Source organism: Xanthomonas sp. BRIP62415, assembly GCF_003993515.1.
GTDB classification, from domain to species: Bacteria; Pseudomonadota; Gammaproteobacteria; order Xanthomonadales; family Xanthomonadaceae; genus Xanthomonas; species Xanthomonas euroxanthea.
The window spans coordinates 230,687-325,820 of record NZ_QEZH01000006.1 but is presented as its reverse complement, the minus strand read 5'-3'; the positions used below and the strand labels follow the sequence as shown (position 1 = coordinate 325,820).

The 95,134-nt window shown below is 67.2% G+C and carries 68 protein-coding genes and 1 pseudogene (1 of these 69 only partly in view); 21 read left to right on the top strand and 48 right to left on the bottom strand.

Annotated features, from left to right (window positions below):
- Nucleotides 1-215 precede the first annotated feature (215 nt).
- The 6 genes from EO141_RS01695 to EO141_RS01670 all read right to left on the bottom strand — a co-directional run bounded on the left by EO141_RS01695 (nt 216) and on the right by EO141_RS01670 (nt 8,065).
- Entirely contained in the window at nt 216-1,616 is a 1,401-nt protein-coding gene (locus EO141_RS01695) for a glycosyl hydrolase family 28 protein (protein ID WP_127168354.1), read from the bottom strand.
- Between the two features lie 318 nt (nt 1,617-1,934).
- Nucleotides 1,935-3,053, bottom strand: coding sequence for a rod shape-determining protein RodA (gene rodA / locus EO141_RS01690; protein WP_104583771.1), 1,119 nt, complete (start codon nt 3,051-3,053; stop codon nt 1,935-1,937).
- The gene (mrdA, locus tag EO141_RS01685) at nt 3,050-5,110 is read right to left on the bottom strand and encodes a penicillin-binding protein 2 (protein ID WP_115676004.1); all 2,061 of its coding nucleotides are present in this window, start codon (nt 5,108-5,110) and stop codon (nt 3,050-3,052) included. The genes rodA and mrdA overlap by 4 nt, the downstream gene beginning before the upstream one ends.
- A gap of 3 nt (nt 5,111-5,113) precedes the next feature.
- A complete protein-coding gene (gene mreD, locus EO141_RS01680) occupies nt 5,114-5,599 on the bottom strand; it encodes a rod shape-determining protein MreD (protein ID WP_127168353.1) in 486 nt (161 codons plus the stop codon).
- On the bottom strand, nt 5,596-6,846 hold the full coding sequence (gene mreC, locus EO141_RS01675) for a rod shape-determining protein MreC (RefSeq protein ID WP_127168352.1): 1,251 nt from the start codon (nt 6,844-6,846) through the stop codon (nt 5,596-5,598). The genes mreD and mreC overlap by 4 nt, the downstream gene beginning before the upstream one ends.
- A gap of 172 nt (nt 6,847-7,018) precedes the next feature.
- Nucleotides 7,019-8,065 (bottom strand): rod shape-determining protein, encoded by a 1,047-nt coding sequence (locus EO141_RS01670; RefSeq protein WP_006452025.1) that lies wholly within the window; start codon nt 8,063-8,065, stop codon nt 7,019-7,021.
- 286 nt (nt 8,066-8,351) lie between these two features.
- Here EO141_RS01670 and EO141_RS01665 point away from each other — a divergent pair, with 286 nt between their 5' ends.
- Together EO141_RS01665 and EO141_RS01660 are read left to right on the top strand one after the other, a co-directional pair.
- Nucleotides 8,352-9,284, top strand: a complete 933-nt coding sequence (locus EO141_RS01665) for a carbohydrate kinase family protein (RefSeq protein WP_104649225.1) — start codon at nt 8,352-8,354, stop codon at nt 9,282-9,284.
- A 434-nt stretch (nt 9,285-9,718) separates the two neighbouring features.
- Nucleotides 9,719-11,692: a sigma-54-dependent Fis family transcriptional regulator gene (locus EO141_RS01660; RefSeq protein ID WP_119130672.1), complete on the top strand. Its 1,974-nt coding sequence runs from the start codon at nt 9,719-9,721 to the stop codon at nt 11,690-11,692.
- 76 nt (nt 11,693-11,768) lie between these two features.
- On the opposite strand, the gene EO141_RS01655 is transcribed toward EO141_RS01660, so the two are convergent.
- From EO141_RS01655 to ubiE, 11 genes are all read right to left on the bottom strand, one after another.
- Nucleotides 11,769-14,060 (bottom strand): TonB-dependent receptor, encoded by a 2,292-nt coding sequence (locus EO141_RS01655; protein WP_164739004.1) that lies wholly within the window; start codon nt 14,058-14,060, stop codon nt 11,769-11,771.
- 151 nt (nt 14,061-14,211) lie between these two features.
- Entirely contained in the window at nt 14,212-15,318 is a 1,107-nt protein-coding gene (locus EO141_RS01650; RefSeq protein WP_115675998.1) for an S-(hydroxymethyl)glutathione dehydrogenase/class III alcohol dehydrogenase, read from the bottom strand.
- Nucleotides 15,319-15,353: 35 nt separating this feature from the next.
- Nucleotides 15,354-16,415: a beta-propeller fold lactonase family protein gene (locus EO141_RS01645; protein ID WP_127168350.1), complete on the bottom strand. Its 1,062-nt coding sequence runs from the start codon at nt 16,413-16,415 to the stop codon at nt 15,354-15,356.
- Entirely contained in the window at nt 16,412-17,056 is a 645-nt protein-coding gene (locus EO141_RS01640) for a c-type cytochrome (protein WP_164739003.1), read from the bottom strand. The genes EO141_RS01645 and EO141_RS01640 overlap by 4 nt, the downstream gene beginning before the upstream one ends.
- A gap of 25 nt (nt 17,057-17,081) precedes the next feature.
- The gene (locus EO141_RS01635) at nt 17,082-18,857 is read right to left on the bottom strand and encodes a quinoprotein dehydrogenase-associated putative ABC transporter substrate-binding protein (protein WP_127168349.1); all 1,776 of its coding nucleotides are present in this window, start codon (nt 18,855-18,857) and stop codon (nt 17,082-17,084) included.
- The gene (locus EO141_RS01630; RefSeq protein WP_343135006.1) at nt 18,854-20,872 is read right to left on the bottom strand and encodes a methanol/ethanol family PQQ-dependent dehydrogenase; all 2,019 of its coding nucleotides are present in this window, start codon (nt 20,870-20,872) and stop codon (nt 18,854-18,856) included. The genes EO141_RS01635 and EO141_RS01630 overlap by 4 nt, the downstream gene beginning before the upstream one ends.
- A gap of 651 nt (nt 20,873-21,523) precedes the next feature.
- Nucleotides 21,524-22,147 carry an HAD family hydrolase gene (locus EO141_RS01625; RefSeq protein ID WP_115675990.1) on the bottom strand — a complete coding sequence of 208 codons (624 nt, stop codon included), beginning with the start codon at nt 22,145-22,147 and terminating at the stop codon, nt 21,524-21,526.
- A gap of 150 nt (nt 22,148-22,297) precedes the next feature.
- Nucleotides 22,298-23,017 carry a hypothetical protein gene (locus tag EO141_RS01620; protein ID WP_126942873.1) on the bottom strand — a complete coding sequence of 240 codons (720 nt, stop codon included), beginning with the start codon at nt 23,015-23,017 and terminating at the stop codon, nt 22,298-22,300.
- 642 nt (nt 23,018-23,659) lie between these two features.
- On the bottom strand, nt 23,660-25,621 hold the full coding sequence (locus EO141_RS01615; RefSeq protein ID WP_206514770.1) for a M1 family metallopeptidase: 1,962 nt from the start codon (nt 25,619-25,621) through the stop codon (nt 23,660-23,662).
- 232 nt (nt 25,622-25,853) lie between these two features.
- Entirely contained in the window at nt 25,854-26,744 is an 891-nt protein-coding gene (locus EO141_RS01610; protein ID WP_024940237.1) for a GGDEF domain-containing protein, read from the bottom strand.
- Between the two features lie 217 nt (nt 26,745-26,961).
- Complete coding sequence (ubiE, locus tag EO141_RS01605) at nt 26,962-27,723, bottom strand: bifunctional demethylmenaquinone methyltransferase/2-methoxy-6-polyprenyl-1,4-benzoquinol methylase UbiE (RefSeq protein ID WP_016903622.1); 762 nt, start codon at nt 27,721-27,723, stop codon at nt 26,962-26,964.
- An 87-nt stretch (nt 27,724-27,810) separates the two neighbouring features.
- Between ubiE and EO141_RS01600 the strand changes: the two genes are divergently transcribed.
- Genes EO141_RS01600 through EO141_RS01585 form a run of 4 tightly spaced genes read left to right on the top strand, consistent with a single transcriptional unit; the run spans nt 27,811 to nt 31,527 of the window.
- Complete coding sequence (locus EO141_RS01600; protein ID WP_127168347.1) at nt 27,811-29,460, top strand: MFS transporter; 1,650 nt, start codon at nt 27,811-27,813, stop codon at nt 29,458-29,460.
- Complete coding sequence (locus EO141_RS01595; RefSeq protein WP_127168346.1) at nt 29,457-30,545, top strand: HlyD family secretion protein; 1,089 nt, start codon at nt 29,457-29,459, stop codon at nt 30,543-30,545. Before EO141_RS01600 ends, EO141_RS01595 begins: the two co-directional genes overlap by 4 nt.
- A gap of 26 nt (nt 30,546-30,571) precedes the next feature.
- A complete protein-coding gene (locus EO141_RS01590) occupies nt 30,572-31,075 on the top strand; it encodes a GNAT family N-acetyltransferase (protein ID WP_119130663.1) in 504 nt (167 codons plus the stop codon).
- The gene (locus EO141_RS01585) at nt 31,072-31,527 is read left to right on the top strand and encodes a nucleoside deaminase (protein ID WP_047126085.1); all 456 of its coding nucleotides are present in this window, start codon (nt 31,072-31,074) and stop codon (nt 31,525-31,527) included. Before EO141_RS01590 ends, EO141_RS01585 begins: the two co-directional genes overlap by 4 nt.
- 664 nt (nt 31,528-32,191) lie before the next feature.
- Here EO141_RS01585 and hslU read toward each other — a convergent pair.
- From hslU to EO141_RS01535, 9 genes are all read right to left on the bottom strand, one after another.
- Entirely contained in the window at nt 32,192-33,559 is a 1,368-nt protein-coding gene (hslU, locus tag EO141_RS01575) for an ATP-dependent protease ATPase subunit HslU (RefSeq protein ID WP_119129549.1), read from the bottom strand.
- Between the two features lie 109 nt (nt 33,560-33,668).
- Complete coding sequence (gene hslV, locus EO141_RS01570; RefSeq protein ID WP_005997221.1) at nt 33,669-34,220, bottom strand: ATP-dependent protease subunit HslV; 552 nt, start codon at nt 34,218-34,220, stop codon at nt 33,669-33,671.
- Nucleotides 34,221-34,483: 263 nt separating this feature from the next.
- The gene (locus EO141_RS01565) at nt 34,484-35,041 is read right to left on the bottom strand and encodes a DUF1203 domain-containing protein (RefSeq protein ID WP_241236606.1); all 558 of its coding nucleotides are present in this window, start codon (nt 35,039-35,041) and stop codon (nt 34,484-34,486) included.
- A gap of 174 nt (nt 35,042-35,215) precedes the next feature.
- Nucleotides 35,216-36,103, bottom strand: coding sequence for a tyrosine recombinase XerC (gene xerC, locus EO141_RS01560; RefSeq protein WP_104649238.1), 888 nt, complete (start codon nt 36,101-36,103; stop codon nt 35,216-35,218).
- 78 nt (nt 36,104-36,181) lie between these two features.
- A complete protein-coding gene (locus EO141_RS01555) occupies nt 36,182-36,853 on the bottom strand; it encodes a DUF484 family protein (RefSeq protein WP_164739002.1) in 672 nt (223 codons plus the stop codon).
- Nucleotides 36,853-37,704, bottom strand: coding sequence for a diaminopimelate epimerase (gene dapF, locus EO141_RS01550; RefSeq protein ID WP_127168345.1), 852 nt, complete (start codon nt 37,702-37,704; stop codon nt 36,853-36,855). Before dapF ends, EO141_RS01555 begins: the two co-directional genes overlap by 1 nt.
- Nucleotides 37,694-37,948, bottom strand: coding sequence for a lipoprotein (locus EO141_RS01545; protein WP_104583750.1), 255 nt, complete (start codon nt 37,946-37,948; stop codon nt 37,694-37,696). The genes dapF and EO141_RS01545 overlap by 11 nt, the downstream gene beginning before the upstream one ends.
- Before the next feature lie 39 nt (nt 37,949-37,987).
- Nucleotides 37,988-38,386 (bottom strand): YbaN family protein, encoded by a 399-nt coding sequence (locus tag EO141_RS01540; protein WP_104583749.1) that lies wholly within the window; start codon nt 38,384-38,386, stop codon nt 37,988-37,990.
- A gap of 110 nt (nt 38,387-38,496) precedes the next feature.
- On the bottom strand, nt 38,497-40,611 hold the full coding sequence (locus tag EO141_RS01535; protein WP_164739001.1) for a S9 family peptidase: 2,115 nt from the start codon (nt 40,609-40,611) through the stop codon (nt 38,497-38,499).
- A gap of 149 nt (nt 40,612-40,760) precedes the next feature.
- Here EO141_RS01535 and EO141_RS01525 point away from each other — a divergent pair, with 149 nt between their 5' ends.
- Entirely contained in the window at nt 40,761-41,945 is a 1,185-nt protein-coding gene (locus tag EO141_RS01525) for a pyridoxal phosphate-dependent aminotransferase (protein ID WP_104583828.1), read from the top strand.
- Nucleotides 41,946-42,293: 348 nt separating this feature from the next.
- Here the strand turns inward: EO141_RS01525 and EO141_RS01520 are convergent, their stop codons facing one another.
- Nucleotides 42,294-44,387: a prolyl oligopeptidase family serine peptidase gene (locus EO141_RS01520; RefSeq protein ID WP_127168342.1), complete on the bottom strand. Its 2,094-nt coding sequence runs from the start codon at nt 44,385-44,387 to the stop codon at nt 42,294-42,296.
- Between the two features lie 68 nt (nt 44,388-44,455).
- Complete coding sequence (locus EO141_RS01515) at nt 44,456-44,767, bottom strand: hypothetical protein (RefSeq protein ID WP_104583827.1); 312 nt, start codon at nt 44,765-44,767, stop codon at nt 44,456-44,458.
- 308 nt (nt 44,768-45,075) lie between these two features.
- Between EO141_RS01515 and EO141_RS01510 the strand changes: the two genes are divergently transcribed.
- Entirely contained in the window at nt 45,076-45,645 is a 570-nt protein-coding gene (locus EO141_RS01510) for a lipocalin family protein (protein WP_104583747.1), read from the top strand.
- A gap of 7 nt (nt 45,646-45,652) precedes the next feature.
- Here the strand turns inward: EO141_RS01510 and EO141_RS01505 are convergent, their stop codons facing one another.
- Complete coding sequence (locus tag EO141_RS01505) at nt 45,653-46,618, bottom strand: YafY family protein (RefSeq protein WP_024940221.1); 966 nt, start codon at nt 46,616-46,618, stop codon at nt 45,653-45,655.
- A 296-nt stretch (nt 46,619-46,914) separates the two neighbouring features.
- On the opposite strand from EO141_RS01505, the gene EO141_RS01500 reads away from it, so the two are divergent.
- A complete protein-coding gene (locus EO141_RS01500; protein ID WP_104583746.1) occupies nt 46,915-47,715 on the top strand; it encodes a DUF481 domain-containing protein in 801 nt (266 codons plus the stop codon).
- A 341-nt stretch (nt 47,716-48,056) separates the two neighbouring features.
- Here EO141_RS01500 and hemC read toward each other — a convergent pair whose 3' ends face one another.
- From hemC to EO141_RS01455, 8 genes are all read right to left on the bottom strand, one after another.
- Nucleotides 48,057-48,971, bottom strand: coding sequence for a hydroxymethylbilane synthase (gene hemC, locus EO141_RS01495; protein WP_104583745.1), 915 nt, complete (start codon nt 48,969-48,971; stop codon nt 48,057-48,059).
- A gap of 113 nt (nt 48,972-49,084) precedes the next feature.
- The gene (locus tag EO141_RS01490; RefSeq protein ID WP_164739000.1) at nt 49,085-49,813 is read right to left on the bottom strand and encodes a LytTR family DNA-binding domain-containing protein; all 729 of its coding nucleotides are present in this window, start codon (nt 49,811-49,813) and stop codon (nt 49,085-49,087) included.
- A gap of 32 nt (nt 49,814-49,845) precedes the next feature.
- Nucleotides 49,846-50,898, bottom strand: a complete 1,053-nt coding sequence (locus EO141_RS01485; protein WP_127168340.1) for a sensor histidine kinase — start codon at nt 50,896-50,898, stop codon at nt 49,846-49,848.
- A gap of 4 nt (nt 50,899-50,902) precedes the next feature.
- On the bottom strand, nt 50,903-51,571 hold the full coding sequence (locus EO141_RS01480) for an alpha/beta hydrolase (RefSeq protein WP_127168339.1): 669 nt from the start codon (nt 51,569-51,571) through the stop codon (nt 50,903-50,905).
- 171 nt (nt 51,572-51,742) lie between these two features.
- The gene (gene mdoH / locus EO141_RS01475) at nt 51,743-53,680 is read right to left on the bottom strand and encodes a glucans biosynthesis glucosyltransferase MdoH (RefSeq protein WP_104583741.1); all 1,938 of its coding nucleotides are present in this window, start codon (nt 53,678-53,680) and stop codon (nt 51,743-51,745) included.
- Nucleotides 53,681-54,999: 1,319 nt separating this feature from the next.
- Nucleotides 55,000-56,628 carry a M28 family metallopeptidase gene (locus EO141_RS01465; RefSeq protein ID WP_127168379.1) on the bottom strand — a complete coding sequence of 543 codons (1,629 nt, stop codon included), beginning with the start codon at nt 56,626-56,628 and terminating at the stop codon, nt 55,000-55,002.
- Between the two features lie 306 nt (nt 56,629-56,934).
- Nucleotides 56,935-57,915, bottom strand: coding sequence for a GGDEF domain-containing protein (locus EO141_RS01460; protein ID WP_164738999.1), 981 nt, complete (start codon nt 57,913-57,915; stop codon nt 56,935-56,937).
- A 229-nt stretch (nt 57,916-58,144) separates the two neighbouring features.
- Nucleotides 58,145-59,632: a SulP family inorganic anion transporter gene (locus tag EO141_RS01455; protein ID WP_127168338.1), complete on the bottom strand. Its 1,488-nt coding sequence runs from the start codon at nt 59,630-59,632 to the stop codon at nt 58,145-58,147.
- Nucleotides 59,633-59,843: 211 nt separating this feature from the next.
- Between EO141_RS01455 and EO141_RS01450 the strand changes: the two genes are divergently transcribed.
- Both EO141_RS01450 and EO141_RS01445 read left to right on the top strand, forming a co-directional pair.
- Nucleotides 59,844-61,286, top strand: coding sequence for a glycoside hydrolase family 5 protein (locus tag EO141_RS01450; RefSeq protein WP_127168337.1), 1,443 nt, complete (start codon nt 59,844-59,846; stop codon nt 61,284-61,286).
- A gap of 307 nt (nt 61,287-61,593) precedes the next feature.
- Nucleotides 61,594-63,726, top strand: a complete 2,133-nt coding sequence (locus tag EO141_RS01445) for a methyl-accepting chemotaxis protein (RefSeq protein WP_181116424.1) — start codon at nt 61,594-61,596, stop codon at nt 63,724-63,726.
- A 534-nt stretch (nt 63,727-64,260) separates the two neighbouring features.
- Here EO141_RS01445 and EO141_RS01435 read toward each other — a convergent pair.
- Nucleotides 64,261-66,933 (bottom strand): annotated as a pseudogene (locus tag EO141_RS01435) (PAS domain S-box protein).
- Between the two features lie 383 nt (nt 66,934-67,316).
- Here EO141_RS01435 and EO141_RS01430 point away from each other — a divergent pair.
- Complete coding sequence (locus EO141_RS01430) at nt 67,317-70,196, top strand: pitrilysin family protein (protein WP_127168336.1); 2,880 nt, start codon at nt 67,317-67,319, stop codon at nt 70,194-70,196.
- Nucleotides 70,197-70,510: 314 nt separating this feature from the next.
- The gene (locus EO141_RS01425; RefSeq protein ID WP_104649251.1) at nt 70,511-71,458 is read left to right on the top strand and encodes a GAF domain-containing protein; all 948 of its coding nucleotides are present in this window, start codon (nt 70,511-70,513) and stop codon (nt 71,456-71,458) included.
- A 935-nt stretch (nt 71,459-72,393) separates the two neighbouring features.
- Here EO141_RS01425 and EO141_RS01405 read toward each other — a convergent pair.
- A complete protein-coding gene (locus tag EO141_RS01405) occupies nt 72,394-73,407 on the bottom strand; it encodes a hypothetical protein (RefSeq protein WP_164738998.1) in 1,014 nt (337 codons plus the stop codon).
- A 274-nt stretch (nt 73,408-73,681) separates the two neighbouring features.
- Nucleotides 73,682-74,434, bottom strand: coding sequence for a DNA-formamidopyrimidine glycosylase family protein (locus tag EO141_RS01400; RefSeq protein WP_104649252.1), 753 nt, complete (start codon nt 74,432-74,434; stop codon nt 73,682-73,684).
- A gap of 107 nt (nt 74,435-74,541) precedes the next feature.
- Between EO141_RS01400 and EO141_RS01395 the strand changes: the two genes are divergently transcribed.
- Nucleotides 74,542-75,324, top strand: a complete 783-nt coding sequence (locus tag EO141_RS01395; protein ID WP_127168335.1) for a DUF72 domain-containing protein — start codon at nt 74,542-74,544, stop codon at nt 75,322-75,324.
- Between the two features lie 468 nt (nt 75,325-75,792).
- The gene (gene treA, locus EO141_RS01385; RefSeq protein ID WP_126970106.1) at nt 75,793-77,466 is read left to right on the top strand and encodes an alpha,alpha-trehalase TreA; all 1,674 of its coding nucleotides are present in this window, start codon (nt 75,793-75,795) and stop codon (nt 77,464-77,466) included.
- Between the two features lie 147 nt (nt 77,467-77,613).
- On the opposite strand, the gene EO141_RS01380 is transcribed toward treA, so the two are convergent.
- Together EO141_RS01380 and EO141_RS01375 are read right to left on the bottom strand one after the other, a co-directional pair.
- Nucleotides 77,614-78,573, bottom strand: a complete 960-nt coding sequence (locus tag EO141_RS01380; RefSeq protein WP_127168334.1) for an arabinan endo-1,5-alpha-L-arabinosidase — start codon at nt 78,571-78,573, stop codon at nt 77,614-77,616.
- A 319-nt stretch (nt 78,574-78,892) separates the two neighbouring features.
- Nucleotides 78,893-80,992 carry an NHL repeat-containing protein gene (locus tag EO141_RS01375; RefSeq protein ID WP_127168333.1) on the bottom strand — a complete coding sequence of 700 codons (2,100 nt, stop codon included), beginning with the start codon at nt 80,990-80,992 and terminating at the stop codon, nt 78,893-78,895.
- Between the two features lie 202 nt (nt 80,993-81,194).
- Here EO141_RS01375 and EO141_RS01370 point away from each other — a divergent pair, with 202 nt between their 5' ends.
- A complete protein-coding gene (locus tag EO141_RS01370) occupies nt 81,195-81,890 on the top strand; it encodes an AIM24 family protein (RefSeq protein ID WP_104583728.1) in 696 nt (231 codons plus the stop codon).
- A gap of 201 nt (nt 81,891-82,091) precedes the next feature.
- On the opposite strand, the gene EO141_RS01365 is transcribed toward EO141_RS01370, so the two are convergent.
- The 3 genes from EO141_RS01365 to EO141_RS01355 form a co-directional block, all read right to left on the bottom strand.
- Nucleotides 82,092-83,003: a CorA family divalent cation transporter gene (locus EO141_RS01365; protein WP_127168332.1), complete on the bottom strand. Its 912-nt coding sequence runs from the start codon at nt 83,001-83,003 to the stop codon at nt 82,092-82,094.
- A 186-nt stretch (nt 83,004-83,189) separates the two neighbouring features.
- Entirely contained in the window at nt 83,190-84,566 is a 1,377-nt protein-coding gene (cycA, locus tag EO141_RS01360; RefSeq protein ID WP_127168331.1) for a D-serine/D-alanine/glycine transporter, read from the bottom strand.
- 327 nt (nt 84,567-84,893) lie between these two features.
- The gene (locus EO141_RS01355) at nt 84,894-85,109 is read right to left on the bottom strand and encodes a hypothetical protein (protein ID WP_119130551.1); all 216 of its coding nucleotides are present in this window, start codon (nt 85,107-85,109) and stop codon (nt 84,894-84,896) included.
- Nucleotides 85,110-85,503: 394 nt separating this feature from the next.
- Here EO141_RS01355 and EO141_RS01350 point away from each other — a divergent pair, with 394 nt between their 5' ends.
- Complete coding sequence (locus EO141_RS01350; protein WP_127168330.1) at nt 85,504-86,304, top strand: transporter substrate-binding domain-containing protein; 801 nt, start codon at nt 85,504-85,506, stop codon at nt 86,302-86,304.
- Nucleotides 86,305-86,467: 163 nt separating this feature from the next.
- Here the strand turns inward: EO141_RS01350 and EO141_RS01345 are convergent, their stop codons facing one another.
- Complete coding sequence (locus EO141_RS01345; protein WP_046345616.1) at nt 86,468-87,343, bottom strand: DMT family transporter; 876 nt, start codon at nt 87,341-87,343, stop codon at nt 86,468-86,470.
- A 294-nt stretch (nt 87,344-87,637) separates the two neighbouring features.
- Between EO141_RS01345 and EO141_RS01340 the strand changes: the two genes are divergently transcribed.
- Both EO141_RS01340 and EO141_RS01335 read left to right on the top strand, forming a co-directional pair.
- A complete protein-coding gene (locus EO141_RS01340; RefSeq protein WP_126942940.1) occupies nt 87,638-88,489 on the top strand; it encodes an SAM-dependent methyltransferase in 852 nt (283 codons plus the stop codon).
- A 200-nt stretch (nt 88,490-88,689) separates the two neighbouring features.
- Nucleotides 88,690-89,244, top strand: coding sequence for a hypothetical protein (locus EO141_RS01335; protein ID WP_206514766.1), 555 nt, complete (start codon nt 88,690-88,692; stop codon nt 89,242-89,244).
- Between the two features lie 169 nt (nt 89,245-89,413).
- On the opposite strand, the gene EO141_RS01330 is transcribed toward EO141_RS01335, so the two are convergent.
- Complete coding sequence (locus EO141_RS01330) at nt 89,414-89,626, bottom strand: hypothetical protein (protein WP_119130657.1); 213 nt, start codon at nt 89,624-89,626, stop codon at nt 89,414-89,416.
- A 271-nt stretch (nt 89,627-89,897) separates the two neighbouring features.
- Entirely contained in the window at nt 89,898-91,772 is a 1,875-nt protein-coding gene (locus tag EO141_RS01325; protein ID WP_119130543.1) for a diguanylate cyclase, read from the bottom strand.
- 432 nt (nt 91,773-92,204) lie between these two features.
- On the opposite strand from EO141_RS01325, the gene EO141_RS01320 reads away from it, so the two are divergent.
- Nucleotides 92,205-93,296 carry a DUF1615 domain-containing protein gene (locus EO141_RS01320; protein WP_127168329.1) on the top strand — a complete coding sequence of 364 codons (1,092 nt, stop codon included), beginning with the start codon at nt 92,205-92,207 and terminating at the stop codon, nt 93,294-93,296.
- 160 nt (nt 93,297-93,456) lie between these two features.
- On the top strand, nt 93,457-95,134 hold the 5' portion of the coding sequence (locus EO141_RS01315; RefSeq protein ID WP_164738997.1) for a S9 family peptidase. 647 nt of this gene lie beyond the right edge of the window; only the first 1,678 of its 2,325 coding nucleotides appear in the window; its start codon is at nt 93,457-93,459; the stop codon falls past the right edge of the window.

Sequence of the window (95,134 nt, the reverse complement as noted above, 5' to 3'; positions counted from 1 at the left end):
CGGAATGGGGAGTGGGGAATGGGGATACGGGGTGCTGCGCGTGTGCGGCCCCGGATTTCTCTGTCACGGCAGGCCGGAGCTGGCGAGGCGTCGGGTTCGGCGCCGTGCCATGGGGCCTGCTTTGGTTTCTTCACCTGGCGGCCTGATCGGCGGGCGTTGGTCCCTTTGCTGTCACCGCGGCCGTCAGGCGCGGCCGGGTGGCCGCGCCTGGTTGATTACAGGGCCGGGAAGCGCGGTGCGGTCGAGCAGGTAGGCACGCTGCCGCCGAGTTGCACGCTGGGCGTGGTGACGTTGCTGCCGGTCGGGGTGAGCACGCTGTTGCTGAGCCCGATCCGCGCGTCGCTGGCGGCGACCGCGGTGTTGCCGGTGGCCACGTTGGCCAGTGTCAGGTCCAGCGGCGTCTGCGCATCGAAACCTCTCAGGATCCAGCCCTTGCCCTTGAGGCCGGCATCGCCGGTGGTGCGCAGGCCGTTGACGACGATGTCGCTGAAGCTGGGCTTGGTGCCGCTGCCGCCGGTCGCATAGAACGGGTTGATCACCAGCGGGCTGGTCACCCCGTACAGGCAGGTATTGCGATAGGTCACCAGGCTGACCGGGCCACCCTTGGCCAGGCTGGTCTTGATGCGCAGCCCGGTGTTGTCGGTGCTGCGGTTGCCGGCATCGTCGCTGGCCGTGATGGCGTTGTTGTCGACCAGCACGTTGTTGACCCCGGACATCACCTCGCTGCCGATCGAGATGCCGTGGGTGCCGTAGCAGCGGTTGTCGCGCACGCTGATGTTGCCGGACCTGGACGCAATGGTCTTGATCGCCACGCAGTCGTCGCCGCCCATCACATCGTTGTCGACCAGGCTGGCGTTGAGCACGCTGTCCAGGTCCAGGCCGTCGGTGTTGGGGCTGGTCGCCGGCGATTTCACCCGCACGCCCCAGATGGTCAGGCCATCGACGATGTGCGCGAAGAAATGAAAGTACGCCGCGTTGATCAGATTGACGTGGTAGAGGGTGAACGTGGTGGAGTTCTGCACCTTGATCAGGTCCGGGCTGTTCTGCACCTGGCCGGCAGTCTTGGCGTTTTCGCCGAATTGCCACCAGGTGGTGGTCCTGCCGAGCATGGGCAGGTCGCCACGCCCATCGATCGTGCCCTGCCGCCCGCCGGTGCGTACGCCCATCACGCCGGACCTGGCGCCCTTGATGCCGATCAGCGGCAGGCAGCCACCGCTCTTGGCGCCCGCAACGCCGCAACCGCTGCCGTAATCGGCCGGATTGCGCGAGCCGTACAGGGTCACGCCCTGATCGACGACCAGGGTGACCCCGGTGGGAATCGTGAGCGGGCCGCTGAGAAACGCGTCGCCGGTGCCGGCCTTGAGCAGCACGCTGCCGTTCTTGCCGGTGCAGGCCGTCAACGCGGCCTGGATAGTGTTGGTATCGGGCGGCGCGCTTTCCAGCGCGGCATCGAACTGGCGCCCGCTCGGCGTGTGGCTGGCGCTCACCGCCTGGCAGGTGGCAGGAATCGCCGGCTCGGACACGGCACGCGCATCGCCGCTGGCAAGGGTGATGGCGCCGGCGTGTGCAGCGAACGTCAGACAGACACCGCCGATGGCGGCGCTTAGCAATTTCATGGAAGAGGTCACCGGAAAGAGGAATGGTGCGCGCCTGCAGCTGCAACGCGACGCTGCCGCGTGCAGACAGCGGCGCATCGGACTCTACGGCGCAACGCCCCCACCCACAGAAGGCGAGCGAACCCGGTGCCGCACGCGCGAAGCGGCCCTGCGTCGGCGTGTCGTCATTGCAACGCAGCACGCACAACCGCACGCGTCCTGCGCAGTGTCAGCGGCGTGTCATGCGCCTGTCGCACGCGGCGTGGTGCACCTGGTCAGCCATGATTCGTTCTGGCGAGGCGGGTACGCCTGCCACTCTGGGCTGCAGCACGCGCCGGCTCAGTACCCGTGCACCGGACGGTGCGTCTTGACCGCCATCACCAGGCCCAGCCCGGCCAGCAACGACACCGCCGAGGTGCCGCCGTAACTCATCAGCGGCATCGGCACGCCCACCACCGGCAGCAGGCCGGAAATCATGCCGCCGTTGACCAGCACGTAGACGAAGAACGCCAGCCCGGTGGCGCCGGCGACCAGGCGCGAATAGGTGTCGCGCGCCTGTGAGGCGATCCACAGGCAGCGGGCGATCACGATCAGGTACAGGCTGAGCACGGTCGCCACGCCGATCCAGCCGAATTCTTCACTGAGGACCGAGAACGCAAAGTCGGTGGTCTGTTCGGGGATGAAGTTCAGGTGCGACTGCGACCCCAGCCCCCAGCCCTTGCCGTCGAAGCCGCCGGAACCGATCGCGATCTTGGACTGGATGATGTTCCAGCCGGCGCCCAGCGCATCGTTTTCCGGGTTGAGGAACATCATGATGCGGTCCTTCTGGTACGGCCGCAGCAGCCAGAACCAGGCCACCGGCGCGGCCGCCGAGACGCCACCCACGCCCACCGCCACCCACCACCACGGCAGGCCGGCCAGCAGCAGCACGAACACCCCGCTGGCGGCGATCAGCACGCCGGTGCCGAAGTCCGGCTGCAGCATGATCAGGGCGGTCGGCACGCCGATGATCACGCCGGTCACCAGCACGGTGGAGATGCGCGGCGGCAACGGCATGCGGTGCAGATACCAGGCCGCCATCATCGGCAGGCTGATCTTGAGCAACTCGGCCGGCTGCAGGTAGAACAGTTTCAGATCCAGCCACTGGCGGCCGTATTTGCCGGTGCCCAGCGCAAATACCGCCAGCAACGGCAGCATCGACAGGCCGTACACCCATGGCGTCCAGGCGCGCAGGCGCAGCACCGACATGCGCGAAATGCCCCACATCGCGGCCAGGCCGATGACAAAGCGCACGGCTTGCGCCATCACCAGGTGATCGCCGTTGGCGGCGCCGCCAGCGCTCTTGAGCACCGACAGCCCGATCACCATCAGCGCCCCCAGCGCCAGGCACAGCACCCAGTCCAGGCTGCGCGTAAAGCGCGCCACCATGTCCACCAGCCAGCGCAGGATGTCACTCAATGGTCGGTCTCCTGGACCGCATCGGGCACATCCGGCACCACCGGCTGCGCCGGCGTGTTGGGGTCCAGGGCCACCGCGGTCTGGCCGATCACCACCGGCAGCTCGGCCAGCGTGGCTGCGGCCGCATCGCCGGCCTGGCGCGCATCGGTGGCGCCGGCTTCGAACTGGTTGACGCCCACCGCGGTCATGCCCAGCTCGCTGTCCAGCGGCTCCAGGCCGGCGGGCAGCTTGCCCAGCAGCCAGGCGTCGAAGATCTTGCGCGCGATCGGCGCGGCCGAACTGGTGCCGAACCCGCCGCCCTCCACCGCCACCGCCACCGCGATGACCGGGTTGTCGGCCGGGGCGAAGCCGACGAACAGGCCACGGTGACGCAGATGCAGCGGCAGGCTGCGCGGATCCACCGCGGCCACGCCCTTGCGGCTGACCACCTGCGCGGTGCCGGTCTTGCCGGCCATCTGGTAAGGCGCGCCGGGGGTGATCGCATAGCCGGTGCCGCCCGGACGCATGGTGTCCATCATGCCCTCGCGCACCACCTGCAGGTGCGCCGCGCTCGGGCTGATCGGCTTGCCCGGCGGCTGGATCATCGGCTGCCAGGGGTGGTCGAAGCCGGTGCGCTCCTCCAGCACCAGGTGCGGGCGCAGCAGCAGCCCGCTGGCGATCGCCGACACCCCGCGCGCCAGCTGCAGCGGCGTGACCTTCCAGTCACCCTGGCCGATGGCGATGTTGACGGTGTCGCCGGGGTACCAGCGTTCCTTGCGGGTCTTGTACTTGTAGGCCGGCGACGGCAGGATGCCGCCGATCTCGCCGAGCAGGTCCACCCCGGTCGGTTGACCGAAACCGTACTCGCCCATGTAGTGGTCGAACCGGTCGATGCCCATGTCCACCGCCAGGCGGTAGTAGTAGGTATTGACCGACTGGGCGATCGACTTGCGTAGATCGGTCCAGCCATGGCCGCCGCGGTGCGAGTCGCCCCAGCCGCGGCTGACCCCGGGCAGGTAGAACATGCCGGTGGACAGCACCCGGTCTTCCGGCCGGCGCAGGCCGCTGTCCAGCCCGGCCAGCGCGATCAGCGGCTTGAGCGTGGAGCCCGGCGCCACCCCGCCCAGCACCAGCCGGTTGAACTGCGGCCGCGAGGGGTTGTCGTTGAGCATCTTGAAGTCGGTATGCGAGATGCCGTTGACGAACAGGTTGGGGTCGTAGCTGGGCAGGCTGACCATGCCCAGGATCTCGCCGGTGCGCGGGTCCATCGCGATCGCCGCGCCTTCGTGCTCGCCGAACGCGGCCACCATCGCGCGCTGCAGGTCGGCATCCACCGACAGCCGCAGGTCCGCGCCCGACTGCGGCGCGACCCGGCCGACGGTGCGGATCGCCCGCCCCTGCACATTGGTTTCGACCTGCTCGTAACCGACCTGGCCGCGCAGATCCTGCTCGTAGTAGCGCTCCAGCCCGGACTTGCCCATGTGGGTGAGCGCGGCATTGCCCTCGCCCAGCACCGCCAGGTCCTTCTCGTCGATGCGGCCGACGTAGCCGATGATGTGCGCGAACAGCGGGCCGTACGGGTAACGCCGGGTCAGGTACGGCTCCAGCTCCACGCCGGGAAAGCGCCAGCGCTCCACCGCAAAGCGCGCCATTTCCTCATCGCTCATGCGCAACTTGAGGGTCACCGGCAGGAAGCTGCGGCGCGCGCGGCGCTCGCGATTGAAACGTTCCAGGTCCTCCGGCGCGATCGGGATCACCTTGCCCAGCGCGGCCAGCATGGCGTTCATGTCGGTGACCTTGTCCGGGGTCACGTCCAGGCGGAAGGCCGGCACGTTCTCGGCCAGCAGCCGGCCGGTGCGGTCGTAGATCATGCCGCGCCCGGGCACCACCGGCTTGGGCTTGATGCGGTTGGCTTCCGAGCGGGTAGCGTAGACCTCGTGGTCGAGCACCTGCAGCTTGAAGTACCAGCCGCCCAGGCCGACCAGGCAGATCACCACCATCACAAAGCCCAGCACCGCACGCCGGCGGAACTGCTCGGCCTCCGCGTGCGGGTTCTTGGGGTGACGACGCCCGTGCATGGCTTACTTCTTGCTCCGCTTGCCCAGCCGTACCGCATCCAGCAACACGAACAGCGGCGGCCACAGCGCCATGCCCAGCAGCGGCGCCCACCAGTAGCTCCACGGCAGGCTCGGCTCGCCCACCGCCAGATGCACCGCCGAGGAGACGATGCGGTCGTTGAGCAGCAGCCCGCCGATCGCCAGCGCCTGCTGCGAGACCGGGAAGAAGCGCATCCGCGCGCGGAAGCGCTGCAGGATGAAGGTCATGATCACCAGCCGCAGCGCCTGTTCGCCGAGCAGCCCGCCATACAGCAGGTCGGCCAGCACGCCGGCCACGAAGGCGATGCCCAGCCCGACCCGGTCCGGCTCCTCGATCACCCAGTACGCCAGCACCAGCGCCAGCCAGTACGGACGCAGCGGCTGCACCACCACCGGCAGCGGCAGCAGGCCCAGCACCAGCGCGATGAGGATGCTCGCCGGCAGGATCCAGGTGTTGCGCATGCGGGTCATTGCTCCGTCTCCGTTGGAGACGGACGGGATTGGGGAATCGGGAATGGGGAATCGGCAGGAGCGGTGTTCTGCGGCGTCGCGGTGGCTGCGCCCTGGTTGTTTCGGGGACGGGAATCGGGAATCGGGAATCGGGAATCGGTAGGAGCGGCCCCTTGCGACGATGCAGATGCTGCGCCTTGCCTGGTCAATCGCAAGGACGGCATCGATGCAGCACCGTTGCCGTTGCCGTTGCCGTTGCCGATTCCCGCTCCCTCATTCCCCATTCCCGACGGCTTGGCAGGCGCACTTCCTTGCGGCGGAACGGGAGTGGCCTGTCCGGTCGGCGTCGAGGCCGGCACCGATGCAGCACCGGCGCCGTTGCCACTCCCCATTCCCGATTCCCCACTCCCGATTCCCGGCGCCACGCGTAGCGGCTTGCCTGCACGCAGCAACAACACATCGCGCCCGCGATCGAGCTTGGCGGCCGGGGTCAGTTCGCCGACCAGGAAGGCGTGGGTGTCGTCCGGATGCAGTTCGGACACCTTGCCGACCGGGAAGCCGGCCGGAAAGCGGCCACCGAGGCCGGAGGTGACGATCTCGTCGCCCACCTGCACGCCGGCACTGAGCGGGATGTCGCGCAGTTCCAGCCGGTCGCCGCGGCCGTAGACGATCAGGCGCACGCCGTTACGCGCCACGCTGACCGGCACCGCGTGGTCGGGGTCGGTCAGCAGCAGCACGGTCGAATGCAGCGGGGTCACCTCGATCACCTGGCCCATCAGCCCGCCGGCATCGATCACCGCCTGGCCCATCAGCACGCCATCGCGGCTGCCGGCATCCAGCAGCAGGCGCTGCCGGGTCGGGTCCAGGTCGATATCCAGGATCGGCGCCAGCTGCACGTCCAGGCCGCGGCGCTCGGCCACGTTGAGCAGTTCGCGCAGCTGCGCATTGTCCAGCGCGGCGGTCTGCAGCCGGGTCAGGCGCGCATTGGCCACCAGCAGCTGGTTGCGCAGGTCGCGGGTTTCTTCCACCAGCTGCGCGTGGGTGGCGGCGTTGTCGCGCACCTGCGAGCCGATCCGCCCCGGCAACCCGGCCACGGCCCAGATCGGCTGGATCAGCAGGTTGGCCTGCAGGCGCACCTGGCTCAGCCAGCCCCCCCGGCTATCGAGCGCGATCAGCACGATCGCCAGCACCAGATAGACCAGCAGCCGCAGCGTGGAGGTGACTTCGCCCGGACGGGAGGCGACGGGAGGACCGGCGTAGGAGGGCACTGTCAGGGCCGGGAATGGGGAATCGGGAATGGAGAATCGGGAAGCAGTGTGCTGCCCCCGAGACGGTTGAGGCGAAAACTCACATGGGCGGGACCGCGTCGCAACCGCTCAGGAGCGCGGGCAGGGAATGCTTTCACAATTCCCTACTCCCGATTCCCGATTCCCGGACGCCTCACTCCGGCGCGAAGAACTCGTTGCCATGCATGTCCACCAGCTCCAGCGCGCGACCGCCGCCGCGGGCCACGCAGGTGAGCGGATCGTCGGCGACCTGCACGTGCAGGCCGGTTTCCTCGGAGATCAGGCGGTCCAGGTCGCGCAGCAGTGCGCCGCCGCCGGTGAGCACGATGCCGCGCTCGGCCACGTCGGCACACAGTTCCGGCGGGGTCTGCTCCAGCGCCAGCTTGACTGCCGAGATGATGCCCGACAGCGGCTCGTGCAATGCCTCGAGCACCTCGTTGGAGTTGATCTTGATCATCTTCGGCACGCCTTCGGCAAGATTGCGGCCGGAGATTTCCATCTCCTGCACCTCGTCCTGAGGGTAGGCGCAGCCGATCTGCAGCTTGATGCGCTCGGCGGTGGCTTCACCGATCAGCATGCCGTGGTTGCGGCGCACGTAGTTGGTGATCGACTCGTCGAAGCGGTCGCCGCCCACGCGTACGGACTGCGAGTAGACGATGCCGTTGAGCGAGATCACCGCCACCTCGGTGGTGCCGCCGCCGATGTCGATGACCATCGAACCGCGCGCCTCGGTCACCGGCATGCCGGCACCGATCGCCGCAGCCATGGGTTCTTCGATCAGGTAGACGTCGCGTGCGCCGGCTTCTTCCGCCGATTCCTTGATGGCGCGGCGCTCGACCTGGGTGGAACCGGCCGGCACGCACACCAGCACGCGCGGGCTCGGGCGCAGGAAGCGCGACTTGTGCACCTTCTTGATGAAGTGCTTCAGCATTGCCTCGGTGTAGGTGAAGTCGGCGATAACGCCGTCCTTCATCGGGCGGATCGTGGTGATGTGGCCCGGGGTGCGGCCGAGCATCTGCTTGGCCTCGGCGCCGACGGCAGCCACCGAGCGCGTGCCGCCGATGGCGCGGTCCTGACGCACCGCCACCACCGAAGGTTCATTCAGCACAATGCCCTGTCCGCGCACGTAGATCAGCGTATTGGCCGTGCCCAGGTCGATGGACAGGTCGTTGGAGAACATGCCGCGGAGTTTCTTGAACATCGAGGGAGCCGTTCCTGAAAGAGTCGCTTGCCCTGTCGCCGATGCAGAACCAACTGGTCGATAAGCGGGCAGAAAACGAAGTCCACTAGCCTAGCAATCCCCCCCGGTGCGGGCAAGGAAAAATCGGCCGTTTCGGCGTGATTTTCATGTGCCGGTCACGCCGGGCATGGCATGCGGTTGTGGCCCTGATCGATCGCAGCCGTTACCCTTTGCGCCGCGGCGCTCGCGCCGTCCCGCCGCCATGCCGGCAACTGGCGGGTATTTCCCAACGCAAAGGCCCGACTCGATGTCCGCACTGATCTGTGGTTCCCTCGCCTACGACACCATCATGGTGTTTCCGGACCAGTTCAAGAACCACATCCTGCCGGACAAGGTGCACATCCTGAATGTGTCGTTCCTGGTCCCGCGCATGCGCCGCGAGTTCGGCGGTTGCGCCGGCAACATCGCCTACAACCTGCATCTGCTCGGCGGCGCGCCGATCCCGATGGGCACCGTCGGCCAGGATTTCGGCCCGTATCGCGAACACTTCGAGGCGCTGGGCATCGACCTGTCGCGGGTGAAGATCATCGACGAGCTGTTCACCCCGCAGGCCTTCATCACCACCGACCACGACAACAACCAGATCACCGCCTTCCATCCGGGCGCGATGATGCGCAGCTACGAAAACCATGTGAAGGACGTGCCGGGCGTGACCCTGGGCCTGGTCGGCCCGGACGGGCGCGAGGGCATGATCCAGAATGCAGAAGAGTTCGCTGCCGCCGGCATTCCCTTCATCTTCGATCCCGGCCAGGCGATGCCGTTGTTCAACGGCCCGGAACTGCGCCAATTCATCGAACAGGCCGACTACGTGGTGGTCAACGACTACGAGTCCAACCTGCTGCAGGAACGCACCGGCTGGAACGAAAAGGACATCGTCTCGCGCGTGCAGGCCTACATCACCACCCAGGGCCCGAAGGGCGCGCTGGTGCATACGCCGGAAAAGACCTACGACATCCCGCCGGCGCACGAGCGCCGCGTGGTCGATCCGACCGGCTGCGGCGACGCCTTCCGCGCCGGGCTGATCTACGGCATCCAGGGCGGCTACGACTGGCTGACGATCGGGCGGATGGGCAACCTGATGGGCGCGCTGAAGGTGGAGCATCCGGGCACGCAGAATCAGCGGTTCGATTTCGGCGAGTTCAATGACCAGTTCAAGCAGCAGTTCGGCTACGCGCTCTGAGACGGCATCGGCGCCCTCTGAGACGGCATCGGCGCCGCAGGTGCGCGTCGACGTTGGAGTGTTGAGGCCGCAGCAAAGGTCGGTCGCCTGAGATCGCGGGCCGTGGCGACGGCGGGACATCTGGGTGGCCCGGTTGATGCCTGGCGCAGTTCAAGCAGCAGTTCGGCTACGCGCTCTGACGCTGGCCTGATCCGCAGCGTCGAGCTCACACAACCCTTCTCCCCTCGGGAGAAGGTGCCCCGCAGGGGCGGATGAGGGTACGGGCGAGGCCTCGTGCAGTTTGAACGGCACAAGGCTTCGCACCGTCCCCTCACCCCAACCCCTCTCCCGCAGGAGAGGGCTCGTCTGCACCGCAATTTGCTGCAATGCAGTTTGAGCATGGCAGCGATCTGTGCCTCTACTGACGCTTCGCGCCCACTGAGGAACGCTGGCCCATGTCAGAGCCAAGCGTTGTCGCCGCCACTTCCATCGCCCTGCCCGAGATCGAACCGGATGCACTCCGGCAGATCCGCCGGCTGCGCGACATTGCGCCGCTTGCCGCACCACTGTCGCGCTCGTGGCGGCGCTGCCTGGACGATTACGCCTTGTTGCCCGAGGCAGCCCCCGAGCCGCTGGTGCACGATGCGCTGCACGTGCGCGAGCGCCAGCAACGTCTGGGCGATGTGCTGCGCATTGCCAAGGTGGAGATGGAAAATCTCTACGAGCAGATCGCCGGCAGCGGCTATGCGGTGATCTTTGCCGACGCCGAGGCGACCGTGCTGCACAGCGTGCACGACCCGACCCTGCTGCGCGAATTCCGCCAGGCCGGTCTGTTCTGCGGCGCCAGCTGGGCCGAGTGCCATCAAGGCACCAACGGCCTGGGTACCTGCGCGGCCGAGCGCACCGCAGTCAGCGTGCATCGCGGCGAACATTATCTGACCCGCCATCTGCCGCTGTCGTGCAGCGGCGCGCCGATCCTGGACCCGCACGGCGGCCTGCTGGCGGTGCTGGATGCCTCCACCCCCAATGCGCAGGACGGCAAGCAGACCCAGCGCCACACCGTGGCGCTGGTGAGCATGTCGGCGGCGCAGATCTCGCGCTCGCATTTCCTCAACCAGTTCGGCCATGCCTTCATCCTGCGCTTCCATAGCCGGCCCGAGTTCGCCGGCCTGCTGCACGAAGCGCTGATTGCGATCGATACCGACGGTCGCGTGCTGGCAGTCAACGAGGCGGTGCTGGAGCAACTGGGCAAGCTCGATCGCAGCCAGCTGGTGGGCCGCAACATCGCGCAGGTGATGCAGCTGGATTTCGACACCCTCGAGCACCGCGCCGGCAGCGATGCCGGCACCTTGTGGTCGATCCGCTGCGCCTGCCACGGGCGGCGTTTCTACGCGCTGGTGCGCCCGCCGCGTGCGCGCCCCGCGCTGCCGGCGGTGGGCGGGCCGGCGCAGCTGGCGCCCGATACCGAGCTGCAACCCGGCGAGCACGTCGGCTCGGACTCGCGCATGCGCCACAACCTGGCCAATGCGCTGAAGCTGGCCGCACATCGCGTATCGATCCTGCTGCGTGGCGATACCGGCACCGGCAAGGAGGAATTCGCCAAGGCAGTGCATCGTGGCTCGCCGTGGGCCGGCGGCGCCTTCGTGGCGATCAACTGCGCGGCGATTCCCGAGGCGTTGATCGAGAGCGAATTGTTCGGGTATGCGCGCGGCGCATTCACCGATGCCGCGCGCGAAGGCCGCCACGGCAAGCTGCTGCAGGCCAGCGGCGGCACGCTGTTCCTGGACGAAATCGGCGACATGCCGCTGCCGTTGCAGAGCCGCCTGCTGCGTGTCCTGGAAGAACAATGCGTCACCCCGCTGGGCAGCGAACGCGCGGTGCCGCTGGAGCTGCACGTGATCAGTGCCAGCCACCGCGATCTGGCGCAGCGGGTGGCGGCCGGCGAGTTTCGCGAGGACCTGTATTACCGGCTCAATGGCGTGGTGCTGCATCTGCCACCGCTACGCGAACGCAGCGACAAGGCCGAGCTGATCCGCACCCTGCTGCGCGAGGAGAACAGCGAGCACAGCGTGCGCATCAGCGAAGAAGCGATGCACAAACTGCTGAGCTACGCATGGCCGGGCAACCTGCGCCAGTTGCGCAATGTGCTGCGCACGGCGGCGGTGTTGTGCAGCGACGGGGTGATCCGCCTGCCGAATCTGCCGCAGGAAATCGTCGATGCCGGCAGCGCCCCGTGCCTGGTCGATGGCCGCGCGGTGGCCGCCGACGACATGCCCGGCCGCGCCGCACTCGACCAGGCCGAACGCCTGGTGCTGCAGCAACAACTCGAACGCCACCGCTGGAACGTCAGCCGCACCGCCGATGCCCTGGGTATCAGCCGTAATACGCTGTATCGCAAGCTGCGCAAGCACGGCCTGGATACCGGTTGAATGGGGAATGGGGAATGGGGAATCGTAGAGCTAACGCCCTGCACTCACCTATTCCCGATTCCCAATTCCTCTGCGATCAGAGCGCCCAACGCACCCCGATCAGATACTGCCGCGGTACGCCCGGTGCGAGAAACCGCGCCGGGCCGGTTTCCACCGGCGCATCCTGCGGGCGCGCCAGTTCGCCATCGGGGAACACGTCTTCGGCCACGGCTGCGTACGTGGCATAGCGGCGGTTGAAGACGTTGTCGACGCGGGCGAACAGCGACAGCCGCGCACTGACTTGCCAACGCGCCTGCAGGTCCACCAGCGCATAGCCGGCGGTGCCGATGTCGATGCGCGCGGGTGCGGGCTCGCCGTCTTCGGCGTTGTCGACCTGGCCGTCCTCGTTGCCGCTGGCCACGCGCCCGGACACCGCACGCACCCCGGCGCCCAGCGTCAGCGCATCGCGCTGCCATTCCACGCCGAGCTTGAGGTTGTGACGCGGCAACGCGGCGATGCGCAGGCCCGGCCGCAAGGCGATCACGCGCTCGCCGGACAGCAATTCGCCATCGCTGCGGTAGGTCGCATCCAGAAAGCTGTAGCCGGCCGACCAGTGCCAGTTGCCGCTGTGCAGGCGCAGCGCCAGGTCCGCGCCCTGGTAACGGGTGCGGCCGACATTGTCGAAGTAACCCAGCTGCGTGTCCGGCGCGCGCAGGAACAAAATATCGTCGCGATTGTCGGCGCGGTACACCGACACGCTCGCGCTGCTGTCGGTCGACGGTGTCCAGCGCGCACCCAGTTCGTAGGTGCGCGAAACGATCTGCTCCAGGCGCGGGTCAGCCTGCAGGCCGGTCGGCAATCGGCACGGCTGGGTGGGATCGGCGCAGCCCAGTTCGATCGCGGTAGGCGCACGGCTGTTCTGTGCGACCGAGCCGTACAGCGTCAGCCCCGAAGCGAGCCGGTGGGTCAGCCCCAACGACGGGTTGGCCTTGGCGTAGACGAAGCGCTCGCGTGGGCGGTCGCCGTCGTCGGCAGTGGAGAGAATGTTGTCCACCACCACATGGTTCCAGCGCACTGCGGCGCTGAGATGGGTGGCAGCGTCCAGTGCCCAGGTGTCGGCGACGAACACGCCCAGCGTCTTGGTGCTGCCGCGCACGCCGGAAAAGAACGCACGCCCGGCATCCGGATCGGCAGCGACCGAGCGGTCCGGCTGCACCCAGCCATCGCGCGCGAATTGCCGATAGCGCACATGACCACGATCGAAGGTCACGCCGGTGCTGAGCGCATGCGTGCCCCATTGCCTGCTCAGGTTGAGCGCAAGCCCCTGCGCCTCCTGGCGCATCTGGGTGGTGTTGAGCGCGCCGGTGGGCAGGGCGTCGGCATCGGCGCGTGCGACATCGCACTCGGCATCCAGCGCACTGCCGTCGGCAGCGTAACCGGAGGCGCATTCCTCGACGAATTCCTCGTAGTCCTCGCCGATATCGCCATTGACGGTGTCGCGGCGGCCCACCCGCGAATAAGCCAGTGCATGCAATGCGGTGTCCGCATCGAAACGATGGTCCAGTTGCGCGGTGAACAGCGTAGTGCGATTGCGGGTGAGATCGGGCGAGGTGTACACCGCGCGGCGGTCGGCGCGATACAGGCCGGGCTCGGGGCCATCGTCGGTATAACGCGTATCCGGCAGCAGGCCATTGCCGATCAGGCGGCTGCGCCCGTGCAGCACCGACAGGCTCCAGTCGGTCTGCTCGCCTTGCTTGCCGAGCTTGCCGAACACCGTTCCCAGGCGGCCCTCGGAGGCATCGCGCCAGCCGTTCTCGTCGAAGCCGGTGACCGCGACAAGCCCATGCCAGCCGTCCTGGCTGGCGAGACCATAACTGGCATCCAGGCGCTTGCGCGCACCGCTGCCGATGCTCGCTTCGCCCTGCAATCCCGGCGCGGTGAGGCCCGATGCAGTGGACAGCACCACCGCGCCACCGAGCGTGTTCGGCCCGAACAAGGGATTGGAGCCTGGCATCAGCGTCACCGCATTGATGGCCGACTCGGGCAGCATGTCCCAGCTGACGATGTCGGCAAACGGTTCGTTGAAACGCACCCCATCCAGATACACCGACACGCCCTGCGAGGCGCCCGGCAAGGCGGAGGCACGAAAGCCGTGGAAGGTGAGATCGTTCTGGAACGCGCTGCCCTGCACGTCGTTGCCATCCACGCCGACGAAGCGCCGCTGCAGCAGGTCGCCAAGGTTGTTGCTGCGCCCGCGCGACAACGCGCTGTCGGTGGCCGACTGCACCATGTACGGCAGTTGCGCCGCATCGATGGTGGTGCCGGGAATCGGCGTGGCGGTGACCTCGATGCGGTCCAGCCAGGTCACCTGCGGCGCGTCTTCGGCCATCGCAGTGCCGATCGTACCAGCGCACAGCAGCGCTGCGCAGGCGCAGGCAAGCCGATGTCGTTGCAATGCATCGCGGCCATGGTGTGCGACGCGAAGCGGCGGTGTGCTGCGATCCCACGGTAAGTGATGCGTCGACCTCATGTCGTCTCCCTCAATAAAGCACGATCGATTTGATGCCACGCGCCGCGCGTAGATCCGCCAGCGCCTGATTGATGTCGTCCAGCGCCAGGATGCGGGTGATCAACGGGGCCAGCTGCAGATCGCCATGCAGATAGCGCGCGACATAGCCGGGCAGCTCGCTGCGCCCTTTCACCCCGCCGAACGCGCTGCCGCGCCACACCCGCCCGGTCACCAGTTGAAACGGGCGCGTGCTGATTTCCTGCGCGTCGTCGGCCACGCCGAGGATGACGCTCTCGCCCCAGCCCTTGTGGCAGCACTCCAGCGCCGCGCGCATCGCGCCGACATCGCCCACGCATTCGAAGCTGTGGTCGGCGCCGCCATCGGTGAGGTCCACGATCACCTGCTGGATCGGCGCGCCGTAGTCGCGCGGGTCCAGGCAATCGGTGGCGCCCAGGGCACGCGCCAGCGCGAACTTGGCCGGGTCGATATCCACCGCGATGATGCGCCCGGCCTGCGCCAGCACCGCGCCCTGCACCACCGACAGGCCGATGCCGCCCAGGCCGAACACCGCCACGCAGTCGCCGGGCCGCACATGCGTGCTGTTGAGCACCGCACCGACGCCGGTGGTGACCGTGCAGCCAAGCAGGCAGACCTGATCCAGCGGTGCATCCGGCGGGATCCGCGCGACCGCGATCTCCGGCACCACGGTGTATTCGGAAAACGTGCTGGTGCCCATGTGGTGCAGGATCGGCCGCCCGTGCAACGAGAACCGGCTGCTGCCGTCGGGCATCAGGCCGCGCTCCTGGCTGCTGCGGATCGCCTGGCACAGGTTGGTGCGACCGGAGCGGCAGAACTTGCACACGCCGCACTCGGGCATGTACAGCGGGATGACGTGATCGCCGGGCTGCACGCTGGTGACACCGATGCCGATTGCCTCGACGATGCCCGCGCCCTCCTGCCCCAGGATCGCCGGAAAGCTGCTCGCCTGCCCGTGCGCCAACGCATGCGCATCGCCGTGGCAGATACCGGTGGCAACCAGGCGCACCAGCACCTCGCCGGGCCGCGGCGGCTGCAGGTCCACCTCTTCGATGGTCAGCGGCTGGTGCGGACCCCATGCCACCGCAGCGCGTGTCTTCATCCGGCCCCCCTGGCGCGCGTCGGCATGGCCGCCGCTCAGCGCGCGATGACCACGCCCCACGGCAGGTCGCCGACGGGGATCTGTTTGATCTCGCGCAATGCGACGGTGTCGATCACGCTCACGGTGTTCGAGCGCCCGTTGGCGACATACAGCTTGTCGCCGGCCGGGGTCAGCGCCGGATTCCACGGCCGCAGCCCCACCGCGATCTCGGCAAGCCTGCGCGCGTTTTGGGTATCGATCACGCTGACCGTGCCGGCACCGCCGTTGGACGCATACAGCCGCGTGCCATCGGCCGACAACGCCACGCCTGCCGTGCGCACGCCGGCCGGCAGGCTGGCGCGGCGTCGGCGCGTCTGCAGGTCGATCACGTCCACCACGTTGGCGGTCTCCTGCGCGATGTAGACGCTGTGCCCGTCCGGGGCGAATGCCATGCCGCGCGGATGGCCGCTGGTGGCGACCACACCGCGCGATCGATGGGTGGCCAGCTCGATGATGTCCATGTCGTTGGAACCCTCGTTGCTGGTGAGCAGCCACTGCCCGTCCGGCGTGTAGGCGCAATGTTCCGGCGCCTGCCCGCGCGTGGCGATCACCTGTTGCACGCGGAACTGCGCCGCATCGATCAGCATCACCTGGTTCTGCCCTTCCACGCACACCGCGAACTGCCTGCCGTCCGGCGACAGCGCGATGCCCTCGGCGTTCTCGCCGATCTGCACGCTGCGCAGCACCGCGTCCTTTTCGGTATCCAGTTCGATCAGGCGATGATGCTCGGCATCGATCAGGTACAGATGCCCGTGCGGGCCCGGCAACACCTGCTGCAAGCGCTTGCCCAGTTGCCCCTGCGCGCTGAGCGTGCGCACCATCGTATCGCTGTGCGTATCGATCACCGATACCGTACCGCTGCGTTGATTGGGCACATACGCAAACACCGGCGGCATCGATGGCGCCGGTGTTGCTGCAGGAGCCGTACTCGTCGTTGTCGCCGGCGCAGCGTTTGCCGCGGGCGGCTGCGCATCGCGCCGGCAACCGGCCAGGCCCAGCAGCACGCCCAGCGCGGTGGTCGCCAGGACGCGCTGCCACCCGATGGGCGCTGGCCTCATTGCGCCTTGCCCGCGGTCTTGTTGATCGAATGGATGAAGGCGAGCAGTTTCTCGGTGTCGCCCGGCTTGAGCACCGGCGCGAACGGCGGCATCTGCCCGACCACCTTCTCATGCCCGATGCGGGTCTTGCCGTGGGTGATCATCGCGGCGGTGCCCTCGCTGATCAGCGTACGCAAGGTGTCGTCGTCGCTGCCATACACCCAGATGTCGTTGGTCAACGGCGGGCACATGCCGCCGCCACCGGTGCCGCCATGGCAGGCATTGCAGCCGGCCGAGAAATAGATCTTCTTGCCTTCGGCGATCAGTTCGGGAGTGACCTTGACCTCCGGCCCCTTCGGGATCGCCACGACGGTGGCCGGCGCTGCGGGCGGGGTGGCCGGATCCGGTGCAGGCCCGGCGGCCGGGTTGGGCATCCCGGCGGGCGCCGCTGCGGGCGCCGGCGCGGCGGCGCCGGTGGTGGCCGGCGCAGGTGGACTGGCAGCGGCCGCCTCGGGCGCGGGCGGCGGTGCCGGCTTGCCGCAGGCGGCGAGCACGACGCTGAGCATCACCGCGCACAGCGGTGCGCGCATGGAACGATCGGAACAACCCACGGTGGATTTGCGCATGAACGAACCTTTCTGGTCGGAGGGAACACCACGCACCCCGTGCGCGCGGCGGGTGACACAGTCATTGCCGGGATGGGTGCCTGGCCTGGGTGAGCAACGCGGCCAGCGCGCTATCGCCGCGTGCCTGCGCCAATGCGGCGGCGGTCTTGCCGTCGCGATTGCGTGCGGACGGGTCTGCGCCGGCCGCCAGCAAGCGCCTGGCCACCGCCTCGCGCCCGGCCGCGGCGGCCAGCATCAATGCGGTGACACCAGCCTGATTCGCGTGGCCGACCTCGGCGCCGCCGGCCAGCACCGCATCGAGAGTCGCCGGGTCCTCGCGCGCCACCGCAAACATCACCGGGGTGAAGCCGGCGGGATTGGCACGCCGCACGTCCGCCCCTGCCTTCAGCAATGCCTGCACCACGCCGACATCGGCGTAGGCCACCGCCAGCTCCAGCGCGCTCCAGCCGTCGCCGGAGACGGTGTCCACCGACGCACGCTTGCCGAGCAACCTGGCCACACTGTCGGCATCGTTGGCCCATGCGGCTTTCATCAACGCGGTCCAGCCACTGGCATCGCGTGCATCCAGGGCTGCACCGGCATCGAGCAACAGACCGACCAGCTCCGGTTCCTGATTGCGGATGGCCTGATGCAACGGCGGCTCGCCAAGCAGGTTGGGCCGATTGACATCGGCGCCATGCCGCAACAACCACGCCACACGCACGCCATCGCCGGCATCCAGCGCATGCGCCAGCTCCTGGTTCGGGTCGGCACCGTCGGCGATGCGCAGTTGCAGCTGCGCCAGTTGCTGCGAGGATGCGGCCGGGCTTGGCGCCTTGGGCGCTGGCGTCGGCGTCGCATACGGCCCATGCGCGGCCAGATCGCCGCTCACCACGCACTCACTGCAGCGCACCAGCGGCACGTGATAGCTGCGCAGGATCTGCGCGATGTTTGCCGCGCTCTGCTGCATCGCCGTGTTCAGGGCATCGCGCAGCTGCGCATTCTTGCGCGACACCGCCCACGCCATCGAATACTCCAGCACTGCATCGTCGATGGTATTGAGCGGCACCACGCCCAGGCCGTTGCGCTGGGCGTAGTAGCCGGCCACCGGGCCCCAGGATTCGGCCGCATCCAGTTCATTGGCGGCGACGCGTTCGACCAGCTTGCCGGGATGTTCTTCCGGCGCGGTGGCCGAGTCGTAGAACAGGTACTGCACCTCGCCGCTGATGCCGTGCTCGTACAGGGCCTGGCGTGCGGGCGAACTCTGGAACACGCCCAGCCGCAGCTTCTTCAGCGCCGGGTCGTCCAGCGAGGTCGGCAGCAGATCCAGGCCCTTGCGCGTCACCAGCACATACGCCGAGCGATACAGCGGGCGCGTGGTCAGGCCCTGCTCGAAGTCGCTGTTGAGGTCCATCAGCACGTCGCAGCGGCCGGCAGTGATGGTGCTGCGCGCCAGCCCGCGCTGGTAGTAGGTGCGCCACTCGTATTCCAGGCGACGGCCCATGGCCTCGGCCACCACCTGCGCAATCTTGTTTTGAAAGCCTTCGCCGGCCTTGTTGGACAACGGCATGTTGCCCGGGTCGGCACACACGCGCAGCACCGCGGGATCGGGCGCAGGCGGTGGCGTGCTTGCCGTCGATTGCGCCGAAGCCGGCAGTGCACTGGAGGCAGCCGCCGCTGTGGGCGCCGCTGCGGAATCAGAAGCGCGAGCCGTCGGTGAGGACGGCTCGCGTGTGCAGCCTGCGGCGACGAGTCCGAGGCTGCAAACCACCAGCATCTTGCGCAGACGCCGGGGCATGCCGCGCACGCCGGCACAGCTCTGCCGACGTGTGCGTCCAACGCCTTGCGTGGATCTCATCGTGCAGTCTTCGCGACGGCGTTGGCCGCGCCGCCGCCTGCCGCTGCGGTGGCGGTGGTACCGGCGGTCACGGTCTTGCCCGCACCATCGATACGGAAGCTGTGCACCATGCCGCCGAGCGGGATCTTGTCGAAGCCGGCGCCGAACGCCAGCCCCGCAGCCCCCAGCGCGCCATACGGATCGGACGGATCCAGACCTGCGGCCACCGGCAGGCCGATCCAGCCACCGATGCCGGAGAACACCGCCACGTACTGGTGCCCGTTGGCCTTGTAGGCGATCGGGTTGCCGATGATGCCGGAGGGCAGTTTCATCTCCCACAGCTTCTTGCCGGTGTCCTTGTCCACCGCACGGAACCAGCCGTCCAGCGTGCCGTAGAACACCAGCCCGCCGTCGGTGACCAGGGTGCCGCTCCACACCGGGAACTTCTCCTTGATCTCCCACTTGGATTTGCCTTCCACCACATCGAAGGCCTTGACGATGCCCAGCGCACCCGGCTCGTTGGGCTTCATCATCACGTTGGCGAACACGTAGGGCAGGCCCATCATGGTGTTGCCGCGCTCCTGCGGTTCCAGCTCCATGTGCCAGTTGTTGGTGCCGCAGAAGAACACTGCGGAGTTGGCTGGATCCACCGAGCACGGCTGCTGGTCCTTGCCGCCCATGGCCGAGGGAAAGGCCTGCACTTTCCTGCCGCGTTCCAGCGGCGAATGCGCGGCCACCTTGACCGGGCGGCCGGTCTTCATGTCGATGCGTTCGGCCCAGTTGGCCGGCACGAACTTGTGCGCGCGCAGCAAGGTGCCGTCGCGACGATCAAGCACGTAGGCAAAGCCGTTGCGATCGAACTGCACCACCGAGGGCACCTGCTTGCCGTCAATGGTCAGGTCCACCAGGATCGGCTCGTTGATGCCGTCGTAATCCCACTGGTCGAACGGGGTCTTTTGATAGCCCCAAACCGCTTCGCCGGTATCGATCTTGCGCGCGAACAGCGTCATCGACCACTTGTTGTCATGCTCGCCGTTGTTGCATTCCTCCTGCGAGGTCTTGCCGCAGCGATACGACGGGCTCCACAGGCCGGGATTGCCGGTGCCGTAATACAGCAGCTTCAACTTCGGGTCGTAGCTGTACCAGCCCCACGCCGCGCCGCCGCCACGCTTCCATTCGTCGTTGGGAAAGGTCTTGACGCCCAGATCGCCGAGCTGCCCGTGCTGCGGATTGGCCTTGTTGAAATCCGCACCCAGGCAGATCGCCTTGTCGGTGCCGGCCGCATCGCAGGACCAGGACTGCTTGCCATCGGCCAGGTTGTAGGCGGCCACGCGCCCGAGCACGCCGAACTCGTTGCCGCTGATGCCGGCCACCACCTTGCCGTCGGCGATGATCGGCGCCATGGTGATGGTCTCGCCCTTGTCCGGGTGCGCGAGTTTCTGCTTCCACACTTCCTTGCCGGTCTTGGCATCGAGTGCGATCACATCGCCGCTCAGGCTGCCGAACACCAGCTTGCCATCGGCATACGAGGCGCCGCGGTTGACCGTATCGCAGCACGCCACCGCCACCGAACGCTCGTCCTGCTGCGGGGTGTATTTCCACAGCACCTTGCCGCCGTCGTCCTGCGCCGCCAGGTCGATGGCGAACACGTTGTTCGGATACGCGCTGACCATGTACATGATGCTGCCGATCACCAGCGGCTGGCCTTCGTGGCCGCGCGTGGCATCGGTCTTCATTTCCCACGACATCTTCAGGTTCTTGACGTTGTCGCGATTGATCTCGGCCAGCGGGCTGTGCCGGGTGAGCGCGAAGTCGCGCCCGATGCCGCCCCAGTTGTCCGGATTGCTGGCATTGGTGGTGAATTCGCCATCGGTATCGACCACGGCGGCGGCCGGCGGCGCAGCGGCGGGTGCAGCGGCCGGTGCCGGCGCAGCGGTCTCGGTGGCGGCCTCTTTTTTACAGCCGGACAGCGCAGCGCTCAGCGCAAGCATGAGCAGCACACTGCTGCGCAGGCTGCGGCAGGAAGATTGGTGCATGTGCGTCTACCCCTCTCGATTGAACAACCAGTCGGTTGAAACATCCCGCGGCGCCGGCGTTGCACCCGCCAGTTGCGTCGCGGACGTCGGAAAACGTCGAGAGGGAAAGAGCAAACGCCATGCCAGCGTACTGGTGCGACGCACCATGTCGTAGCAGCAAGCATCTGCAGTGATGGCAGTGGCTTGCGTCAGGCGCACTGTCACGGTTCTGGCACAGTTTGCGCCGGGCGTGCTGTGACATTGGTGGCGCAGCGGATGTGGAACGGCCTGTCAGCCGGTGCCATGAACTCAGCTTGCGCGAGGCGACATGCTTGCCTCTGGTTCGTGCAACGCGATGCCGCAGATCATCCACAGACCGTACGACAGGGTTGACCAAGGTGCCGCCGCATTTCTTTCTCCCATCGGGAGACGCTGCCCGACGGGTGGATGCGTTGACGGCGCAGACAGCCCGTGTGGTGTCCGGCTTGCCGATGACGCGTTGCAGGATTCAGCAGCGTCCACGCCTCTCGGGCGCATGCCACTCTTCCAATGCGATGACGGGGTCCAATGCGATGACGATGTCCTGATCGCAAGCAACCTCCAGCGACACGCGGCCAGTCACACGTCGCGATCCATCCTTCCGCGCGCCTGGCCTACTCGCCAACCCTCACGCTAGCGGTTCCACTGCGCCAGCAACTGCGTGCAATCCTGCAATCGCCAGTCGGCAAGGCCGGGCCACGGATCGCCGGGCGTGTTGACCAGCACGGTGCGGGCGCCGGCTGCACGACCGCAGGCCAGGTCGTTGTGGTGGTCGCCGACCATGACCAGGGCCGCGCCCTCCACCGACCAGCGTCGTGCGAAGTACTGCAGGCCGTCGGGTGCGGGTTTGGGAGCGGCTTCATCGCGGCCGACGATGTCGTCCCAGGCAAACGCATCGTGCAGGCCGATCGCCTGCAACGTTACCTGCGCCAACGCGCGCGCGTTGCGGGTCAGCATGCCCAGCCGGCAGCCGGCGGCCTGCAACGCGCGCACCAATGCCACTGCACCGGGTGCCGGCTGTGCGGCCTGCGCGAGTTCGCGCTCGTGCGCGAGCAACCACGCATGCTTGGCTGCGGCCTGCTCGGCCGGCAGCGCTGCCAGGTGATGCAGGATGTCCGCCTCGGGCGGGATCTCCAACGTGCGCCGGATCAACGCGAAATCATGCACGGCTTCGGTCAGCGTGCCGTCCATGTCGAACACCCAATGGCGGTAGGTGGAGAGTGCGGGAGTTATTTGTGGGATGGTCCTACCGTCCATACGTGCAAACACTCGAGAGATGGTTGACGCGATACCGCAAGCCGTCGCCAGGTGAATGCACACCTGGCGCATTCACCTCAATGGACCAGCAGTGCATGCCGATGCCGTACACCGAGCGCGCGCCTGGTGTCAGGCAGCCGGCGGTCGTGCCTACTTCCAGCCCGGCATCTGGGTGGTCTCCAGGCCGCCCACGTCGAACTCTGCGGTGCGCGTGCCGCCGGCCTTCACCGGGAACGCGATGCTGATGCGCTTGGCGTTGCGCACCAGCGTCCACAGCGCCTTGTCGTCGTCGATGAACATCGCGATCGCTTCGTCGGTATCGGGGCGGTGCGCGGCCATCGCGCGTGGTGCGCCACCATCGGCCGAGACCTGCACCTTGCAGCCGCGATAGCAGTTGAAGTCGCCGGCCTTGAGCACGAGATAGCTGTGGCGCTTCCACTGCGGGTGATCGCGAAATACCAGGCTCACCGGCTTGGGGCCGCTGCCGTCGACATCCACGCGGCTCTTGGCATCGATCATCGCCGAGCGCTGCGTGCCGCCCTTGGCCGGCACTTGCGAGTACTGCCACAACGCCTGCATGCGGCGCAGTTCGCGCGCCTGTTCGCCCTTGGCCTTGATGTCGGCATAACCGGGCTCGATGCGTGTGGCCGCCGCCGTGCCCGGAAACCCTTCCAGCACCGCGGCGCCATGCGCACGCGCCATGTCCCAGTTTTCGGCCTTCACTGCCTCGTCGTATTGCTTGGCGAGTGCGTCGGCATCGTGTTCCTTGGCTTGCGCCTGCGCGGTTTCCTGCGCCTGGCGTTGCGCCTCGCGATCAGTACAGCCACTCACTGCAGCGACGCACAAGGCCGCACTCAGCAGATACTTCATCGTCGACTCCGGAATGCATGAAAAGCAGCGGCAACGATACCAGCCTGCCCGCATGCCCCGCGATCAACCGCCGCAAAGCGTAGGAGCGCACCCGGGCGCGACGGGCTTTCCCGGTGGAGCCCCGTCGCGCCCGGGTGCGCTCCTACGGCGGTGATTGCAGGCACGATGCGGCGATGGAAGCGGCGGGCGGGCATGCACCACGGCGCGACTGCATCGTCGGTTCCGGAAGGCATGGACGGCAGCGGCAACGATACCGGCCTGCCGCACCACCCGCGATCAGCCAACCCGCATCGTAGGAGCGCACCTGGGCGCGATCGGGTTTCACCGGGAAAGCCCTGTCGCGCCCGGGTGCGCTCCTACGGCGGTGGTTGCAGGCACGATGCGGCGATGGAAGCGGCGGGCGGGCATGCACCACGGCGCGACTGCATCGTCGGTTCCGGAAGGCATGGACGGCAGCGGCAACGATACCGGCCTGCCGCACCACCCGCGATCAGCCACCCCGCATCGTAGGAGCGCACCTGGGCGCGATCGGGTTTCACCGGGAAAGCCCTGTCGCGCCCGGGTGCGCTCCTACGGCGGTGGTTGCAGGCACGATGCGGCGATGGAAGCGGCGGAGGGCGTCTGCACCGCCCTCCTCTGCCATTACGGCTGCGGCTGCGGCTGCGCCGGCGGTGCCGCCTTGGCCTTGGCGATCATCTCGGCCACCGACGCGGTGGTGATCGGGTGGTAGCCGGGCTTGGCCTTTTCGAAGGCCTGTTCGGCAAAGGCGATGCCGTCCGGGGTCTTCAGCAGTTCTGTGTAGATCGGCAGCACCAGCTTGCGGCGGCCGACGCGTTCGATGAACTCACCGGCGGCGGTGCGCGCATCGGTGTAGCCGCTGCGGATCGCCAGCGGGTACCAGCGCATGGCAATCTCGCCGTTCGGGGTGCCGGTGAAGTGGTAGGCATCATCCAGCTGCTTGAGCTGCTCGGGCTTGAGCGTGGCGCCCATGCCGCTGAGGAAGTGCACCCACTCCTGTGTGCCCCATTCGCCGGTGACCTGCTTGCTCGGCAGCGTGCCGCTGCCGCTCCAGGCGATGCGCGCGGTGTCCACGATCGAGAAGCTGCGCGAGCGCGCCTTGGTGGCGAAGTCCGGGATGCCCGGCTGCTTCAGCCACGCATCCACCTCGGCCGCGCTGACCGTGTTGGGATGCTTGTCCAGCAGGTTCTTGTTGAGGTAGTCGACGAACTGGTCGGTGGTGGCGCTCTGAAACGCATGATCGTCGAACCAGCCGCGCAGGAACGGGTCGAACACCGCGCGCCCGAAGCGCTGCTCCAGGAACTGCAGGAACCACGCACCCTTGACGTAGGCCACCTGGCTCAGGGCCTCGTCGGGGTCGCGCTCGGCCAGCGGCGGCAATGCCAGCGCCTGGTCGGCCGGCGCCATGTCCTTCACTTCGGCCAGCAGATCGCCCTGGTCGATCTCGCGCTCCATCTCGGCCATCTCCGCGCCATACAGCGCCTCGGTGATGCGCGCCTGCACGTAGGTGGTGAAGCCTTCGTTGAGCCAGATGTCCTTCCAGCTGGCATTGGTCACCAGGTTGCCCGACCAGCTATGCGCCAGTTCGTGGGCCACCAGCGAGACCAGCGACTTGTCGCCGACGATCACGGTGGGCGTGGCGAAGGTCAGGCGCGGATTCTCCATGCCGCCGAACGGGAACGACGGCGGCAGCACCAGCATGTCGTAACGGCCCCAGCGATACGGGCCATAGAGCGTTTCGGCGGCGCCGATCATCTTTTCGGTGTCTTCGAATTCCTTGGCGGCCTTGTCGGCCATGGCCGGCTCGGCCCACACGCCCGAGCGTGCGGAAATCGGCTTGAACACCACATCGCCGGCGGCGATCGCCAGCAGATAGGACGGAATCGGCTCGGGCATCTTGAAGCTGTAATCGCCGTCGCGCGCGGCCTTGGGGTCGTTGTCGGCGCTCATCAGCACCATCACGTCCGGGCGCGAGGTCACATGCGCGCTGTAGGTGAAGCGCACGCTCGGGGTGTCCTGCAACGGCACCCAGCTGCGTGCGTGGATCGCCTGCGACTGGCTGAACATGAAAGGCAGCTGCTTGCCTTCGGTCATCGACGGCTCCAGCCACTGCAGGCCGGAGGCGGTCGGTGCGGTGTGATAGGTGATCACGACCTTGGCCGGCTGAGTCGGCGCCTCGATGGTGAGCTTGCTGCCGAAGGTCTTGTCGGCCGGCGCCAGCGCGAACTGCAGCGGCGCCAGGCCGCCCTTGCCGTCGTCGGCCTGCACCTGCGCGATGCTCAGCTCGCGCGTGTCCAGCACCAGTTGCTTGGCGGCCTTGTCCTTCCACTGCAGCGTATAGGTGGCCGTGCCGCCGATCTGCTTGCTGTCGAAGTCCAGCTTCAGGTCCAGCGCCAGATCCTTGATGACCACCAGCTGCGGCTGGGCGTAGGAGCTTTCATCGTGGTTGCGGGCGTCTGCTTTCACGGGGGCCTTGGCAGTGGTGGCCGGCGCGGCGGTGCTGGCGGCCGGCGGCGTGGACTCATTGGAACAGCCGGCCAGCGCGATGGACACGGCCAGGGACAGCGACAGGAACGGGAAGCGCATCGACGGCACCGCAGCGAGGGAATTGGGCATTTTAACGCCACGGGCCTTTGCCTGCCCGTGTGGCGCCAGGCGAGCACCTGGCGGCCGGTCAAGCTGCGGCGGCAAAAGACCACGCCCATGTCGCTGCCTGGTACGGCGCGAACCGTCTGCGCCCGCCGCAGCGGTAGCGTGATGCATGCCGCCGGTGCGCAGCAGCCTGCGGCCCGCCCGCCAGGTGATCTCCGGATCGCGCCTAGACCACCGGATGGCTGCGCGGGCTGTCATGCCCGTCGCGCACCAGGCGCCGGCCGCCGGAGAACTTGGCGCGGTACATCGCCGCATCGGCGCGGCGATACAGCTCAGTGGCATCCAGGCCCCGCTCGCACACCGCGCTACCGGCGCTCACATGCAGCGGCGCCTCGTCGGCATCCTCGCGTTCGAGCATCGACAGCCATTGATTGAGCTTGAGCGTGGCGTCGTCCTCGCTGGCATGCACACCGATCAGGAACTCGTCGCCGCCCCAGCGCCCGATCCAGTCCTGCGCGCCCAGCCAGCCGTACGCCGATTCCACAAGCCGCACCAGCACGCGATCGCCGGCCAGGTGGCCGAAGCGGTCGTTGATCGGCTTGAGGTTGTCCATGTCCAGCACGAACAGCACGAACGGCCAGCCTTCGCGTTGTGCGGCGGTGACCGAATCGCGCATCGCCTGCTCGCAACCGCGCCGGTTCAAGGCCTCGGTCAGCGGGTCGAACAAGGCATGCTTCTTCAGATCGCGCATGCCGGCGTCGATGCCGCGCAGGCTGCGATTGATTCCGCGCAGCAAGCGCCCCAGCTCGTCGTCGCCATGTTCGGGCAGGCTGGGCAGACGTTGGTCGGCGTAATACGCATCCAGGGCGTCGGCGGCGATGCGCAGCGGTGCGAGCAGGCGATACAGCGCCGACAAGGTGGCCGCGGTGCCTGCCAGCGTGGCCAGCAGCGCCACGATCACCACCGACCACAGCGGGCGCCCGCTCAACTCGCTCTGCGCGGCCAGCCAGGCGATCAACAACAGCAGCGGCAGGTGGATGCCGACAAAGGTCACCGCCAGCAGCTTGGCACTGAAGGAGCGGGGAAACACGCGCGACAACCCTGCGTACAAGCGCATCCACGTCTCCGGCAAAAGAGCGCCTAGTGTCGCCGACCGTTGGTGGAGCCGACGCGACGGGAGTCTCAAAAGTTTGTCGGCAAACGCACACGCGCAGACTGCAATCGTGCGGCAAGCGAACACGAGCATGGCCTGCCCGTGCGATGCCCGGCGTGCGGTGTCCGGCGCATGCTGCGCGCCGGACCGGACACTCAGATCACGCTGCGTCGGATCCGGTTCAGATCTTGTAGCCGGAATGGATCGCCACGATGCCGCCGGTCAGATTCTTGTAGTGGCAACGCGCGAACCCGGCCTCGCCCATCATGCCCTTGAGCGATTCCTGCGGCGGGTGCTTGCGGATGCTTTCGGCCAGGTACTGGTAGCTGTCGGCATCGCGTGCGAACAGCTGGCCCAGCCTGGGCAGGATCTTGAACGAGTGGAAATCGTAGATCGGCTTGAACCAGTCGGCGGTGACTTCGGAAAATTCCAGCACGCGCGCCTGCCCGCCCACCTTCAACACGCGGTACATCTCGCGCAGCGCGGCGTCCTTGTCGGTGACATTGCGCAGGCCGAAGGAAATGGTCACCAGATCGAAGCTCTGATCCGGGAACGGCAGCGCCTCGGCATTGCATTGCACGTAATCGAAGCCGGCCACCAGGCCGCGGTTGGTCAGCCGGTCGCGGCCCACCGACAACATGCCGGCGTTGATGTCGCCCAGCACCACCGCGCCTTCGTTGCCGACGCGCTCCTTGAGCAGCACGGCGATGTCACCGGTGCCGCCGGCCAGATCCAGCACACGGTCGCCCGGCTTCACCTGCGCGGTCGCCACGAAGTAGCGTTTCCATGCGCGGTGCACGCCCAGACTCATCAGATCGTTCATCAGGTCGTAATTGCGCGCGACCGAGGTGAACACTTCGCCGACCAGCTTCTGCTTGTCCTTGGCAGCGACATCGCGGAAGCCGAAATGGGTGGTACCGGAGGTATAGGGGGATTCGCTCATGGGCGGATTATCGCACTGCTGACGCCGCCATGACCGCAACCGGACCACAATCGCTGTCTCCCCTGCGACCGGCCCTGCGAGCCCTGCGTGCACGACAAGTACGTCCAGCGCGACTGGCAGCCCCACGAGAAGCCCACCCTGCCCGGGTCGGCCTCCACGCCCCTGCATTCCACCCGGCGCCGCATCCAGTACGGGCTGGTGGGCGTGGTGGTCGCGCTGACCGGCGGGCTGAGCAATGCGCTGGTCACCGCCAACCTGACCTATCTGCAGGGCACGCTGGGCGCCTACGCCACCGAAATGGCCTGGCTGCCGGCCGCCTACGTGATGACCAACATGTCGGCCAACCTGCTGCTGGTGAAGTTCCGCCAGCAGTTCGGGCTGCGGCGCTTCACCGAGATCTTCCTGGCGTTGTATGCGGTCATCGCCTTCGCGCACCTGTTCGTGCACAGCCTGAGCTCGGCGATCACCGTGCGTGCCGCGCACGGACTGGTGGGCGCGGCGCTCAGTTCGCTGGGGCTGTATTACGTGATCCAGGCGTTTCCGGCCCGGTACCGGCTCAAGGCAGTGGTGACCGGGCTGGGGGTGACCCAGCTGGCGCTGCCATTGGCGCGGGTGTTCTCCACCGATCTGCTGGAATTTGCGCAGTGGCAGGGCCTGTACCTGTTCGAACTCGGCCTGGCGGTGTTCGCGCTGGCCTGCGTGCTGGCGCTCAAGCTGCCGCCGAGCGATCGCTATCGCGTGTTCGAGCCGCTGGATTTCCTCACCTTCAGCCTGTTCGCGGCCGGTGCGGCCGGCCTGGCGGCGGTGCTGTCGCTGGGGCGGCTGCTGTGGTGGACCAGCACGCCCTGGCTGGGCGTGGTGCTGGCGGCCTCCATCGTGCTGCTGTGCACGGCGGCGTGGATCGAGCACAACCGCCGCAACCCGATGATCAACACGCGCTGGCTGGCCAGCGGCGACATGCTGCGGCTGGGCCTGGCGATCCTGCTGATCCGGCTGGTGCTGTCCGAGCAGAGCACCGGCGCGATCGGCTTCTTCCAGACCCTGGGGCTGGCCAACACGCAGTTGCAGACCCTGTTCGTGCTGATGTTGCTGGGCGCGGTGGTCGGTGTGGCCGCCAGCGCGTGGCTGATCAATCCGGCGCGCGTGGCCGAGCACCTGATCATCGCGGTGGCGGCAATCTGCATCGGTTGCTTCATGGATGCCAATGCCACCAGCCTCACCCGCCCGGAGCAGATGTACCTCAGCCAGTTCCTGCTCGCCTTTGGCAGCACCTTCTTCATCGGCCCGGCGATGGTGGCCGGGCTGGGCCGGGTCATTGCACAGCCGGCCAACCTGATCAGCTTCATCGTGCTGTTCGGCATGGCACAGAACATGGGCGGCCTGCTCGGCAGCGCGCTGCTCGGCACCGTGCAGGTCGTACGCGAGAAATACCATTCCAGCCAGCTGGTCGAGCATCTGACATTGACCGACCCGCAAGTGGCCGCACGCGTGCAGGCCTATGCCACCCTGTACGGCCGCAGCATCGGCGACCCGGCCCTGCGCCAGGCCCAGGGCGTCCGCGCCCTGGGCAGCGTGGCCACGCGCGAGGCCAACGTGCTCGCCTATAACGACGTGTTCCTGTTGATCGGCTGCATCGCCATCGCCACCGGGCTGTGGATCCTGTCCGTGCTGGTGTGGCGGCGTTATCTGCGCCCACCCGCTTCGCCCCCTTCTCCGGCTTCCAGTCCACGCCCATGAATACACCTGCAGATTCAACCTCTGCTGCCGATCGGCAACGTCGCAGACGTCGTCGTATCGGTGGCGTGATCGGCTTTGGCGGGCTTGCCCTGCTCGGCGTCGCACTGGTGCTGTATGCATGGCGGTTGCCGCCCTTCGTCAGCGCCGTCGAGCGCACCGAGAATGCGATGGTGCATGGCCAGATCACGGTGATCGCACCGCAGGTCAGCGGCTACGTCACCGAGGTGCCGGTGCAGGACTTCGCGCACGTCAAACACGGCCAATTGCTGGCCAAAATCGACGACCGCATCTACGCCCAGCAGCTCGAGCAGGCCAGGGCGCAATTGCAGACCGCGCAGGCCAACCTGTCCAACTGGGACCAGCAGCGGCATAGCGCCGCTGCCACCATCGCCGAACAACGTGCCGCACTGAGCAGCAACCAGGCCCAGCGCGACCGCACCCGTTCGGCCTATGCGCGCGCGCAGCAGCTGGCCGACCGGAAACTGGTCTCCGAACAGGACCGCGACACCGCCTTCGCCGCACGGGCGCAGGCCGATGCCGGCGTGGCACAGGCACGTGCCGCGGTGCAGGCCGCCGAAGAAAACGCACGCAGCGTCACCGTCAATCGCGCCGCGCTGGAAGCGGCAGTGGCCAACGCGCAGGCGGCGGTGCAATTGGCGCAGATCAATCTGGACAACACCCGCATCCTTGCCCCGCGCGATGGCCAGCTGGGCCAGCTCGGCGTACGCCAGGGCGCCTACGTCACCAATGGCACGCAGCTGATGGCGCTGGTGCCGGACACGCTGTGGATCGTGGCCAATTTCAAGGAAACCCAGATGGCGAAGATCCGCATCGGGCAGCGCGCCAGCTTCACCGTGGATGCGCTGGACAATGCGCGCCTGCACGGGCGCGTGCAGGACATCTCCCCGGCCGCCGGCTCGGAATTCAGCGTACTGCCGGCCGACAATGCCACCGGCAACTTCGTCAAGATCGCCCAGCGCATTCCGCTGCGCATCAGCGTCGATCCCGACCAGCCGCTGGCACCGCGGCTGCGCCCGGGCATGTCGGTGGTGGTGGCGATCGATACCGGCAGCGCGGTCGACTGAGGCGACACAGCCGCTATCATGCGCTGATGTCGTCCCTGCCCCCACCCTCGCTGCACTGGCAGTGCCTGCGCTTCGACCAACTGAGCACCACGCAGCTGTACGCGCTGCTGCGGCTGCGCTCGGACGTGTTCGTGGTGGAGCAGCAATGCGCGTATCCGGAGCTGGATGGCAAGGACAGCCTGCCGGGTGTGCTGCATCTGCTCGGCAGCACCGATGATGATGATGCATTGGCTGCCTATCTGCGCGTCTTGCCGCCCGGCGTGAGCTATCTCGAGCCGAGCATCGGCCGGGTGGTGATTGCCGCCGCGCAGCGTGGTCACGGCTTTGCCCATGCACTGCTCCGCGAAGGCTTGCGCGTGGTGCAGCAACACTGGCCTGCCAGCGCCGTGCAACTCGGCGCGCAAGCGCACCTGCAGGCGTTCTACGCCGCACATGGTTTCACGCCCTCGTCCGCCCCCTATCTGGAAGACGGCATTCCCCACATCGACATGCTGCGTCGCGCCGACGCCGCCACCCAGGAGCCTGCATGATCACCACCCCCGACTACCGCGCCCTGCTCGACACCGCCATTGCCGAAGCCCGCCAGGGCCTGGCCGAAGGCGGCATCCCGATCGGCGCGGCGCTGTACCACAACGACGGGCGCCTGCTCGGCTGTGGTCACAACCGCCGCGTGCAGGAAAACGATCCTTCCGTGCATGGCGAAACCGATGCCTTCCGCAAGGCCGGCCGTCAGCGCCGCTACAAGGACACCATCATGGTCACCACGCTGGCGCCCTGCTGGTACTGCAGCGGACTGGTGCGCCAGTTCAATATCGGCACCGTGGTGGTCGGCGAGTCGGTCACCTTCCAGGGCGGGGTGTCCTGGCTGCGCGAGCATGGCGTCACTGTCATCGACCTGCAGAGCCAGGAATGCATCGACCTGCTGGGCGGCTATATCGCCGCCAACCCCGACGTATGGAACGAGGATATCGGCGAGGACTGAGCGGTTTGCCGGATTTAGCAGGTTGGCTGTGCAGTGCAGGCGACTGCCAAGGTGAGGGCCAGTTGCAGAGCCGATGATCTGCGCCTTCGTTGCAGGGTGTGATCTGCAACCTGGCTGCAGGGAGTGATCTGCAACCTGGCTGCAGGGAGTGATCTGCAACCTGGCTGCAGGGCCCTTGCCCGCCCACCATCGCGGGACACGCCGCAAGTACGTCCTTGTAGGCTCTTACGCGGCATCCATGCCGCGTAAGGTCCCGCGACGATGGGCGGGCAAGGACCTATCGAGTTGGTCGGTGCGCATGATGGAGCGGTGCTGGATGCGCCTTGTTCGATCATTGAAGCATCGGCTACAGGTCTGATGCACACCGCACAACAGACAGCTTTTTAAATGAGCGCCGACCAATTGTCTGGTGCGGTGCCCTCGCCGGTTGCGGGACCGTGTGGCGGCATGGATGCCGCCACCGAGCCCCCAGGGATGGGTTCACGGCGTGTCCCGCAAGCGGTGAGGGCATCGCGCCCTCCACCGACTCGGCTTTTGACTGCATCTGCCAGCATGCGGCCAGCTTGCATCGTCCTGTGATGCGTTCCTGCCGCGCTTGCACTGCATTTCACGGCAGACGCCATACGCGCATTGCATTGCGCATCTGCGCGCAGGTGCGCTGCGATCAGAGGATGTAGCGGCTCAGGTCCGGATCCTGCACCAGCTCGCCGAGCTGCGCATCGACATAGGCCGCATCGACAGTGACGCTTTGCCCGTCACGGTCCGGTGCCTCGTAGCTCAGCACATCGAGCAGACGCTCCAGCACCGTGTGCAGGCGGCGCGCGCCGATGTTTTCCTGCCGCTCGTTGACCTGTGCGGCAATCTCGGCCAGGCGCTCCACCGCATCGGCGCCGAAGGTCAGCCGCACGCCCTCGGTCTGCAGCAGGGCCTCGTACTGCTTGATCAACGCCGCCTTGGGCTCGGTGAGGATGCGCACGAAATCGGCCTTGGTCAGCGCGGTCAACTCGACGCGGATCGGAAAACGGCCCTGCAATTCGGGAATCAGATCGCTGGGCTTGGCCAGGTGGAATGCACCGGAGGCGATGAACAGGATATGGTCGGTCTTGACCGTGCCGTACTTGGTCGACACATTGGAGCCTTCCACCAGCGGCAGCAGATCGCGCTGCACGCCCTCGCGGCTGACATCGCCGCCATTGGAGCCGGCCTCGCCACGCTTGGCCACCTTGTCGATCTCGTCGATGAACACGATGCCGTGCTGCTCGCAGGCCTCGATCGCCGCGGTGCGCACATCGTCTTCGTTGACCAGCTTGCCGGCTTCTTCTTCGATCAGCAGCGGACGCGCGGCCTTGATGGTGAGCTTGCGCTTTTGCGACTTGCCGCTGCCCAGGTTGGAAAACATCTGCCGCAACTGCTGGCCCATTTCTTCCATGCCCGGCGGGGTCATGATGTCCATGCTGGCATTGACCGCTACTTCCAGCTCGATCTCGCGCTCGTCCAGTTCGCCACTGCGCAGCATGCGGCGGAACTTGATGCGGGTGTCGTTGTCCTGCGACGAGGGCTCGTTACGTGCTGCTTCCGGATCGAAGCCGATCCCGGCCGCACGGCGCGGCAGCAGCGCGTCCAGGATGCGATCTTCGGCGCGCTCTTCGGCCTGGTTGCGCACGCGCACCTTGGCCTGTTCGCGATACAGCTTGACCGAGGTATCGGCCAGATCGCGGATGATCTGCTCCACATCCTTGCCGACATAGCCGACTTCGGTAAAGCGCGTGGCTTCGACCTTGACGAACGGCGCATTGGCCAACGTGGCCAGGCGGCGTGCGATCTCGGTCTTGCCGACGCCGGTCGGGCCGATCATCAGGATGTTCTTGGGCATCACCTCGTTGCGCAGCTCTTCGGGCAGCTGCATGCGGCGCCAGCGATTACGCAGCGCGATGGCAACCGCACGCTTGGCATCGTGCTGGCCGACGATATGACGGTCGAGCTCCTGCACGATTTCGCGCGGAGTCATGGTTGAGCTATCGGGATTTGGCATTGGGGAATCGAGAATGGGGAAAGGGGAATCGCAAGCGCGAAATCAAGAGCCTCTGTCGTCGGGGTGGAACCGAAACCGCTGTTGCGACTCCCGATTCCCCACTCCCGATTCACAGCTCCTCGACCACCACATTGCGATTGGTATAGATACAGATATCGCCGGCGATATTGATCGCTTCGGTGGCGATGGTCTTGGCATCGAGCTCGGTGTGCGCCAGCAGCGCGCGAGCGGCCGACAAGGCGTACGAGCCACCCGAACCGATGGCGATGATGCCGTCTTCCGGTTCGATCACATCGCCGGTACCGCTGATGATCAACGAGGTTTCTTTATCGGCGACCGCAAGCAGCGCCTCGAGCTTGCCCAGGCGGCGCTCGGTGCGCCAGTCCTTGGCCAGCTCCACAGCGGCACGGGTCAGTTGCCCATGCTTGTCGAGCTTGGCTTCGAACAGCTCGAACAGGGTGAACGCATCGGCGGCGGCACCGGCAAAACCGGCCAGCACCTGCCCTTCGCGGCCGAGCCGGCGCACCTTGCGCGCATTGCCCTTCATGACGGTGTGGCCGAGGGTGACCTGGCCATCGCCGGCGACGGCGACATGCCCGCCACGCCGAACCGAGATGATGGTGGTGGCGTGAACGATGTTGGGATTCTGGCTGGGATCCATGGGTCCTCCGGGGGTTTCCCATGAGGTGGGGACGCCCCTGCCGGGTTCAAGCGCGCTGCGACCATGCGCCGCATCTAGGGGGAGTGCGCGTACGCGCGCGACAGCGTGCGTCCTTGACCGCCGCCGGCACCTTTGGCGCGCCTCAACGCCCGCAGGCCTGCTTCGGGCAGATGGGCCGCGGTTTACACGACATCCGGCCTGCCATCGGCCGATCCATCGCCCGTGCCTACCCTCGCCACACGCCGGGGTGCTGGGCGAGGATTTCAATCACGCTCAGTCCCCGCAACGCGATCGGCGCGGCACGCGTAACAGCCCTGACGGGCGTGATGCAGGTGCACGTAGGCGATCTGAGTATCGTCCAGGCACGCGTGCAACCACGCTGCGACCTGGTCGCCTGCACACACCTCGGCGTTCACCAGATGATGGCGATGATCGTAGGCGCGCAGCGAGATCAGCCGCGATTGGATCGCAGCCGGCACCGCACCGGGCTCCAGCCGTGCGGGCACCGCTGCGGCACGCACAAAGATCGGCCCGCTCGCGCGGTAGGGCGAGTCGGCAGCCTGATGCAGATACGGCAGCAGCAGCAACTGCTCACCTGCGCGCGCATCCTGCAGGCTGACACGGCACGGAAATCCGTGATCGGCATCGGCGATCACACGTATTGCGTGGTGGCTGGTCAACGCAACGTCATCGAGTCCGTGCAGATGGGCGAACAGGGCCGGATCGAGCCCGGTCAAACGAAACGAGGTCATGACGATCTTCCAGAGGCGGAAGCGCAGCGTGACGTACGCGTGCCGGCCCTGCTCGCCGCCTTCGGACATGGCAGCACCTGAGTGCGGTCAAGCCCCTCTCGCACCGGCAGAGAGGCGTGAGCGCGGCGATAGCTGCGGTGGTCGGTCGGCGACGTGCATCAACTGCCTGTGGCTGTCCATCACGCAATCGGCAGATCCTTGCGCTGCGCACAAGGCATCGCAACGTCAGGCGCTGCATCCCGCTTACTCGGCGGCTTTCTTGCGCTTTGCCCGCGGATGCGCGGCGTCGTAGACCTTGGCCAGATGCTGGAAATCCAGATGCGTGTAGATCTGGGTGGTGGCGATATCCGAATGCCCAAGCAACTCCTGCACGCCACGCAGGTCGCCGGAGGATTCGAGGATGTGGCTGGCAAAACTGTGCCGCAGCATATGCGGATGCACGTCCTTGAACATGCCCTGGCGTACCGCCAGTTGCTTGATGCGGATCTGCACTGCGCGTTGCGAAATGGCTCCGCCGGCGCGGCCGGGGAATACATGCGTGTCGGCACGCCCGCCGCTGTCGCGCAGCCATTGGCGCAAGGCGCCGATCGCATGCGAGCCTACCGGCACCAGGCGCTGCTTGCCGCCCTTGCCGAGCACCATCACCAACCCGCTGTCCAGATCCAGATCACGCCAGCGCAGCGCGCAAAGCTCGCTCAGGCGAAGCCCGGACGAATAGAACAGCTCCAGCAAGGCGCGATCGCGCAGGCCCAACGGCGCATCGGTCGGCACCTCGACCAGACGCACCGCCTCGTCGGCATCCAGCACCTGCGGCAACTTGCGTGGCGCCTTGGGCGCACGCAGCGCCGCGGCAGGACTGGCGGCAATGCGGCCATGCCTGAGCAACCAGGCGTAGTAACTGCGGCATGCCGACAGACGGCGCTGCAGGCTCTTGGGCGACAACCCGCGCCGGTGCTCGGCCGCGACGAATTGCCGCAACTGCGCGCTCTCCAGCTGCGCAACATCGTCGATGGCCTGTTCGCCGGCCCACCCCACCAACGCGGCGAGATCGCGCCGGTAGGCATCCAGCGTATGCGCAGACACCTGCCGCTCGACCTGCAGATACGCCAGGAAATCGTCGACCGACGCCACCTCAGACTCCTCGTTGCCACGTCATCGGCGCCGCCATCCAGCGCAGGCGGCACGCATCGGCGCAGCCCGCGCCACGCATCATGTATCGAAGCGCTGCAACGCCACGCTCAAGGACTCGCCCATCATGCGCAGGAACAAGGTGCCCATGCCGGGATAGAAGCGGTTGGCGTCGCTGCTGCCGACCGCAATCAGGCCGATGCCGGGCAACGGCAGCAGCGCGGTGGATTGCACGTCGGCGGCCTGGCCGGCATACAGCAGCGCATGTTTTTCCGTCTGCAGGCGGCCGCAGATCGGCTCGCCGTCGCCCAGGCAATCGCGGAACGGGGCAAGCCGCGCATCATCGGCGGCAATGACCTGCAGCCAGTCGGCCTCCAGGCCGGCAACCGGCTTGAGCAACACCAGCCGTACCAGTTCGCCGTTGAAATCCTCCGCCAGCGAGGCGGCCATTGCCTTGAGCGTGTCGGCCGCGCTGGTCTGCCGCATCAGCGCCAGGGTCAGTTGATGCGTGCGTACAGCCAGGCGCTCGTTGTCCTGCGCGTTGTGGCCAAGCTCGTGCAGGCGCCGCGACAGCTCGCGATTCTTGTCGCGCAGTACTTCCAGCTGGTAGGTGGCCAGCGACGCGGTCGGGCCGTCGTCGCGCGGCACCAGCAGGCTCACCGCCAGGTCCGGGAACTGCTTGAGGAAGGTCGGATGGCGCCGCAACCAGGTTGCCACGTCGTGCGCGCCGAATTTGTCCGTGTTCTCGCTCATCAGTTCCACTCTCCATCGAAGACGAACACGGCCGGACCGGACATCACCACCTGCTGTTGATCGCCATCCCAGCGGATGCGCAGTTCGCCACCGGGCAAGGACACCTGCACGTCGCGCTCGACACGGCCACGCTGCATCAGCACCACCGCCGCCGCGCATGCGCCGCTGCCGCAGGCCAGGGTTTCGCCGACACCGCGCTCGAACACGCGCAGGCGCACGTGCGTGGGGTCGACAACCTGCACGAAGCCGACGTTGACCGAATCGGGGAACGCGGCGTTCTGCTGCAGCGAGGCACCGACGCGCTCCACTGGCGCCGCATCCACCCGCCCCACTTCCAGTACCGCATGCGGATTGCCCATCGACACCGCGCCAAAGCGCACGGTTTCGCCATGCACCGGCAGCGCGTATTCCTCGCGCGCGCGCGCAAAGCCGGCCAGCGGGATCTGTGTGGGCTCGAATTGCGGCACGCCCATCGCCACCGCGTAGGTGCCGGGGTCCAGACGTTGCACGCGGTGGGAGGTGAACGGGCTATCGATGACGAAATCATCGCCCTGCGCAGTGCCGTCGCGCACCAGCCAGGCCGCCACGCAACGCGCGCCGTTGCCGCATTGGCGCGCGGCCGTGCCGTCGGAATTCCAGATGCCGTAAGCGGCCACCGCCTCGCTGCTGCGCGGAGGCTCGATGGTCAGGATCTGGTCGCAGCCCACGCCGAAATGGCGGTCGGCCAGATGTGCAGCCAGCACGGCATCCGGCGGCGGCGTGCCGTCGCGCAGGTCCAGCACCACGAAATCGTTGCCGGCGCCATGCATCTTGGTGAAACGCAGGCGCCCGCTGCGACCGTCAGCGCTCATTGCCGCTGCTAGCGGGCTGGTCGGTGGTGGGCGCGGGCTGCGGATCGGTGTTCACCGGCGCAGGTGCCGGGTTCGACTCGTCCAGTGGTTGCGGCGCGTCCGGCGGCTGCGGCACGGGCTGGGCTTCCACCGGCACCGGCTTCTGCGGCATCACCAGCGGGCCCTTGTTGCCGCAGGCGGCAAGCAGGACAAAGGTCGCACCAACCAGTGCGAGGCGAACGGATGGTCGGGACAGAAGGCTCATGCGTCGAAGTATAGCCAGAACACCCTGACTGACGTGTGCTCAGCGCGGCGCGGAGATCGCGCGCGGTGGCGGCTCGGGGCGCAGCCACAACCAGATCGCCACCACCGCCATGCTGCCGATCGACACGCACTTGACCCAGAACACCGGCACGCACCACAGCATGATGGCGGCGCACACGCTCATGGTGAGCGTGGCCATCCACTTGGCCTTGCGGCTGACTGCACGATAGGTCTGCCACTCGACGATCGCCGGGCCGAAGCGCGGGTGCGAGAGCAGCCAGGTGTGCAGGCGCTCGGAGCCGTGCGAGGCGGCCCAGGCGGAAATCAGGATGAACACGGTCGTCGGCAGGCCGGGCACGAAGATACCGACGATGCCGGTCGCCAGGCTGGCGTAGGCCAGCAACCACCAGGCCCAGCGGAATCGAGTCGGTCGCGTCATGGGTAAATGATACGGCCAGTGAGCGTTGAGGTGGCCCGGGAGTTGGCGTTAGACCCTGCCACCTGCTCTTACCAATCCCAACTCCCGACTCCCCAATCCCCGCCCCTCAACTACCTGACCCCAAGCTGCTCCAGCACAAACGCATACGACTCGGCGAGCTCGCGGTAGCGGCGGAAACGACCTGACTTGCCGCCATGGCCGGCTTCCATGTTGGTGCGGAAGACGATCGGCTGGGTGCCGGTGTTGTCGTCGCGCAGCTTGGCCACCCACTTGGCGGGCTCCCAGTACTGCACCTGCGAATCCCACAGGCCGGTGCCGACGAACAAGGCCGGATAGGCCTGCCTGGTCACGTTGTCGTACGGGGAGTAGGACAGCATGTAGTCGTAATAGGTCTTCTTTTCCGGGTTGCCCCACTCGTCGTATTCGTTGGTGGTCAGCGGGATGCTGGCATCGAGCATGGTGGTGACCACATCGACGAACGGCACCTGCGCCACCATCACGCGGTAGTCCTGCGGGGCCATGTTGGCCACCGCGCCCATCAGCAATCCACCGGCGCTGCCGCCGGAGGCGGCGACGCGATCCTTGGCGGCATAGCCCTGTTCCACCAGGCCGCGGGTGACGTCGATGAAATCGGTGAAGGTGTTCTTCTTGTGCAGCAGCTTGCCGTCGTCGTACCACTGGCGGCCCATTTCCTGGCCGCCGCGGATGTGCGCGATGGCATACACCACGCCACGGTCCAGCAGGCTGATCGCCGGCAGGTTGAAGGCCGGGTCCATCGACATGCCGTAGCTGCCGTAGGCGTACTGGAACAACGCCGCACTGCCGTCCTTCTTGAAGCCCTGCTTGTACACCAGCGACACCGGCACCTTGACGCCGTCGCGCGCGGTCACCCAGACGCGCTCGGTGACGTACTTGCCGGCGTCGTAACCGATCACCGGCTGCTGCTTGAGCAACTTGCGCTCGCCGGTCTGCGTATTGAGTTCGTACGTCGTGGCCGGCGTGGTCAGTGAGGTGTAGCTGTAACGCAACCATGCGGTGTCCGGCTCGGAATTGATCGCCAAGCCCATCGAATACGCAGGCTCATCGGCCTTGACGTACTCCTGGCTGCCGTCGCGCTTGAGCAGGCGCACGCGTTCCAGGCCGCCGGAGCGCTCCTCAACCGCGGTGAAGCCATCGAACAGCTCGAAATTCTCGATGTAGACCTTGTCATCGTGCGCCACCCAGTCGGTCCACTGCTTGCGCGTGGTCGCGTCGGTAGGTGCGGTCACCAGCTTGAAATTCTTGGCACCATCGGCATTGGTGCGGATCACCCAGCGGCCGTCGAAATGCTCGGGGTGATATTCGACATCGCGCTGGCGCTTGGCCAGCAGCGTGAACCGCTCCGGATTGTCGGCCGGCGCGTAACGCGTCTCCGACGACACCGTGCTTTCCACGCCGATGGTGATGTACTTGTCGTCGCGGGTACGGCCGATGCCCATGTAGAAGCTGTCGTCCTTCTCCTCGTAGACCAGCACGTCGTCCTTGGCGGGCGTGCCCAGCACGTGCTTCTTCACGCGCACGGTGAGCAGCGTTTCCGGATCGTTTTCGACATAGAACAGGGTCTTGTTGTCGTCGGCCCAGACCACGTTGGGCGAGACGCCTTCTACCGTGTCCGGATAGATCTCGCCGGTGTCCAGGTTCTTGAAGCGGATCGTGTACTGGCGGCGGCCCACCGCATCGTCGGCCCAGGCCAGGATGCGATTGTCCTGGCTGACCTCCGCATCGCCGACGCTGAAGTACCCCTTGCCCTGCGCCATCTGGTTGACGTCGAGCAGGATCTGTTCCGGCGCCTCCATGCTGCCCTTGCGGCGCGCCTGGATCGGGTAGTCCTTGCCGGCCTCGAAGCGTGTGTAATACCAGTAGCCACGCTCGCGATACGGCACGCTGGCGTCGTCCTGCTTGATGCGCCCGACGATCTCGGTGTACAGCGTGTCTTCCAGCGGCTTGAGCGGCGCCATCACCGTGTCGGTGTAGGCGTTCTCGGCATTGAGATAGGCCAGCATCGCCTTGTCCTCACGCTTGTCGTCGCGCAACCAGTAATAGTCGTCATCACGGGTGGCACCGAACGGGGCCTTGACCACATGCGGACGCTTGGCCACGTCCGGCGGCGATGGCAGAGCTGCGAGGGCGGAAGGAACAGATGTGGTCATCAGGCTGGCGATCAGAAAAGAGAGGACAGGCTTCATCAGATTGGGGTCCGTTGGATGAACGCAATGCCATCCCAGCGCCCGAGTGTAGAAGAGACCGGCGCGCAGCGTCATGTGCCAGGGGGCTGGTAGCGCGCTTTCCCGCGCAGTAACAAATCCCGTGCCGCCGCTGGTCTACCATCATGGCGATGGATACCACGCCTCCGCACTTCTCCGGTTACAGCCGCCGCAGCCAGGACATCGCCCCGTTTCATGTGATGGCGCTGCTGGCGCGCGCCAATGCGCTGGAACAGGCCGGCCACGATGTGATCCACCTGGAGATCGGCGAGCCGGACTTCACCACCGCCGCACCGATCGTCGCGGCCGGACAGGCCGCACTGGCGGCGGGACACACCCGCTACACCGCTGCACGTGGCCTGCCCGCGCTGCGTGCCGCCATCGCCGGCTTCTATGCGCAGCGTTATGGCTGTGATCTCGACCCGGAACGGATCCTGGTCACGCCGGGCGGCTCCGGTGCATTGCTGCTGGCCAGCAGCCTGCTGGTCGACCCGGACAAACACTGGCTGCTCGCCGACCCCGGCTATCCGTGCAACCGGCACTTCCTGCGCCTGGTCGAAGGCGCCGCGCAATTGGTGCCGGTCGGCGCAGACACCGATTACCAACTGACGCCTGGCCTGGTCGAGGCCTGCTGGAACGCCGGCAGCGTCGGCGCACTGGTCGCCTCGCCCGCAAACCCCACCGGCAGCGTGCTGTCGCGCGCGCAACTGGCCGGCCTGTCGCAGGCGCTGCATGCACGTGGCGGGCATCTGGTGGTGGACGAGATCTACCACGGCCTGACCTATGGCATGGACGCGCACAGCGTGCTGGAAGTGGACGACAGCGCCTTCGTGCTGAACAGTTTCTCCAAGTACTTCGGCATGACCGGCTGGCGCCTGGGCTGGTTGATCGCCCCTCCGGCGGCGGTGCCCGAGCTGGAAAAACTCGCGCAGAACCTCTACATCAGCGCCTCCACCATCGCCCAGCACGCCGCGCTTGCCTGCTTCACGCCCGAGAGCATCGCCATCTTCGAAGCCCGCCGCGCCGAGTTCCGGCAACGCCGCGACTATCTGCTGCCGGCGCTACGCCAGCTCGGCTTCGACATCGCCGTCGAACCGCAGGGCGCGTTCTACCTCTACGCCGACATCAGCGCATTCTCGGACGATGCCCAGGCCTTCTGCGCGCACTTCCTGGAAACCGAGCATGTCGCCTTCACCCCCGGCATCGACTTCGGCGTCCACCGCGCCAACCAGCACGTGCGCATCGCCTATACGCAAAGCCTGCCGCGGCTGGAGCAGGCGGTGGCGCGGATTGCGCGTGGGTTGCAAGGCCTTTGATCAGACGGCCGGCAGTGCGCACTGATCCTCTCTCCGGGTAGCGCCTGGCCCTAGCCGCAGGTTCACTGCGCCGATGGAAACAGCCATGACTGCTGCTGGCCGCTGTTTTTGCACTGCTGTTTGCGGGCTGGCCTCGCGCTGAAGCGAGGCCAGCACCGCAGCCGCGCCTGGCAGTACGTGCGCCCCGTCCCGGCGTCGCCGGTTGCGTGCGCACGTACCCTCATCCGCCCTTCGGGCACCTCCCGGCGGGAGAAGGAAAAAAAGCCCTGGCCACTTGGCCCAGGGCTTCTTCAAGGCACCGCATGAGCAACGCGATCGCGTTACCGACTGCGTTCGATCAACGCCTGATCAATCGGCCAGTCGCTCCCACAGGAAGCTGTAGGCCAGCGCCGCCATGTGCGCTGCCTGCGCGTTGTTGGCTGCGCCGCCGTGGCCGCCTTCGATGTTCTCGTAGTAGGTCACGTCCTTGCCCGCCTCGATCATCTTGGCGGCCATCTTGCGCGCGTGGCCCGGATGCACGCGGTCGTCGCGGGTGGAGGTGAGGAAGATCACCGGCGGATAGGTCTTCTTCGGATCGAACAGGTGATATGGCGAGAAGGTCTGGATGAATTTCCAGTCGTCGGTGTCCGGGTTGCCGTATTCGGCCATCCACGAGGCACCGGCCAGCAGATGGCTGTAGCGCTTCATGTCCAGCAGCGGCACCTGCACCACCACCGCGCCGAACAGCTCCGGATACTGGGTCAGCATGTTGCCGGTCATCAGGCCGCCATTGCTGCCGCCCTGCACGCCCAGGTGCCTGGTCGAGGTGATCTTGCGCGCGACCAGATCCTTTGCCACCGCGGCCATGTCTTCATAGGCCTTGTGGCGGTTCTGCTTGAGCGCGGCCTGGTGCCAGCGCGGACCGTATTCGCCGCCGCCGCGGATGTTGGCCACCACGTAGACGCCACCCTTTTCCAGCCAGGCGCGGCCCAGTCCGCCGGAGTAATTCGGCGTCATCGAGATCTCGAAACCGCCGTAGCCGTACAGCAGGGTCGGCGCGCTGCCATCGAGCGTCAACGCCTTGGGCCGCACCAGGAAATACGGCACGCGGGTGCCGTCCTTGCTGGTGGCGAAGTGCTGCTCGATGCTGTCCTTGCCGGCATCGAAGAACGCCGGCATGGACTTGAGCGGCTGCGGCGCGCTGCCCACCTCCACCCACGACAAGGTGGTCGGGGTCAGGTAGTCGGTGACGGTCAACCACAGCGCGTCGCTGTCGTCGCTGTCCACCGCGCCGACATCGACGGTACCGAATGCCGGCGCACCGACGAAGGCGCTCTTCTTCCAGCCATCCTGCGTGGGCGTGATCACGCTCAGGCGGTTCTTGACGTCTTCCAGCACGTTCAATACCAGGTGCGACTTCGTCCACGCCGTGCCAGCCAGCGACGTGCTGTCGGTGGGCTCGAACAGCACATCGAAGCTGCGCTTGCCGGCCATGAAGTCGTCAAACCGCGTCGCCAGCAACGAGCCGGCCTTGTAGGTCTTGCCGCCCACGGTCCACGGGTCGCGCAGCTCCAGGGTCAGCCATTGCCGCTTGACCGACTTGCTGGCCGAGTTGGGGGCGTCCACCTTGACCAGCTTGCCGTCGGCACCCTTGAGGTACAGCTCCTCGTTGTAGAAGGCCAGCGTGCGGCTGACGAAATCGCGCTCGAAGCCGGGCGTGTCGTCATGCATCGCCGCGATGTACATGTCGGTGGGCTTACCCTCGTACACCACCGTGGCGGCGCTGAGCGGGGTGCCGCGTTTCCATTGCTTGGCGATGCGTGGATAGCCGGAGCTGGTCATCGTGCCGGCACCGAAATCGGTGAACACGTAGACGGTGTCCTGGTCGATCCAGCCCAGCCCGCCCTTGGATTCGGGACGGAAGAAGCCGTCCTTGACCCACTGCTTGCCGGCCAGGTCGAACTCGCGGGTGACATCGGCATCGGCGCCGCCGCGCGACAGCGCGATCAGGCAGCGCTGGTAGTCCGGGCGCAGGCAGTCGGCACCGTGCCAGACCCAGTTCTCGCCTTCGGCCTTGTTGAGCGCATCCAGGTCCAGCACCGTTTCCCACTTGGGCGCCGGCTTGCGGTATTCGTCCAGCGTGGTGCGCCGCCACAGGCCGCGCTCGTGCTGCTTGTCCTTCCAGAAGTTGTAGTAGTACTCGCCGATCTTCTGCACGCCCGGGATCTTGGCATCCGAATCCAGCACCTCGCGGATGCTGGTTTCCATCTGCTTGAAGGCCGGCGTGGCGGCCAGGCGCGCCTCGGTCTTGGCGTTCTGGGCCTTGACCCAGTCCAGCGACTTGGCACCGGAGACTTCTTCCAGCCAGGCGTAGGGATCGTTGGACACGGCGGTTTCCTCTGCAGAGACGGCGCCAGCGGTGATCAGACCGGCAACCAGGCAGATCGAGGCGAGTTTGGACATGAATGTTTCCGGGAGAACGAACGCCGGGAACGTAGCATAGCCCTCCGCCCGCCCGACCCTGCCGAAGGTCAGGCCGCGCGCACCTGTGTCGCCGCACGCGACGTGCTGCGTCGGCGTTGCGCCTGCGGCCCGCGCCGACGTGGCGCGCCGCGTCGCGCACCGGGCCGCGCCAGGGTCGGCAGCGCGAACCGGTGCAGGCTCCACCAGGCCAGCATCGGCATGCCGACCAGCCACAGCGGCAGCCAGCCGATCCATTCGCTGTGGCCGCGCGCGGCCGGCCATACCAGCACCAGGGCCAGGCCGGCCAGGGCGATCTGCCGGACCGGGCGCAGCACGCGCGGGTCGGGACGTTCGGAACGACGGGAAGGACGAATCGACATGGCGGCACTCCGTGGCAGGAAGGATCGGAACAGGCCGGCAGGATTGCCTGCGCCCATCTCACCGGCTGCGACCTGGCCGCGAAACCAGCAAAAGCTCCGGCACCAAGGCGCTCCGGCACGGCCGCAGCGGCGCTCCCGGCAACGCGACCAGCACCGCCAGGCCGCCAGCGGCACCCTCTTCCGTACCCAGACCCAGTCCCCGGATGCCGCGCCTGAGACAGCCGCGTGCGCCAGACCCGACCGTTGACGCGAACTTGCCCCCTGCATGCGGTAGTGTGCTGCTCCAACTGCCCCTTTGTGATGTTGCGATGCGCCTGACCGTTACGATCGCCCTCGCTTTTCTGTTCGTCCTCGGCCTGCCCGTGGCATCCGCCAAGGACACGCCTGCCAGCGAGCCGGCAGTCGATCTGTCCAAGATCATGGGCACCTGGTACGTGATTGCGCGTATGCCCAACCCGGTGGAGCGTGGCCACGTCACCAGCCGCGACGAGTACACCCTGGTCGAAGACGGCAAGGTGGCGGTGCGCTATCTGTACCGCGAAGGCTTCGGCGAGCCGGAAAAGGAGGTCAACGCGCGCGCCTCGGTGGACGCCGAGAGCGGCAACCGCGATTGGCGGGTGTGGTTCTACAAGGTCATTCCGGCCAAGCAGCGCATCCTGGAAATCGCGCCGGACGGCTCATGGATGCTGATTTCCTATCCCGGCCGCGACCTGGCCTGGATCTTCGCGCGCAAGCCGGACATGAGCCGCGACCAGTACCGCAAGCTGGTCGACAAGATGCGCGACGACTATTCCATCTACACCGACAAGCTCAAGCGCGTGCCGCAGTTGCGCGAGCAGGTGGACCGCCTGGGTTTTGAAGTGCCAAGCAAGCGCTGACGCACGCTCAGTCGTAGTTGCTCAATGCCAGCGATAGCAGCGCCTTGGCCTGCTCGCGCAGCGAGACCGGCTCGACGATCTCCGCATCCGAGCCGTAATGCAGCACGTCCATCAGCAGCTCGCGCGAGTTGCTATAGGGCACCTTGAGCTCATAACGGCCATCGGCCAGAAAGCGGCCCTGCTGCTTGGAGTGCCAATGCTCGTCGGCAACCCAGCGCGCGGCCTTGGCACTGAACACGATGGTGGCCCAGCCCTTTGGCGCGCCGGAAAAGATGCCGTAGCTGGCCGCCAGCTGCTCGTCCAGCTCACTGTCGGGCACATCGCGCGGCACGCTCTCGAGCAGCCGCGCGTGGTTGATGCGGTCCACCGCAAAGCTGCGCACGCCATCGCGGCCGTGGTCCCAGGCGTCCAGGTACCAGTTGTCGCGGTAGTGGGTGATGCGCTGCGGAGACACGGTGCGCTTGGTCGATTCGTCGGTGGAACGGGCGCGATAGTCGAAGCTCAGCTGCTTGCGCTCCAGCACACCCGAGGCGACGGTGCGGAAGCTGGCCTCGTCCAGCTTGCGGCCGCGGTGCGGAATCACCCGCACCCGGTCCACCGGCCATTGCGACACACCGGCCTGGGCGGCCAGCAACCCTTCGATGCGTTGCTGCAGCGGCGCCAGCATCGAGGACAACACCCCGCCGCCGGTGCGCGCCAGCAATTGCTGGGATGCCAGCAGCGCGTGCAGCTCCTCCGAACTCAGCCACAGGCCAGGCAGCTCGAAGCGATCGCTTTCGCCAGAGAGATAACGGAACCCCGATTCGCCGTCGCCTTCCACCGGCGCCATCAGCGCATCGCGCAGGAACGCCAGATCGCGGTACACGGTTGCGCGGGAACAGCTCAGCTCATCCTGCAGCCGCGCCACCGTGACCGGGTAGCGTGCCGACTTGAGCAAGCGATGCAGGGAATTGATGCGTTCGTAGCGGTCCATGCGTCGATTATGTCCGAGTCTTTGCGTGGCGGGGTGAGCGTCGCTGTCTATCGGCAATCATGCCCGCATCGACGCCGCCGCGGCGGTGCCCCCGTGGCCGGCGCGTTCGCCTGTGCTGCGCGCGGGCCGGATCTGCCTGCGAGGTGCGCGACCGGGCCAGTCGCTGCCGTTTCGGAGCCGGCGCCCCAACCTCTTCTGAAGCGTAGCGTTCACTCGCTCATGACGCAGCCGCTCAGTCCGTTATCATGAAATCGCTTCCACCCTTCTTCGTCCCTGACCTCCAAAGCGAGCCGCCCATGTCCCGCCGTGCCCCGTTGTCTGCCCTGCTGCCCCTGTTGTTGATCACGCCCACCGTCTGGGCCCAGGCAGTTGCACCGGCACCGGCGGACCCCGCTGCCGCCGTGATGCCGTCGCCGTGGAGCGGGAGCAGTGGCGAGCTTGGCTACGCCGCCGCCCATGGCAACAGCACCACCGACAGCCTCAACGGCCGGGTCCGCTTGCGCTACACCGACGGCGACTGGATCCATAGCCTGGATGCCACCGCACTGCGCTCCAGCTCCGAGTACACCAATACCAACGACGACGGCAGCACCTCGCGCGAACGCCAGACCACGGCCGAGCGTTACACCGGCAGCGCCGGCAGCGCGCTGCAGCTGGGCGAACACCGCCAGCTCACCGCCACCGGCCGCTACGAACACGACGACTTTGCCACCTACGACCGCCTGGCCACCTTCGGTATCGGTTACGGCACGCGCCTGATCGATGCCGAGCGCTTCTATCTGGATGCGCAGATCGGCCCGGGTATCCGGCGCGCGCACAACAGCGACGAAGACCGCAACGAGACCGGCCTGATCGGGCGCGGGCTGTTCGACCTCAAGTACACCGTCACCGACAACACCGACCTGATCAACACGCTGCTGGTGGAATCGGGCGAATACAACACCTACGCGCAGAACGATTTCGGCGTGCAGGTCAGCATGAACTCGCACTTCGCGCTCAAGGCCGCCTGGCAGATGCGCCACAACAGCGAGGTCAGCGACGGCGACAAGAAGACCGACACGCTGACCACGGTGAACCTGGTCTACACGTTCAAATAAACAACCGCGCCCCGTAGGAGCGGACCTGGCCGCGAAGGGCTTCACCGGTAAAGCCTCTCGCGGCCGGGGCCGCTCCTACGAAGAGCGGTGCCTTTGGCGGACAGGCCGCGACGCGGCGGTCGATCGATCGGTCCCACGTTCGAATACGCAACCGCGCCCTGTAGGAGCGGACCTGGCCGCGAAGGGCTTTCCCGGTAGAGCCCCTCGCGGCCGGGGCCGCTCCTACGAGGAGCGGGCGTTGCGTGAGGCGGTACTGCCTGCTTGGCGGCGAGGGCTGGACTTGCACCTGCCGCCGCATCGATGCCGACTGCGTTACAGGTACAGGTGACGCGGCGGCGTGTTTACAGCTCGGCCAGCAGCTGCGCGGCGCCCTTGTCGAACAGGCCTTGCGCGACCAGGCGGCCCAGTGCCTCGGTGTCGTCGGCGCTGCCGTGCGCCTCGGCGTGGATCAGGCGTCCGTCGCTGGCGCTGCCGACCATGCCCTGCAGGAACAGGCCCTGCCCCTCCCAACGCGCGAACGCCGCCACCGGTACGTGGCAGCTGCCGTGCAGCGCGCGATTCATTGCCCGCTCCGCTTCCACGCAGGCGCGCGTGCGGCCGGCATCCAGCACCGCCAGCAGCCCGTGGATGCGCGCATCGTCACCACGGCATTCCACCGCCACCGCACCCTGGGCCGGCGCCGGCAACCAGTCGGGGACGTCCAGGCGCGCGGTGATGCGTGCATCCAGGCCCAGCCGCTGCAGGCCGGCGCAGGCCAGCACGATGGCGTCGTAGCCACCGTTGTCGAGCTTGGCCAGGCGGGTGTTGACGTTGCCACGCAGGTCGATCAATTCCAGATCCGGGCGCGCGGCGCGCAACTGCGCCTGTCGCCGCAGGGAGGACGTACCCACGCGCGCGCCCAGCGGCAGCGCCTGCAAGCTGGCGTAGAGGTTGGACACCAGCGCATCGGCCGCATCGCCGCGCTCCATGATCGCCGGCAGCACGAAGGGCGCGTCCAGCTCCATCGGCACGTCCTTGAGCGAATGCACCGCGCAATCGGCCTCGCCGCGCAACATCGCCAGCTCCAGCTCCTTCAGGAACAGGCCCTTGCCGCCGATCGCGGCCAGCGAGCGGTCCAGCACCTCATCGCCACGGGTGCTCATCGGCACCAGCGCGACCTCCAGCCCCGGGTGGTGCTGGCGCAGCGCGGTGGCGACGTGTTCGCTCTGCCAAAGGGCGAGCGGGCTCTTACGGGTAGCGATGCGGAGCGTGGTCATCGGGCCATTATCACGGACCGGGCGCGGAACTCCTACCTGGGCCGCACGCCGGCGCCCGCAACACCGCGCCGCCGACCGGCCAATGCACCCGGCCACACCCGGCATGCCGCGCGCTAGCGCAACTGCTCGCGCAGGCTGGCCACGCAGCGGCGGCTCACTTCCAGTGGGTGCGGCACGTTGCGCAGCACCGCATGCACCTGGCCATCGCCGCTGCGGCGCAGCTCCACCAGCTCGGCGCGCGCGACCAGGCAATTGCGGTGGATGCGTACCAGGCGATCGGCAAACTCGTCTTCCAGCGATTTGAGCGACTCTTCGATCAGGTCCTCGCCACGGCTGTGGTGGACGATGACGTATTTTTCCTCGGCCTGCAGGTAGCGGATATCGCCGATGGCGATCAGCCGCAGGCTGCCGCGCAGGCGTGCGCACAGGTGTGTGCGCGGCGGCGGCGCGGCGCTGGGCGCACGCCCGGCCAGAAAGGTGGCCACCTTTTCCAGCGCGGCGGCCAGGCGTTCGGGGCGCACCGGTTTCATCAGGTAATCCAGCGCGGCGGCATCGAAGGCCGACAGCGCATGCTGGTCGTAGGCGGTGCAGAACACCACCGCCGGCTGCGGCTGGTTCTGGCGCAGCAGGCGCGCGGTTTCCAGGCCGTCGACGCCGGGCATGGCGATGTCCAGCAGCACCAGATCCGGATGCAGGTGGTGGCACTGCTGCAGCACCTGCTGGCCGTTTTCGGCCTCGCCGATCACCTCGACGTGCGGATGTTCACCCAGCAGCATGCGCAGGCGCTCGCGCGCCAGCGGCTCGTCATCGGCGATCAGCACCCGCACTTGCGTGGCCGTCATGGACATCCCCCTTCGCTGCAGCGACTCCCCCGTCACGGCAGCGGCAATGTGATCTCACACGCATAGTAGCCCTCGGCCCAGCTGGCCGCCATCCGTGCCCCGGCACCGAACTGGAATGCCAGCCGGTGCGAGATGCTGGCCTGGGCGTGGCCGGCACCGGCCACCAGCGGCAACTGGGTGCCCGGCTGCGGGGCGGGATTGACGATACGGATCTGCAACTGGTTGTCGCGCTGGCGCAGCGACAGGTACAGCGTGCCGCCCTCGGGCATGCGCGAGACGCCATGCAGCACGGCGTTTTCCACCAGCGGCTGCAGCACCAGGCGCGGCATCGGCAGCTCCCATGGCAACGGCTCCTGCCGATGCCAGCGCACCTGCAAGCGTTCGCCCAGGCGCAGTGATTCGATCGCCAGATAGCGCTCGGCCAGTTCGCATTCGGCGCGCAAGCTGGACACGCCTTCGCCGGCACCGAGCGCGGCACGGAACAGGTCCGACAGATCCAGCACCGCCTGTTCGGCCACCGCCGGGTCGCGGCGCAACAGGCTGGCGATGAGATTCATGCTGTTGAACAGGAAATGCGGGCGGATGCGCGCCTGCAAGGCATCGGCCTGGGCACGCGCATTGGCCTGCACCTGTGCTTCCCAACGGTCGCTGACGTAGAAGTAGCGCAGCGCCAGCGCGGTGATCAGCACCACGGTCGCCGCGCTGCCCAGGGTGAAGCGCCAGAAGCCGACCAAGGGGCCAAGCGGGGCCTGGTCGAGCGCCGCATACAGGGCATGCACGATGCCGGCACCTAGCATGGCCACCACCGCGGCGATCGACAGCGCGGCCAGCGCGCCCACGCGTGGCGGCAGCCGCGACAACGACGGCCGCAGCACGCACAGCAGCACGCTGACCGCCAGCGCCAGCCACAGCGCCAGGCCGCTGGCCGAGACAAAGCGCGACACGGTGATAGTGCGCGCAGCACCGGCGTCGGGCACCAGGGTCACCACCAGCACCACCAGTTCGGCCAGGCCCAGCATGGCGCCCAACCGTGGCAGCCGGCACAGGTCCGGCATCCAGGCGATCTGGGGCGCGTGCTGGGCCATGGCCTCAGGCGGCGGTGAAGCGCGCCTGCATCCAGTTGCGCAAGGCCTCGATCTCTTCCAGGCAGACCTGGTGACCCATCGGGTAGGTGTGCCAGTCCAGTTCGAACCCGAGCGTGCGCAGGGTCTGCATGCTGGCCTGGCCGGCGCCGAACGGCACCACCGGATCGGCCGTGCCGTGGGCCATGAACACCGGTTGGCGGGAGGCAGCCGGCTGCAGCTGGCTGGCGGCCGCCGCCGAGTCCGGCAGGTAGGTGGACAGGGCGATCAACCCGGCCAGCGGCACGCGGCGCTGCAGCCCGACCGCAAGGGTCACCGCGCCGCCTTGCGAGAACCCGGCCAGCAGCATGCGCTCGGGGGCGATGCCGCGGGATTGCTCATGGGCGATCAACGCCTCGACCTGGGCCACCGATTCGGCAATGCCGGCCTTGTCGGCACGCGTGGCGAAATCCATGCCGACAATGTCGTACCAGCCGCGCATGCGCACGCCGTTGTTGATGGTGATCGGGCGGACCGGCGCATGCGGAAACACGAAGCGCAGCGCCGGCCACTGCGGGCGCACCAGCTCCGGCACCATCGGGGCGAAGTCACTGCCATCGGCGCCCAGGCCGTGCAGCCACAGCACGGTCCATTGCGGGTTCGGTCCGGTCTCGCGTTCGATCACTTCCAGCATCATCCAGCTCCGCTTGCGGGCTGGGCATTATGCCTTGCGCCATCGGCCGGGCCGCTCACGGAGCGGCCAAGCGACATGCGCGTGACCCGGGTCGCCACTGTCGCGGCCTGCCTGGCAGGACAGGCGGGTAGCTCACGCTGCGCATGGCCATACCGCCATGCGCCCGGCAGGCGCTCAGATCAGCGACGGCTCCAGCGCGGCGGCGCGGCGCAGCTCGGCCGCTCGCACCAGCACCTTGGGCGGATCGAGCTCTTCGGGAATGCAGAAGATGCCGGCGCGGCGCAGGCCCAGGCCGGTGCGACGCAACGAGGTCAACGCCACCACCGGGATCGACACCGCCATGCCCACGATCACCGGCGCCATCCAGGCTGCCAGCGACGGCGACACGGTATAGGCTACCGCCCCCATGAACAGGCCGAACACGGTCAGCCCGCCGTAGCTGCGCAACAGCGCCGGCCACGACAGCTTGCCGTCGTCGCGCACCTGCGCATCCCACCCCGAATCCTTGCCGGCCAGCACTTCGAACACGCCGCGCGACTGCAGGTACATCACCACCGGCGCCATCAGGGCCGCCAGCACGGTTTCCAGCAGGATGCTCAGCAGCGCGCGGATCGCGCCGCCGCAGGCGCGCAGCTCGCGCGGGTTGAGCAGCAATGCGATGTAGCCGAGCAACTTGGGCGCCAACAGCACGAACATGGTGCAGACAAAGATCCAGATCGCATTGCCCTGGCTGCTGCCATGCCAGTAGCGGGCAGGCGAGAACGGCAGGTCGCCGGCCAGATCGATGCCGCCACCGGCCAGCGGAATGCCGATGCCGATCAGCATCAGCAGGCCCCACATCGGCGCGGTGAAGTAATGCCCAATGCCGATCAGCATGTGCATGCGGCTGACCCAGTGCAGGCCCTTGGCGCCGACCACCTTGGCGTGCTGCAGGTTGCCCTGGCACCAGCGGCGGTCGCGGATCAACAGGTCGGTCAGCGTGGGCGGGCCTTCTTCGTAGCTGCCCTGCAGGTAGGGCACCATGTGCATGGCCCAGCCGCCGCGCCGCATCAGCGCCGCCTCGACGAAATCGTGGCTGAGCACATGGCCGCCGAACGGCTTGCGCCCGCGCAGCGACGGCAGCCCGGCGTGGTCGGCAAAGGCCTGGGTGCGGATGATGGCGTTGTGGCCCCAGTAATTGCTCTCGGCACCGTGCCACCAGGCCACGCCGAAGGCGATGATCGGCCCGTACACGCGCCCACCGAACTGCTGCATGCGGGCGAACAGGGTCTGCCCGTTGACCACCGCCGGCAGGGTCTGGATCAGGCCCACGTCCGGATTGTTTTCCATGCCGGCGACCAGCCGCACGATGGTGTCACCGGTCATCACGCTGTCGGCGTCCAGGATCAGCATCTGCGGGTAGTTGCCGCCGAAACGGCGCACCCAGTCGGCGACATTGCCGGCCTTGCGCGCGGCATTGTCGGCGCGGCGACGGTAGAAGATGCGCCCGTGTCCGCCGACGCGATCGCACAGCTCGTTGTAGACCAGTTCCTCGGCAGCGCCGATGTGTTCGCGGGTGGTGTCGCTGAGCACGAAGAAGTCGAAATGCTCCAGCTGGCCGGTCTCGGCCACCGATTCGTAGATCGCCTGCAGGCCGGCGAGCAGCCGGCGCGGGTCCTCGTTATAGGTCGGCATCAGCAACGCGGTGCGCGTGTGCAGGGTCGGCAGCGGAGCGTCCGGGTCGATGCCGAGCTTGCGTCCGGCGCGCGCCACCACGGTGACGAAGCCGGCCACCGCGCTGGCGAAGGACATCGCGATCCAGGCAAACAGCAGCACGAACAGGCCGAGCAGGCAGCCTTCCAGCACGCTCAGGCCATCGGGCCACAGCACGCTCAACATCACCCAGACCGCCACCGCAGTGGTGGCGACGGTGCCGCCAATCAGATAGAAACGCCGCAGGCCGATGCCGACCGGCGCGGTGCGCTGATGCGGCACCTGCAGGCGGCCTTCGCGCAGGGATTGCTCGGGCATGGCCAGCGGCGCTTCCGGTGGCAGCGTGGGCTGACCGGCGTCGAGGGCGGAAACGGGGGGAAGATCGGTTGGTGCGGGGGAAAGAGTCACTGTGCCGTCCATCAAGGCTGCCCGCCGCACGATCGCGGCAGTGTGGGCTGAAGCGGAAGATCCCTACCCGCTACGCGTGGCGCCGCCGTCGCATGCACCCTGGTCCGGGCAGGCCCGGCGGTGCGCGACCACGACGCAGAATTAGCAGCTCTAAGACCACTCCGATGCACAAGCTCTCCTGGCTGCGACGATGACGCCGCGGCTCATCTTAAAGAATCGACCGTTAAAGGAAACGAAGGCCGCGCTGCAGTCTTCGCCCCACCTGACGAGGACCGCGCGGCAGACTACGCCGCAGCGACCGAACGCTACCCCAACAGATTGCAGTCTGGCACGCGTGCCGTCACGGGCGTCAAACCACGCTGTCGTGTCAGACAAATGCAATAGATGTGCCAGGAGGCGCAATCGGTTGTAGCGACAGCCTGCCGGCGCTGGCGATCGCGGCGATGACGTTGACCGGATTGCGACGGCAGGCGCGCACCATGGGATCCCGAAATCAGCGTTATAGGCCCCGCGCCGACCTTGGTTTTGGTCAGGGACGATGCGTTCCGCACCCTGTAACCGCTTCAAGACAACCGGGATTCTCGCGTCGGTGCTGCATCTAGATGCAGTCAGAAAGCCAGGTCAAACGCCTGGCGCGTCGAGGGCGCGGCGCCCTCACCGCTCGCGGGACACGCCGTGAACCCATCCCTGGGGGCTCGGTGGCGGCCTCCAGGCCGCCACACGGTCCCGCGAACGGCGAGGACACCGCACCAGAGAGTTGACCGGCTGTTTTCTTGAAAGCGTGTTGCTCGACATGCGGTGAGCAGACGAGACATTTGCAGGTTGCGTGTTGGAAGCCTGTCTGCCGCTCGGCTTGCACGGGGCACTGATCGGACGCAACGTGATTCGAACAACGCACGCCATGCCCTGCTTGCACCACGCACACCGCCATCTCGACTGGTCCTTGCCCGCCCACCGTCGCGGGACCTTGAGCGGCATGGATGCCGCGCCAGAGCCTACAAGGACGTACTTGCGGCGTGTCCTGCGATGGTGGGCGGGCAAGGGCCCGGCAGCCAACCCGCGGCTCCGCCGCTCTGGCGCCCTCACCGCACGCCGATGCGCTGGCATTGGCATGAGAACCAGGCCACTTGTCAGCCGCTTTGCAAAACGACGCATGCATGGCACCCAGGGCCTGCCTGGACAACGCAGGCTCACCGCCTTGAAGCAACTGACAAGACCCCCGAGCACCAGGCACGTGGCTTGAGCCGGATGGCGGCATGCACACGGGGCACATGCCGCATCGGGCAACAGCGACGCCGCTGATGGAAGCGCCGTCGCCGCGTCAGCCGGTCCTACTTGCGCGCCGCCTCGCTGGCATCGCGGGTGGCGCGGAACTCCGAATCATTGCTCCAGTTCGGCCACTGGCGCGAATCGGCCAGCTGCTGGCCCAGCGCGTACAGCACGCCCAGGTCACGCGCCGCACCGGCAAAGGTCCAGTCCGGCTTCCACTCATCGCCCTGCTGGTGATAGCGCTTGGCGGTGTAGTCGTCGGAGGCGGCCTTGCCTGCGGCCACGCCGCCCACTTCCCAATCCTGCCCGGCCGCATACGACAGCGCCGGCACGCCCCGCTTGGCGAAGGAGAAATGATCCGAGCGGAAGAAGTACCCCGCCTGCGGCTTGGGATCGGGCGTGTAGCGCAGCTTCCACTGGCCGGCGACGGTCTTGAGCTGATCGAGCAACTGGAGTTTTGCGGTGCCGTAGATGCCGAAATCGCGCGACGGCACGAACGGGCTCATACCGTCCATGTTGATCACCGCCACCGTGGTGTCCAGCGGGTACAGCGGCTTGGAGGCGTAGAACTCCGAGCCCAGCAGGCCCTTTTCTTCGGCGGTGACGGCCAGGAACACCACCGAGCGCTGCGGCTTGGGGCCGGCGGCAAAGCCGCGCGCCAGTTCCAGCAGTGCGGCCGTGCCGCTGGCGTTATCCAGCGCGCCGTTGAAGATGGTGTCGCCGCGTGCGTCCGGCTTGCCCACGCCGATGTGGTCCCAATGCGCGCTGTAGATCAGCGTTTCATCCGGATGCGTGCTGCCATCCAGCCGCGCCACCACGTTGTGCGAGGTGATCACATCGGATTTGACCTGGTAGCTGGCGCTCAACCCCTGGCCCTTGAGTTCCACCGGCTTGAAGCCGCGCGTCTGCGCCTGCTTCTTCAAGGTGTCGAAATCCAGCCCGGCCTGCTTGAACAGGTCGGCGGCCAGGTCGCGCTGGATCCAGCCTTCCAGGGTGGGATGCGCGGCGCGCGGGTTGTCGCGCACCACATCGAACATGGTGTTGGTGTTGGAGCTGGCCACCGTGTCCCAGCCGTAGGAGGCGGGCGCGGTTTCGTGCACCACCAGCACGCCGAGCGCGCCCTGGCGTGCGCCTTCTTCGTACTTGTAGGTCCAGCGGCCGTAGTAGGTCATGCCGGCGCCGTCGAAGGCGCCCTTGCCGGTTTCGAAATCCGGGTCGTTGATCAGCACCACCGCGATCTTGCCTTTCAGGTCCACGCCCTTGAAGTCGTCCCAGTCGCGCTCCGGCGCCTTGACGCCGTAGCCGACGAACACCAGCGGTGCGTTGGCGATGTCGACCTTGGACGAGCCGTCCAGCGCGGCGCGGATGGCGATCTGCTTGCCCTGGGTCAGCGCCTGCGGCTTGCCGGCATGCTGCAGGGCGATGGTCGGGGTGCCGACGATATCGGCGCGGCGCAGCGGCACCGCCTGGGTCCAGGCGCGCTTGCCGTCGCGCAGATCGCCGCCCGGTTGCAGGCCGGCAGCGGCGAACTGCTTGCTCAGGTAGGCGATGGTCTTTTCTTCGCCGGCAGTGGCCGGGCCGCGGCCTTCGTAGGCATCGGAGGCCAGCTCCTTGACGTCGCGCGAGATGCGCGCGCCATCGAAGGTCGGCGTGGCCGCCATCAGTGCGGTCGAGACCGCCATCGCCAACATTCCCATTGCAACGCGTTTGGTAACAACTCGCTTCACTGCAGCACCCAGGTAGTGTCCGAACAGCCCTGGAGTGTAGCCACTGCGGCGTTCAATCGGGTGTGCACGGCGGACACCGATGCGCGACGACGTGCAGTGGCAGCGACGCAGCACTGATCGACATGGCCAGGTGGCGATGCCATGTGACGATGCTGCCACCGACGCGCGGCCTGCGCTGTGCGGGCGCGTCATGGCGCCGGGTGGCGTCCAGCCGCCGCATGCCGCGGCGGCCAACACTGCAGCGCTGCCGCCGGCGAGCGCCGATGCGTCTCAGAACAGGTCGACGCTGCCGACCTGCTGGGCAACCTGCCGCATCTGCCCGCTGGCCACCAGTTCGGCGTAGACCTCGGCGCGGTTGCGGCCATGCTGCTTTGCCCAGTACAGCGCCTTGTCGGCCTCGTCGAGCAACTGGCTGATCAGCCGGCCGTCGGTCAGCTCGACGATGCCGGCGCTGAGCGTGACCTTGCCGACCTGCGGAAATACATGCTCGGCCACCGCCACGCGGAAGCGCTCGAACAACGCCACCGCCGTGTCGCGATCCACTCCGCGCAACACGATCACGAACTCTTCGCCACCGAAGCGGAACAGCAGGTCGTCCTGACGGAAGCAGCGCTGCATCAACTGGGCCACCAGCAGCAGCACCTCGTCGCCATACAGATGGCCGAAGCCGTCGTTGACGCGCTTGAAGTGGTCGATGTCCACGATCCCCAGCCACACGCCTTCGCTGGCCGCTGCATCCGCGCCACCGGAGAACAGGCGCAGGATCACATCGTCGAAGGTCTTGCGATTGCGCAGGCCGGTCAACGCATCGCGCTGGGCATCGTCGAGCAGGCTGCGGTAATTCTGGAAGAAACGTGCGAAGCCCTGCAGCATCACCTGCTCGGCGGCGCCGGGTGCGCGCGTGCCGCCCACGCGCAGGCAGGTGCGGATCCCGCGTGCTTCCATCATCGGATACACCAGCAACGCGCGGCCGTCCTGCTGCAACTGCACCACATCGCCCGGCCCGTGCAGGTCGGCCAGCTGCGTGCGCAGGTGCGCGTCGTGGATGTCGGCCACCGTCAGCGACAGCCGGCCATCCTCGCGCAGCCGCGTCTCGGCCATGGTGCGGCCATCCGGGGCGATGCGCAGCAACGACAGCTCCTCGGACGCGCAGACCTCGCGCATGGTGCGCAACAGGCTCAGATCGAGCAGATCGGCGTCGCGGATGGCGGTCAGGTCCACCATGCGTTCCAGCAACGGTGCCGTGGTCATTGCCGCACCATCCCGCGGGCGGACGCAGGCCCGCAGCGCCGGTCACGGCACGCGGGCACACCTCTCGGGCTGGAACGCACTGGCATCACGACGGGTTACCGGCAATCTCGATGCCGGTTCATCGGCGCTGCGCGCGCGAACTTGAGTCTGCCCGCCGGCGGCCGCCGCGCACGGCCAGCCGGCGTACACGGATGTGCAGGCGCGCGACAGGCCTGCATCCCTGCGCCGCTCAGGGCAATGCGGACTCCAGCGCATCGTCGCCCAGCGCGTGCGCCTGCATCAGCCGCCGGCTGCCGGCATTCAGGCCTTTGACCTGGACCTCCAGCCCATGGTGGCGCAGCCGCTGTACCACCTTGTCCAGCGCCGCCACCGCGGTGATGTCCCAGAAATGCGCGCGGCTGACATCGATCACCACCGCGCGACCAGGCACCTGGCGCGCGTCGAAGGCGTCGATGAACACGTCGGCCGAGGCGAAGAACACCTGCCCGCGCACGTGGTAGGTGCGCACGCCTTCGTCGCCGTCGCTGTGCGTGATCTGCAGCAGCCCGGCCACCTTGAAGGTGAAGAACACACCGCTCAGCACCACGCCCACCGCCACGCCGGCGGCCAGGTTGCGGGTGGCCAGGGTCACCGCCACGGTGGCCAGCATCACCACGCTGGAGGTGCGCGGATGGGTGACCACGGTGCGCAGCGAACGCCAGTCGAAGGTCTCGGCCGAGACCATCACCATGATCGCCACCAAGGCGATCACCGGTACCTGCGAGACCCACGGCTTGAGCAGCACCATCAGGATCAGCAGGAACACGCCGGCGAACAGGGTCGAAAGACGGCCGCGCCCGCCGTACTTCACGTTGCCCACGGTCTGCCCGATCATGCCGCAGCCGGCGATGCCGCCGAACAGACTGGCAGCGGTGTTGGCCAGGCCCAGCCCGGTGCACTCGCGGTTCTTGTTGCTCGGAGTGTCGGTGAGTTCGTCCACCACGCGTGCGGTCATCAGCGATTCGAGCAGCCCCACCATCGCAATGGCCAGCGCCGGCAAGGCGATGATGCGCAAGGTCTCCAGCGTCAGCGGCACCGCCGGCCATTGCAGGAATGGCAGCGCGTCGGGCAGCTTGCCCAGGTCTGCCACCGTCTCCAGCGGCAGATGCAGGGCCGAGCCCAGCAGCGTCAGCACCAGGATGCACAGCAACGGCGACGGAATCGCCGACACGCCCGGCAGCGGCAGCCGTGGCAGGCCGTAGATGATGAGCAGGCCCAACGCCAACATGCCCCAGGTGGCCAGGTTGGCGTGCTGCAGATGCGGCAGCTGCGCGGCAAAGATCAGCACCGCCAACGCATTGACGAAGCCGGTGCGCACCGAGCTGCTGACAAAGCGCATCAGCACGCCCAGCCGCAACAGGCCGAACAGGATCTGCACCGCACCGGCCAGCAGCCCGGCCGCCAGCAGATAGGGCAAGCCGTGTGCGGCCACCAGCGGTGCGGCCACCAGGGCCACCGACCCGGCCGCGGCGGAAATCATCGCCGGGCGCCCGCCGAAGAACGCGATGACGATCCCGATCACGAACGACGCGAACAGCCCCACCTGCGGGTCGACACCGGCCACGAACGCAAAGGCGATCACTTCGGGAATCAGCGCAAAGGTGGCGACCGCACCGGCCATCAGTTCGCGCGCAGGCGAGGCGCGCCATTGCGCCAGTTCGGCACGCAGGAAAGACATTGGAAGACACTCCGGGGACAGAAAGGACAGCCTGCGGACAGGCCACAACGGCGATAGTGTGCGCGAAAGCGAACCGGCCCGCAGCCGGCGTGTGATCGGTGCGGCAATGCGCCTTTCTGTGGGCCGGATCACGCCAAACGGCGCAGCCGCGGACCAAGATGCCCCCCTCACCGGGTTCGGGTGTCGAGCCGGGTTCGCTAGGGAGACCACCATGTCCATCTTCAGGACTGCACGTACGCTCGCACTGGCCACGGCGCTGGCGCTCGCCGCCGCACCGGCCTTCAGCTACTCCATCAGCAACAACAAGATCGTCGACGACAGCGGCAAGGTGGTCCAGCTCAAGGGCGTCAACGTATTCGGTTTCGAGACCGGCAACCATGTCATGCATGGCCTGTGGGCACGCAACTGGAAGGACATGATCAACCAGATGCAGGGCCTGGGCTTCAACGCCGTGCGTCTGCCGTTCTGCCCGGCCACCCTGCGCAGCAGCACGATGCCGACCAGCATCGACTACAGCCTCAATGCCGATCTGCAGGGCCTGAGCTCGCTGCAGATCCTGGACAAGGTGATCAACGAATTCAACGCACGCGGCATGTACGTGCTGCTGGATCACCACACCCCCGACTGCGCTGCCATCTCCGAGCTCTGGTACACCGGCTCGTATTCCGAAGCGCAGTGGCTGGACGATCTGCGCTTTGTCGCCAACCGCTACAAGAACGTGCCCAGCGTGATCGGCCTGGACCTGAAGAACGAGCCGCACGGTGCCGCGACCTGGGGCACCGGCAACGCGGCCACCGACTGGAACAAGGCCGCCGAGCGCGGTTCGGCCGCGGTACTGGCGGTGGCGCCCAAATGGATCATCGCGGTGGAAGGCATCACCGACAATCCGGTCTGCTCGACCAATGGCGGCATCTTCTGGGGCGGCAATCTGCAGCCGCTGGCCTGCACCCCGTTGAACATTCCGGCCAACCGGCTGCTGCTGGCACCGCATGTGTACGGGCCGGACGTGTACGCGCAGGCGTACTTCAACGACAGCACGTTCCCCAACAACATGCCTGCGATCTGGGACCGTCACTTCGGCCAGTTCGCCGGCACGTATGCGCTGCTGCTGGGCGAATTCGGCGGCAAGTATGGCGAAGGCGACGCACGCGACAAGGTCTGGCAGGACGCGCTGGTGCAGTACCTGCGCAGCAAGGGCATCAACGAAGGCTTCTACTGGTCGTGGAATCCCAACAGCGGCGACACCGGCGGCATCCTGCGCGACGACTGGACCAGCGTGCGCGAAGACAAGATGGCGCTGCTGCGGACGCTGTGGGGCACGCTGAGCAGCACCACGCCGACGCCCGCACCTACTCCTACTCCGACTCCGACCCCCACACCGACACCGACGCCGACACCCAGCGGCAGCTTCAGCACCAAGGTGAGCGTGGACAGCCAGTGGAACGGCGGCTACTGCAATCGCGTGCAGGTCACCAATACCGGCACCGCCAGCGGCACCTGGGCGATCTCGCTGCCGGTCACCGGTACCGTCAACAATGCCTGGAACGTCACCTGGTCGCAGAGCGGCAGCACGCTCAAGGCCAGCGGTGTGGACTTCAACCGCACCCTGGCGGCCGGTGCGACGGCCGAGTTCGGCTTCTGCGCGGCAGGCTGATGCAATAAGGCGGTCACGCAGTGCGTGTCCGCCGCTGCTTGCACGCTGCCGACAGTCTGCAAGTCACCAATGTCGCGTCACCCATCGATCGCTGGATCGATGCCCATGACCTTGTAGGAGCGCCCCCGGGCGCAATGGGGCGTTATCGATAACGCCCCATCGCGCCCCGGGGGCGCCCCTACATTGCAGCTGTCGCAAGCGAACGCTGCCGCAATTAGCATTCAATCCGCATGTGAATCAGCCGCTATCCAAGACATAGCGCCTTGCGCGCGTTCTGGATCTCGTTGCCATGCCTGTCGTGTCCCTGTTGCGTCGTCACGTTGCCAATCTCCCGCTCACCCGCAAGTTCGTCCTGCTGTGCAGCTTGTTGACGGTGGGCGTGATCCTGCTGGCAGTGGCCGCGGCACGCCTGCAGTATCTGGACCTGATCGAGGCGCGCAAGCTCAGCGTCAAGACCGAGGTGGAAATGGGCCTGACCGTGATGCAGCACTATGCCGACAAGGCCAAGGCCGGCGAACTGACGGTCGAACAGGCCAAGGAAGCTGCGCGCACCACGCTGGCGGACATGCGCACCAACGACGGCGTGGACTACTTCTTCATCGTCGACCCGCAGATGCGCATCCTGATGCATCCCAAGCGCGCCGTCGGCACCGACATGAGCGACTACAAGAGCGATGCCGGGCAGTACGTCTATCGTGACATCAAGACCGCGATCGAGCGCGGCGACGGCTTCAGTTACTACGATGCGCCCAAGCCGGGCAAGCAGGAACAGCTGCCCAAGATCAGCTATGCCAAGACCTTTCCGGCCTGGAACTGGGTGCTGGTGATGGGCGTGTACGCCGAGGACATCCAGGTGCAGGCCTGGGGTTTCACCCGCACCCTGACCTTGATCGGCGGCGCCCTGGTGGCCATGGTGATCGGCCTGTGCTGGTTGATCGCCTCGGCGATGGCGGCACCGCTGCGCGCAGCATCGCGCACCGCCGAGGCGATTGCCTCGGGCCACTTCGATAACGATATCCGGGTCGAGTCGCGCGACGAAACCGGCCAGCTGATGCACAGCATGCAGCAGATGCAGACCCAATTGCAGCGCTTCAACGGCGAGATGCAGACCATGATCCGGCTGCAGCAGGGCGAGAACATCGCGCACCGCATTCCGGAGGATTTCCCCGGCGATTACGGCACCCTGGCGCACGGCGTGAACACGGTGGTATTCGAGCATCTGGATGCCATCAACGAGGCGATGGACCTGATGGGCGAGTATGGCCGTGGCGATCTGCGCCGCGACATGCGCCGCCTGCCCGGCCAGCGCGCGGCGCTGCATGAGGCGCTGGATACGGTGAAGGGCAATCTGTCGGCGATCAACAGCGACATCGCACGCCTGGCCGATGCGGCCGCGCGCGGCGACTTCTCCGCACGCGGCGAGCAGGCGCGCTACCAGTTCGCGTTCGCCGAGATGGTGCAGGCCTTGAACCGGCTGATGCAGCAGGCCGATGCAGGCCTGGACGATGTCGGCCGCATCATGGCCGCGATTGCCGATGGCGACCTGTCGCAGCGGGTGGAATCGCATTACGAGGGCGCATTCGGCCGCCTGGCCAATGCGGCCAACCGCACCGCGATCCAGCTGACCACCATCGTGCAGGGCATCCAGCACTCGGCCGAGATGATCAACACCGCCGCCGGCGAGATCGCCAGTGGCAATGCCGACCTGTCCACGCGTACCGAGCATCAGGCCGCGAACCTGGAAGAAACCGCCGCGTCGATGGAAGAACTCACCTCCACCGTGCGCCAGAACGCCGACAACGCGCGCCAGGCCAATCAGCTGGTCAAGGGCACCGGCGAGGTGGCCGAGAGCGGTGGGCGCGTGGTGCAGGAAGTGGTCACCACCATGCAGGCGATCACGCAATCGTCGGCGCGCATCTCCGACATCATCGGGGTGATCGACGGCATCGCGTTCCAGACCAATATCCTGGCCCTGAATGCGGCGGTGGAAGCGGCACGCGCCGGTGAGCAGGGCCGCGGATTTGCGGTGGTGGCCACCGAAGTGCGCGCACTGGCGCAGCGTTCGGCCGGCGCCGCCAAGGAGATCAAGCAGCTGATCTCCGATTCGGTGGAAAAAGTGGCGCAGGGCTCGGACCTGGTGCAGCAGGCCGGCAGCACGATGACCGAGGTGGTCAGCTCGGTGAAGCGGGTGACCGACATCATGGCCGAGATCACCGCCGCCAGCACCGAGCAAAGCGCCGGCATCGAGCAGGTCAGCACCACGGTGATGCAGCTGGATGAAATGACCCAGCAGAACGCGGCGCTGGTGGAAGAAGCCACCGCCGCGGCACGCAGCATGGAAGATCAGGCGGCGGATCTGACGCGCGCCGTGGCGGTGTTCCGCCTGGTGCCGCAGCAGGCTGCGCTGCCGCAACGACGCTCGGTCGTGCAGGCGGCTTGATCGATGGGGTGATCGCCCGCGTTTTTGCGCGGCGGGAAGAAACGGCAGGCACGGCACTGGTGCGCCTGCCTGGGAGCAGCGGATCGGGGGCGGCGGATCGGGGGCGCGGTGATCCGGACAACGCATGCCCCTGTCCTGCTCGTAACCATGCGCACCGACCCTTCTGACGGGTCCTTGCCTGCCCGCCGTCGCGGGACCTTACGCGGCATGGATGCCGCGTAAGAGCTTACAGGGACGTACTTGCAGCGTGTCCCGCGATGGTGGGCGGGCAAGGGACCTGCAGCCAGGCCGCAGATCAGCCGCTCTGCACTCGACGCATCCATACGGTTATCGCCTCTAAACACGACAGGGATCTAGAGCTTCAACGCCGCGGACAGTGACCATCGATCGATGCGATTGCATTGCCAGCGCCACATCGATCCGTGCAACGCGCACTTCTGACTGACGCGACTTTATGGGCAGGGCATGCCCTCATCCGCCCTTCGGGCACCTTCTCCCGGAGGGGGAGAAGGCAATAGTGCTGGATGCATTGCGTCAGCGCGAGGCGTCGCGTCCGGTGGGGGCGGTGGCGTTGCCGCAGCGGGCGCGTTTGGCGGCGTACATCGCTTCGTCTGCCGCATGCATCAGGCTGGCAGCGTCGGCGTGTTGGCCGTGTTGCCAGGCGACGCCGATGCTTGGGTGGATCGGCAGATGCTGCTCCCCGAACACGGCGCCCGCTGCGGCCGCGGTGCGAATCCGTTCTGCCATTGCGGCGCATTCGGTCTGCGGATCCTGCAGGTCGTCCAGCAACACCACGAACTCGTCGCCGGCCAGGCGTGCCACCAGATAGCGGCTGCCTGCGGCCTGCTGCAGGCAGCGGCCGAAGGCGACCAGCACCGCGTCGCCGGCACGGTGGCCATGGACATCGTTGATGCGTTTGAAGCCGTCCAGGTCCAGGAACATCACCGCGACCGCGCACTGCTGCTGTTGCGCCTGGGTCACCGCGACCTGCAGCGCCTCGGACCAGGCGTGGCGATTCGGCAGGCCGGTCAGGGCATCGCGGGTGGCGCGTTCGTGCATCAGCCGGTGCAGGGACTTGTGCGCAGTGACATCGTGCGCCATCAGGAAGAATCCCTGCGCCTGCGTCGCCGTGCCCTGCACTTCCGGCACCAGGGTGATTTCCACATCGCGCGGTGTCGCACCGCCACGCAGGACGTGTTCGAAGCTGGCCCGTTGCCCGGTGCTCACCTGCGCCAGCGCAGCGCGCGCGTCCGCACCGAGGTCCTCGCCCAGCACCTGGGTGATCGTGGAGCCGACCAGGCTGGCCGGCTCCACGCCGAGCCAGTCGCGATGCGCCTGGTTGGCGAACAGGCAGCGCTGCGCGGCATCGTAGTGCCCCACCAGGGTGGGCGTGGCATCGCTGATCGCACGCAGCCGCGCTTCGCTTTCGGCCAGGCGTTCGGCGGCGACATGGCGTTCGGTGACGTCCTGGATCTGCGAGACGAAATGCACCGGCGCGCCGCTGCTGTCGCGCACCAGCGACACCGACAGCTGCGCCCAGATCAGCGCGCCCTGCTGGCTGATGTAGCGCTTGGCCAGGCTGTAGTTGTCGCGTTTGCCGTCGATCAGCTCTTCCACCAGGCGCAGGTCCACATCCAGGTCGTCCGGATGCGTGATGGTCTGGAAGGTGGTGCGCAACAACTGCTCACGCGGATATCCCAGGATGCTGCACAGCGACGGGTTGACGTCGCGCCAGGCGCCGTCCAGCGAGACGATCGCCATGCCCTGCGGGGCGGTTTCGAACGCCCCCCTGAAGTGTTCCGCCGCCAGCTGCGCGGCGGCCTGCGCCTGCAGCTCGGCGGTGACGTCGATGGCCATGGCCAGGTAGCCGGACACCCCCTGCTGCGCGTCGTGGATGATGTTGAAGCACAGCCGTACGCGCCGCAATCCGCCGTCTTTTCGCACCAGGGTCCAGATTTCTTCTTCCAGCTGATCGCCCGCGGCGGCGGCGGCCAGCTTGAGGTAGGACGGCGGCGACAACGCCAGCGTGGCCATGTGCCGCTCCAGCTCGGCCGGCAGATGGAACTGCGCCGGGCAGCTGCCCACCACCTCGTCCGCCGCGTAGCCCAGCAGGCGTTCGGCACCGGGATTGAACAATTCGATGCGCCCATTCGGGTCGAACGCGATGATCGCCACATCCTGCGAAGCGTCCACCAGCGACTGCAGGCGTGCGCGCTCGCCCGCCAACGCAGCCGAGGCATCGCGCAGTTGGGTGATGTCATGCATCACGCACACGGCACCCAGGGCAACGCCCTGGTCGCTGACCACCGGATCGGCATTGCACAGCACGCTGCGTGCCGGCTGGCCGGTGGAGCGGATCACCATCTCGGCATTGCGCACGTGCTCGCCGGCCCAGGCGCGCACCAGCGGAATGGCCTCGGTGGGCAGCAGCGCACTGCCGTCGGCAGTGTAGAGGTCGAAGTGCTGCGCCCATTGCGATGGCGGCAACAGGCGCGGATCGGTGCCGTGCCATTGCCGCGCGGCGTGGTTGAACTCATGCAGCAGCCCGTCGCTGTCGCAAGACACCACGCCATCGGGCATGGCTTCCAGCAGGCGGCTCAGGGTCTGCCGCTGCGCTTGCGCGGCCAGCCGGTCGCGGCGCGCCTCCAGTTGGCTGACCGCCTGGCGCGCCAGACGGATCAGGCCTTGCTTCTGGCTCTCGTCGAGCAGGCGCGACTGGGTGCTGAGCGTACACAGGGTGCCGTAGGCATAGCCTTCGCGGCCGATCAGCGGCACGCCCACATACGAGCGTACCCCTGGCGCGGCGGTGACCAGCGGGTTGCGCGCAAAACGCGCATCGGCCACGGCATCGGGCACTTCCAGCAGCTCGGTCCCCATCACCGTATAGGAACAGAACGACATGGCGCGCGGGGTGCCTTCCAGATCGGTGCCGCAACGTGCCTTGAACCACTGGCGGTCGGCGTCCAGCAGCGACACCAGCGCCATCGGGGCGCCGGTGATGTGTGCAGCCAGCCAGGCGATATCGTCGAACTCGGCCTCCGGCTCGGTGTCCAGCACCCCCAACCGACGTACCGCCTCCACGCGCAAGGCGTCGTCGGCGGGAACGGGCACGGGCGGCAACAGGACAGTCATGGCGTGGTCGGCAGGTCAGGTCTGGGCAAGGTAGGTCGCCCCAGGTAACGGCGAAGCGACGGGCAACTTGAGCATGTGCGGCCGGGCCTGCTTGATGGCTGGTCAGCGCGCGGTCGCCGTGCCCGCCGGCCGATCCGCTGGCATCTGAATGTCGCAAGGCTTCGCTGCTCGGCCCGGTGCACTTGCCGTGCCTGCGCAATCGACCGCGCCCGGCGGGGGAGCGAATGACCCAGGCCACCTGCACCCGCCTTGCCGTCAGGCCCGGGTTGGGATCGGGGGCCGCTCCGGCACGCCGAAGGTGCCCGGTCCGACCGCCGCGCCCTGGCCGACGCCCGAGCCGGCCTCGCTCACCTGCCGCCCTGCCGGCACCCGCACATGCCCCCCCCTGCCGGACAGCATTTGCGACGCCGCCAGCCAGCCACTACCCTCGGCCGATTGTCTTGCCCCTGGAGTGTCACATGCTGCGTCCGCTGTCCCTGTTGATCGCCGGTGTGCTCGGCGCCGCTGCCGGTCCCGTTGCCCCCGCCGTCGCGGCCGCCCCGGCCAGCCTGTCCAAGCCTGCGGCCAGCAGTGCCATCCCCGAGATCGGCTACACCCGCTTCACCCTGCCCAACGGCCTGACCGTGGTGGTGCACGAAGACCACAAGGCGCCGGTGGTGGCGGTGAGCATCTGGTACCACATCGGTTCCGGTGACGAGCCGGCCGGCAAGACCGGCTTTGCGCACCTGTTCGAGCACCTGATGTTCTCCGGCTCGGAAAACAACAAGGGCAGCTTCTTTGCGCCGCTGGAAAAGGTCGGCACCACCGACATGAACGGCACCACCTGGTTCGACCGCACCAACTACTTCGAGACCGTGCCGACCACTGCGCTGGACACCGCGCTGTGGCTGGAATCGGACCGCATGGGCCACCTGCTTGGCGCGATCGGCCAGGAAGAACTCGACACCCAGCGCGGCGTGGTGCAGAACGAGAAGCGCCAGGGCGAGAACCGCCCCTACGGCCGCGTGGACCAGAACATCCTGTCCAACCTGTTCCCGGCCAACCATCCGTACCAGCACGACACCATCGGCTCGATGGAAGACCTGGACGCGGCCTCGCTGGCCGACGTCAAACAGTGGTTCAACGACAACTATGGCGCCGCCAACACCACCCTGGTGCTGGCCGGCGACATCACCGTGGCGCAGGCACGCGCCAAGGCGCTGCAGTACTTCGGCGACATTCCGTCCGGCAAGCCGGTGGCACGCCAGCAGCCGTGGGTGACCCCGCTGGCCGCGCAGAAGCGTGGCGTGCAGCACGACCACGTCTCGCAGCCGCGCATCTATCGCACCTGGGTGGCGCCGCAACTGGGCAGCGATGCGGCGATCCAGCTGGATCTGGCCACCACCGTGCTCGGCGGCGGCAAGACCTCGCGGCTGTATCAGCGCCTGGTCTATCAGGACAATCTGGTCGATGACGTGTCCGCGGCGATCCAGCCGTTCGCGCTGTCCAGCCAGGTGCAGATCCAGGCCGACGTGAAGGACGGCGTGGACCCGGCCAAGGTGGAGGCGATCATCGACGAGGAACTCAGGAAGTTCATCGCCCAGGGCCCGACCGCCGACGAACTGCAGCGCGCGCAGGTGGCCTACCGCGCCGGCTTCGTGCGCGGGCTGGAAAAGGTCGGCGGCTTCGGTGGCAAGGCGGTGATCCTGGCCGAGGGCCAGGTCTATCGCGGCGACCCGGGCGCCTACAAGCAGGATCTGCAGCGCGGCCAGGCCGCCACCGTGGACAGCGTAAAGCAGACCGCCGCCACCTGGTTCGGCAAGGGCGACTACCTGCTCACCGTGCTGCCGGCCGGCAAGGGCTTCGACCCCGCCGCCGAAGACAAGGCGGTGGTCGCACGTGGCGCCGAACCCGGCAAGCCGGCGCCCAAGCTGCCGGCCGCCGGCAAGTACAACGTCACCGCCTCCACGCTGGACCGCGGCAAGGGCGTGCCGCAGACCAGCCAGTTCCCCGACCTGAGCTTCCCGCAATTGCAGCGCGGCAAGTTGAAGAACGGCATCGAGGTGATCCTGGCCGAGCGCCACACCATCCCGGTCACCCAGGTGGAGCTGCTGTTCGATGCCGGTTATGCGGCCGACCAGGGCAACAAGCTCGGTACCGCCAGCTTCAGCGCCGCGCTGATGAACGAGAGCACCGCGGCGCTGGATTCGGTGGAAGTGGCGCAGCGTCGCCAGCGCCTGGGCGCGATCACCGCGGTCGGCTGCGACCTGGACAGCTGCAGCGCCTCGCTGGATGCGCTCAACGACCAGCTGCAGCCGTCGCTGCAATTGTTCTCCGACATCGTGCGCAACCCGGCCTTCAAGGCTGCCGACATCGAGCGCATCCGCGGCCAGTGGCTGGCCGGCATTGCGCAGGAAAAGACCCAGCCCAACAGCCTGGCGCTGCGTGCGCTGCCGCCGTTGCTGTTCGGCCAGAACCACCCCTACGGCATCCCGCTCACCGGCAGTGGCACCGAGGCGGCGATCAAGAGCCTCAACGCCCAGGACCTGCAGGCCTTCCACCGCCAGTGGCTGCGTCCGGACAACCTGCGCATCCTGGTGGCCGGCGACACCACGCTGGCGCAGATCATCCCGCAGCTCGATGCCGCCTTCGGCGACTGGAAGGCGCCGGCCACGCCCTTGCCGAAGAAGAACCTGGTCAACGTCGCCGCGCAGCCCAAGCCGCGCGTGTACCTGATCAACCGGCCGGATGCGCCGCAGTCGGTGATCCTGGCCGGCCTGCTCGCACCGTCCACCAAGGCGCCGGACAACCTGGCGATCGGCGTGGCCAACGGCGCCTTCGGCGGCACCTTCACCTCGCGCCTGAACATGAACCTGCGCGAGAACAAGCGCTGGGCCTACGGCGCCGGCACCCGCATGCTGGATGCGCAGGGCCAGCGGCCGTACATGTTCTCCGCGCCGGTGCAGACCGACAAGACCGCCGAGTCGGCCAACGAGATCCTCAAGGAAGCCACCGCGGTCATCGGCGACAAGCCGCTGACCTCCGACGAGATCGAGAAGATCAAGAACCAGCGCATCCGCGCCCTGCCCGGCAGCTTCGAAACCACCGGCGCGGTGCTGGGTGCGATCGAGGGCATCGTGCAGTTCGACCGCCCCGACGATTACGTGCAGACGCTCAAGCCGCGCCTGGAAGCGATCGACCAGCCGGCCGCGCAGGCCGCCATCAAGGACATCATCGCCCCCAACGCGATGACCTGGGTGATCGTGGGCGACCTGAAAAAGATCGAGGCCCCGGTGCGGGCGCTCAAGCTCGGTGAGGTGCAGGTGCTGGACGTGGACGGCAAGCCGGTCAAGCGCTGAGGCTGGTCAGTCGCACACCGACGGCGCGGCCTGCGAGCCGCGCCGTCGCCAGGTGCGCGGTACGCAATGGCGTGTGTGCGTCTCAGTACCCGGCTCCTGCGCGCAAGACGCAGGCGGCCCACGCGGGCTGGCAAGCTGGCCCCCGGCGCTTCAGCCCGCCGGTTCCTGCTTCCTCGCCTGCGCAGTGCGACATGGATGCGGATCCGGATCCGCCCGTGAGGTCACGCCAGGGCGCGTGGCCGATATCCACGCCGCGTTATCGGCAGCGCCGGTATCGTGGCATCTTTCTCGTTCGCGCTTGCCCGGCTTATTCGATGAAGCACATGCCCCCGGCTGACGAAGCCTCTCGCCAACAGGTCCTGGACGGCTATCGCATCGTCGACAGCCTGCCCGAGGACACCTACCAAGACATCGTGCAGGTGGCGGCCTCGCTGTGCGACACACCGATCGCCCTGATGTCGCTGGTCGACCGCGACCGCCAATGGTTCAAGGCCCAGCTCGGCCTGGGCATGCAGCAGACCGACCGCAGCCAGGCGGTGTGCGATCACGCCATCCGCAGCCCCGAGCAACTGATGGAAGTGCCCGACCTCACCCAGGACAGCCGCTTTGCGGACGTCTCGGTCGTCACCGGCGAGACCGGTGCGCGCTTCTATGCCGGCATGCCGCTGGTCACCTCCGACGGCGTGGCCCTGGGCACGGTCTGCGTGCTCGACACCGAGCCGCGCACGCTCACCGACATGCAACGCACCGGGCTGCAGGCATTGGCACGCGTCACCATGCGCCTGCTGGACGAGCGCAAGCGCGAGTTGCAGCTCGAGCGCGAAGCGATCCTGCAGCCGGTGGCACCGGTTGCCATCGCGGCGGCCGCCGACACCGGCTATTACCTGGTGATCCTGGAAGTGCAGGAACTGGCCGCGCTGGCCGAAAAACAAAGCGAGCGGCTGCTGGGCCGCGCCTTGCAACAGCTCGACCAGGCCCTGGCAGCGCAGGCACAAGCCGACGGCGACAGCGTGGACCGGGTGACCGACAGTGCCGAATTCATCGCCGTGCTGCGCGGCGCAGATGCCGAACAGAAGCTGCAGCGCCTGCGTGATATCGCCCACCAACAGCATGCCCACGGGCTGACGGTGCTGATCGGCCAGGCGCAGGCAACCCGCGGCGACGAGCCGATCGGGCAGGTGTTCTTGCGTGCGGAAGTCGCGCTGAGCGCGGAAAAGGACCGTTACCGCCAGAGTCTGGCGCAGGATGGACTCAGCGCCTGATGTAGCGCGGGCGACAGTCCGGCTGCCGGCTGATCCGCCGTTTCATAGACGTGCCCTCACACCTTCCGCTGCGCGCCTCCAACCGCGCTTGCGGCGCGGGCGCTCCAAGGCACACGCGCCCTCGCCGCGAAAGCCGTGCCTTCTCGCCCCGGCGGGGGGTCTAGTTGCGATATCTGACGAAGACTGCCTACTTCTTCAATTACTGCCTTACTGCTTCAATTCCTGTCGGGACACTTCCCTTCTCCCACCGGGAGAAGGTGGCGCGCAGCGCCGGATGAGGGTGCGGTTGCTACGCGCTGGTGCGGCGCGCTTGGCGTGCAAGCTTTCATAGCTCCTGGCTGTTTCCGACCACACCACCTTCCTCACTCGTCCACTTCCACTTCGCGCGGCGACCAGGTGATTGAGCGGTGTGGGTGAGTCGGCTGCAGAGCCGCGGATCTGCGGTTTGGCTGCAGGGCACTTGCCCGCTCACCATCGCAGGACACGCCGCAAGTACGTCCTTCTAGGCTCTTACGCGGCATCCATGCCGCGTAAGAGCCTGCGACGGTAGGCGGGCAAGGACCAGTCGGGATGGTCGGTGTGCATGGCAAGAGCGGTGCCGGATGCGTCTTGTTCGATCATCGAAGCATCGGCTCCAGGTCTGATGCACACCGCACGACAGACAGCTTTTCAGATGAGCGCCGACCAACTATCTGGTGCGGTGCCCTCGCCGGTTGCGGGACCGTGTGGCGGCATGGATGACGCCACCGAGCCCCCAGGGACGGGTTCACGGCGTGTCCCGCAGACGGTAAGGGCGCCGCGCACGCGACTTACCGAGCTGTTGACTACACCCAGATACCGCGACGCCCTGACATTCAGTCGTCTTGTCAGCAGCGTTCTAAAGGTGCTGTCAGCCACCTACAGCGCAGCGCAGGCAAACGCGCTCACCGAACCACTCACCCGATCGCGCACTGCTTCAACTGGCGGTCCGCATACCACAGCGCGCGGCGGGCCAGGTCGTAGGCGCTATCGGCCTGGCGCGGCAGCATCTGCGCGGCCATCACCGGGTCGGCGCCGTTGTTCAAGGCGTGTTCGGCGCGTTCCAGGTCGCCCAGATGCGTACGCACCGGCGACAACAGGGATTTGCGCTTGGACGCATCGCAGCGCGCGCTGCGTTGTTCCAGCGCTGCCAGCGCCTCGCGGATACGGCGGCTGGCTTCGCCCTTGAGGTCGGGCGGCGTCTCGTGCGCGATCGGCGCGGCCTTGTAGGCATCGCCGGTCGCTTCGCTGCCCATCTCGGCCTGGTTGCCGGCCAACGCGGGGTTGAAGCGCACATCCGGCGGTGGCCGCGCCTTGGCCACCTGCGTCTGCGGCCCGTTGAGCATGTCGTTGAACTTCTTCATGCCGCGATTCATTTCCTGCATCGCCACATCGCCCAGCGTGCCGTCGCTCTTCCAGTCCTTGGCAAAGCGCGTGTCCTGGTACTGCACCGGATTGACCCGTTCCATCACGTTGCGCGCCTTGGCCTGCGCGCGTTCGTCGGTCATGCCCGGCGGCGCTGCGCCGCCGGGCTGCGCCATCGGGTCGACCTGCGCGTCACGCGGCATGCGCAAGCGGCCTTGCCCGGTGTAGAGCTGGGCCGCCATCGACTCGCCAGCCGGCGCATTGGCGGCCGCCACCTGCCGCTGCGGCGGCGGGGTGCGTGTCGGTGGTGGCGCACTGCGCGCGGATGAGGCCGCGGCCGGCGCAGCGCGTGGTGTGGGTTGGCGTTGCGGCGGCGGCGTCGCCGGCGCCGGCAGCGTCAATTGCGGACGCGGCACGAAATACACCTGCAAACTGTCGTCGCGTCGCACCGGGTCGCGCGGCGGCGGCATGTACAGCAACAGACAGGCAAGAAAGAACAGGATGGCGCCCGTGCATGCGACAGCAGCGACATGCGGGACAAGCGTTTCCTTCCTGCGGGTAATCACAATGCGGGAGACCGATGAGATGGGGGATGCGTGCGCGCACCGTGAACCCGGTGCAGGATGCGCAAATCTAGCGGGCGCGGCGCCAGCGCGCGTTTGAAATTCGTTGTTTGGGCGGCAAACGCCAGCCGCCATTCACATTGGCAAGCACGGCGGGTCATTGCGGCGCCTGCCAACGGCCTCAGCCACTGCCCCAACGGCACGCATCCTTCCTGCCGTGCACCGGGCGCACGCCCATCACGACCGACCACGCTCGCTGGTGCGGGACGGACCCGCTTCAGCCGTCCTCCGAGCGGTACAGCCGCTGGCAGACCTCGCAGAAGAATGCCCGCCGCCCGGCCTTGCCCAGGTGCTTGCGATACTGCAACGGCGCGCCGTCGCGCGGGCAGCTGGTTTTGGTATGCACCTGGTAATGCTTCTTCAACACGAAGGCTTTTTTCCAGGTGTAGAAATCGAAACTGTACGCGCGCGCCTGGGTGACCAGCTCGCCAAGCTTGCGCGCCGGCAACGCGCCCACCGGGCTTTCCGGATGCACACGGATGCGATGCAGCACTTCGTTCTTGATGATGTTGCCGACGCCGGCAAAGATGTCCTGGTCCAGCAATGCATCGGCGGCGAGCATGCCGGGCGCGGCGCGCAACTTGCGCCGTGCCTGCGCGCCATCCCAGTGCGGGTTCATGACATCGGCCGTCCAGTCGTAGACCTCATCCAGCGGGCGCTCGATGAACTGCACCGAGCAGGCGTAGAAATTCAGGCGCTGGCCCTTGGAAAATTCCAGACACAGGCGCGGCACCGCATTCGGCTTGTCTTCGTCGATGCGATAACTGCCGAACAACAGGAAGTGGATGCGCACGCTGAACTGCGCGCACTCGATCAGGAAGTGCTTGCCCCAGCTGCGTAACGCCAACACCTTCTGCTGCCCCAGCCGCGCGATGTCCTGCTTGCTGTTGCCGGACACGCGCAGGATCTTGCGACCGACAAACGCTTCGGTCTGTTCGCGCAGGATGACAAGGGAGGGGCCTTCTGGCATGTGCCCAGTATCGAAGTCGTCGGTGAGTCGCCCGTGAGCGCGGTGCACACGCGGCGCTGACGCGCGCGCATGCATAGAGTGCTCCCCACTGGACTTGCGCACACCCTATGCAAGCTCGTTCATCCGTCGCCCTGCCGCGCGTGCGCTGTGGCTGCGCGGGCTGGTCGATTCCGGCCGCCGACCGCGCCGCATTCGGCGATGGCACCAGCGTCTTGCAGCGCTATGCCACACGTTTTGATGCGGTGGAAATCAACTCCTCGTTCCATCGCCCGCACCGTGCCGGGACCTATGCACGCTGGGCCGACAGCGTGCCGCAGGATTTCCGCTTTTCGGTCAAGCTGCCGCGCAGCATCAGCCACGATGCACGCCTGCAGGGCACCGGCCCATTGCTGGATGCATTCCTCGCCCAGGCCGGCGCGCTGGGCACACGACTGGGCTGCCTGCTGCTGCAACTGCCGCCCAGCGCCGTCTTCGATGCGGCAGTGGCGGCCAGGTTTTTCGCAATGCTGCGGCGGCGCTGGGACGGCGGCGTGGTCTGCGAACCGCGCCATGCCAGCTGGTTCCTGCCGCAGGCACAGGCGCTGCTGGCGCGCCACCGCATCGCACGCTGCGCCGCCGACCCGGCACCGGTGCCGGACGCCGCCACATCGGGGACGACAGCCGGCCCGCAGTACTGGCGCTGGCATGGCGCACCACGCATTTACTACAGCAGCTACGACGACAGTGCGCTGCAGGCACTGGCCGACGCGGTGCGCAAGCCGGCGCACGATGCGGCGCATCCACAGGCAGAACGCTGGGTGATCTTCGACAATACCGCCGCCGGACTGGCGGTGCCCAACGCGCTGCACCTGCAACGTTTGCTGCAGACCGATCGCCGGCGCCCACGCTGACGCAAGGACACTAAGGTGCGCCTGGACCACACGAAGACGGCAGGCCGCCTGGCGTGACCCGGGCTGCCACCGGTGCAGCCCGGTGCGTCCACGCCGCCGCCATTCGCCGGGCGCGCCAGGCCGCCTGACGCCCGCCATTGCCCACGTGCACCGGCTGCCGTGCACGGGCAGCGCCGCCCCGCCGTCGCTCACTCCGCTGCGCACCCGCCGCACGCTGTGGCGCGCATCTTGCAGCAATGTCGGCAATCCGACGCGGCCTGGATGCGGCTCAAGCTGCCTCGATCCGGGCCGATAGGCCTGAATCGGCAAGGCAACCGGCGCAACCACCTGCAGTCCCGCGCCCGATCGCCTTGCTGAATCCTGTCGTCTCCGTGCGAAGTCTGTCGGCCTGCCGACCCCCTCGTCCGGCCCCGCCCGCCACTTCGGTCGTTTACCATGCCGCACGTCACTGCCCGTTCTGGAGATGCCATGAGTTCTGCCGCGCCCCCGTGCTGCACGTCGCTGCTTGGCCTGTCGCTGAGCATGTTCGTGGCGCCCTGCACGCTGACCGCCGCGCCGATGGACACTCCGGTCGTCAACGCTCCGGCGGCCACCCCGCCCACGCCCGACCTGGCCTACCCGGAACTGTTCCAGGCGGTGCAGCGCGGCGAGCTGTTCGACGACCAGAAGCACTTCGTCGACTTTCTGCCGCTGCGCGACCCGGCGCTGATCAACGCCGACTATCTGGCGCAGCACGACCACCCCGGCTTTGACCTGCGCAAGTTCGTGGATGCCAATTTCGAAGAGTCGCCGCCGGTGCAGACCGACGCGATCCGCCAGGACACCGCGCTGCGCGAACACATCGACGAACTGTGGCCCAAGCTGGTGCGCAGCCAGACCCACGTGCCGCCGTACAGCAGCCTGCTGGCGCTGCCATATCCGTACGTGGTGCCGGGCGGGCGTTTCCGCGAGGTGTACTACTGGGATTCCTACTTCACCATGCTCGGCCTGGTGAAGAGCGGGCAGACCACGCTCAGCCGCCAGATGCTGGACAACTTCGCCTACCTGATCGACACCTACGGGCATATCCCCAACGGCAACCGCAGCTACTACCTGAGCCGTTCGCAGCCGCCGTTCTTCTCCTACATGGTGGAACTGCAGGCCGGCGTGGAAGGCGAAGCGGTCTACCAGCGCTACCTGCCGCAGCTGCAGAAGGAATACGCCTACTGGATGCAGGGCAGCGACGGCCTGCAGCCCGGCCAGGCCGCGCGCCATGTGGTGCGCCTGGCCGACGGCAGCCTGCTCAACCGCTACTGGGACGAGCGCGACACCCCGCGCCCGGAAGCCTGGCTGCACGACACCCGCACCGCCGCCGAGGCCGGCGACCGCCCGGCCGCCGAGGTCTACCGCGACCTGCGCGCCGGTGCCGAGAGCGGCTGGGACTACACCAGCCGCTGGCTGGCCGATGGGCAGAACCTGCGCACCATCCGCACCACCGCGATCGTGCCGATCGATCTGAACAGCCTGCTGTACCACCTGGAGCGCACCCTGGCCCAGGCCTGTGCGCAGCCCGGCGCCGAGTGCACGCAGGACTACGCGGCGCTGGCACTGCAACGCAAGCAGGCCATCGATGCGCATCTGTGGAACGCGGCCGGCTACTACGCCGACTACGACTGGCAGGCGCGCAAGCTCAGCGACCAGGTCACCGCTGCGGCGCTGTATCCGCTGTTCACCGGCCTGGCGACCGACGCGCATGCCAAACGCACCGCCAGCACCGTGCGTGCGCGCCTGCTGCGCCCCGGTGGCCTGGCCACCACCGCAGTGAAGACCGGCCAGCAATGGGACGAGCCCAATGGCTGGGCGCCGCTGCAATGGGTGGCGGTGGACGGCCTGCGCCGTTATGGCGAAGACGCGCTGGCGCGCACCATCGGCGAGCGCTTCCTCACCCAGGTGCAGGCGCTGTTCGCGCGCGAGCACAAGCTGGTCGAAAAATACGGGCTGGAAGCCGATGCGGCCGGCGGCGGCGGCGGCGAATACGCGCTGCAGGACGGCTTCGGCTGGACCAACGGCGTCACCTTGATGCTGTTGAACCTGTATCCGGACACCGCGACCAAGCCGGCGCCTGTCAAACGCGTGCGCAAGCCCGAGTCGGCCACGCGCTGAGGGTGCACCAGGGCTGCCGGGCACTGCCCGGCAGCCGCTGGCGGCCTTGCGGTTCTGGCAGTCGGCAACGCTGGCGGATCGCTGCATCAGGCATCGCCTGATCGCTGCGCCATTGCATGGCGCCGCAGCGTGCTCCATTAACTGCTGCTACTGCACCACCGGCCATGCACTGCTGTCGTACCCCAGCCGATTGATGCCCAGGCGCGCATCGCCGCGGTCGTCGTAGTAGTGGTAGACCAGGATGTCGCCGTCGCCATCACGGAACACCGATTGCCCGCCCGGCCCATGCATGCTGCCCAACCCGGACTGGATCACCGTGCCGCCGCCGTTGCGCATGTCCACACCGGCGCGATCCAGATACGGCCCGGTCACCGAACGCGCACGCCCCACCGCAATCTTGTAGGTGCTGCTGGCGCCCTTGCAGCACGCATCGAACGACACGAACAGGTAGTACCAGCCATTGGCCTGCTGGATGAAAGGCGCCTCCACCGCGCCCGGGGACGGCCGGCTTGCCAGGCTGTAGCGCGTCGTGTTGCCGGACAGCTGCTTGCCGGTGCCGGGATCGAGCTGGATCAGCTTGATGCCCGACCAGAACGAGCCAAACGCCAGCCACCACTTGCCATTGCCATCCACCACCAGATTGCCGTCGATGGCGTTGTAGTCGTCGCTGCTCTTGGAGGTATAGACGATGCCTTGATCCTTCCACGAGCCAGGCTTGCCGGTGCTGCTGCTGGCAAGCGCAATCGCCGAGGTATTGGTGGCGAATCTGGAGGCGGTGTAGTACATCAGATACTTCCCGCCATGGAAGGACACATCCGGCGCCCACAGCTGGTTGTCCGGGTTGTAGCTGCGCACCCAGCTCGGCATGCTGCTGAAGATCGCGCCCGCATTGCTGAACTTGGTCCGGTCGGTACTGGTGACCACGCCGGTGGTGGCATAGACGTAGTAACGCCCGTCGCTCAGCTTGAGCATCGACGGATCGTGCACGATGGTGTCGCCGCTCACCACGCCCGGCCCCACGGCCGCGTGCGCGGGTGCGCTGTGCAAGCCAGTGGCAGCAGCGGCCAGGGCCAACAACGACGCGATCGCGCCACCACGCAGCGACATTCCAGACCAGCCCCCTTCCACTCGACTATCACCAACAACGCGCATCGCCCCACTCCTTGAACAACGTAAAGACGTTTTCTGCAGGAGCAATCTAGCCCGGCCGCAATGCCACGAATCCGACGCCGATCTCAGAAGCACAGTGCAGGCGAGTTGGCACTGCGTTTTGCGACGCGCCTTCGTAACGGAGCGTGCGATGTAGCCTAGTGCCGGGCGTGAGTCTGTGGATAGAATCTCGATCGCAGCGAGGTAATGCACAGGTGCCTGCACCCCGCATGCGTCACCGATACGCTATGTCATCATCAACGCAACGCTTTACGCGTCATTCCACCCGGACGTGTAGATCCCGATTGGCATTCGCCTCATTACCGCTGTAATCACGCGCGGTTATGCGGAGTACGTAGTCGCCCGGCGGCAGCGCGCCCGCCTGCCACTGCCCATTGCCGATGCGACCATCGCGCACCATGTTGGTGACCAGATAGCGGAAGCGCGTCACCGCGCTGCCATGCACGGTGATGCCGCTGTCGGGCGCGTAGGCGGTAAGCACCGCAGCCGGATCGGCCGGCATGCGATCAAAAACGATCGTCATGTGCGGCTCCGCTTCGCCGGCCAGCGGTACGCCTTGCGCATCCAGCACCTGATAACCCAGCGCATACAGCCCCAGGCGACGACGCGGCAGATTGCGATCCATCTGGTCCCAGGCCTCCACCACGATCTGCACCGCAGTCCCGAGCGGTACGTGCACCCTGCCGCTGGTCATCGGCAGGGCTTGACCAGCTGAGTCGAGCAGACTCACCCGGTCGATATGCGGCGCCACATGGTCGGCATAACCTACAAAGCCCAGTTGCGCCGCATTGCGTTCGAAGCCGTTGGCACCTGCGGTCAGATGCACATGCGCCATGCCGTTGAGCGTACCCAGTGCATCTCCGGCACGGAAACGCGTGCCGCGCAGCACACGCATGCGATCGGGCTTGCCATCCACATCCGTCACCAAATGGAAGCGCTGCGGATCCAGCGGCGTCCCTTGTGCGGTGCGGCCCACGCGCATATGGGCGTAGCCGATCGTGTCCAGTGCCAACCACTCGCCCAATTGCCCCAACCCCCAGGTCGGGTACGGGCTGGAAACTTTGGCATCGGCAATGGCGTACACGGTTTGGCCGACATCGCCACGGATATCCAGGCCCGCATGCAGATGATCGCGGCTGAGACCCTGGTAGTTGCCACGCACCTCGCCAAGCGTGCCGACCACCTCATGCCACCCGACCTGCGGCTGCAACGGCCAGCGGCCCTGGGTGACGGGCAACGGCTGCGTGGCAGCCGGCCCGACTACGGGCGCGGCGTTCGAGTTCGCCGCAGTGGCCGGCACCAGCCGATGCACGCGTGCGCCGCCAGCATCGCTGACATACACCGCACCTTGCGCATCCACCGCGATCCCGGCCGGGCGCGACATGCGTTGCATCACGTCCTCGCCGCTCATTGTCACCACATGCCCGGCACGCGTCACCTGCAGCACGCGCCCGCTTGCATCGCCCACGTACAGCACGCCGTCGTGGGTGAGCGCAATAGTCATCGGGCGATGCAACAGCGGGCTGAGGTCGGCAGGATCGCCACCGATCAAGGTGCTGACGCTGCCATCCGGTGCAATACGGCGAATCGCGTCGTTACGCATGTCGGCCACCCACACCACACCATGCGCATCTACCTTGAGGTCGGTCGGCGTATCGAAGCGCGCCTGATCGCCAACACCATCGGCCATGCCCGGCAAGGCGCCGCCGGCCAGGGTGCTTACCTGCCCATCTGGCGCGATCACGCGGATGCGATCGTTGTAGGTATCGGCAACATACACGCGCCCTTGCGTGTCCACCGCCACGCCGATCGGGCCATTGAAGCGTGCCTGCGCAGCGGCACCGTCGCGAAAACCGGCACTGCCATCGCCGGCCAGCGTGGTTACCACGCCTTGTGGCGTGCGTTTGCGGATCGCATGGTTGCCGGTGTCGGCGATGTAGAGATTGCCGGCCGTATCGAAGGCGATACCCGACGGCGTATTGAATTCCGCCGCCGCGTCAACGCCATCGCCGAATCCTTCCTGCCCACCGGCCACAGTCTGCACGCTGCCGTTGTCGAGCAGCCTGCGAATGCGGTTGTTGTCGCCGCCATCGGCGATGTACAGCGCGCCGTGCGGACCGATCGCCAGTCCGTAGGGATCGGCAAACCGTGCATCGGCAGCACGGCCATCCACTGCGCCACGCACACCGCTGCCGGCAACCCACTGCAACTGCGCCTTCCAGCCCAGTTGCGTCGCCGTGGGACCTTGTGCTTGCGGCAGCGCATCGGGTGCCGGCGCAGACCACCAGCTCGCCAGCAACGCCGCCGCGCCTGCCAGAAGAACTGCGCAGATCCATAGCGCGTGTCGTTTTGTCATGCCGGTCGCGGGTGTCGGAGGACTCGCACTTTAAGCGCTTCTCGCCGGTTGCAGCGACTGGCGGGCAGTGGTGCGTGAAGCACAAGACGCACTGCGCCACTACCGCAACGCCGGCACCCACTGCCCACGTGCGCTTGCGCGTGCTGCTGGCGCACAGGCCTGCCGCGTATCATGCGCACTCTTTCACCCTCCAGGACGGACCATGGCCGTACGCACGCTCAACGAATTTCTCGCCCATTCCAAGGAAAAGGACGTCAGCCCCGATCCGTTCGAACTGGAAAACCCGCACCTGCTGGAAGTGCGCCTCAACGGCATGGTGTGGTCCAAGGCCGGCGCCATGGTCGCGCGTACCGGTAACGTCAAGTTCACCCGCGAGGGACTGCTGGAACAGGGCCTGGGCAATCTGCTGAAGAAGGCCGTCAGCGGCGAAGGCATGCAGCTGATGAAGGCCGAAGGCCAGGGCCGGGTGTATCTGGCCGACCTCGGCAAGCTGGTGACCTTGCTGCGCTTGAATGGCGAGGCGATCTTCGTCAACGGCAACGATGTGCTGGCCTTCGAATCCGGTGTCGAACACAAGATCACGATGATGCGCAAGGTGGCCGGCATGCTGTCCGGCGGCCTGTTCAACGTGCGCCTGAGCGGCCACGGCATCGTGGCGATCACCTCGCACTACGAGCCGCTGACCCTGCCGGTCACCGCCGCCAGCGGCCCGGTGTTTACCGACCCCAATGCCACCGTGGCCTGGTCGGGCACGCTGAGCCCGGAGCTGGTGACCGACGTGTCGATCGGCACGCTGTTCGGCCGCGGCTCGGGCGAAAGCCTGCAGATGCGCTTTGCCGGCGAAGGCTGGGTGGTGGTGCAGCCGTACGAAGAGGCCAGCTTCCAGGCCAAGGGCTGATCCAGCCCGCCCCGTAGCAATCAGCAAGGCGCATCGCCTGGTCACACGCTACGCAGCTAGGCAGTTTTCCAGTCACGACACGGTGCGCAGTGACAGCTGCGCACCCCAGCCCCCTGTAGGAGCGCACCCGGGCGCGAGGGACTTACCGGTAACGCCATGTCGCGCCCAGGTGCGCTCCTACGGGTTTATGGCCCTGATGCGTTACACCCAGCCACGTTTGCGAAACCACGCCAGCGGAACCACCATGCTCAGCACGATCACGCCCAGCGCCCAGTAGTAGGCATCGTGCCATTTGAGCTCGGGCATGTAGGCGAAGTTCATGCCCCAGATGCCGACCAGCACCGTCGGCGGAATGCCGACCACCGACGCCACCGCCATCACCTTCATCACGTTGTTCTGGTCCATGTTGATCATGCCCAGCACGCTGTCGAGCAGGAACTCGATGCGGTCGTCCATGTGCTGCTGGAACTCGCTCAGGGTGGTCAGGTCCTTGTGCAGCAAGCCGATGCGTTTGGCCGCATCGGCGCCGAACCAGTCCGGCACAGTGCCGTCCAGATAGGTGACCAGGCGCAGCAGTCCCTGCCCGGCATTGTGCAGGCCGCCCAGACGCCGCCCCATGCCACCGACCTGATGCAGCATGCGCTCCAGGTCCTTGGTCTTGTGCGGGTTGTCGAACACCTGGCGGGTGGTGTCGGTGACCTCGGCTTCCAGCGATTCCAGCCGGTCTGCCAGCCGCCCCACCAGCTGGTCGAAGATGCGCAGCAGCAGATCGTCGGCGCTATGGCAGGGGTCATGTTGCAGCTGCGCCGCCACTGCATCCAGCGAACCCATGTGCTGCTCGCGCAGGGTCACCAGCATGGTGGGCGACAGCGCAAAGCCCAGCGGCGCGGTCGGGCCATCGTCGTCCTGAAAGCGCGGCACGTTGAGAAACAGCACCTCGCCCTGGCGCCGCACCCGGCTGGAGAATTCGATCTCGCCGATAGCCGCGCGATCCGGCAGCGCAAACCCTACCGTGTCTGCGGCCTGCGCCAGTTCCTGCGCGCTGGCCTGGCACAGGTCGACCCAGCACCCTTGTGTGTGCTGCGTTGTGGCGATCGGGTGCGTGGTGATCATGCGGTGGGCCGTGGCGATGGATGGCGGCGAGCATCCCGTTCCATCCGATCCGCGTCAACGTCACGCGCACAACGCGCTTAGCTGCCAGTGGCCTTTATCTCGGCGCCGTGCAGCCACACACGCCAAGGCCCCGCAATGCGGGGCCTTGAGGATGTCTCGGTGGATGTGTTCGGCCCGTGCGAGCGCTCAGCCGCTGCGCGCCTGCTGCCGCTTCACCGCATAGCCGATCGCCAGGATCAGGAACCACACCGGGCTGGCCAGCAGCGCCTGGCGCGTATCGGCCTGCAAGGTCAGCAGCACGATGACGAAGGCGAAGAACGCCAGGCACACGTAGCACATCAACACGCCACCGGGCATCTTGAACGCCGAGGCCGCGTGCTGCTCGGGCCGCTTGCGCCGGTACGCGATGTAGGCGCACAGGATCAACGACCACACGAACATGAAGAGTACCGCCGACAAGGTGGTGACCAGCGTGAACGCGGTGACCAGGTTGGGGATCAGATACACCAGCATCGCGCCCAGCAACAGGCACAGGCAGGAGAACAGCAGGCCACGTGCCGGCACCGCCGCACGCGAGAGCTTGGCAAAGCCCTTGGGCGCGTGCTGCTCCTCGGCCAGGCCGTAGAGCATGCGGCTGGTGGAGAAGATGCCGCTGTTGGCCGAGGAGGTGGCCGAGGTCAGCACCACGAAGTTGATCAGGCTCGCAGCCGCCGGCACCCCGGCCAGCACGAACAGCTCCACGAACGGGCTCTTGTCGGCCACCACTTGCCGCCACGGCGTCACCGCCATGATCGCGACCAGCGCCAGTACGTAGAAGATCAAGATGCGCACCGGGATCGAGTTGATCGCCTTGGGCAGGTTGCGGCGCGGGTCTGCGGTTTCCGCAGCGGTGGTGCCGACCAGCTCGATGCCGACGAAGGCGAACACCGCGATCTGGAACCCGGCAAAGAACCCGCCAATGCCCATCGGGAACATGCCGCCATCGTTCCACAGGTTCGACAGCGAGGCCACGTTGCCCGACGGCGAACGGAAGCCCCAGGCCACCAGCCCGGCGCCGGTGATGATCAGCGCACAGATGGCGATGATCTTGATCAGCGCGAACCAGAACTCCATCTCGCCGAACAACTTGACCGTCACCAGGTTCAGGCTCAGCAGCAACAGCACGCAGAGAATGGCAGGGATCCACGGCGCCAGGCCCGGAAACCAGAACTGCGCATAGGCGGCGATCGCGATGACATCGGCGATGGCGGTGATGATCCAGCAGAACCAGTACGTCCACCCGCAGAAGAACCCGGCCCACGGCCCGAGCAGGTCGGTGGAGAAGTCGATGAACGACTTGTACTCCAGGTTGGACAGCAGCAGTTCGCCCATCGCGCGCATCACGAAGAACAGCATCGCGCCGATGATCAGATACACGAACAGGATCGACGGGCCGGCCAGGCTGATCGTCTTGCCCGAGCCCATGAACAGCCCGGTGCCGATCGCGCCACCGATGGCGATCAGCTGCAGGTGGCGATTGGAGAGACTACGTTGCAGATGATCGGGCGCGGACGGATCAAACATGGGGCACGGCACCGGCAAGTGAACAAGCCGTCAAAAATACGAGATCGCGGCAGCGCACACCAGCGGTTTGCGTCGCCGTGCCGGGTAGGCCACTGCGGGCGCCTGCGCAGGTGGCCGGCTTGCCCCATCGTGGTGCGCCAGATATCCGCGCGTTCGGCACTGCTTTCATGGAGGAATCGCAGCCCCGTCGATGCGCGCACCCCACGCCCCGAGCGTCATCGCCATTTGCCTGGCACCTGCACATTGCAACGACCGACGCTGAAAGAATCCCGGTACCGGCCGCGCACCAGGTGACTGATCGAGCTTAGCCGCGATTACCCACCCGTATTACCCACCCGCAAGCCCACCGCCAGCTCGGCCTGGCAAGGCCTGATCGTCATCTTCTTCCAGGTCGCCCACCTCCTCGCGCAAACCGCCTTGCTGCGGCGTCTGCTCTTCCAGCGGGATCTCCTCTTCATTGGTATCCGGATCGGGGGTGCCGTGTGCCGACAGACCGGCATTGGCGATGGTCATCGGGCGCGCAGTGCGTGGATTGAGCTGCATGGAGTGGCTCCGGTGGGTTCGAATGGAGCCCCGACAGTGCGCATCGCAGCGCTACCGCACCGTGATCCCGGGCGGAATCGTACTGACATACCGTTGACGCCGGCAGGCTGACGCGCGTCGACATGGCTCACCCACTTGGCACTTGGCGCCTGTCCCTGTCCCTGGCACTTGCACTTGCACTTGCACTTGCACTTGCACCTGGCACTTTGCGACCAAAAGACAAAGGGCCATGTCTATCGCCAAGGCAGTCTGCGTGCAGACGCCGCTGCGGCCTGGCCGGCCTGGAGCGCAAGCGTTGGCGCGTTCGCCTGAGATCGACTTGTCCGCTGGAGCCGTACTCGACCACGCCGTGCCGACCGCGACTATCATGGCCGCACTCCTTCGAGGCCACGCCATGCGCCATCGCATCTGCCTTGTAGTGCTGCTGAGCTGCGGCATCGCCCACGCGGCCGAGCCCGAGCCTGCCTCGCGCCTGGATGCGGTGCTGCAGTCGGGTGTGCTGCGGGTCTGCACCACCGGCGACTATCGTCCTTACTCGCTGCTGCGCGCCGACGGGCAGTTCGAAGGCAGCGATATCGCTCTGGCGCAATCGCTGGCCGGCAGCCTGGACGCGCGCGTGGAGTTCGTCCGAACCAGTTGGCCGCAACTGATGGCCGACCTGCTCGCCGACCGCTGCGATATCGCGGTCGGCGGCATTTCGGTCACCTTGCAACGGCAGCGCCAGGCCAATTTCAGTGCGGTGCTGGATGTGGACGGCAAGATTCCGCTGGTGCGCTGCGCCGACCAGGCGCGTTACCGCAGCCTCGCGCAACTCAATCGCCCCGAGGTGCGTGTGATCGAACCGCCCGGCGGTACCAACGAGGCCTTCGCGCGCCAACAATTGCCGCGCGCGCACCTGCGCCTGTTCGCCGACAACACCACCATCTTCCAGGAGCTGCTGCAGCAACGCGCGGACGTGATGATCACCGACGCCTCCGAAGCACTCCACCAGCAGGCACGCCTGCCCGGCCTGTGCGCAATCGCACCGGAGCAGCCGCTGCAATACGGCGAAAAAGCCTTCCTGCTACCGCGCAACGATCACGCCTGGAAAGCCTATGTCGATCAGTGGCTGCACCTGAGCAAGGCCAGCGGCGAGTACGCGCGCATCGTTGACACCTGGCGTGCACCGCGCAAGGAATCCACGACGGCGCCGTGACGGGAATCGGGAATCGGGAATTGGGAATTGGGAATTGGGAATTGGGAATTGGGAATTGGGAATCGCAACAGCATCAAGCGCATCGCGACATTTCGATATAGCGCCCTCCGATTCCCCATTCCCCATTCCCGATTCCCGATTCCCGCGGCGCACAGCGCCGCCCTCAGACAATCTTGGTCCGCCGCCACCAGCGCGAGACCTGCTCTTCGCGGATCAGCGTGAACAGCCCGGCGCCCAGAATCAGCGCGATGCCGACCGCCATCGGCCAGTCCAGGTGGTCGTGGAACAGCAGGTAGCCGAAGGCGATCGCCCACAGCATCTGGCTGTATTGCGTTGGCGCAACCACACTCACCGGCGCCATGCGCGTGGCATACATCAGGCAGATCGCCGCCAGGCCGGCAAGCAGGCCATAGCCCGCCAACAGGCCCCACTGAGACAGCGTGGGCCAGACAAAGGTCGGCAACATCATGATCCCGCCCATCACCAACGGGCCGATCACCCCGGCGCCGTACAGGGTCAGGCGTTTTTCGCTGTGGCCGGCCATGCGCAGGGTGATGACCGAGATGGCGCCGACCAGGCCGCACACGATCGCGGCCACATGCCCATGGGTGAGATGGCGAAAGCCCGGGCGCAGCACGATCAACACGCCGATGAAGCCCACGATCACCGCCGACCAGCGCCGCCAGTGCACCTCTTCCTTGAGGAACACCACCGACAGCACGGTGACGAAGATCGGCATCAGGAAGATCAGCGCGAATGCCTCGGCCATCGGCAAGGTGGTGAACGCAATCACCGAGGTCAGATTGCCGATGGCGCCGGTAAGCGCACGCAACAGCCACAGGCTGGGTTGCTTGGCCATCACCAGTTCGCGCAACCGGTCGTCCGGCTTCTTCAGGAATGGCACGGCCACCAGCATCAGCAAGGCGCCGAGAAACAGCACTTCGTAGACCGGCAGCGTGCCTTCCAGCAGCTTCACGAACGCATCGCTGATCGAATAGGCCGCATAGCAGGCAAACCCCAACAACACACCCTTCAGCATTGCCGATCCTCCACGGTTGGCGCCAATCGGACACCATGTCGACGGGGCGGTGCGCAGTATGCGGTGCGGCGTGCGCCAGAGGAATCGGCGCAGGTCCGGGCACCGCGCTCATGCACTGCCACCGGCACCGCCGCACACGGCCGGGCTGGCCACCGCGTTGCAGAACGGCCGCGCCGCCCCGCCGGCGTGCAGGTCATGCATTGGATGCCCATGCGCGGTGGGTCGGTTACGATGCCGGTCCATCCCTTGTAATGGCGACGCGCGTCACGCGCGCCGACCCCAGACCAGCGACCCGTGCCCCACTACTCCGGCCCACTCCTCACCTGCTCCGATGCCCAGGCACTGCTTGCCGCGCGCGGCAGTGGCCTGATCCAATGGACCGGCTCGCTGGACCTGGGCCGCAGCACCGGCATCGCCCAGCTGGACGCGCAGACCTGGCAGTGGCGTGGCCGGGGTTACCCGTATCCGGGCAAGCTCAAGGAGCGCACGCTGTACTTCTGGGACGGTGACGACTTCGCCCCGATCTCGCGCTTCGGCGGTGCGTTGATCAAGCTGGTCCCCACCGAATGGGGCGCGCCGACCTTCGAGATCGATGGCATCAAGATGCTGCCCTCGGCGCAGCTGTCGCCGTTCGAGGATGCGCGCCGCAAGGTGGCGCTGGTCGATCCGCGCGGCAAGGTCGTGCTGGATACCTGTGGCGGGCTGGGCTACTTCGCCGCCTGCTGCCTGGAGGCCGGGGTGGCGCAGCTGCAGTCGTTCGAGAAGAATGCCGACGTGCTGTGGCTGCGCACGCTCAATCCGTGGTCGCCGGATCCGGACGATGCCGCCCACGGCGGGCGTCTGCAGCTGACCCAGGCGGATATCTCGCAGCACATCGCCACGCTGGCTGACGGTGCGTTCGACGCCATCCTGCATGACCCGCCGCGTTTCGGCATCGCCGGCGAGCTGTACTCGCAGCTGTTCTACGACCAGCTTGCGCGGGTGTTGCGGCGTGGCGGGCGCCTGTTCCATTACACCGGCGCGCCCAACCGGCTCACCAGCGGGCGCGATGTGCCCAACGAGGTGAGCAAGCGCCTGAGCAAGGCCGGCTTCAGCACGCAACTGGCGCTGGATGGCGTGCTGGCAACGCTGCCGGCGCGGCGCTGATCGCACGCGTCTTGCGGCAACTGAAACGCGCGGTCAACAGCGGCCAGCCATCCGGCGATACTGTGCGCCAAACTGCGTTACAGCAGACACAGGCCGCGTAGAGTATCGGCTAGCCATGCGCGGAGCGCATCGCGTCTGCCACCCGCATCAGGCCTGCAAACGGATCTGCGATACTGCACTGCCCACGACAAGGACGTTGCATGCGCATCCACCTTACGACCTGGTTGCTCTCCGCGCTGTTGACGACGACGGGCGCGCCAGTCCACGCGCAGACCGCGCCGCAAACACCGTCACCCTCGCAGCCCATGTCCGACGTCACCGCCCGCCATCCGGTGACCACCGCCATCCTGGCCGGGCGCACGATTCGCCTGGGCGAACACGCCGGCAAGTGCGCGCTGCTGCGCGATGATGAAGTGTTCCCGCTGGACATCGGCGCACCGTGCTACTTCAGCATCAATCGCGAGCATGGCGCCCAGGTGCATCACTTCAACGGCAGCGATATCGTGCTCGTGCAACACGCCCACCCCCGGGCGGAGCCGGGCTGGGACATTAAACTGTACGGGCCGATCTGCGCATTCGAAGCGCAGGCCGTGCGCGAGGTGGGTGGCGTGCTGGAACCGGGCAGCGTCGCCAATTCCTGGCACTGCGACCCCACCGTGGGCGCCGATCAGAAGCAGTTCGTCTACAGCTACGACACCTGGCCCAGGCGCGAGACGCAGACGCCATCGCGCAAGCAAAAGCAAACGCAGCCCTGATTGCCGCATGACGCGCAGGTGTCGATCGGCGCAGGCGGTACCACCGCTTTGCGACCCGTTTGCTGATCAACACCGTGTACTGACCAGCGGCTCGCCGCACGCGGGCGCAGCCGCGTCGTCGTCGACAGTGCGGCACCGCAGTTGCGTATGCCGTGGAGCACCGCGCAGGTCATCGCCGGCCGCGTCTGTGCGCCGTCCAGGCAACGTAGGCGAACCAGGCGATGACCGCCAACGGCACACTGGTCAGTAACGCATCCCAGCCGATGGCGATCCAGAACCGCTGCGGGTCTGCATCCGCATGGAAGATCCTGGTCGGCCGGCCGCGGATGACGCTGATATAGCGCCCCGTGACGATCGCCTCCAGCAACAGCCACAGCCGCATGCAGCAGGCGATCGCCACGACAACGGCCCCCCCGCCGATGATCCATTCATGGATCCGGGATGCTGCTGGCGCTGGCGCAGGTGGCGGTGATTTGGGCCGTTTTTTTTTCACGCAGGCATCGGTTCGCTGGAGGCGGCGCAGTGTACGCCCATGGGTGTCGGGCGATCGCGGGCAGAGCCTGGTGACCGCTGCCACGCACCACCGCGCGCACTGCAGTTAGTGCATCAGCGAGCGCTGCGGCAGCCAGGCCGCAGGCGCCCTCATCCACGCGTCAACATACCGCCCACTGATCGCGCCCGGCGGTCTTGGCGGCGTACAGGGCAAGATCGGCCTGCCCCAGCAGCACATCCAGCCCGGTTCCTGCAGTCACGCTCACCGCGCCCATGCAGAAGCGCACCGGCTGGTCGGTGGGCAGGCCGGCGATCTCGATCGCGGCCACTGCATTACGCAGCCGCGTAAACACGGCAGGAATCTCTTCTGCGCTGCAGCCCGGCAGCACCAGCAGGAATTCCTCCCCGCCCAGCCGTCCCAGGCGATCCTGCGTCCGCAGCGCCAGCCTGGAGGCGCAGGCAAGCGCCTTGAGCACGGCATCGCCGGCAGCGTGCCCGTGCACGTCGTTGATCAGCTTGAAGTGGTCCAGGTCGATCAATGCCAGCATGCACGGCACCTGCGAGCGCACCGATTGCTCGACCTGCTGCTGCGCCTCGGCGCGAATGGCGCGGCGGTTGGGCAGGCCGGTGAGCTCGTCGCGCATCGCCAGCCGCGAGAGTTGCCGCCGATGGCACGCACCGAAGGCCAGCACCACCAACGCACCCAGCAACAACAGGCAGGCCGCACACAGGGCGATCCACAGGGCGCGTTGACCGGCTTCGCGGGCCTGCAAGGCCAGTTGCGCGGTCTCGCTGCGCCGGCGCAGCTCGGCGGTTTCGGCGCCACGGCGCGCGTCTTCGTAACGCGCCTGCAGGCGCAGCATCACGGTGTCGCGCTGGCGATCCAGGCTTTGCGCGCGCAGCGTGTTGGCGCGTTGCAGTTCTTGGTATGCCTCGGCATGACGCCCCTCCGCTGCCAGTGCCTGGGCAATGGCATCGAGCAGCTTCGCGCGCCGTCCCAGCGACAGGTGGGGGTCGTCCGCCGCCTTGGCCGCGACGATCTCCACGCCGAGGCTGCCGGACTTGAGCGCGGTCAATGCCTGCAGCAACACCGCATGGCAGGCGGCCACCCGGCCGACATTGCCCTGGCGTTGCATCAACGGCAGTGCCTCGCGCGCCATTGCCAATGCCGCGGTGGCATCGCCGGCTTCGATCAGGACCTCGCTGCCGCTGGTCAATGCCGCGGCCACACCGGCCTGATCGCCCAGCTCGCGACTGAGCGCCAGCGCGCGCTTGAAATGCAGCAACGCCGCGTCCGGCTGCTGCGCTGCCAGCGACGTGCCGTACTCGTATTCGATCAGGCTGCGCTGAAAGCGTGCCGGCTGGCCGCGCAGGCGCTCCAGGGCGCGCTGCAGGTAGTCTTCGGCGTCGTTGTCCTCGGTCGAGCGGCCACCCACGCGGCTGGCCAGCGAGCCGAGCTGGGTCAAGGCATCCAGCTCCAGGCCCAGGCTGTGTTCGCGCACTGCGCACTGGTAGCTGGCCTGTGCGGCGTTCCAGGCCTCGTCGCTGCTGCCGGAGGCGAGCATGCTCCACATGTCGACCGCCTCGACCTCGCACAGCAGATCGTTGCGCCCCAGCGCACGCGCCTGCTGACGCAGCGCTTCCAGCCGCGCCAGCATGCCGCGGTTGGGACTCTCGCGCACATCGCTGAGCGCCTGCACGATCGCCAGCCACAGCTGCGCCTGCGCCGTGTTGCCACGCACGTTCGTCAACATCGCACGCGCCTGGGCCAGGGCCGCCTGGCGGCGCTCGCTCTCTTCCAGGGAAATCAGCACGCGCGCCTGCGCCAGCAAGGCCCAAAACTGCGCGTCGGCATCGCCATCGCTGCGGGCACGCTGCAACGCGGCCTGGGCGACCTGCAGGGCGGCCCTGGGATCGTCGATCGTGGCGGTTTCGATGCGCTTCCATGGCTGCGGCTGCGCCCACAGCGTCGCACTGCACAGCATCGCGGCCATCGCAACGACCATGCGCCGCCAGCGCGGCGTCGCGCCGCTCATCGGGCCCTCACGGCGACGACAAGCCACACCGCATGGCTGCCGTGGACGGGACATGCCGCCCGCCCCGTATCGGGTTTGCTGGTTGCTGCAGCACTGAAGCTCTCCCGTGGCTGGCTGGCTGGCGGTGGAATCGGAGCGACGTCGGCGTCTGCCTGACGCCGCGATGCAAACACACGGTCATGATGACTGGCGAGCGCGGCAGGTCATGTGATCGCCACGCATTGCGCCAGGATCGTTAGCGGCCTGCAGGCTGCGGGCTTGAATCGGCCTGCAGCTCGTGCCGGTGGCGACCGGCGGCCGGGCGCGTTGCGAAACGCCTGCGACCCGGCAGGCTGGCCGCAGCCGCCCTGCTGCACTCGCCGGATGCGGCCCGGCGACAGCCACGTAAACTGCCGCACGGCACCTGCCGCCCCCACCGATCCTGGAGACGCCGTGACATCCCGCCTGCCCCGCCTGCTCACGCTGCTTGCCGTCGCCTTGCTGTCGGCCTGCGCCACCCAGGCGCCGCGCGCGCCACAGCGCTCGCCGGACGCGGTCAAGGCCGACATCGCCCGGCGCCTGCCGACCACGCTGACCGATCGCGCCGGCTGGGCCGACGATGTGTACGTGGCGCTGTCCTCGCAGGGGCTGGACACCAGCGCCGAGGACATCTGCGCGGTGCTGGCGGTGACCGAGCAGGAGTCGACCTACCAGGCCAACCCGGTCGTGCCCAATCTCGGCAGGATTTCGCGCGCGGAGATCGACCGCCGTGCCAGCGCGCATCACATCCCCGGCTTCATGGTCGATGCCGCCTTGCGCATCGCCTCGCCCGATGGCCGCAGCTATGCCACGCGCATTGCCAGCGCGCGCACCGAACAGGAGCTGAGCCGCATCTTCGAAGACTTCACCGGCAGCGTGCCGCTGGGCGCGCGTCTGTTCGACGGGCTCAATCCGGTGCATACCGCCGGGCCGATGCAGGTCAGCATCGCGTTTGCCGAGCAGCACGCCGAGCGCTATCCGTATCCGCCTGGCGACTCGATCCGCCACGAGGTCTTCAGCCGTCGCGGCGGGCTGTGGTTCGGCACCCGGCACCTGCTCGGCTACCCGGCCAGTTACGACGCGCTGCTGTACCGCTTTGCCGACTTCAACGCCGGCTGGTACGCCAGCCGCAATGCCGCGTTCCAGGCAGCACTGAGCAAGGCCAGCGGGATCGCATTGACCCTGGACGGCGACCTGCTGACGCCCGGCGCCAGCCTGGATGCGCCCGGCGCCACCGAACGCGCCGCACGCGCCCTGGGCAGCCAGCTGGCGATGAGTGACCGTCAGCTCCGCCGTGCCCTGGAGACCGGCAACTCCATCGATTTCCAGGACACCGAGCTGTATCGCCAGGTGTTCGCGCTGGCCGAGCGCAGCGCCGGCAAACCGCTGCCACGGGCGGTACTGCCCGGCATCACCCTGGACAGCCCCAAGATCACCCGCACCCTCACCACCGCCTGGTTCGCGCAGCGGGTCAATGCGCGCTGGAAGCGGTGTATGGGCAAGTAGTCGCCGGTGCCGCAGGGCGAGCGGCACCTGGGGCGCCACGCCTGGCATCTTCGTTCCACGGCAAGGCACGACGTTTGGCAGGGTCGCATGCCCTGCCCGCACACGTAGCATGCGAGGTTGCACCGCCGTTGTCGGCGCGCACCCTTTTGATGAGGTCCACATGCCCACACCGTTGCCGTTGCGCCACCTGCTCGCTGCCCTGATGACCGCCCTGCTGCCCGCGGTGGCCAGCGCGCAGGCACCGGGCGTGACCGAGGCCGACTACGCCCGTGCCGAGCGCCTGATCTACTACGCCGCGCAGCCCCTGGTCGACCATGCGGCCATGCGCGTAACCTGGCCGGATGCCACCCATGTGGTCTACGTCGACCACGATGCCAAGGGCGACCGCCTGCTGCAGCTGGACACCGCCACCGGCAAGACCGCGCCGCTGTTCAAGCCCGCGGCGCTGGCCACCGCGCTCAACACCCTGCTCAAGACCGGTGACAAGCCGCTCAAGGCCGCCACCCTGGCGCCCAAGGTCAGCCTCAGCGCCGATGGCCGCTACCGCTTGAGCGTGCGCGACACCGCGGTGCTGTGCGATGCGCGCGCCCGGTGCAGCAAGCTGTTCACGGCCGCCAAACCCGAACCGGGCGTGCTGTCGCCCGACAAGACCCGCGAAGCGTTCATTCGCAACTGGAACCTGTGGGTGCGCGAGCTGGCCAGCGGCAAGGAGACCCAGCTCACCCGCGACGGCGTGGAAAACTTCGGCTACGCCACCGACAACGCCGGCTGGCAGCACAGCGACAACGCCATCGTTGCGTGGTCGCCGGACTCGCGCAAGATCGCCACCTTCCAGCAGGACCAGCGCAAGACCGGCGACATGTACCTGGTCAGCACCAAGCTCGGGCATCCGGAACTGCAGTCCTGGAAATACCCGATGGCCGGCGACAAGGACGTGACCATGATCGAGCGCGTGATCATCGACGTGCCCAGCGCCAGCGTGGTGCGGCTGAAGATGCCCGCCGACCAGCACCGCTCCACGCTGTGCGACGACGTGAGCTGCTCGCCGGGCCTGTGGGACGACGTGAAGTGGGCGCCGGACAGCAAGACCCTGGCATTCGCCTCGACCTCGCGCTTCCACAAGCAAGTGTGGCTGCGCATTGCCGATGCCGGCACCGGCGCCGTGCGCACTGCCTTCGACGAAACCGCCAAGACCTATTACGAAAGTGGCCAGGTCGCCGCCAACTGGGCCTACCTGCCCGGCAGCAACGAGGCGGTGTGGTTCTCCGAGCGCAGCGATTGGGGCCAGCTGTATCTCTACGACCTGGCCACCGGCAAACCCAAGCGCGCGATCACCAGCGGCGAAGGCAACGTCACCGAACTGCTGCGCGTGGACCCGGTGACGCGCACTGCGTGGTTTGTCGGCGTGGGCCGCACGCCGGGCGTGGACCCGTATTACCAGCAGCTGTGGAAGGTGAGCCTGGACGGCGGCGAGCCGGTGCTGCTCACGCCCGAGGTCGCCGACCACAGCATCGCGCTGTCGCCCGATGGCAAGCGCTTCGTTGACACCTATTCCACTTCCGTCACGCCGCCGGTGAGCGTGCTGCGCGATGCCGCCGACGGGCGCACGCTCAGCACCATCGCCACCGCCGACATCAGCCGCCTGAAGGCCGCCGGCTGGGTGCCGCCGGAGCCGATCACGGTCAAGGCGCGCGATGGCAAGACCACGCTGTACGGGCTGATGTTCAAGCCGACGAACTTCGATCCCGCGCGCAAGTACCCGGTGATCGACTACGTCTACCCCGGCCCGCAGACCGGCTCGGTGCGCGGCCGCAGCTTCCTGGCCGGCCATGGCGACA

What these genes read in the sequence shown, in the direction of transcription:
- EO141_RS01695 (WP_127168354.1), bottom strand. Translation starts at nt 1,616, where the DNA reads ATGAAATTGCTAAGCGCCGCCATCGGCGGTGTCTGTCTGACGTTCGCT.
- mrdA (WP_115676004.1), bottom strand. Translation starts at nt 5,110, where the DNA reads ATGCACGGGCGTCGTCACCCCAAGAACCCGCACGCGGAGGCCGAGCAG.
- mreD (WP_127168353.1), bottom strand. Translation starts at nt 5,599, where the DNA reads ATGACCCGCATGCGCAACACCTGGATCCTGCCGGCGAGCATCCTCATC.
- EO141_RS01670 (WP_006452025.1), bottom strand. Translation starts at nt 8,065, where the DNA reads ATGTTCAAGAAACTCCGCGGCATGTTCTCCAACGACCTGTCCATCGAC.
- EO141_RS01665 (WP_104649225.1), top strand. Translation starts at nt 8,352, where the DNA reads ATGTCCGCACTGATCTGTGGTTCCCTCGCCTACGACACCATCATGGTG.
- EO141_RS01660 (WP_119130672.1), top strand. Translation starts at nt 9,719, where the DNA reads ATGTCAGAGCCAAGCGTTGTCGCCGCCACTTCCATCGCCCTGCCCGAG.
- EO141_RS01655 (WP_164739004.1), bottom strand. Translation starts at nt 14,060, where the DNA reads ATGGCCGAAGACGCGCCGCAGGTGACCTGGCTGGACCGCATCGAGGTC.
- EO141_RS01650 (WP_115675998.1), bottom strand. Translation starts at nt 15,318, where the DNA reads ATGAAGACACGCGCTGCGGTGGCATGGGGTCCGCACCAGCCGCTGACC.
- EO141_RS01645 (WP_127168350.1), bottom strand. Translation starts at nt 16,415, where the DNA reads ATGAGGCCAGCGCCCATCGGGTGGCAGCGCGTCCTGGCGACCACCGCG.
- EO141_RS01635 (WP_127168349.1), bottom strand. Translation starts at nt 18,857, where the DNA reads ATGAGATCCACGCAAGGCGTTGGACGCACACGTCGGCAGAGCTGTGCC.
- EO141_RS01630 (WP_343135006.1), bottom strand. Translation starts at nt 20,872, where the DNA reads ATGCACCAATCTTCCTGCCGCAGCCTGCGCAGCAGTGTGCTGCTCATG.
- EO141_RS01625 (WP_115675990.1), bottom strand. Translation starts at nt 22,147, where the DNA reads ATGGACGGTAGGACCATCCCACAAATAACTCCCGCACTCTCCACCTAC.
- EO141_RS01620 (WP_126942873.1), bottom strand. Translation starts at nt 23,017, where the DNA reads ATGAAGTATCTGCTGAGTGCGGCCTTGTGCGTCGCTGCAGTGAGTGGC.
- EO141_RS01615 (WP_206514770.1), bottom strand. Translation starts at nt 25,621, where the DNA reads ATGCGCTTCCCGTTCCTGTCGCTGTCCCTGGCCGTGTCCATCGCGCTG.
- EO141_RS01610 (WP_024940237.1), bottom strand. Translation starts at nt 26,744, where the DNA reads ATGCGCTTGTACGCAGGGTTGTCGCGCGTGTTTCCCCGCTCCTTCAGT.
- ubiE (WP_016903622.1), bottom strand. Translation starts at nt 27,723, where the DNA reads ATGAGCGAATCCCCCTATACCTCCGGTACCACCCATTTCGGCTTCCGC.
- EO141_RS01595 (WP_127168346.1), top strand. Translation starts at nt 29,457, where the DNA reads ATGAATACACCTGCAGATTCAACCTCTGCTGCCGATCGGCAACGTCGC.
- EO141_RS01590 (WP_119130663.1), top strand. Translation starts at nt 30,572, where the DNA reads ATGTCGTCCCTGCCCCCACCCTCGCTGCACTGGCAGTGCCTGCGCTTC.
- EO141_RS01585 (WP_047126085.1), top strand. Translation starts at nt 31,072, where the DNA reads ATGATCACCACCCCCGACTACCGCGCCCTGCTCGACACCGCCATTGCC.
- hslU (WP_119129549.1), bottom strand. Translation starts at nt 33,559, where the DNA reads ATGCCAAATCCCGATAGCTCAACCATGACTCCGCGCGAAATCGTGCAG.
- hslV (WP_005997221.1), bottom strand. Translation starts at nt 34,220, where the DNA reads ATGGATCCCAGCCAGAATCCCAACATCGTTCACGCCACCACCATCATC.
- EO141_RS01565 (WP_241236606.1), bottom strand. Translation starts at nt 35,041, where the DNA reads ATGTCCGAAGGCGGCGAGCAGGGCCGGCACGCGTACGTCACGCTGCGC.
- EO141_RS01555 (WP_164739002.1), bottom strand. Translation starts at nt 36,853, where the DNA reads ATGAGCGAGAACACGGACAAATTCGGCGCGCACGACGTGGCAACCTGG.
- dapF (WP_127168345.1), bottom strand. Translation starts at nt 37,704, where the DNA reads ATGAGCGCTGACGGTCGCAGCGGGCGCCTGCGTTTCACCAAGATGCAT.
- EO141_RS01545 (WP_104583750.1), bottom strand. Translation starts at nt 37,948, where the DNA reads ATGAGCCTTCTGTCCCGACCATCCGTTCGCCTCGCACTGGTTGGTGCG.
- EO141_RS01540 (WP_104583749.1), bottom strand. Translation starts at nt 38,386, where the DNA reads ATGACGCGACCGACTCGATTCCGCTGGGCCTGGTGGTTGCTGGCCTAC.
- EO141_RS01535 (WP_164739001.1), bottom strand. Translation starts at nt 40,611, where the DNA reads ATGAAGCCTGTCCTCTCTTTTCTGATCGCCAGCCTGATGACCACATCT.
- EO141_RS01525 (WP_104583828.1), top strand. Translation starts at nt 40,761, where the DNA reads ATGGATACCACGCCTCCGCACTTCTCCGGTTACAGCCGCCGCAGCCAG.
- EO141_RS01520 (WP_127168342.1), bottom strand. Translation starts at nt 44,387, where the DNA reads ATGTCCAAACTCGCCTCGATCTGCCTGGTTGCCGGTCTGATCACCGCT.
- EO141_RS01515 (WP_104583827.1), bottom strand. Translation starts at nt 44,767, where the DNA reads ATGTCGATTCGTCCTTCCCGTCGTTCCGAACGTCCCGACCCGCGCGTG.
- EO141_RS01510 (WP_104583747.1), top strand. Translation starts at nt 45,076, where the DNA reads ATGCGCCTGACCGTTACGATCGCCCTCGCTTTTCTGTTCGTCCTCGGC.
- EO141_RS01505 (WP_024940221.1), bottom strand. Translation starts at nt 46,618, where the DNA reads ATGGACCGCTACGAACGCATCAATTCCCTGCATCGCTTGCTCAAGTCG.
- EO141_RS01500 (WP_104583746.1), top strand. Translation starts at nt 46,915, where the DNA reads ATGTCCCGCCGTGCCCCGTTGTCTGCCCTGCTGCCCCTGTTGTTGATC.
- hemC (WP_104583745.1), bottom strand. Translation starts at nt 48,971, where the DNA reads ATGACCACGCTCCGCATCGCTACCCGTAAGAGCCCGCTCGCCCTTTGG.
- EO141_RS01490 (WP_164739000.1), bottom strand. Translation starts at nt 49,813, where the DNA reads ATGACGGCCACGCAAGTGCGGGTGCTGATCGCCGATGACGAGCCGCTG.
- EO141_RS01485 (WP_127168340.1), bottom strand. Translation starts at nt 50,898, where the DNA reads ATGGCCCAGCACGCGCCCCAGATCGCCTGGATGCCGGACCTGTGCCGG.
- EO141_RS01480 (WP_127168339.1), bottom strand. Translation starts at nt 51,571, where the DNA reads ATGATGCTGGAAGTGATCGAACGCGAGACCGGACCGAACCCGCAATGG.
- mdoH (WP_104583741.1), bottom strand. Translation starts at nt 53,680, where the DNA reads ATGGACGGCACAGTGACTCTTTCCCCCGCACCAACCGATCTTCCCCCC.
- EO141_RS01465 (WP_127168379.1), bottom strand. Translation starts at nt 56,628, where the DNA reads ATGTTGGCGATGGCGGTCTCGACCGCACTGATGGCGGCCACGCCGACC.
- EO141_RS01460 (WP_164738999.1), bottom strand. Translation starts at nt 57,915, where the DNA reads ATGACCACGGCACCGTTGCTGGAACGCATGGTGGACCTGACCGCCATC.
- EO141_RS01455 (WP_127168338.1), bottom strand. Translation starts at nt 59,632, where the DNA reads ATGTCTTTCCTGCGTGCCGAACTGGCGCAATGGCGCGCCTCGCCTGCG.
- EO141_RS01450 (WP_127168337.1), top strand. Translation starts at nt 59,844, where the DNA reads ATGTCCATCTTCAGGACTGCACGTACGCTCGCACTGGCCACGGCGCTG.
- EO141_RS01430 (WP_127168336.1), top strand. Translation starts at nt 67,317, where the DNA reads ATGCTGCGTCCGCTGTCCCTGTTGATCGCCGGTGTGCTCGGCGCCGCT.
- EO141_RS01425 (WP_104649251.1), top strand. Translation starts at nt 70,511, where the DNA reads ATGAAGCACATGCCCCCGGCTGACGAAGCCTCTCGCCAACAGGTCCTG.
- EO141_RS01400 (WP_104649252.1), bottom strand. Translation starts at nt 74,434, where the DNA reads ATGCCAGAAGGCCCCTCCCTTGTCATCCTGCGCGAACAGACCGAAGCG.
- EO141_RS01395 (WP_127168335.1), top strand. Translation starts at nt 74,542, where the DNA reads ATGCAAGCTCGTTCATCCGTCGCCCTGCCGCGCGTGCGCTGTGGCTGC.
- treA (WP_126970106.1), top strand. Translation starts at nt 75,793, where the DNA reads ATGAGTTCTGCCGCGCCCCCGTGCTGCACGTCGCTGCTTGGCCTGTCG.
- EO141_RS01380 (WP_127168334.1), bottom strand. Translation starts at nt 78,573, where the DNA reads ATGTCGCTGCGTGGTGGCGCGATCGCGTCGTTGTTGGCCCTGGCCGCT.
- EO141_RS01375 (WP_127168333.1), bottom strand. Translation starts at nt 80,992, where the DNA reads ATGACAAAACGACACGCGCTATGGATCTGCGCAGTTCTTCTGGCAGGC.
- EO141_RS01370 (WP_104583728.1), top strand. Translation starts at nt 81,195, where the DNA reads ATGGCCGTACGCACGCTCAACGAATTTCTCGCCCATTCCAAGGAAAAG.
- EO141_RS01365 (WP_127168332.1), bottom strand. Translation starts at nt 83,003, where the DNA reads ATGATCACCACGCACCCGATCGCCACAACGCAGCACACACAAGGGTGC.
- cycA (WP_127168331.1), bottom strand. Translation starts at nt 84,566, where the DNA reads ATGTTTGATCCGTCCGCGCCCGATCATCTGCAACGTAGTCTCTCCAAT.
- EO141_RS01355 (WP_119130551.1), bottom strand. Translation starts at nt 85,109, where the DNA reads ATGCAGCTCAATCCACGCACTGCGCGCCCGATGACCATCGCCAATGCC.
- EO141_RS01350 (WP_127168330.1), top strand. Translation starts at nt 85,504, where the DNA reads ATGCGCCATCGCATCTGCCTTGTAGTGCTGCTGAGCTGCGGCATCGCC.
- EO141_RS01345 (WP_046345616.1), bottom strand. Translation starts at nt 87,343, where the DNA reads ATGCTGAAGGGTGTGTTGTTGGGGTTTGCCTGCTATGCGGCCTATTCG.
- EO141_RS01335 (WP_206514766.1), top strand. Translation starts at nt 88,690, where the DNA reads ATGCGCATCCACCTTACGACCTGGTTGCTCTCCGCGCTGTTGACGACG.
- EO141_RS01330 (WP_119130657.1), bottom strand. Translation starts at nt 89,626, where the DNA reads ATGCGGCTGTGGCTGTTGCTGGAGGCGATCGTCACGGGGCGCTATATC.
- EO141_RS01325 (WP_119130543.1), bottom strand. Translation starts at nt 91,772, where the DNA reads ATGAGCGGCGCGACGCCGCGCTGGCGGCGCATGGTCGTTGCGATGGCC.